The sequence below is a fragment of the Mucilaginibacter sp. P1_D10 genome, assembly GCF_056406215.1.
The window spans coordinates 1-103,838 of record NZ_JBFUAP010000018.1; the positions used below are offsets into that span (position 1 = coordinate 1).

The window sequence follows — 103,838 nt, forward strand, 5'->3', positions numbered from 1 at the left end:
GATAGCCAGGGCATTAGATCAACATAGAGCCTCGAAGGCTAGAACTCGTGACTATTTCCTACCGGCTATCTTCTCCACATTTTAACATGCCAAAATTATCAACAACAATCTGTTAATTAATTTCTTTGCAAGTCTAATGGAACTCGTTTTAACACCCCATCATAACAGTGGTCACCATGCCAGGCCGTTTTGCATATCGGTTACTCCATAGGTGTCCTTCGGACCTGCCGTGTGGGTTCCGAAAATAAAAGGAATGACGTTTGTGATGTTTTCGAACGCTCAAGTTTCAAACCCATCGCTATATTTAAGGCTTTCCCCCACTTTACATTCTCTCCCCACCATAGTCTATATCTCCATCCGTTCAGTATATTAGCACCATAAATGAGCAAAGTATTTACCATTGCAGAGGGTTTAGAAAATCTGGGTGCCTTGCGTACCGGCGGGCAGGGTTCGGTTTATAAGGGGAGGCGGCAGGGTACCATCTATTCGGCCGTGAAGCTCATCCCAACGCCCATCTACGCCGAAAACGAAGATGATAAGAATTACCGCAACTTCTGCAACGAAGTGGCCAAGCTGCAAAAGGTAAACGAAATTCCCAACCCCAACATCGTAAAGATATTAAGTTCTGGCCTTACCGAAAGCGGGTCGTTCCCCTTCATTGAGATGGAATTTATAGATGGGCCAGATCTGAGCGAGCTACTGTTGCCGCCCCATCCAAAGCTTTTCACTCTAAAAGAGGTACTCAAAGTGGCCGATCAGCTGGCCAGCGCCCTCGCGCATTGCCATCGCCTTGGCGTAAAACATGGCGACCTGAAAAGCAACAACGTAAAATACAATATTCACACAGGCAATTACGTACTGCTTGATTTTGGCCTTGCCATCATGACCGAAGAGCAACGCCGCAGCAGTATGCACAACGCCGGTGCGGTGGAGTTTATGGCGCCAGAGCAGTACGAAGGCAAAATGCTGCTGCAAAGCGATATTTACAGCTATGGCATCATCCTGTACGAATTGCTGGCGGGGGAGGTGCCATTCGTGCTGGCAGGAAACGGAGAGAATAGCCGCAACGCCATCATGCTGAAGCATATGGAAGCACTCGTGCCCGATGTATTGGATAAACGGAAACGAAACCTACCGGAGGAATGGTCGGACGCGAAAAAGGCCGCCGAATTGCAGGTACCCGGTTGGCTGCTGAAACTGGTAGAGAAGTGCCTGCAAAAGAAACCCGCCGACCGATATGCCGATGCACTGGAACTTTACGAAGCCTTATCCGTCCACCAAACCCGTGCCGACSCCGCCGTTCCGGTTACCACACCGAATAACGCTGCCGAACTGGAATGGGCATTGAAACTGCAACTCATCAAAAACCAATTGCAAGACAGGCTGATATCAGAAATGATACTGCTTTTCGATGCCCGCCCGCCCGAAGCCCTGGCCGATGAAAACAAAGCCTACTACCTGCACGAACAAGTAAAACTCCACCACAATCACCTTAACGATTTGCTGCGCGAAAATGGGCAAGGGGATAAGGTAAAGGATAGCGACATCCGTACTGCCGTAGATAAACTACAGGCACCCGAATCGTTTGCTCATCCGGCCAAAATAATATTGTCGAAACCGGTGCTTTATATTTTATTAGCCGCATTGGGCGTCCTATTGTTTACCACCATTTTGCTTTGGCAGGTGTATCGGCACAACCCAACCGCCCTTAAACTTTTGAATCTTTTCGCAACTATTTGGAAAAGTATTTTCGGTGGAAGAAAACAGGTGTAAAAAAGCGTAAAAACAGACCAAAAAATTGCTCATTGTGGTAAAAACACGAAGATTTTGGCAAGTAATTTTTCATTATTTTGCATTCCGTACAACAAAGCAGCCGCTTTATTGTAATTTCAAAGCAGGCTTGTCGTTATAGGGCGGCAGCAATCTTAACAGCATAAATGAGTAAAGTATTTACAATAGCAGAAGGGCTGGAAAACCTCGGTGCCTTGCGCACCGGCGGGCAGGGCTCGGTATATAAAGGCAAACGAACGGGTACCATCTATTCGGCAGTAAAGCTGATACCGACCCCCATCCACACCGAAAGCGGCGACGATAAGAATTACCGCAATTTCCAGAACGAGGTGGCTAAGCTGCAGAAGGTGAATGAAATACCTAATCCCAACATCGTAAAGATATTAAGCTCTGGCGTAACCGAAAGCGGCTCTTTTCCTTACATCGAGATGGAATACATCGATGGCCCCGACCTCAACGAACTCCTCGCCCCGCCGCACGAAAAGATATTCGCCCTGAAAGAATTGCTCAAAGTGGCCGACCAATTGGCCTGCGCGCTGGCGCATTGCCATAAAGTTGGCGTAAAGCATGGCGACATCAAAAGCAACAACGTAAAATACAACATCCACACGGGCAATTACGTGCTGCTTGATTTTGGCCTGGCTATTATGAGCGAGGAACAACGCCGGAGCAGCATACGCCACGCCGGCGCGGTGGAGTTTATGGCACCCGAGCAGCACGAGGGCAAAATGCTGTTGCAGACCGATGTTTACAGCTACGGGGTCATTATTTATGAATTGCTGACCGGCGAAGTACCCTTCCCGCTTACGGGCGAGGGCGATAGCGGTCGCAATGCCGTAATGCTGGGCCATATGGAAGCAGAGGTACCCGATGCAATACGTGCCCGTAAGCTGAACCTGCCCGAGGAATGGCCCGAGGCAAAGATGCGGCAGGAAATGCAGGTACCGGCCTGGCTCGTAAAACTGATCAATAAATGCCTGCAAAAGAAACCCGAAGACCGCTTTGTCGATGGGCAGGAATTACACGATGCAATCGTGACCGGCAGCCTTTCGGCCTCGGCTGGTACAGTAGGTACCGGGATAGGGGGTATATCTAAAGCCACTATTGATGCGCTGAAGGCCGAGAACAAAAAGCTCCAGCAACAGGTATTGGAACTGCAAACCGCAATCTCCGACCAGGAGATAGTGGATGGTGTACCGCAAGTACCAGATAACGAATCGAAAATAACGGTATCGAAACTCGGTTTCAATGCTTTGGTGGCCCTCCTGGTGTTGTTCGTTGGTTTCTCGGTATATGCGGCGTTTTACAAAAAGGACGCTCGCCTGCCTAAAACAACCACGCAGGATTCGCTGAAAAACCCGGGCGACACGATACAGATGGCTAATCCGCAAGGCGATTTGCCGGCAAACGATTACTATAAAGAACAGCGGCAAAAGAGGGACTCGATCAAACGTGTAACCGATAGCATCAGGAAAGCTGTTATAGATAGTACTACGAATGCTGCACGGGAGGCAGCGGATACACCACGTGTAGACACACCCAAACAGTAGCGCACAAAACATTTAATTATACCTGCACATAAAAAACATCCGTACACGTTTTATGTTCAGTAATCATAGTCGGATCTTACAACACAAATGGAATCAAAACCAAATTTTTGGCAGCGTATAGGCATACAGGATTGGTTCCTGACAAAGGAAAGCAGCGGCGTTGCAGGGAAGATACCACCGCTTACGCCCAATAGCGTTTACGCTTACATCGTAGAAAAATTCAGGGAATCCATACAGGAGCTTTCCTTCGGAGAGCGCGTGGTGTTTTACCATGAGTTCATCATCAGCTTCAATGCGGAGGATTATAAGGAATTCGTAGAGAATAAGCAAGGGTTGTTCGGCCTCATCGTACAGGAAACCGTAAAGAGGTTTTACGAGATACTGAAGGAATACCGCCTGGCAGGCAAAAAGGTAGAACCATCAGGTTCTAAATGGGTGTTCAGGCTGGTATCGCACCCCGATTATCAGCGTGGAGATAAAGGCTTTATGGGTAAACTATTGCCCGATAACAGTCAGCCAGCCAAAAAAGAAGAAAACCTGCGCGTAACCTTCATCCCCCGCCAAACGGGTATAGCCCAAACTTTCGATGTAAATCAGGATATCCTGAAGGGCTTCATTTATTACAGCGAGGGCTATTTTGAGATACCTTACCAGGAGGATTTGGAGTACAGCGAGAAAGAAGCTATTAAGACCGATAAGAAGAGCCTTGCCCGCTTCGAGACCATCATCCCCGATAAACAGTACGCCGGCAAAAAGGTAGAATACCTGATGAAAGACGATGACATCATCGTATCGGGCAGTGACGAAGAGCGCGATGAGCAGAATATATTTAAGGTACCCAGCGAATGGGTAAACACGCCGCATTTACAAGTGCGTTTCAACAAAGCGGATGGCAAATTTTACCTGGCCTCCTTCGGCGAGATGACCACACTGAACGAAATGGCCGTACCCACCAGCGACATCAACGCGCCCAAATGGGTAGAATTGCCGGTAAACTCGCGCATATTGCTCAATGGTATTATTGGCTTAAACCTGTTTAAATCGTAAAGGCATGTCGCAGATATTATCCATCGGCTTATTGGTATTGGTAATATGCCTGCTGGCCACCCATTTTATTGATATTAAAAACTCCGGTAAACACAATGGCTGAAAACTTTTTTGGACTGACGGATACCGGCAAGGTACGCAGCAATAACGAGGACACCTTTATTGCCGAACGGCTCAGCAGCGGCCTCATATTGGCCGGCGTTATAGATGGCGTGGGCGGTTACAACGGGGGCGAAGTGGCGGCAGCCATTGCCCGTGAACAGATATTGGATTATCTGGAGAGCAAGCAGGGAGAGCCCATCCCCGCCATGATAGAGGCTTTTAAACGTGCCAATAACGCCATAGCTGCCAAAAAACTCGAAGAGAAAGAACTGGATAGCATGGCTTGCGTAGCTACTATCGCACTGGTTGATATTGCCAACAACCAATTCTTCTATGCGCACGTTGGCGATACCCGCCTGTATTTGCTGCGCGATGCCTCGCTGATAAAAATATCCAAGGACCACTCTTTCGTGGGTTTTCTCGAAGATTCGGGCAGGCTGACGGAGCGCGAAGCCATGGATCACCCCAAACGCAACGAGATAAACAAGGCCCTTGGTTTTGGCACAAATATAGATGCCGATGATAGCTTCATCGAAACCGGGCAATCGCCATTTTTGCCGGGCGATATGCTGCTGCTCTGCAGCGATGGCCTTACCGATATGGTTGATAAACGGGAGATAACCGCCATCATTACACAATCCGCCTCCCTGCACGATAAGGCCGCAGGCCTTATCCGCGCTGCCAATAAAAACGGTGGGCACGATAATGTTACCGTAGCGCTGGTGCAAAACGATAAAGCCTCGCAGCAGCACACGGCAATCGCTCCAACCGTAGAACTAAAAAAAAACGATGAACCCGCCGCCGAGGCAAAGAAAGAATACCAGGCAGTAAAATCATCCATAAGCCCCGATAAATCGAAAGTTATGCCCCCCAAAAAGAGCAGTTTTGCCGTAGCTATACTTGCAATACTTTTGCTGGCATCTTTAGGCGCTGCGGCCTATTGCTATATGCAATGGCAAAAGGAAGCCAATAAAGCAGCCAAATCGCAAACCCTTGGCGCAGACACCTTACGCCAGAAAGCGCCGCGCAACCTGCAGGAGATAGCTTTGCAGAATGCCATCAATATGGCAAAAGGCGATACGGTGACGCTTATCGATAGCTTGTTCAAACAGCCCATCATCATTAGTGATACGCTGGATATCAGCAAGCCCAGGCTGTACATCAGGGCAAAGGGTAATATTACATTGCTATGCGATACGGTCTATAAAGGGCCTGCTTTCGCTGCGTTCAAGGGTGCAAAATCTATAGGGCTGGAGAACCTTAAACTACAGGGTTTCGTGGTGGGCATCAGCACATATAATACCGACCTCCGCCTCAAGAATGTACAATTCCTAAACTGCGGGCAGCCCATTGTACGCAGCTTCACACTACCCGCGGCCAAGCCCATCAATGAGGGCTTCCCGCTAACCATATTATACGCCGATTCGGCTAGTAAATCCACAACAACACCAAATGGAAAACGATAAACAGCAGGCAACCATCCCTGGTAGAGCCAAAGAGCGGGTGTTCCTGCTACTGGTAGCTATACTGTTTTCGGTATTGTTTTACAGGCTTTACACGGTTTTGCAAACGCGCTTTGCCGATGTGGAAAAGCGCCTTGCCGATGGCACCATGGTAAACCTGAGCGATAAGGACCCGGCAGGCGAGATACATCAACTGCTCACAAAAGGCTATTATTTTGATGATAAGCGCGATATCGCCCTTATAACCGCCACCGTTGGCAACAACATAGGTACCGGCGTAAAAATTGATAACATAGGCGAGCTGAATAAAAAGAAATACTACATCGTTGCCGATGATGCTTTCCAAAACGGTGGCGAGTCGTTCAAGAGCAGGGTTGCGGCATCGCGTTCGCTGCTGGGCTATACCGGTGCAGATTCATCTTTATTCTTGAGCGAACGCACTGCCCAAATGAAACTCCCCGTTGAAACGGATATCGCGGCCGGCCATTACAGCATCAGTGGGTTAATTGCCGCTAAAGGCGAAGGCGTACCGGGCGTATTGGTGAGGCTGGATATGATTTTGCCGCAAGATAGCCTCTACAGCGACGAAGAAACCGACGAAGTGAAAGCCAGGACTGAAACCGGCGATGGTTACAAAAAAAACTTTTACGCCGATAGCGCGGGTAAACCAAAACTTCAGGAGCTAACGGCTTACGCCCGTACGGATGCGGCCGGCCGGTACCATTTCAAAAACCTGCCCGATAATAAAGCTTTCAGGGTGTTACCCTTACAGCCGGGTTACCAGTTTGGTACATCGCAGGGTACGGAGGATTTGGATGAGGATGCCGTGTTCAACTTTAGCCAGGCGCCACATACGGTCAAGCTGCTTTCTACGCGCGATTTCAACATCCTCAAAAAAGAAAAATCATTCATCGTGCGCACGCCGGCCGAGTTCAACAGCTCGTTCTGGATAATTGCAGGTAGTTTCCTGGGCGCATTCCTCTTTGTGCACCTGTTTTTGTCCTGGCGTTTCCCCATGGCCGACCAGATTATCCTGCCGGTAGTGATGATATTGACGGGTTTATCGTTTGTTACCCTTTTAAGTTTGCAAGATCCGCTGCGCGACCGTTTCCTGGCCCGAGATTCGCTGTTTTACCTCGGCATCGGCATCTTAGCCATGCTGGTAATGCTGTTCATAAAGATGCGGCGCTTCACCGCCGATTCCTGGTTTTACAGGCTCGTCTTCTTTAAAAATAACGCTCGTGCCGCAAACGGCTGGCCCTGGGTGGTTATTGCTGCCGGCTTGCTTGCCATGACCATTAAATTCGGCACCGGGCCCGAGGGGAGCGGGGTAAAGGTTAACCTTTTCGGTTTCCAGCCCAGCGAAATTGTGAAATATCTCATCATCCTTTTCCTCGCCGGTTTTTTTGCGGCGAACGAGAAACTCATCAGTGAATACACCAGTTGGACCAAGCGTTGGTCGTTCTTCGCATTTGCCTTAATAGCAATCTTGTTTACACTGCTGTTGTTTTTATTATTGGGAGATTTGGGGCCAGCCATGGTGGTGTGCTTCACCTTTATTGCTTTGTTTTCTTTCTCGCGGGGCGATTTTATGTTCATGGCCATTGCGGTAGTTATCTACGTGCTCTGTTCCTGGGTGTTAAAGAACGTTTGGTTATCGGCTTTGGCCACTGCCGTAATAGTTGCCTTGCTGATGCTTTTCCAACGCCGCAAACTCAGCGAATCAGCCATTATGGTGCTGGTAATTATGGCGGCCTTCCTCACTATAGATCAGATACCATATTTAGGCAAGCTGTTCCCCGGCCCGGTGCAGCGTTTGGTTGATAGGAAAGCCATTTGGCAAGACCCCTGGAACAACGAAGTGTACGGAGGCGACCAGGTAGCCAACGGCCTTTGGGCCATGAGCAGCGGTGGGGTATCCGGTCAGGGAGTAGGCGAGGGTTTCGCCAAAACCATCCCCGAGGCCCATACCGATATGATACTCCCCTCCATGGGCGAGGAATTCGGGTGGACGGGCATCACCTGCATATTCGTGCTGTTCCTTTTGTTCCTCCATCGCTCCATCATCATTGGGCGGCGAACGGGCACGCCTTTCCTGTTTTACCTATGCGCCGGGGTAGGGATATCTACTTTCGTGCAATTCCTGCTTATCGCGGGCGGCTCTATAGGCGCCTTGCCTTTATCGGGGGTGTCGCTGCCATTCCAAAGCTATGGTGGCTCATCGCTGGTGGCCAATTTGCTGGCATCGGGCTTTTTGCTCTCTGCCTCGCAGGTGAGGGGCACGCCGGTGCAAATGAAATACATCTCTAATCAACAGGATAAAAACCTGGTACCGGCCTTAATTGCCGCCGTTATGGGCGTTACCTTGCTTACCGTAAGCGTATCGCGTTACCTGTTCGATAATAAAAAATGGGTAGTGCAGCCGGCCCTGGTGGCCGATAAAAGCGGCGCGCGCATGTTCAGCTACAACCCCCGCATTGCCATATTGATGAACAGGCTGCAGGCGGGTTCGATATACGACCGCGACGGCATCCTGCTGGCAACCAGCAAGCCCGAGATGGTGAAGAAACAGATGACCAAACTTGCCGATGCCGGCGTAGGCGGTTACAATATCGATTCGGCGATGCATAAACGGCTCGACAGGTATTACCCCTTCGAGGAGCAGATGTTCTTCTGGACGGGCGACGAAAACTCAGGCGTATTTACCGGCGGTAGCAACGGCTACTTTGCCGAATATGAACATGCTGCCGAGCTGCGAGGCTTTAAACTGCCCACAACCAACTATAACGTTACCGCCAACCGTTACCGCGAAGATCGCTTTTTGCCGCGCGGCGTAAAAGAGATGACGGTGGTGAAGAAAGATTATAGTGCGCTGTCGCACATGCTGTTGGCAGGCATTAATAGCATGGCGGTAGATTCATTCAAGCACCGCAACCGCGATGTGCAACTCACATTGGACGCAGGCCTGCAAACCAGCATACAACGGTCGATGGAAACAGATACCTCACTGCTGGATAACCGCGTATCGGTAGTAGTGATGGAATCAAATACCGGCGACGTGTTGGCCTCATCGGTTTACCCGCTGCCGCCTGTGCACGATTGGGAAAGGTTGACGATGAGCCTGGCTGACCAAAACCAACTAAGCAACTGGATGACCACTACCGACCTCGGCTTCACCTACGCCTCGCAACCGGGTTCTACCGCTAAGCTTATTACTTCGCTGGCGTCCTTCAATAAATTGGGGCTTGCGGCAGCAGACAAGAAATTTCAGGTGAGCGATTTTGAGCGTATCCGCACCAAGGGCATCGAACCGGATGAAACCGGACTGATAAGCCTGGAACGCGCCGTGGTAAAATCGAACAACGTGTACTTCATCAAACTGGCCAACCAGGAACACCTGGAGGAAGAAATGGCTACGCTGTACCTTAAAACAGGTATGTTTTTGCATGGCGTCGGGGGTTATTATTACGGTCGCCAGCAGTTAAACCCGGTACAGGAAGATAAATGGCGGGCGTTTTGGCGCAAAACCGAGTTCAACACCAAACCCCGGTACGATCCTAACAACATCAGGCGCACACGTGCCAAAGGTATATCGGGTATGGCCTGGGGCCAGGGCGAGCTGATTGCCACGCCGGCAGCCGTAGCGCGATTGGCGGCGGGTATAGCCAACGGTGGCATTATGCCTAATAACAGGTATGTGCTTAAGTTCAGCGATTCGGCAACTACCGTTAAGCGGGGAATTGAGCTGGTGAAAGATGTTAAGTATGCACAGTTATTGAGGCAATATATGATAGAGCAGAGCGCGCCTAAGGCATATACGCTGGGCTTAACTGTTGCAGGTAAAACAGGTACGCCCGAGCGTATTTGGAAAAAGCAGCAAATAAACGATGGGTGGTACGTATTCTTCGCGCCTAAGCAAAAGGGTACTGGTAATATCGTAGTTTGCGTACGGATAGAATCTACAAAGGGCTCCTCAGATGCGGTTAAACTGGCCGGGAAACACGTAATACCCTTTTTGTTGAAAAAGGGCTACATTAAAAACATCGTTACGCAAACAAACGAATAGTGCGGGGGTTGGATAAAAAAACGGCAATGTTCATCGCACATAAAATTATACGGGTAATAACATGATATTTAATTTGTTCAATAGCGATGCAAAAGGCCGCCCTGATGACGTAAAGGGCCTGCGCCATGCTTTGTTGCAATTCATCAAACAAGAACTTCAGAAAGCCGAGGGGGGAGAGGGTAGCCATATTAAAGGGCTCAGCTTATTCCTCAACTGCGAAGCCACCGACAGGCACATGTACGAGGCAGCAGTGTATGCCGAACAACTCGAATTGTTTAAGGATGAAGTGCAGAAGATAGCCGATGATTTTGACCTTGGTCTGCCCGATAGATGGACACTCGACGTGGTTTTCGATGCAGAGGTGCCCGAAGAAGCTGCCCGGCTCCCGGGGCTTGATGCGGCATTCTTCATCAAAACCAATAAACACTTCATCAAGCAAACCGCTACCGCATACCTGCGGGTATTGAATGGCGAAACGGAGGAAAAAGAATATACCCTTGCATCGGGCAACGAAAAGCTAAACATCGGCCGCGATAAAAAAGCCCAGGGCGACGACGGCTTTTTCCGCACAAACCATATTGCTTTCCCATCAGAAAGTGGCGATGCTGCCAATAAATACGTAAGCCGCCAGCACGCCCACATTGGCTGGAACGTGGAGAGCCAGCGGTTTGTGCTGTATGCCGATGAAGGTGGCGTGCCACCGCGCAATAAAGTGAAGATACGCTCTGAAAAGAGCGAGAACGTAATCAAACTGCATTCTACTACCATCGGCCATCCGCTGGAGGAGGGCGACCAGGTAATTTTAGGTGAATCGGCCGTGCTGGAATTCAGCTATAAGCCATTAAGTAAATAAATGAGCAAAGTTTTTACCATAGCAGAGGGGTTGGAGAACCTGGGTGCGCTGCGCAGCGGGGGGCAGGGATCGGTGTACAAAGGTCGGCGTACGGGCCTAATCTACTCGGCCGTAAAACTGATACCTACGCCTGTTTACGCCGAAAACGGCGACGATAAAAACTACCGCAATTTCCAAAACGAGGTAGCCAAGCTGCAAAAGGTAAACGAGATACCTAACCCCAATGTGGTAAAGATACTCAGCTTCGGTATTGCTGAGAGTGGCTCGTTCCCCTTCATCGAGATGGAATACATAGAGGGCCCCGACCTGAACGAACTGCTGCAGCCCCCGCACGAAAAGATTTTCAGCTTGAAGGAACTGTTGAAAGTTGCCGACCAGCTGGCCTGCGCATTGGCCCATTGCCATACCGTGGGCGTAAAGCATGGCGATATTAAAAGCAATAACGTAAAATATAACATACATACCGGCAATTATGTGTTGCTTGATTTCGGCCTGGCCATCATGAGCGAGGAGCAGCGACGCAGCAGCATACGTAACGCCGGAGCCATAGAATTTATGGCACCCGAGCAGCACGAGGGCAGGATGCTAATGCAGACCGATGTTTACAGCTATGGCGTTATCCTTTACGAACTGCTCGCTGGGCAGGTACCGTTTCCGCTACAGGGCAATGGCGATACCGGGCGCAATAACGTAATGCTCAGCCACTCCGAAGCACCCGTGCCTGATGCCATGAAACTGCGTAAAGCCAACCTGCCCGATGCATGGGATGCCGATAAAAAAGCACAGGAAATGCAAGTGCCTGCCTGGCTGCTGAATTTGATTGACAGATGCCTGCAAAAATCTCCTGAGAGCCGCTTTGCCGACGGAAACGAATTGCATAACGCCATTATTAGCGGGAGCCTTGCAACCGGTGGCGACCTTAACTCGGTAGGCCCGGCAACGCTTTTGAACGAAAACGAAAAACTGCAAACACAGTTACAAGAGCGTAGCGATCCCGATAAAATAGGCATCCTGAAGATAGATGGAGGCGTTGTGCATCTGCAAAAGTCGGTATTTGGCGGGTTGGTGTTTTTAGCCTTGTTGTTTATGGGCCTGTTCGCCTGGTCGGCGCTCAGTAAAAGCACATCCGAAAAACCGTATGACGTCATTGCTGCCAATACTACTGTAAAACCCTACAGATCTGTATTATTTATCAATTCGTATAATTTCGATAGCGTGAAAAAGGCAAAGGCGCGTTTACGGGCCGATTCGGTGCTGAAAGCCAGGGCGGCTACGGCGGCTGCTAAACGAAGGGGCGATTCGGTAACCGTCCAGCAGGAAAAACCAAAAAAGAAGAAAAAGAAGAAGTTTTTGGGGTTGTTTTAGGGAGACCCCAAGTTACTCCGTCAATGCCATATACCCACACGCCACGGGCACATAAACGCCTTTTACCTGTAATAGGTATATGTATTTGGCGGTACTTCCATTATCGATGAACACATGCACAATGGTGCCGGCATCTCCTTTGGCGGGTTTGTATTTCTTCCATCCGCTGCGGCCGCTTAGTGCCTTCATTTCTGTAGAGGGCCATTTCAAGCTTTCGCTATCATTCAGGGTGGAGTAAACGCCGCCCTCGGCACTTATTTTGGCGTGCTTACCTACAAGTTTAAGGGCTGCGGCATTGTCTATGTTGCAATAGGTATTTTTATCGATGGCCGGGGCAGATTGGGCTTTGCAGCGGTTGGCGTAGCCGCCAAAAACCAAAAAAGATAAAACGGCGATTTTGAGGATATTTTTCATGGTATGAATAATGGCGCACTTACGGATATTATTCTCCAATCAGGCGAACACGAATAAACAAAAAATACTTTAACACGAAGGCTTGTAATTTTGTTTTATGCTACATTTACTTTCATGAAAACTTTAGGCCTTATCGGTGGTACCAGTTGGGTATCAACTATCGATTATTATCGCTTCATCAACCAGGGTATCAATGACAAGCTTGGCGGCGTAAATGCTGCCCGCCTGCTGCTGCATTCTTTCAACTATGCCGACATCGTAAAAAACCTCGATACCAGCAACTGGGAGGCCATATTGAAAATGATCGTAGATGCAGGCACGGGGCTTAAGAACAGCGGCGCTGAGGCAATCGTATTGTGCGGTAATACCACCCACCTGGTAGCGGCAGAGGCGCAGCAACAGATAGGCCTGCCATTCATCCACATTGCCGAAGCTGCCGCTGCGGTCATCAAAAAGCGGGGCTTCAAAACTATTGCCCTTCTGGGCACGCGGTTCACTATGGAGCATCATTTCTTTTCAGATAAGCTAAATAAAGCCGGCATAACGGCCCTTACGCCCGACAAAGCCGACCGCGATTTTATCCACGAAACCTTATTGCGCGAGATGGGTAAAGGCATCTTTAAGCCAGAAACCAAGACCGCGTATTTGCAAATCATCGATAAACTAAAGCAGCAAGGTGCCGAAGGCGTGATTTTGGGCTGCACCGAAATCCCCCTTCTGATACAGCCTGCCGATACCGACATGATGCTGTTCGATACTGCGGCTATACACTCTGCCGCTGCCGTAGAATTTGCTTTGGGTTGATGCTTTACTTTGATTATTTTGCATACTTTTAAAACGCAATGCAAGAAAAAAACAATAAGAAAACTATCCGGGCCTGGGCCATGTTCGATTGGGCAAACTCTGCCTACAACCTGGTTATCACCACCACCATATTCCCCTCGTATTATGTGGCTATTACCAAAAATGCGGCCAATGGCAACCGGGTAACCTTCTTTGGTCACACTTTCATCAATACCGCCTTGCAGGTTTATTCCCTGTCGTTCGCGTACCTCATCATGGTGCTGCTGCTGCCCATCCTCACTTCTATTGCCGATTATAAGGGGAGCAAGAAAGTATTCATGCAGTTTTTTACGCTGATGGGGTCGCTGGCATGCTGTGGCCTTTACTTTTTTGATAAAGTGGCACATCTGGAAACGGGCATCATTTGCTTTGCGGTAGCCGCCATAGGTTATAGCGGCGGTTTCGTGTTCTACAACTCTTACCTGCCCGAAATTGCCACCCTGGATATGCAGGACAAGGTGAGTGCCAAAGGTTTTACCTACGGCTACGTGGGCAGTGTGTTGCTGCAGCTGATTTGTTTCGTATTCGTGCTGATGCCGGATAAGTTTGGCATGACAGAAGGTAGCGCGGCGCGGCTATCGTTTTTAATGGTGGGCATCTGGTGGATAGGCTTTGCGATGATACCATTTAAAGTGTTGCCAAAAGGCAGCCCCAACGCGCAGGGCAGCCAGTACAATATTATCAAAGGCGGCTTTATTGAGCTTGGCAAAGTATGGAATAAGATAAAAGGCATGCCGATGTTGAAAGGTTATCTGCCGGCATTCTTTTTTTACTCCATGGGTGTACAAACCATTATGCTGGTGGCCACGGCATTTGCGGCACAGGAGTTGCATATGGATACGCCCGAGTTGATAAAGATTATTCTCATCATACAAGTAATCGCCATTGCCGGCGCTACGGTTATGTCGCGCTTGTCTGATAAATACGGCAACATAAGGGTATTGATTTTCGTGGTATTTATATGGATAGGGGTGTGCATTGCCGCATATTTTACTAAAACCAAGACCGAATTCTACATTATCGCCGTTGTAGTTGGTTTGGTAATGGGCGGCATACAATCGCTTTCGCGCTCTACGTATTCTAAATACCTGCCGCAGGATATCCCCGATACGGCTTCCTTTTTTAGCTTTTACGATGTTACCGAGAAACTGGCCATCGTGGCAGGGCTGTTCAGCTTCGGCTATATACAGGAGCTCACCGGAAGTATGCGCAATTCAACCCTGGCGTTATGCGGCTTTTTCGTTGTCGGTTTGTTGTTTTTGTTTTCTTTGCTCGGCACGGAGAAGAAAGTTCAGGGAAAATTCGGAATTTAGCGCACTCTAACTATGTGCCGATGAATGTTGAGCTGTTTATTCCTTGTTTTATAGATCAGTTGTACCCCGAAACAGCCTTTAATACCGTAAAGGTACTGGAGAAAGCAGGTTGCGTGGTTAGCTATAATCCGGAGCAAACCTGTTGCGGGCAACCCGCCTTCAACGCCGGTTTTTGGGACGATGCCAAAGCCATAGGCAGTAAATTTCTGAATGATTTCCGCGAAGACAGCGTTATCGTATCGCCATCTGCATCCTGCACGGGAATGGTGCGCAACTATTATAACGACCTTTTTACCAATACTACCTCGCACAACAAATGCCGTAATATCCAAAGCAATATCTACGAACTCAGCGATTTTCTGGTGAACATATTGCAGGTAGATTACTTCGGCGCCGAATTGGAGGGCCGCGCCGTTTATCACGATAGTTGCGCTGGTTTACGCGAATGCAAAATAAAGGGCGAACCCCGCCAATTGCTGGCCCAGGTACATGGCCTGGAACTGGTTGATTTGAAAGACGGCGAAACCTGTTGTGGCTTCGGCGGTACCTTTGCGGTGAAGTTCGATGCCATATCTGCCGCCATGGCACAACAGAAGGTTGATAACGCCTTAGAGGCAAATGCCGATTACATCATCTCTACCGATGCCTCCTGCCTGCTACAACTACAGGGCTATATAGATATGAACAATCTGCCCATCAAAACCATCCATATAGCCGATGTACTGGCACACGGCTGGGGCAATGTTTAGCGTATGACCCGTATAGGCCTTATATCAGATACACACAGTTTTTTAGACGATGCCGTATTCAAGCATTTTGATGCCTGCGACGAGATATGGCACGCGGGAGATTTCGGCACGCTGGAACTCGCCGGTAAACTTGCGGCCTTCAAACCACTGAAGGGCGTTTTCGGCAATATAGATGCGGCGGATATCCGCCAGGTATATCCCGAGCACCTCCGCTTTAAATGCGAGGAGGTTGATGTATGGATGACCCACATAGGCGGTTACCCGGATAAGTACAGCCCTGCCGTGCGCAAAGATATCTACCTAAACCCACCCATGCTGTTCATCAGCGGGCACTCGCATATCCTCAAAGTTATTTACGACAAAAAAATAAGCTGCCTGCACCTAAACCCCGGCGCTGCAGGCAAACAAGGCTGGCAAAAGGTGCGTACGCTGTTGCGATTTAGCATCACCGATGATAAGATACATGGCCTGGATGTGATTGAGTTGTTTTAGTTCATTGTTCATGGATGATAGTTCATAGCAGGAGAAGTTTTGCCCAAAAGTGAAGCTACCATGAACTATCACCTATGAACTACTTGCCTCTGCCTCGAAGACAGAATCTATCAATAAATCTTTTTGTTTACCGGCAGTTACGGCTAATACGTCGCAGCGTTCGTTTTCCGGGTGGCCGTTATGGCCGCGTACCCACACGAATTTTATCTGGTGCATTTTGCTGATGGCGAGGTACCTCAGCCATAAGTCCTTGTTCTTTTTGCCTGCGAAACCTTTGGCAACCCAGCCTTGCAGCCAGCGTTTTTCGATAGAATCGATAACGTATTTACTGTCGGAATAGATGGTAACCTGCTGGTTAGGTGTCTTGATGGCTTCCAATCCTGTGATAACGGCAAGCAGTTCCATGCGGTTATTGGTAGTTTTGCGGAATCCGCCCGATAACTCTTTGTAATGCTGCCCCGAGCGCAATATTACCCCGTAACCGCCCGGCCCCGGGTTACCGCTCGATGAACCGTCTGTGTAAATTTCTATCATAAGCCATCGTCCCCCGCTGGTTAGCGGGGAACAAAAGTAACAAAATCCGGCAAAGCGCGGAAGGTGGACAATTTCTCTGTTTGATATTCAATAGAAATATTATCTTTGTAACTAAGATACTTATTGCATAAGATTAATTATGAAACTATCCGACAGCCAAATCAAACGAATAAGTGAACTGGGCAGGCAGTTTTCTGATGCAACAATATTAATGCACGAGGCTATTGCCAGGCGGGCGGGCTTAACCGGTACCGACCATAAATACCTCGGTTTATTGATGCAATATGGTGCCATGACGGCGGGCGAACTGGCAAAACGCACCGGCTTAACTACCGGCGCGGTAACTGGCGTTATTGACCGGTTGGAACAAAAGCAATTGGTAAAGCGCGCATTCGACGAGCACGACCGCCGCAAAATTGTGGTGGTGCCCCATCTGGATAATGCCGCCAAACTCCTCGCCCCAACCTCTGCATTATTGCAAAGCCGAATGGTTGAATTAGTAGCTTCCTACACGGTAGAACAACAACAACTCATCGAGCAATACTTGCGCGCCGCCATGGAGGTGATGAATGGTTTTACGCAAGGCCATAACCAAAATAAAATTTAAATTGATGCAAACGCTATCCTCAGATTACGTTACCCACGCCGAAATTTGGCTGTTTACCACCACGCTCTTCTATTTTTTAATGAATGGTGCCCAGTTGTTTGAAACGATGGTACTGGTACCCAAATGGACTGCCAGTCCGCCCGAGTCGCTCCAAATTTTTAAAGGCAAGTATGCAGCAGACTTGAAAACCTTTTGGATTGTGACGCACTCTCTGCACGAAGTTACCTTTATTGCAGCCATCGGTTTTTGCTGGCAGATAGGTGGGATCAGGAATGCGTTATTGATATTGTTCATGATCCATTTTGCCGTGCGGGTATGGACGATAGGCTATTTTGCGCCAAATATTATCGAATTTCAGAAGATCGCAAAAGGCGAGGCTCCACAAGGCGACAACCTTTTATCCCGCATGCAACGCTGGAAGCACCTTAATTATCTGCGTGTAGGTATTTTTGTTGCGGTATCGCTGGCCTTGATACCACTGTGCGTTCAATTAATGAATATGCGGTAGCCGTTAATGCAGTTTCTTAACCTTCAACCTTAAAGAATTACCAATCACAATCACATCGCTAAAAGCCATTGTCAAAGCGCCAACCATTGGGTTTAAAAAGCCTAAAGCAGCAACAGGTATAGCAATAACGTTGTAGGCGAATGCCCAGAAGAGGTTTTGTTTGATGGTGAGCAAGGTGTGCCTGCTTATCTGTAGAAATTTCACTACGGATTGCAGATCGGTATTCAGCAGGATGACTTTGGCAGATTGGATAGCTATATGGCTGGCATCGTTCATAGATACGCCTACATCGGCCTGGGTAAGGGCAGGGGCATCGTTTATGCCATCGCCTAACATAATGGTTTTGCCTTTTTTTCGGTAAATATCCACCACGCTCAGTTTCTCTTCTGGCAGCTTCTCAGCGTGCACATCTGTAATACCTAATGTTTTGGCTACAGATGCGCAGCGGCTGGACTTATCGCCGCTTAATAGCACCGGCTTTATGCCCGCTTTTATCAGTGCAGCTATCAAACCTGCGGCATCGGGCTTTATGGTATCTTCAATGGCTATTTGAGCCACCAGTACGTGGTTTTTATACAGTGAAAGGTTGTAGTCGTTATCGGTGCTTAGCTTTGCGGTGCCCAGGAAATAGTTATTGCCTTCCACGTCTTCGGCACGCATGCCCAGGCCCTTTTCTTCGACGGCAGATTTCAGTATCACCTTTTGTTTGGATAAGCCACTAAGGCCTTTTACCAGGGATTTAGCAATAGGGTGGTTAGAACGCTCCTCAATAGCAGCGATGGCCCCGCGGATGCTTTCTATATCGTGTCCGGGCGCTGCTTTAATATCTTTTATTCCGAATTTCCCGGTGGTAAGCGTGCCGGTTTTATCAAATATTACATATTTTGTATTGGCAACGGCTTCGATGGTGTCGCCGCCTTTAATCAAGATACCATTCTTTGCGGCGCGGCCCAAACCAACCATTACGGCAGTAGGGGTGGCCAGGCCCATGGCGCAGGGGCAAGAGATTACCAGCACAGCTATGGCATGCATCATGCTGCGCTGCAGGCCGGCATCGGTAGCAAAATAGGTTACCACAAAGGTGATAAGTGCAATCAGTATCACAACCGGCACAAATATCGCTGCCACCTTATCGCCCAGTTTTTGTACCGGCGGCTTGGCTGCCTGTGCCTTCTTCATCAGATCGATGATTTGGGCGAGAGTGCTGTTGCTGCCAACTTTGGTGGCCATTATTTTGATATTGCCCTCCTGCACTATGGTGCCGCCTATAACCATATCGTATTTCTTTTTCTGTACCGGGATGCTCTCGCCGGTAATCATGGCCTCGTTTATAGATGCCTCGCCCGATAGTACTTCGCCGTCTACAGGTACCTGCCCGCCCTCGTTCACCAACAGGATATCGCCGCTTACTACATCTTTGGCGCTTATTACTTCAATGCCATCCTTAATTACACGGTTAGCGTTCACCTGCTGAAATTTCATCAGGTCTTTTACCGCCGATGTGGTTTGATTTACACTACGCTTCTCCAGCACATTGCCCAGTAGCACTAAGGTGATGATGGTAGCACAGGTTTCGTAAAAAAGGTATTGCTCGCCCAGGTTTTGTATAGTGCCCACCAGGCTGTATATAAACGCAGACGACGAACCGATGAAAATCAGCACATCCATATTGGGCACGCCGCCTTTTACAGAGCTGTACGCGCTTTTACCGAAATGCAGGCAACCCACCAAAAACACGGGCAGGCAAAGCAATAATTGCACCATAGGGTGGTGCAGAAAATGCCATGGCAGTACCATATGCAGCAGGAGCGGGGTGGTAAACGCGGCGCAGAAGATGAATTTATTCTCTACCTTATCGTAAAAAGGCGTTTTATGGGTAGCAATATCGTCAACAACATGGAAACCCAGGTTTTCGATATCTGTGATAATTTCCGGGACTACGGACTGGTCGGTAGTTGAAAATTTTACTTCTTCGGAAGCAAAGCTCACCAGGATATTATCCAGTCCTTTCTTTTCCAATAACTTATGGATGCTCATTGCGCAGTTATTGCAATGCATGCCCGTAACGTTCAATTCAACCAGTTGCTCTGCCATGATGTACAAATTTACCCATTAAGTAGAATTGTTCTAAATAATTAAGGTAAGGCGATTGTAATTTTAAAAAAGCTTTGCAAATTACGGTTGAATTCCTATTTTTGCAGCCTCCAATACGGTAGATGTAGCTCAGTTGGTTAGAGCATCGGTTTGTGGTACCGAGGGTCGTGGGTTCGAGCCCCATCATTTACCCGGAAGCCTCTCATGAAAATGGGAGGCTTTTTTTATGCAGTGTTCTTCAGCAAATGCAGGTGTTGCAAAAAATGTACGTTCTCTATAAGAAAAAATTGCAACTATCTGTATATCAGATTTTTAATTATTGCCTGTTGCGAAATTACGTCTGGAAATTTTATCTATAAAGCATACTAATTGCTCATTATCAGTAAAATAACAAATTTCTATTTTTGTGAAACACGTTGCAGTGCATTTGCAACACATCAACAACACGCATTTTTAGGGTACTGACAAAGTTGTGTCACCATTTGGCTCGCAAATCCTCACTGCCTTGCATAAAACCTTAAATATGAATCACAGAAACGCAGCACTCTACCCATCACGCCCCATAGAAATTGAAACAGGTAACAATTTGTATTCATAAACTAAAAATTAATAGTGGCGGAAACTTTGGCGGTATTGTCGAGGCGACATTGTGGTGATTTTTTTAAATGTTCGGGAAAAGTTAGAAAGGCTTTTAAAGCCCGTTAATTCTGCAATTTCAGAACATGGCGCATGACTCGTGGCGATAATATGTTGCGCACGTTCAATACGTTTTTCTATAATATAGGCCAACGGCCTGGTACCTGTATGTTGCTCAAACAATCGAGAGAAATATTCGGAATTTTGGTTAGCTCTATCTGATAAAGAATTAACAGATAGGGGCTGATGTAGGTTTACCGTTATAAAGCGCATTGCGTCTAATATTTTTATGGGTATTTGCTGAATATCGTTTTTATTGTAAACTTCCGGAAGCGTAAACCGGGATATTAATAAAAGTAAAAGACCCTGCGTTTCTAAAAACACGATAAGTTCTGACTATTGTTAAGTTGTTGATATTCGTTATAATAGATATTCTTTTCATATACCTGCGGATTATCAGAACGGTTGATCCCTCTTCCGGGATTAATTTCAATTAAACGTTGGAAGTGTATAACATCAAGTTCATTGGCTCTTACCTTTAGGATTGACAGGTTAGCCTGAAATATAGAATCACCTTCGGGAGATTCTTCGAAGAACTGCACAAAATATTGACTAAGGTATTCCGGGCAAACTAAATTACATAAGGTATAAATGTGGTATTATATACAAATATACGGGCTCCAGTTTTAAACTTTTTTCCGGATCAGATAATTCCCCTTCTCCCTCATCTATGTAATATATTCTATGATACGGACTGATTATATTTCTATAATTCCATTTTCTATCCAACTTTACATAATCGATATTCAAAAGCGATAGGTTAGGCCGTAACGATTTTTTGATCATAACTTATTAAAGTAATATACGGTTAAGCATTTTTAATACTTAGTGGTTTATATTGCGAAGAAACTTTAATCTCAAAAGTAACAGATTAAGTGTTGCTTATTTGACAAAAAAAGATATATTTTAGTCTAAATCCAACCTGCAACACATTCTAGATGTCTTGTTTTAAACTAATATAAGTCTTAAACTGTGAAAAAATCCTTGTAACTTAATACATTTGATAATCAATATTAAACTATCAATTGAAATATGAGAACATCTCTGTTTCTAACAATAAAAAGTCTGCTGATGTAAAGTTTCCATTTTAAACTGCTGATATATTTGCAGTATGAGTAAAAGCTGGATCGGCGAATCAGCGATTATTGAACCTAGTAGTACAGTCAGAATTTCACTATACGCGATAGTTATCTAAAACCAGGATAATTAGCCTGATAATGTAAAATAAACCCAACCAATTAAAATAAAACCTAACCAATTGAAATAAAAATAAGTTCTATGAAACGCAGAAACTTTGTTCAAAACTCCGTACTGGCAGGTGCATCAATATTAACAACCGGATTTTTAAAATCAAATTCAGCAAATGCCAAGACCGCGCATGCTGATAGCGGCAAACCTTTTAATTTAAATTATGGTATTCACGATGGCATGTTTAAAAACCATGCGGGCGGCGATTTTATTGATCAAATTAAATTTGCTTACGAGCAGGGATTTCGCGGTATAGAAGATAACTGGATGGGTGGCCGACCTGTTGATCAGCAGAAAAAGATTGGAGATACACTTGCCAGGTTGGGCATGACCATGGGCGTTTTTGTACAACCTGGTTTAGGTAATGATACCAACCTGTTAGCATCAGGAAAGGCGGAATACATCGATAAGTTTATTGCCAGCTGTAAAGAAGCCGTGGAAGTGGCAAAACGGACCAATTGTAAACAGTATACCGTTGTTCCCGGAGATTTTGTGCGCAACCTGCCCATTGGTGTACAAACAGGCAATGTAATTGAAGCTATCAAAAAAGGAACAGCCATTATTGAACCCCATGGCCTGATGATGGTGCTGGAACCCCTCAGCGACAACCCCGACCTTTTTTTACGTACACCCGATCAAGCTTATGCTATTTGTAAAGCAGTCGGTAGTCCATCTTGCAAAATCTTGTACGATATGTACCACATACAACGCAACCAGGGCAACATTATCCCTACACTTAATTGGGTTTATGATGAAATAGGTTATTACCAGGTTGGCGATAATCCCGGCCGCAACGAACCCGGTACCGGCGAGATTAATTACAAAAACATATTCAAACTTATTTATGATAAAGGATACAAAGGAGTGGTAGGCATGGAACACGGCAATGCGGGTGCCGGTAAAGCAGGCGAGCTTGCTTTGATCAAAGCCTATCGCGAAGCTGATAGTTTCATTTAGGCAAAAGGAAGGAAATGAGTATTTTATAATAAAAACAAACAACAATAAAAGAAAACATAGAATGGACAACAATAAAAGAAAACGTTTTTTATTAATAAGTGGATCAGTGGCGGCGATTCCTTTGTTAATAGTATTCGGCGCCTTTACCAATATTCCTGAAAAACACGCATCGTATAATTTAGCCACGATTGATACGCCGCTTACCGAAGCACAAAAACATTTGGCTAAAAATGGCTTGAAGGGGCTCGACATGGCGCCTGGCCTGCATGTTGAAACCATGGCAACCGAGCCCATGCTGATCAATCCTACCAATATCGACGTGGATGAAAAAGGAAGGGTTTGGGTAACGGAGGCCTATAATTACAGGTTTGAAATCAATCACAACAAACCTAAAGAGGCAGGTGACCGGATCCTGATTTTAGAAGATAAGGATGGAGACGGAAGTTTGGAAACAAGCACGGTGTTTTATCAGGGCCCCGAGGTTAATGCACCTTTAGGCGTATGCGTATTGGGTAACCGGGTATTGATATCGCAAAGCCCCTATGTTTGGGCTTTTTATGACGACAATAATGATGGTAAAGCCGACCGAAAAGAAATACTATTCCAGGGGATAGGCGGTGAACAACATGATCATGGGATGCACAGTTTTGCATTTGGCCCGGATGGTAAACTCTATTTCAATTTTGGGAATGCAGGTAAAACCCTCAGAGATAAAAATAATGAGGTGGTGCTTGATCAGGATGGTGATGAGATAGGACCAAAAAAATACAAAGAAGGAATGCTGTTCCGTTGCGACCCGGACGGTACGCATGTGGAATGCCTGGGCCATAATTTCAGAAACGAATACGAATCGGCCGTAGATAGTTATGGCAATATATGGCAAAGTGATAATGATGATGACGGGAATAAAGGCGTACGGATAAATTACGTGATGGAATACGGAAATTATGGCTACACGGATGAAATAACCTGGGCGGGCTGGAGTGCTAAACGCATTAACATGGAAGATTCGATCCCGCTGCGTCACTGGCATCAAAATGATCCGGGTGTTATCCCCAATCTGTTACAAACAGGTTCCGGCTCCCCTACCGGGATGGTTATTTATGAAGGGACGCTGTTACCGCAGCAGTTTCAAAATGGGATGATCCATGCCGAACCGGGACATAATGTTGTCCGGGCCTATCCTGTTCAAAAAGCCGGCGCGGGATATACTGCCGGTATCGTCAACATGCTTAATGGCGATAGGGACCAATGGTTTCGCCCGGCAGATGTCTGCACAGCTCCGGATGGTTCTTTAATTGTAGCCGACTGGTATGATCCCGGCGTTGGCGGGCACCGGGTGGGCGATCTTCAGCGTGGCCGCATATACCGGGTTGTTCCCGAAAGTATGAAAGCCACCTATAAAATACCTGAACAGGATTATACCACACCGAAGGGTGCAGTGATTGCCCTGCAAAATCCAAATCTCGGCGTTCGCAGGCATGCTTTCATTGCCTTAACAGGCATGGGAGAATCAGCAATACCAGAGCTGGAAAAGTTATGGTCAGCATCGCCCAATCCCCGTATGCGTGCCCGGGCCCTATGGGTGCTTTCAAAATCAACAAAGGCCGCAAAATACCTTTCCGAAGCCATCAACGATCCTAACCCCGATTTAAGGATAACCGGGCTGAGGGCGGCAAGAGAAGTAAATACCGATGTGCTTAAACTTGCAGCAGCTTTAGTAAATGATGCAGACGCACAGGTAAGGCGCGATTGTGCGATTGCGTTACGGCATCGGAATGAACCGGAAGCTGCGACGATATGGGCGGCACTTGCAGCCAAACATACCGGCAACGACAAATGGTATTTAGAGGCGCTGGGTATAGGGGCCGACAAGCAATGGGGTCAATTCTTTGCAGCCTACCTCAAAGTAGTACCGGATCCTTTATCAACAGCCGGAGGCAGAGATATGGTGTGGCGGGCCCGTACAAATATTGCCCTTCCGTACCTGGTAACGCTGGCTAAAGATGCAAGTGTTCCGTTAAAATCCCGTTTGAGGTATTTGAGAGCTTTTGACTTTTATCCACAGCCCGATAGATCCAAAGCTTTGGTGAAATTATTAGAAGAAAATAATGGTAAAGATTTGCAATTAAGTGCAATGCTGTTGAAGTCCTTAAACCCTCAGGATATATCAGATTCGCCTGTATCTCAGCAACAGGTTCAACTGGTTTTAAATTCGTACACGGGAACACAGGATTTTGTTGATATGGTAAAGCAGTATAATATTACTACCGAAGCCGATAAATTGATGGATCTGGTAAAAAGCAAAGGTGTTCAGAGTAGCGGAGGATATCAGAGCGGAGGAATAGGGGCCGACGCGGCCAGGCTATTACTTAAAGCGAATGAAGACGTTCGTTTCCTGAATGCTATTAAAGGTAAAGATCAAAATGCAGCGTCCAATGTTTTATCAGTACTTGGTGCAATAGGCAACGATGAATCAATAGCGATCCTGTCAAAGGTGATTTTATCAGATCAGTACAGTGTATCCACTCGTCAAAAAGCGGTGCAAGCGCTGGGTAAAAGTCAAAATGGGGAAGACCGCGTTCTGGCAATGCTTGAGGGGAAAAAATTACCGCAGAGTTTAATTACACCAGCTGTTGCAGGCTTGAGCGGAACACTCAGAAAAAGCACGCTGGACAAAGCAAAAGCCTTTTTACCCAAAACCGCTGTTGCCAAAATTGCAAAAACCAAGGTGCCGTCTGCCAATCTTACTGCCATACTGGCTTTAAAGGGGAATGCGCTGAAAGGAAATGCCGTTTTCCTCAGAACCTGTTCGGTATGCCATAAAGCTAATAAAGCCGGTTTTGAATTTGGGCCTAACTTATCAGAAATAGGCGCCAAGTTACCAAAGGAAGGGTTATTTGATGCTATTGTTAACCCCTCTGCAGGTATTAATTTTGGATATGAGACCTCACAGCTTATTATGAAAGATGGCTCGACCCTGATGGGGATCATTTCGAGCCGGACAGAGACAGATATCGAATTGAAGTACCCAGGAGGCTCTGTTCAGAAAATTAAAACGGCTGATGTTAAGCAAATAAAAAAGGTGTCGGCCTCAATGATGCCGGCCGGCCTGAATCAAACAATGTCAAAACAAGAATTCGCGGATCTGCTCACGTTCCTTGCCTCTTTAAAGAAAAAAGAATAATACAAAGAAAGCAGTAACTTGCCTTTGGGGAATCTAAAGCCTCTCATGAAAATGGGAGGCTTTTTATTTAGCCGTAGTTCGGTCGTGGTGGGAGTTTAGTTTATTAAGTACACAGCTAACCCATTCCAGTTGGTCTTCCCCTATGATGAGTGTCTTAAATCCGTATCGCTGCCCTTCCATTTCAACTCCTCTTGAGTCATCGATATGCAGGTCGATATCAAAAGCTTTTGGATACTTTGAGCAATGGATACCGCTGCCACTTAGCTTTAGCGAATGCCGCTTTTGATTGATTACAAAATCGATAGAGAAACCGTTCAGTAAAAAAAGGAGTTTAACCCTGCTGTACGACCTGTGCGATGTTGTGTATATGCCGACTGAATGCCCTTGTTTCCTTAGTGTTTTAAAAAGAGCAACAGTCCCTTTCCTTATCCGTTCTACACCCAACAGCTTTTGGAATAGGGTTTGCCGTTCTGTTTCGAATACCTTGCTTCCGGGAATTATGGTATCATCTAAATCGAATGATATTTTCATAGTACTATTACACCAAAACTTTGCTTCTGCATTTTTATTATGCCTCGGCTACTAATCCTTTCCAACAGGTGCAGCATCATCCATCTCTCCATTTTATTTTTATGCGTATATTGCCTCGATTAGCCTAATCCGCGGGCCACTGCTTAAAGTTCAATGATTAAATACAAGCCTTTCCTGCTCAAAATCTCTCTTTTTATCAACCTGCTTTTTGCGCTGTTTTTTGTAGGCAAACAGATTTATTATAACCGGCGGTATTTCCACCCGGCGCATATTGAAGCAGACAGATGGAACGACTTTTTACGTAGGCCCAACGACACGCTTGCCAATGTTTTTATAGGCACCAGCCTTACCGCAGGTTTCCCGGTGCGCAGAGAATTTAAAAGCGATACTGTCAGGAATGTCGGCGTCAGCGGCTCGCAATCGGCATTTATCCTTGAGCGTTTTAAAATAGTGTTGACGCATCACCCCAAAAAAATTTTCATGGAAGCAGGCGTCAACGATATCAATTTTAATGTGCGTCTTGATACGTTCATAACTAATATGTCTACCGCTATTCAATTGGCCAGGCGGTCGTCGGCACGTATTTATGTCCAGTCGATATTGCCTACGCGGTGGCCTCAAATCAACAAATCGATACCCATATGGAATGCGAAGTTAAAACAGCTTTGCATGGAAAACAACGTGCCGTTTATCGATTTGTACCCGCACTTTCTTGATGATAGGGGTATGCTTGATAAAGACCTTACTACTGATGGTATTCATCTAACGGCAGCGGGCTATTACGTTTGGCGCAAACAGATTGATTATTTTGTAAAACAGCAATAACCTGCATCTGATAATTCTGTATCTTGACGGGCTTTTGGGTTTATCCCGATAAAGCAAAACCATTACCCAAGCCTGATAAATTCATGAAACAAGCTTATTTGCTATCTGCCGCAGTAGTATTGTCGGTCGCTATTTATTCCTGTAAACATTCCGCTGGTCCGGTAACGGCAGATTATAAAGGCTGGGCTACCTATGCAGGTAGTAAAGATGGCGCTCGGTATTCGGCAAGCGAAATCATCACCTCACAAAACGTTTCGGGGCTTAAACAGGCCTGGGTGTACACCTCTAACGACCGTGATACGGGCAACCGCACCCAAAACCAGTGTAATCCCATTATGGTTGATGGCATGCTGTATGGCTCTACGCCCAAGCTTAAGCTGTTTTCCCTGGATGCCGCCACCGGCAAGCAAAACTGGCTTTTCGACCCGGCATCGCTGGACAGTACCGCTAAGTTCAACCCGATGTTTTACTACAAGGTAAACCGCGGCGTAGTGTACTGGCAGGATACCGATGGTGGCAACAAGCGCGTGTTTTATAATGTTGGCAATAAGGTTTATGCTATAGATATTGTCACCGGGCAGCCTTTAGCCGGTTTTGGCCACGGCGGCTATCTGGATATGACGGAGAACGTTGGCCGCGAGATACACTCCTTCGTGGCATCTACTACACCGGGAATTATTTATAAAGATGTTTTGATCATGGGCGTTCGCGTGGCTGAAAGCGAAGATGCCGCACCCGCGCCAATACGTGCTTACGATGCTTTGACGGGTAAGCTCCGCTGGAGTTTCAATACTATACCGCACCCGGGCGAAAGGGGCTACGAAACCTGGGAAGATAAAAACGCGTGGAAAAGCCTGGGTGGGGCCAATAACTGGTCGGGGATGTCGCTGGATGAAAAACGGGGCATCGTATATATTCCGACGGGATCCATCGGCGGCGATTTCTATGGTGCCAATCGCAAAGGGCAAAACCTTTATGCCAACTCGCTTATCGCGCTTGATGCGTCGACCGGAAAATACATCTGGCATTATCAATTCGTGCATCATGACCTTTGGGACCGCGATTTGCCAGCAAACCCCAACCTGCTGACCATCAACCGTGACGGGAAAGATGTAGATGTGGTTGCCCAGATAACCAAGCACGGCTATATTTTTATGTTCGATCGTACTAACGGCAACCCCATCTTCCCGATAAACGAAACGCCTGTGCCAACTGTGGGCCTGCCCGGCGAACAGCCATGGCCCACGCAGCCGATACCCACTTTGCCCGTACCTTTTGCCCGCCAGAAATTCGGGCCGGAGGACGTAACGGACATTTCGCCAGCAACCCATAAGGATATGATGGAAAAATACCTGAAGGTGAAGTACCGGGCGATGTTTAGTCCGCCAAGTAAGGATGGCGGCTGGATTTTCCCGGGTTTCGACGGCGGCGGCGAATGGGGCGGAGCGGCAGTTGACCAGCAAACCAAAATCATGTATATCAACAGCAGCGAACTGCCATGGGCGCAGGTGATGATAGATGTACCCAAAACAGATAACAACGACCATACGCTGGCAGGAGCGGGGCATGCGCTGTATAACCAACGCTGCATTGCCTGCCACGGTGCCGACCTTAAAGGCAATGGAAGCACTATCCCGGCTTTGCTCAACCTCGATAAAAAATACTCCCTGGCACAGGCAAAAAACATCATCGATAACGGGCGTAATATGATGCCATCTTTCAAGGCTATCCCCGAGGGAGAAAAACAAGCAATATTGACCTTCCTGCTTAAACTGCCCGAGAAAGAAGCTACCGGCCCGACTGGCAGGGGCGGGTCAGAACCGGTTACGGCAGCAAAGAGCGCTTTGCCGCCTGCGCCATACACCATGGCTGGCTACACGCGCTTCATCGATAAAGACGGTTACCCCGGCATAAAACCGCCATGGGGCACTTTGAATGCCGTTGATTTGTCGACAGGGAAGCTCTTGTGGAAGGTACCCCTGGGCGAATACGTCGAACTTACCAAAAAAGGCATACCCATTACCGGCACCGAAAACTACGGCGGCCCGTTGGTTACCAAAGGCGGGCTGGTGTTTATAGCCGCCACTAAAGATGAGATGATACGCGCCTTCGATAAAAAAACGGGTAAGGTGCTTTGGCAGGCAAAATTACCCGCAGCGGGTTACGCCACGCCTGCCTGTTACGAGATAGCCGGCAGGCAGTACATTGTAATTGCCTGCGGCGGCGGCAAAATCGGCAGCAAATCCGGCGATAGTTATGTAGCGTTCTCACTATAGTTAACATACCCACCTGGGCATTGGCACAGGCATTCCAATCAATAAAAGCCACATCTGTCAATTCAGCTGCGGCTTTTTACCGTGTTTTCACCCTTATTGTTTGCGTGTTTTGCCGCTTGCAGTACTCCTGCAAGTTGTCGAGATTTATAACTCGTTTCAAAGCAACCTATTAAAAACCCGCGTGCGCGGCCGCCCGGCATCGGCATGCTTAAACTTTATTTATGAAAACAAAATTTGGCTTTACGTTGATGACCATCGCGGAGTTCGAAACCTGGCTCGCCGGCCTGCAGGTGGCACGTACCATTTTAACGGTGCAGGAGCACCATACCTACAGCCCATCATACAGCCAGTTCAAGGGCAATAACCATTTCGAACTGCAGCAGGGAATGAAAAATTACCACGTAGCCCACAACGGCTGGAGCGACATCGCGCAGCAGTTCACCACTTTCCCTGATGGTACGATTATGACGGGGCGCTCGATGGAAAGCACCCCCGCCTGCATATTGGGGCAAAACGCGCATGCTGTTTGTATAGAGAACCTGGGCAATTTCGATACCGGCGGCGATGCCATGACACCCGTTCAGCGCGATACCATCATCAGGATGACAGCCAAGCTTTGCGCCCGTTTTGGTTTGGCCGTGAACGATACCAACGTAGTGTACCACCACTGGTTTAACCTGGCCACCGGCAAGCGCAACAACGGTACAGAAAACAATAAAAGCTGCCCCGGTACCAATTTTTTCGGCGGCAACAAGGTAGCTAATGCCCTTGCCAGCTTTCTGCCGCTGGTAGCTGCCGTAGGGCATACACCTGCGCCGGCACCAGCGCCTGCCCCTGCACCGCCAACGAGCAATTTGCTGAAATATGCCTGCGTTACGGCCTCAACCCTTAATATACGTACTGCGCCCAATGCTGCCGCCGCCAAGGCAGGTGCGCCTGTGCTGTTGGGCGCTATATTGCGCGTTTACCAGGAAAGCAACGGCTGGTATAAAATATCAAACAGCCAAAGCCAATGGGTTGCCGCGCAATATACCATACCGGTAAAAAGGGCAACCGTTAAAGCAAGCACCCTTAATGCGCGCAGCGGGCCCGGCACCGCCTACCCAAAAATCGGAACGCTGAGCCAGGGGCAGGAAGTATTCATTGAAAAAGAAGAAAATAACTGGTGCAAGATTGCCATGGATGGCAAATGGGTAAGCAAAGATTACCTGGCGTTTTAACAATGTATAGTTATGGCAAAAATCAATAAGCGCATCATTACTTGCAGCGATGGTACCTGGAACAAGCCCGGCGATGTGGAGGAGGGGGTTAACCTGCGTACCAACGTGCAAAAGATATTCGAGGCGATTTGCAATGAAGATGGCGAGGGCGTAAAGCAGATAAAGTATTACGACCAGGGCGTAGGCTCTACCGGCAGCAAGCTGCGCCGCATAATTGATGGCGCAACCGGTTACGGCCTCGACGAGAATATACTGGATGCTTACAAATTCATCATCTGGAACTACGAGCAGGGCGACGAGATATACCTTTTCGGTTTTAGCCGCGGAGCATACACGGCTCGCAGTTTGGCGGGCATGATACGCAAGGTTGGCCTGGTAAAAAACAACGACTTAAACCTCATTAAGCAGGCTTACGATTTGTACCGCAATACCAAAATAAAGCCCGATGATGCGCTTGCGGTGAGTTTCAGGCAACGGAACAGCCAGCCCGAACCTGCCGCCCACGTAAAGTTTATTGGCGTTTGGGATACCGTAGGTTCATTGGGCATACCGTTTATGGTGATGCAAAACAAAAAGAAATACCAGTTTCACGATACCACACTGAGCAGCGCGATAGATTTTGCTTACCATGCTTTGGCGGTTGATGAGCAACGCAAAAACTTTATCCCCACCTTATGGAAACAGAGCGCCAATGCCGATGGCAGGGTGGTTAAGCAGGTTTTAGAACAGCGGTGGTTCCCCGGCGTACATTCAAATATTGGTGGCGGTTACCCCACTATGGGCATTAGCGATATTGCGTTGCGATGGTTAATTAACAAAGCCAAAAATACCGGGCTGGCATTTGAGCAGGCGTATATCGATGATAGGGCCAAGATACAACCCAACATAGCAGATGAGGTTTACAATTCCAATAAGTTGCCGTTTAGCCTGCTGGGCAATTATGTGCGACCGGTGTTGCAAGGCATGGGTGATGGTGAAATAATAGATGAATCTGTCTTCCAGCGGATGGCGCTCGATTTTAGCCCCAAACCGGCTTATAAACCGGGCAATATACAGCCAGGGCCTCAATACTCCACAAATTCTTCGTCGGGGTAGCACCACAGCCAGCGTTCGCCAGGCTGGGCAGATGCTATTACCGGGTGCTGCGTGGCGCGGTTATGCTTGGTCATGTGGGTGTTTACCGATTGGTCGCAGCAGAGGGTTACGCCGCAGGTTTGACAAGTGCGCAAGTGGAACCACGTATCGCCGGTTTTGATGCATTCTTCGCAAACGTGCTCGTCGCTCAGTTTTACTTCGGTAATGGCTTGCAGATGCTTGCAAAGGTTTGGGTCGTTCATAGCCGGATGTTTATAACTATAAAGGTAATAATTGTCGGCAAATAAAACACCCTGCCGCTTCAATCCGGCAGCCAGGCTATGCCAGCTATTGGTTCATCCACACCTTATACTCGGGCACCCGGGCTTTGCTGACGAGTATTTGTTCGCCGGGCTGGGGCAGCACTTTTATCGATAGGCGGCCGTTAAAATAAAAGTCAACTTCGGCAACAGCCGTACGATTGATGATGAATTGCCGGTTGGCGCGGAAAAATTGCAGAGGGTCCAACTGTTGCTCAAGTTGCTCCATCGTAAAATCCATAACGTATTGGCGGTCGTCGGCAGTGCGGGCGTAAACAATCTCGTTGGCGGTGTAAAACCACGCAATTTTTATCGCCTCTACAGGTATCAGCTTCTCGCGGAAATGCACCAGGAACGAGCGTTTATACGGGTTGCTTAGTTTATGCAGATGCTCCAGCAAACGTTCCACTTCGGCGGGGGCATTTGCCCCGGCGGCCGGTTGCGATACCAGGCCTTTATATTTGCTTAGCGCGGCGGTTAGTTCCTGCTCGTCGAACGGTTTTAGGATATAATCTATACCGTTATTTTTGAAGGCAGTAAGGGCATGTTCGTTATAAGCGGTAACGAATATCACCGGCTTGGTAATGGCCGTTTTTTTGAATATCTCGAAACTCATGCCATCGGCCAAGCTAATGTCCATAAAAATCAAGTCGTAATTGCTGTTGGCGATAAACCAGCTTACCGCATCCTTTACAGATGGAAGGCTTGCCATTATGTTTATGCTGTCATCTATACTTTGCAGTAGGTGTGCCAGGTTGCGGGCCGTAACGGCTTCGTCCTCTACTATCACTATTTTCAATTCAGCCATGGCACAAAGGGAGCATTACGGTGAAGGTTCCTGTTGATTTTTGAATGTCTATTTCCTGATGCATCAGTATCCTGAAACGCTCGCTTAGGTTAGCCAGGCCAATGCCGCTGCTTTCGGCAGCTACGGGCTGCAGGTTGTTGCTGATAGCCAATTTGTCGCCACGGATGTCTATTACTACGTTCAGCGGGCTGGTCGGCGTTGCTGCGTTATGCTTAGCAGCGTTTTCTAACAAAGGTTGCAGCGAAAGGTGTGGCAGGCGGTATTGCAGGTATAGTTCCGGTATATCTATTCTTAAGGAAAAGGCATCCTCCAGCCGCATCTTTAGTAGTTCCGCAAAGGAGGCCACCATCTGCAGCTCATTGGCCAGGCTCACCAAATTACCCGGCGGCTTTTCCAGGCTGTAGCGGAACACATTAGATAGATGCTTGATGTATTGCTGCGCCATAACCGGGTTTTCGCGTACTACACCCGATAGGCTGCTTAAGGAGTTGAACAAAAAGTGCGGGTTCAACTGCTCTTTCAACAGCTCCAGTTCTGCAATGGTGTAGGCATTCTTCAGTCGTTCATTTTCTTGCAGGTGTTGTTTAGATGCGCGCAACAACAGGATGATTTTGATGAGGATACCCGTCAGTAAGGCAGCCAGTGCAAACCTGGCCATGTAGGCCGCCCAGTATATTCGCCTAAAGCTATCGTCGTGAAAAACGCGCCGTTGTATGCCGCCAAAAAAGGCTATGAACAAGAATGCAATCAAAAAATTGACGCCGACATATGCAAGATATTTGTTTTGGTTGCGTAGCGAAGTAAGCCAGTGCTGCTTTATGTTAAGATAAAACGCAAGGTAGCAGAACGTAAATTGCACCAGTACCTGGTAGGCAAACTCGGTGATGTTGAAATGCCAGTATTGCGCCAGGACGCCGTTCTCGCGCAGGGCAAGCAGCTTACCCGCATTCAGCATTACGGCCAATAGGGCCGAGCTGTAAAGGCATATCTGTTTCTCGGTTTTATCCATCGGGTAAATGTAGCGGAATATACGAGGTGTGCCAGCAAAATAAAAGGCGAGGCTGAAAAAAGCGGGGGCGAAGTTTTGGCCTATATCAAAAAACTCTCGATAGCCAGGCGGTAGGAATGCATGCCGAAACCCGCTATAACGCCGCGGCAACAGCTGGCCAGCATAGAGGCATCTACCTTAGCAAAGTCTTGCCGGGCACTGGCTGTGCCGGTTAATCTTATCGCAGCGAAAAGCATGATGAGGTACTTTTTTATTTAAACGCGATATTTTTTTATAAATATTGATTTGGAAGATTAAAGACATCGTGTTGCCTTTTTTTAACAAACCCCGCATCATAAAAATCATTGTTCATGCTATTAAGTTCTCTTAGCTTGCCGGGGCGATGGTATCCGTTACGTCCGTATCGGAAGCTTTAGCCTCCCCACCCGGGGGATTGGTGTTTTTTTTCGCAATTTCCGCAGTTATATCGCCCGTTTTCAGGTGCAAATCCCGCTGAGGGAAAGGTATCTCTATACCTTCCCTGGCAAATGTTGTGTAAATGTCGGTCAGGATGTGGCTCTTAAGCGATAGCCAGGTGGTAATATCAGCCGCCCAAAACAGCAATCGGAAATCTACCGAACTTTCGTTTAAATTATGCACGAAAACCAGTGGAGCTGGGTCGTCCATAATGTCTGTCCGGTTGCAAAGTAAATTGGTAAGGGTATTTTTTACTTTCTCAATATCCGAACCATAGGCCACGCCGATGATGAGTTCGATGCGGCGGTTGCTGTTGCTCAACGTCCAGTTAATCACATGGTGCGATATCAGGTCGCCATTTGGGATAATTACTTCCGCACCATCGCTGGTGGCAATTTTACTGCTGCGGATACCGATTTCCATAATGGTGCCGCTACGCCCATCCACTTCAATGATGTCGCCAATTTGTATAGGCTTCTCGAAGGCCAGTATCAATCCCGATACCAGGTTGTTCACAATGTTTTGCAAGCCAAAGCCGATACCGATTCCGAAAGCACTGATGATAATGGTTATTTTATCCAGCGGAAACCCTGAGGCGGTGATGGCAAGTAAAAAGCCCACGGCAAATACTGCCAGTTTGATGAGCAGGGTAGAGGTGCGGTTTTTCTTTTTCAGGATGTCGATGTCGGTACCGCTTTTGCCGGCCACATCGTACAAATAGCTGATTATTTTGGCCACTACGGAAGATAACCATAGCACGGCAATAAACACGATGATACTCTGGAATGTAAATTGGGTATTGGTGCCGCCAAGGCTGCGGCTTTGGGTTAAAAAGTTTTTGATGTACGTGAAGACGGCATCTTCCACACTGAGGTTTTGCGTAAGCATAATTAACCAAAGCAGGCCGGCTAGTACAGTTAAAATACTGCGGAATTTAGTTTGCAGCATTTTGAAATCTATAAACGAGCTGAGGCTATTGCTGTTTTTATTTGCTTCCAGCTGCAGGAAAAGGCTCTGCATAATAATTTGCACCAGGTAATACATGCCGAGGGCCAGCCAAAGATTATAAACCGCGGTTACGCCCAGGATTTTTGAAAGAGTAACCCGCCCGAAAATATTGCACAATGCCGATGATACAAGCAGGATAGTAAATATGCGCAGGATAATATGGGTATAAGGCAGGTAATCTTCGGGTGCTTTTTTCACGATACGGTAAAACTGCTGCGTTACGAATGTAGTGGCCAATGCCAACAGCAATACAATAACCCTATCGGTATTGCTCACTTCTACAAACAAGTTGCTGAAACTATAAATTACTGTAAGGCAGAATAATATAGCTAAATACCTGAATAGCTGTTGCGGACAGGTTTTTTTCACCAGGTAAAGAATTGAACCGGTTAATACGGTGAAAAAAATCTCCAGCACTACTACTGGTGGATGGTCATAAAAATTGGGTACGATGGCAAAAGCCACTATCAAGGCCGAAGCGATAGGGTAGATCGATGCGTACTTAGCGTGCGCCAAAATCGTATGCGGCGATTCTTTTATCCTTAGCAATTTGCGGCGGTTGGTGTATATCCAAATGTAAAACAGTACCAAAATCAGCACGCCGGCAAAATGGATAAATGGGTCGCGGGCGATAAAAAACCCGAGTAGGCGCATATTCATATTCACCGTTTTAGTGAGCGCAGTTTTAAAGGTGCTCTCGGTGTTCCGGTCCATCTCCCAAATACTATTGTTCTCGTCAGACAGGGCGGAGATACTAAACTCCCTTATCTTCAGATCTATCTGGTCGCGCAGGTCTATCAACGCTATGTACACCGATGCGGTACGGTTTTGCAGCAAACCTATTTTAAGTAGCAGCGTTTTATTGGTGGCATCCAGCTTTTTATGCTTGCCATCAATGGCTATTTTTTGTTTCAGGAAAGAAGTGGCCAAACCGCTATCTGCCGGCATTATCTTCAATGAGGAGTCTTTAGCCATCAACGCGAGTTCGTTTTGGTTTTGTACCAGTTTGGCATTGATATCGGTAAGGCGTTCCTGCCAGGTATCCAACTGGTCGTCGCTGCGTGTAAGTATGTCGCGTATGGCGTACAGGTAGCGCAGGGTGCTGCTGCGGTCGTTGTCTATTAGCGTTTTTATCAGTGTTACCCGCCTTTCGAACGACGGTAGTTTTTGGCTGATGTCAACCGTATCTATATTCCTAGACAGGCTGGTTTTTATCTGGTTGAAAGCGGACGTATAGTACTCTATCTTTTGCAGTAAGGTATTTACAGATGTGTCGGACTTTTTGAAGCTCCGCATCATCGAATCGCGCCTTAGGATAGATTGGCGTAGTGAATCACGGACGCTCAGCTTCCTGCCTTTTTTGGAGGACTGCTGAGCAAAACCACTCCCTGTAAATAACGTAAATATGAATAGGAGGAAAGCGGCTATTTTGAGGACTTTGTTCATGGGAAGGGCTAAGCATACGCAATGTGGTAACACCAACCAGGCCAAAACGTTTTAATTATTTGAGCTTAAGCCAGTAGCATACTCTCAATAGCCAGCCGGTAGGAGTGCATGCCGAAGCCGGCTATAACGCCGCGGCAATTGCTGGCCAGCATAGAGGTGTGCCTGAATTCTTCGCGCTTGTAAACGTTGGAGATGTGCACTTCTATCACCGGTGTAGTGATGGCTGCAATGGCATCGGCAATGGCGATGGAGGTATGGGTATAAGCCCCTGCATTAATCACGATGCCATCGGCAGTAAAACCAACCTCATGCAGTTTGTTGATAATTTCGCCCTCTACGTTACTTTGGTAATAACTTATGTTGATGTTTGTAAAATGTTTTTGCAATTCGGTTAAATAATCCTCAAAGCTGGCGCTGCCGTAAATAGATTTTTCGCGTACGCCAAGCAGGTTTAAATTTGGGCCGTTTATAATTTGTATATTCATTTGTTTCAAACTTAGGCATAAATCATCAAAACTAAAATCTATTGGACCGGGCCACCGCAATAAAAGGATTTAAGGCTTATCTGAAGCTCGAGCGAAGCTTATCGGCCAATTCTATAGAAGCTTATATAGATGATTTAGGTAAACTATATCAATATGCTGATTTAGAGGAGGTAAAAAAAATACCTAAAGATTTTTCTTTACACGATTTGCGCGGATTTATTGCCTGGGTGAACGAGCTGGGCATGATTCCATCCAGTCAGGCACGTATTATTTCGGGCATTAAAGCCTTTTATAAATACCTGTTGATGGAGGACTATATCAAAGCCAATCCATCTGAATTGCTGGAGACACCACGTATTAGGCGCAAGCTCCCAGATACCCTCAGCCTGGAAGAAATAAACCTGATGATTGACGCTATCGACCTTTCTAAACCCGAGGGGCCGCGCAACAAGGCTATACTGGAGGTGCTTTACGGTTGCGGCCTGCGCGTATCAGAACTTACCGAACTGAGGCTGTCGAACCTTCATCCCGAGATAGAATTTATAAAAGTAACGGGTAAAGGTAGCAAGGAGCGGCTGGTACCAATAGGTGGCGAAGCCATCCGCGCCCTGAAAATTTGGAATGAACTTATTCGTGTGCATATGCCCATAAAAAAGGGAGAGGAGGATATGGTGTTCCTAAACCGCCGCGGCAAACGGCTGAGTCGCGTTTATGTATTCATGATGATAAAAGAATTGGCGGCATCCATCGGCTTAAAGAAAACCATCAGCCCACACACCTTCCGCCATTCGTTTGCCACGCATCTGGTTGAGCGCGGAGCCGACCTGCGCGCCGTGCAGGAAATGCTGGGCCACGAAAGCATTACCACTACGGAGATTTACACGCATCTGGATAGGCAATACCTCAAAACTGTAATTACCGATTTCCATCCGCGCAATTAACTTACCCGCCAACCTTTTGCTGATCGGGCACTCCTTATTTAAACACAGTGGCCGCAAAAGAGGCGCAAAGGGAACGGAGGCACTGCAACGGGTTAGTGAAAATTGAGTGAAAACGAATTTTTTCGGATTAAATCGAATTTCACGAGTTTTTAGCTTCGTCCGCCCGGTCAATTCAAAAGCATCCAAATCAAATTCGTGTTCACTCAATTCTACTACTTTACAAATCCTTCCACGAACTATCATCTATGAACCATGAACTAAAATATCTAAGTTTGCCCCAACCAATTATTTACCATGAATAAAATTGTGAGCGGTGCCGATGAGGCCATCCGCGATATTGAAGACGGCCACACGCTGATGCTCGGCGGTTTCGGCATGTGCGGCCTGCCCGAAAAATGCATTCTAGCCCTCGTGAAAAAAGGCGTAAAAAATCTTACCTGCATATCCAACAATGCCGGGGTGGACGATTTTGGCATAGGCTTGCTGCTGCACCAGCGCCAGGTAAAAAAAATGATATCCTCTTACGTAGGCGAGAACGCCATATTCGAACAACAGCTGCTCAGCGGCGAACTGGAGGTAGAGCTAATCCCGCAAGGCACTTTAGCTACGCGCTGCATGGCAGCGGGCTACGGCATGCCCGCTATTTTTACCCCCGCAGGCATTGGCACCGAGGTAGCTATAGGCAAAGAGATACGGAATTTTAACGGCAAAGATTACCTGTTGGAGATGGCCTTCGACGCCGATTTCGCCATCGTAAAAGCCTGGAAAGGTGATAGGATGGGCAACCTGGTGTACCGTTCAACCGCCCGCAACTTTAACCCTGTAATGGCTATGGCAGGCAAAATCACCATTGCCGAAGTAGAAGAACTGGTAGAGCCGGGAGAATTGGACCCCGATCATATCCATACACCGGGTATATATGTGCACAGGATTTTCCAGGGAACGGATTACGAAAAGCGAATTGAGCAAAGGACGGTTCGTAAACGCGATAATTGATAATAAACGATGTCATTGCGAGCGATAGCGCAGCAACCTCATACGACTGCTCCTCGCACTGACAAATAAGGAATAACATGATGCTTGATAAAACAGGAATAGCGAAACGCATTGCAAAAGAGATAAAAGACGGTTACTACGTAAACCTGGGCATTGGCATACCTACGTTGGTGGCCAATTATATCCCGGAGAATATCGACGTGGTACTGCAGTCGGAAAACGGGTTGCTGGGCATGGGGCCATTCCCTTGGGAAGGCGAGGAAGACCCCGACGTAATTAACGCGGGCAAGCAAACTATTACCATGCTGCCCGGCTCGGCCGTGTTCGATTCGGCGATGAGCTTTGGGATGATACGCTCGAAAAAGGTTAACCTTACCATATTGGGTGCGATGGAAGTATCAGAAAACGGCGACATTGCCAACTGGAAAATTCCCGGCAAAATGGTGAAAGGCATGGGCGGCGCTATGGACCTTGTAGCATCTGCCGAAAATATCATCGTGGCCATGCAGCATGTAAACAAAGCAGGCGAATCGAAATTATTACCAAACTGCACCCTGCCCTTAACCGGTGTAAACTGCGTGAAAAAAATAGTAACCGAACTGGCTGTGCTTGATGTTTTGCCCGAAGGAGGCTTTAAACTGCTCGAAAGAGCCCCCGGCGTAAGCGTGGAAGACATTATCAAAGCTACTGCGGGGAAATTGGTGATTGACGGCGAGATACCAGAGATGGTATTATAATAATACCGCCTGTTACCAACCAGTCGGTCGGTTGAAACCGACGGCAATGAAGGTGGGTTTCTGAAGATATTATTGCCTATTAATTTCCAGCACCCCACCTTCATTGCCGTCCCATTTATGGGACGGAAGAAGAAAATAACTACTTTTAACCTTTCAACCTTAAAACCTTTCAATAACCGCAACTATGCACTACGCAATATGTACCTACGGCACAAGGGGCGATGTACAACCCTATATCGCACTAGCTTTGGGGCTGATGGATAGGGGAAACCGGGTCACCGTACTGGCTCCAGAAAACTTCAGGGATTTCGTAGAAAGTTATGGCGTTCATTTTTATCCCCTCCACGGCGATGCGGAGGCTATCCTCCAATCCGAAGAAGGGCAGCGCGTGTTAAAGACCGGCAACATCGTAGCTATCCTGAAGTATATGCAAAAGGCCGGCCGCGAGATACAGCCTATCGTAAACCAGGATTTATTAACAGGCTGCGCCAAGGCCGATGTTTTGATTTCGAGCGTGCTGGCTGTGATATGGGTACGCACCATTGCCGAAAAACTTGGTAAAGAATGGGGCCTGGTACAGCTTAACCCACCATCGGCACCAACAAAGGAGTTTCCATTTGCGGAGCTGGCATTCATTAATTGGGGGCCTTATAACTGGTTTATTTACTGGCTGCTTGGCAAAGTTTACTGGCAATTCAATAAGGACGCATTGAATAAATTCCGCGCCTCGTTGGGGCTGGCTGCTGTAACTACGGCTAATATGAAAAACGACGCAGCCGCAAATCATCTCGATCTTTATGCTTTTAGCCCGCAACTGATACGCCAACCTGCCGATTGGAACAGCAATACCCGCATCACAGGTTTTCTTACCCTGCCGCCAAAAATCCGCGAAGCAAATAAAGGCGAAACACTGCCAGCCGGATTGGAGGATTGGCTTCACCATCCTGACAAGCCCGTGTACATGGGTTTCGGCAGCATGCCTGTGCCTGATGTGGATAAGATAACGGCGATATTGCAGGAGATAACCCAATCCACTAACCTGCGCATTTTGTTTTGCAAGGGCTGGTCGCAAATACCCAAACTACAAAGCCACCCTAACTTATTCGTGGTGGATAAAATCAACCACCAATGGCTATTGCCGCAATGCAAAGCAGCCGTAATACATGGCGGGGCGGGCACATTAGCCGCCGTTTTAAAAGCAAAAATCCCCGTAATCATCTCCTCTGTATTTGGCGACCAGGTGTGGTGGGGCGATATTATCCAAAAGAAAAAGCTGGGTTTCCATATCCCTTTCAAACAATTGACGGCAGATAAATTGATCAAGGCTATCAGCCAGAGCCAGTCGGAAAAGATAAAACGCAACGCAGCCGAAACAGGGGAGGCCATCAACCAGGAAGACGGACTTAACACCGCGTTAAATGCGATAGAGGATTACTTTAATGGCACCCGCCAAAACCAGCGGCCATAACTTTTCAACCTAAAAACATTCCAACCTTTCAACAAATCGTCAACTTTCCAACTTTACAACACCAAACATTCCCTTTATCTTTACCGCATGAACCACCTGATAGCTCCTTCCATTTTGGCTGCCGATTTTGGCAACCTGCAACGCGATGTTGAAATGATGAACAACAGCCAGGCCGACTGGATGCATTTCGATGTGATGGACGGCATGTTTGTGCCCAATATCTCGTTTGGCTTCCCCTTGTTAAAGACGGTGAAAAAATATGCTACGAAGCCTATCGACGTGCACCTGATGATTGTAGACCCGGATCGCTACCTTAAGGCATTCGCAGAGGAAGGGGCGTACAGCATTACTGTACATTACGAGGCCTGCCCGCATTTGCACCGCACCGTGCAGGCCATTAAAGAGTTGGGCTGCAAGGCATCGGTAGCCATAAACCCGCATACCCCCGTTATGCTGCTAAAAGATATTATTGCCCAGTTGGATATGGTGCTGGTGATGAGTGTAAATCCGGGCTTTGGCGCGCAGAAGTTTATCCAGCATAGCTATACCAAAATAGCCGAAGTAAAAGAGCTGAGCCAATACTGCAACCCCAAATTGCTGATTGAGGTTGATGGGGGAGTAGATATCACGAATGCCGCCAAATTACTTAAAGCGGGCGCAAATGTGCTGGTTGCCGGCAATTCGGTTTTTTCGGCAGCTGACCAGGCAGAAGCAATTACTAAGCTTAAACAGGCTGGCATTTAATGCGTAACATTTGCCTGCCCAACTTGTCTTATGTCAACTATTTCTAAAAATTATAAAAAATGTCTACAGGCTTTGTAGGAATTATTAACTTCGGCACTTCAAATTACAAAGTTGATAATCAAACATCAGCATAAATTAAACTCATAATATGAAACACAATTTCGGTGCCGGCCCCGGCATATTACCACACGAAGTGTTAAAACAGGCTGCAGCAGCAGTTATTGATTTTAACGGTACAGGTTTGTCTTTGCTCGAAATTTCGCACCGATCGTCGGAGTTCGAAGCTGTGTTGGACGAAGCTGTTAAGCTGGTAAAAGAGCTTTTCGAGGTTCCTGCAGGGTATTCGGTATTGTTTTTACAAGGCGGTGCCAGCACACAGTTTGCTTTGGCACCCTACAATCTGCTGCCCGAAGGTGGCAAGGCAGCCTACCTGGAAACAGGCGTTTGGGCAAACAAGGCGCTTAAAGAAGCCAAGTTTTTTGGCGAGGTACAGGTAGTTGCAACATCGAAAGAAAGCAACTTTACCTACATCCCTAAAGATTACGAAATACCTGCCGATGCAGCTTACTTCCACATTACCTCAAACAACACCATCTACGGTACACAGTTGAAGCAGTTCCCTAAATCGCCGATACCTGTTGTTTGCGATATGTCGTCGGATATTTTCAGCCGTAAGGTAAACGTTGCCGATTTTGGTTTGATATACGCCGGCGCGCAAAAAAACATGGGCCCTGCCGGTGTTACTTTGGTAATTGTTAAAGATGACCTGCTTGGCAAAACCGGCCGTAAGATACCGGCTATGTTCAACTACCAGGTACAGATAGAAGGTGGCTCGATGTATAACACTCCGCCATGCTTCGCTATCTATGTATCGATGTTGACCTTAAACTGGTTGAAAGCTAAAGGCGGTGTAGAAGCCATAGAAAAAGAGAACGACGCCAAAGCGCGTGTACTTTACGAAGAAATAGACCGTAACCCGTTTTTTAAAGCTGTTGCCGCTACAGAAGACCGCTCGCATATGAACGTTTGCTTTGTTGCCGCTAACCCCGAGCACGAAAAACCTTTCCTGAAACTTTGCGACGAAAAAGGTATCGTTGGCCTAAAAGGCCACCGTAGCGTAGGCGGTTTCCGCGCATCTATTTATAACGCATTGCCTATCACCAGCGTTTACGTGTTGATAGACGCGATGCAAGAGTTTGCTGAAAAGAATAAATAACGAACTGTCATTAATCATTGAGTCATTGGGTCATTTTCGATGGCAATGACTCAATGACTCAATGACCCAATGATATAAAACCATGATCAAAATATTAGCCAATGACGGTATCGACCCGATAGGCAAAAAAATGTTAGAAGACGCGGGGTTTTTTGTTGAAACCAACAATATCCCGCAGGATGAATTACCTGTGCGTTTACAGGAGTTTGATGCGATTACCGTGCGTAGCGCCACTAAAGTGCGTAAAGCCCTTATAGATGCCTGCCCCAATCTAAAACTGATTGGCCGCGGTGGCGTGGGCGTTGATAATATCGACGTGGAATACGCTAAAGAAAAAGGTATCGGTGTTTACAATACGCCAGCATCTTCATCTTTGTCTGTTGCCGAATTAGTAGTTGCGCAATTGTTTACAGGTGTACGCTTTTTGCACGATAGCAACCGCAAAATGCCGGTTGAAGGTGGCGCTAAATTCAACGACCTGAAAAAGGCTTATGCTAAAGGCATTGAATTGCGTGGCAAAACCCTGGGTATTGTAGGTTTTGGTCGCATAGGCCGCGAGGTGGCAAAAATCGCTATCGGCATTGGTATGGATGTTATTGCTTACGATCTTTTCCCTTTCAACCCCGAAGTGGAGATTGTATTGGGTACCGGCGGCACCAAGGTTAACGTAACTGTTAAAACATCAACACTCGATGAAATCATCAAAACAGCCGACTTCATCACCCTGCATACACCATTTATTGATAAAGCCCTTATTGGTGCCGAAGAACTGGCGCAAATGAAAAAAGGTGTTAAGCTGATTAATATCTCACGCGGTGGTTTAATTGATGAATTGGCATTGATTGAAGCATTGAACAGCGGCCAAGTATCATACGCAGCATTAGACGTATTTGATAACGAACCAAACCCGCGTGCAGAGATTTTAGACCATCCAAAAATTTCGCTAACCCCGCACATCGGTGCGGCTACCAACGAAGCGCAGGAGCGCATAGGGGTAGAGCTGGCAAGCTTGATTATCGGGCATTTTAACAAGTAGTTGTTAAAAATTCCATAAAGAAAAAGGCTCATTGAAAACTTCGATGAGCCTTTTTACTTTATGAGTATTATGTTGAGCTAATTACTTCTTTGCCTGCGCTATCACTTCGTTATTTAAACGCACGTATTCATCGGATTTACCTTCCGTTGCTAATTTTACACCTTCCTGTGCCGTTGCAATGGCTGCAGCTTTATCACCTTTTTTTAACAGTATACGCGCCTTCCATAATTTAGGCACAAACGGTGGGAAATCTTTGTCTTTCTCGAATTCGGTGGCCCATGCCAATGCCTTGGTTAAGTCTTTATTATTGTTGTAGTAATAAATTTCGGCTTCGTAATATGGTTTTTTGTTAGTTGCCATGGCCGAATCTATGCGCGCCATTACTTTAGCGTCGATATCCGTAGCCATGTGGATGGTAAAGCTGCTGCGTTCCCACATCATTTTTAAATCGGCAGTAGTGGGTAATACGTTAACAAAGGCAAGCGTCATGGTCTCGGTTAAAGCCGAAAGGTGTTCAGCCTTAACTTTAAACCGTATAAAATCATCTGCTTGCTTATAAGTATATGCGCCCCATTGGTTAGGCAGTTTGCTTAAAATTATTGTCCACTCACTTTCACCCGGGATGCTGAATAGGCCGTATTCGCCAGCCGGCACTTTATTGCCTTCCAATGTTACATCATCGCTAAATTTTATAACCGTTGCCGAATTAGCGCCGGTGCGCCATACAGCACCATAAGGCTCCATCCCGCCGAATATTTTACGCCCTTTTACATTAGGGCGTGAGTAAGTTAAGGTGATTTTGCCAAGGCCAAAACCTTGTTGAATGGTTTGGGCCGAACTCGGTTGTGGTGTTAACTGGGCGTAGCTGCTTAAGGTTGCACATAACAATGCGCAGGCAAGAGCAAGGGTGTACGTTTTTTTCATGGTTTATGAGGTTTATGGAACTAAGATATAAAAAATGCGACGAGAAGCAGCTGCATCATAATATTCAGATTTCTTTTGTAAAGCTTAACCGCTTTTTCCTATCTTGCAAATAACCTACTGAAAACCAATGCGAATCATCCATCCGCCCAAGCCAGGCGAATACCCGCCTTATGCCGAAATGTATATGAAATTGATACCCAGCGATGGCATGGTGCTGAAATACCTGCAAAATAACTTTTACCGCGTGAAGGATTTGATATACTCGCTGCCCCTGGAGCACTTGCTGTACCGCTACGCACCCGGCAAATGGAGCATCAAAGAAACGCTGGTGCACATTATAGATGATGAGCGCATCTTTGCCTACCGAGCCCTGCGTTTCGCCCGTAACGAACAGCAAAATCTTATCGGTTTCGATCAGGATAGCTACGCAAAATATTCAGGTGCCGATAAGCGTGAGCTTGACAATATCTTCGAAGAATACGAGGCTGTGCGGCAGGCAACCATTGCGCTATTCAACGGCCTGCCTGCGGAAGCCTTCGATAGGATGGGGCATGGCACCGGTACTTTTAACGATGCTACCGTGCGTGCACTGGCCTACCACATAGCCGGGCACGAAATGCACCATTATTTTTTGATAAAAGATAAATATTTGAAGATGTAGCCTGGCTGACTGCACAAAGCGCATAACCCCAATCTGCTAATTTTGCCTTCAGGCTTTGATATGATTCGCTTTGTTGTAAAGGTCTTTTAAAGTTTGTATCAGCAGCTCCACGTTTAAGGGTTTGGAGATGTAGCCATCCATACCTGCTTTGAAGCAGTTGTCGCGGTCTTCCGTAAGTGCGTTAGCTGTCATGGCCATTATCATGGTTTTTAGGCCGTATATCTTGCGGATGAGGCGGGTTGCCTCCAGCCCGTCGATATTAGGCATTTGCACATCCATCAATATAATATCGTAATATTTCTTGCTCATCAGGGCCATTACCTCCTCGCCATCATTCGCCAAATCGGGCTGATAGCCCAGCTTATTCAATATTCTGATAATCAGTTTCTGGTTCATAAGGTTATCTTCTGCAATCAGCATCCTGAATGGATAATCGAGCGCGAAGCTTTCCGATAGCAGGTTTTTCTTTTTCTCTACTACCTGCAGGGTATCTTTCCTTAATTCGGCTTGTACCACATCAAACAAAACCTGCTGTTTTACCGGCTTGGTGAGTACGGCGTTGAAAAGGGTAGGGTGCAGTTTCTTGCTTTCGTTGCCTATAGAGCTTAGCAAAACGATGGGCTGTGTGCCCGGTATGGCTCTTATGAGTGTTGCCAGCTGCACGCCGTCCATATCGGGCATTTGCATATCGGTGATAACCAGGTCAATCTTATTATCGGTTTTCAATATCCTCAGTGCCTCCTGGCCCGAAGATATAGCGACAACAATCATTTTAAGTTTTTCCAACTGTTTTTTCAGGATGCGCAGGTTGGTAGGGTTATCGTCTATAATCAGCACCTGTTTGCCAAAGCAAGCCTTTTGGTTTTCATCCTCGGTTTCGGTAAGCCGCGCTATTGCTTTTGTGCAGCGTATATCAAATGTAAAGGTACTGCCATGGCCTTGCTTGCTTTCGGCCTTTATGTGGCCTCCCATCAGCTTCACCAGGCGCTCGCTGATCACAAGGCCAAGCCCGCTGCCGCCATATTTGCGGGTGATGGATGAGTCTACCTGGTTAAAGGGCTTAAACAGATGATCAAAGTGTTCCTGGGCAATACCTATGCCGGTGTCCTTCACCGCAAATTTAACCTGGTAGGCGTCCTTATCCAGCGCCGTAGCGGTAATATCTACGTATACCTCGCCCTTGTGTGTAAATTTAATGGCATTGCCTATAAGGTTTATCAATATCTGGCGTAACCGGGTGCTATCGCAGTTGATGTAGGCGGGCACGTCTTCTGCAATATGGTAAACCAGATCCAACCCAATCTGCGCGGTTTTAGAGGCGAAAAGCTCAAAGATATCTTCGATGCATTTGCGCAATTCAAAATCGTGATCGTCCAGGTCAAGGTGGCCAGATTCTATTTTAGAGAAATCGAGGATATCGTTGATTACCGTAAGTAACGATTCCCCACTGTTCAGTATCGCATCGTTATACTCGCGCTGTTCGCTATCCAGATTGGTTTCTGATAACAGCGTGGCCATGCCCAGCACGCCATTCATAGGCGTGCGTATCTCATGGCTCATGGTAGCCAAAAAGGTGCTTTTGGCCATGTTGGCTTTGTCGGCCTCTTCGTGCGCTTTTTCTGCCTGTACTTTTTGCCTGTACAATTCTTCAGACTGTGCCAGCATTTCTTCCGACTGGGCTTGTAGCTCATTGGCCTGTACCTGCAATTCATGGTTTAGAGCTTGAAGGTGTCCCGATTGCTCGCTCAATTGCTCCGTACGATCGTTAACGAGCATCTCCAGCCTCAGTTTTTGCTTTTGCATGAAGTTGAACCTCAAAATGTAACCAATGTATATCAAGGCTAAAAATACCGTTACGGTTGCTGTACGAAACCACCAGGTCATCCAAAAGGGGGGCGATATCACTATTTTAAGCGTGGTGGGCGTATCGTTCCAAACACCATCGTTATTGGCGGCTTTTACCATGAAAGTGTAGCTGCCCGGATCCAGGTTGGTGTAGGTTGCGTTGCGGGTGTTTTCTACCTGCCGCCATTCGGTGTCGAAGCCATCCAATTTATAGGCATACAGGTTCCGCTGCGGAATGGTATAATCGAGCGCCGAAAATTCGATGGTGAAAACCGACTGCGAATACGATAATATTGCCTCTTTTGCAGTAAGAATGCTTTGCTTTATAGGCGAACCTGCCGCATGTATTTGCACCGGTTTATTGAATAGCTCAAAGCCGCTGAGCACAACCGTAGGTTTGTTGCGGTTGAAATTGAGCTTGCGCGGATCTATAATAACGAACCCATTGATCCCACCCATGGCAATTTGCCCATCAGCCAGTTTGGTTCCGCTACCGAAGTTGAACTCGAGGCTTTTGAGGCCGTTATGCTCGCCGAAATTCTTTGTCGTCTTATTCGCAGGATTGAAGCGCGTTACACCCTTTAGGCTGCTTAGCCATAAGTTGCCCGCCCCATCCTCGGCTATGTAATTGATGGTGTTGCTGGCCAAACCATCCGCTTCAGTGTAATTTTGTATCTGCCTGGTGCGGTAATCGTAGCAATTAAGGCCTCCGTCCATAGTGCCTATCCACATATGCCCCTTGCTATCCTCATAAAAGTAGCTGATGATATTGCTGTTAAGGCCGCTGTTGCCGCTGTTGATATGCCTGAATTTGCCCGTTGCGGGCGTGTAAACGGATATGCCGTTAGAATACCCACCCATCCAAATATCGCCCGCCTTGTCTTCATATAAGGCTTCGATGGTGGGGTCGGCAAGGGAGTTGGCGTTTTTCGGGTCGTTGATGATTTTTTTAAAGATCTCCGTCTTCGGATCGAACACGTTTACCCCGCCATGGTCCGTGCCAATCCAGATGTTCCCTTTCCTATCCTCCAGCATGGCGTATATTCCCGGGCTGTTCATGTTGCCGGGTTTTGTGCCGATGCTGTAGTTTTTGAAAGTTTTGGTTTTAAGGTCGAAACGATCCAGCCCAACGCTGTAGGTACCTACCCAAACCGACGTGTTAGCCCTGTTGATGAGTATGCATGAGGTATAATTGGTGGAAATGGTTTTGCTTGCCGCGTTACTGTGGCTGTATTGCGTGTATTTGCTGGTTGCGCGGTCGAAATAATGGAGTCCGGCATCTGTTGCCATGTACAGATTGTTTCGCTTATCTGCTGCAATGCCCCTGATGATATTGCCTACCGAAGGATTATTGGAGCCCGATGATTTGTAGGCAGGGAAAATATTGATGTTTTTATCGTATTTTAATATGCCAACGCTGCTGGTGCCTATCCATAGGGTGTTCTGCTTATCTATCAGCAGCGAATAGATGCCATCATCGGGCATATTGTTGGCCTCCGTAGTGGGCTGGTTGATATTTATAAACGCCCTTTTATCAACATCGAATAATTGCAGGGTAGTGTTGGTGCCCACCCAAACCTTACCATGTTGGTCTGCCGCGATGGCATAGATAGGGTTTTTGCCGTTTACGGTGTGTGCGTCGCCATCGTTATCGTAGGTGCTGAAGGTCGAATCTGCGTTATGGTAAAGGTTGAGGCCCTCGTTGGTAGCAACCCACAGGTTGTGGTGTTCATCTTCGGCAATGGAGTTTACGATATTGTTACTGAGGCTTGTTTTGATCCGGCTATTGTGCAAAAAATTCCTGAAGGTACCATCATGGCTGTTGAACAGGCTCAGTCCGCCATCTGTCCCCACCCACAGCCTTCCATGGCTGTCTTCAAAAACTACGAATACATTCTGGCTCGGTAGGCTGTTTGCATTCCCGGCCACATGGTAATATCGTTTAAATTGGTTGGTTTTGGCAACGTACAAGTTAAGGCCTTCGGGCGTGCCGGCCCATATACGTTGTTTGCTGTCTTTATATACGCAGGTGATGTTGTTGGTGCTAATGCTGCTTTTGTTGGCGGCATTGTACTTGTAATTAACAAACCAATCGTTAACCCTATCGTACTTGCTAAGGCCGCCTATGCGGGTTGCTACCCATATATTGCGTTCAGCATCTTCGCAAACCGACAAAATATTGTTTGCAGCAAGGCTTTTAGGGTTGCCGGCAGCGTGCTTATAAACCGTGAATTTGTAACCATCGTATTTATTAAGCCCATCCTGCGTGCCAAACCATATAAAACCGTAACTATCCTGGTAAATGCATTGGATAGAGTTTTGCGAGATGCTGTTAGAGCTGTAAACATTAGTAAGCTTTTGGCCAAGGTTTTGCGCAGGAGCGGGTGCTATGTGCGTGTATATGAGGGCTAACAAGGCTACTAAACGTTTTATGCGCATTCGTGTGATTGAGGGAGAGTTTAATTATACGCAAAATTTGTTTAAAAGTTCAATAAATGCCTTTTATTTCAATTTAACGTAAAGATACAACAACGGCAATAAGCGTGTACATCTGCACGAATAGTACACGCGGGTTGGTTTTTTAGGGATTGGATGGGGACGAACATAATAAGCCCGGGCCTGGCAAAAGTACATTTATAGTATTTTGAGCGCGTTTACAGCTAATGCCCTAATCAAAAAAAAATATTTGCGGCTAAGTTTTTGCAAATGAATTTGTTAGAATAGCAGTTATAAATTCTTTCAAAAAAAGTTTTGTAACTTGATTTAAAATCCTACTTTTGCACACCCAATCAGGAACGGGATGTAGCGTAGCCCGGTATCGCGCCACATTTGGGATGTGGAGGCCGCAGGTTCGAATCCTGCCATCCCGACGAAAGCGATACCAATACAAAGAAAACCCTCTTTAAAGCAATTTAAAGAGGGTTTTCTGTTTTTGGGTGAATTTTTCCAAGCCGCTGCATTAGGGGCGGGGCAGTCCGATCCGAGCTGACCCATGATGTATAGAGCAGAAAAATTGGATATTGGTTTTTAGTAAATGTGCCTTTCGATTCAAGCTTTACATGCTCATAACTATATGGAGCGATATTTTTTTTGCTAGCGATGTTGTTTTCGTCTAAATGGATATTAAGCCCAGCAGGAGTTTGAGCGATATGAACCATGTCAAAGTATTTCAGGATGTGTTCAAGCATTAAGGGTGTGCAAGGGTTTCGCAAGTCGTTAGCAAGGTTTGAGCGTATTCGTTTCTAAAAAAACAAATAATCTTTACGCTTTCCTGGCTTTTTTTTCGACTGATCCATGATATGTAGTAAAAAAGAAAAGGCTGTAAGTGATTAACTTACAGCCTTCTACATCAATTTGATGTACCCAGCGCCGGAGTCGAACCGGCACGGTTTCCCACAGGTGTTTGAGACCAGCGCGTCTACCAATTCCGCCASCTGGGCATGCTTTTATCTGAGGCCATATACTGCTCAGAAGCGGGATGCAAATGTATTCAAACTCTCCTTAATTCGCAACAGATATTTTTGCCTGTAGTAAATATTTGCGATTTTGTTGAGCCTGTCTTCCTTGGCGGTATCGTCCAGGCTTTCGTATCCTGCAGTAGCTGCCGTCATTTCTTCGTCCATATCGCCTTGTATGGCAAGTACTTCTGCGGTTATTTCGGCCAGTTGCCGGGCGTCGTCAACTTCCATCAGGCGTTCGTTCACATCCATCATTTCCATTAAAAAATCTGCAGGCAGCTGCGGTTTTGCGCCCTCATTTACCAATCCGTGCAGCTTCAGGATGTATTCTGCAAGCTTATTCGGGTCGGAAAATGTTTGGTAGGCCTTATTGTTTAAGGTAGATAGCTCCAGTATTTCCTGCTGGCGGGTATCATCTTCGTTGGCATAAAAATCGGGATGGTATTTTTTGCTGAAAGCATAAAACTGCTTTTTCACAGCCGCTGCAGGTGGGCTAAAGGTTTCGGCAATATTGTAAAATTCAAAATAATTCATCGCTCAAAATTAAGCTTTTAACCACCGTTTGCCATTTTTGTTGGCACATTATCAATAATTAACATTTTTCCGACAAACAATTTGGCGTGTCTTTGGTTAAGTTTGGCATCGTTAACTTTTGCAGTTAGCTTCAAAATTTAATATATATTTGTACACTTAAACAGCTCTGCCGATAAAATGTTTAATCATCGCTTTAAGCACCCTGCCTACGCCCATAGTGCTTATTTAACCCTGTTTACAGCTAAGCGCAGCGTTATTTAGAAACATATGCATCTATTGAAACCCTACTTTATCCTTTTCGTTACCTTATTGTGGCTGGCATCCATTAGCCCGGCAAAGGCGCAAAGCATCCCGCAGAACCTCTCGGGCGTGAACATAAACGATATGTCTGACGAGCAGTTGCGGCAGGCTTTGCAACAGGCGCAAGCCTCGGGCTTGTCTGATGCCGCTTTGCTGCAAACCTTGCAGGCCCGTGGGCTCTCGGCCGCGCAAAGCCAGCTATTGCAAACCCGCATCGCTGCCCTGCGTAAAACCGCAGGTGCCACTCAACCCGGCACCCAGGAGCCATCAGTAGCCCGTGGCCTCAACTATCAACCCGATACCAACAACGTCCCTGCCGGCGATAAGCTTTATGGCTTGTTCACACCAAAAATATTCGGTGCCAACCTGTTCCGCAACAGTAATATCACCTTCGAGCCAAACCTGAAATTGGCCACCCCGGTTAACTATATATTAGGGCCCGACGATCAGCTGATCATTAACGTTTACGGCGCCTCGTTAGTTAACTGGAAGTTGGATGTATCGCCCGAGGGCAATATCAATATCCCTGGTGTGGGTATCCTCAACGTATCGGGGAAAACCATAGAACAGGCAACCGCATCTATAAAAAGCAAGCTGGCGGCCAGTAATTATGCCATTGGGCGCGGTACTAGCGTACAGGTGAGCCTGGGAAATATCCGTAGCATAAAAGTAATTTTAGTGGGCGAGCTAGTGAAGCCCGGAACTTACACCTTGCCATCGCTGGCAACAGCTTTCAATGCCTTGTATGCGGCAGGCGGCCCCGGCGAGAACGGCACGTTCCGCCAGATAGAGATTATCCGTAATAACCGCATCATCCGCCGCCTGGATGTGTACGACTTTTTAGTAAAAGGCGATCAAAAAGACAATATTGGCCTGCAAGATCAGGACATTATACGTGTACCCACCTACCGTACCCGCGTGCAGCTGGCCGGCGAGGTAAAAAATCCGGCTTTATTTGAAGTATTGGCAGGGGAGAGTTTGCAGGACGTATTGCATTTTGCCGGCGGCTTTAGCAACGAAGCATACACCGCCCGCATAAAAGTATCGCAGATTAGCGATCAGCAACGCCGCATTACCGATGTGGTAGAGGCCGATTATAAAAATTACATCCCGCTGCGCGGTGATAAATTTACTGTGGAACGGATACTCAATCGGTTTGAAAATCGCGTTACCATAAATGGCGCGGTTTTCCGCCCCGGAGAGTATGAGTTGCAAAAAGGGCTGACGCTTTCGCAACTGATAAAAAACGCGGCCGGCCTGCGCGAAGATGCCTTCAGTGGCCGTGGCAGCATTACCAGGCTTAAAGCCGATAACAGCCTGGAGCAGTTATCTTTCGACGTAAATGCAGTGCTGAATAAAACCGCGCCAGACATAATTTTGCAGCGCGAAGACGTGATAACCATATCGTCGATACTGGATCTGCGCGATGAATATCGGATAACTATAAAAGGCGAGGTGCGCAGCCAGGGCGAATTTCCCTACGCCGAGAACATGACGGTTGAAGACCTGATACTTAAAGCCGGCGGCTTTGCCGATGGCGCAAGCGCCAGGCGTATTGAAGTGGCGCGCCGTACCAACAACAGCGACCCAAATTCAACAACCAGCATATTGGCAGAAGTTTTTAATATTGACGTAGACCCGCAATTAAAAAACAGCAGTGCTAACTTTAAGCTACAGCCTTTTGATATCGTATCTATATACAGCCTGCCCGGATACGAAAAGCAAAGCATAGTAAAAGTAGAAGGCGAGGTGCTTTACCCGGGTTACTACGCTATTAAATTTAAAAACGAGAAGATATCCGACCTGATTACCCGCGCGGGGGGCTTAACCGCATTTGCCGATGCAGACGGAGGATCGCTAAAAAGGGACAACGTGGCCATTTTTGGCACCGATAAGAACGGCATTGATACCAACGCCATCGAAATAGAGCGCATACAGCGCCTAAACAGGTTAAAGCAAATTAATAAAGATTCTACCGCTACCGATGCCAATGAGTTGAGGTATAATTTTATCGGTATAAACTTGCGTAAGATATTAAAAACACCGGGCAGCAATATCGATCTTATTATGCAAAACAATGATGTAATAAGCATACCCAAACAGCAGCAGGTGGTATATGTACATGGCGAAGTGCTATACCCAAGCGCCGTAGTTTTTGAAAACGGTAAATCTTTTAACGATTATATTTTAGGTGCGGGCGGTTATTCGTCCAGGGCATCTAAACGCGGCTCTTATGTAGTTTATGCCAATCATACCGTTAGGGGTACAGGTAAATTCCTGTTTTTTAATGTGCACCCCGAGGTAAGGGCAGGCAGCGAAATATACGTGACACGTAAACCCGAAAGGAAAGGCTTGTCTACTGCCGAGGCTATCGGCCTTACAAGTGGTTTAGCTTCTTTGGGGGCCATTATTTTGGCAATTATTAATTTGAGCAAATAATGGAGGACAAACCCGTTTCGGCACAAATGGAAGCTCAGGAAAAAGAGATTTCTCTAAAGGACCTTATTGGTTATGTAAAAGGAGAGGTAACGTACCTTAAATCAAGGTGGCTGGTTATTTTGGCCATAGGTATTTTTGCTGCATTATTGGGCTTCGCTTATGCATTCGTAAAAAAGCCGTCCTACACAGCCGTATCTACTTTTGTTTTAGAGGATGGCAGTAAAGGCGGCAGCTTAGGCCAGTACGCCGGCCTGGCATCGTTGGCAGGTATAGACATCGGCGGCGGCGGTAGCGGCGGTATCTTCGAGGGTGATAATATCCTAGAGCTATACAAATCGCGCCTGATGATAGAGAGAACTCTGCTAAGCCAGGTAGTTATTGATGGCAAGCAGCAATTATTGATTGATAGGTACATCTCATTCAATAAATTACAGGAGAAATGGAAGAAAGACGATAACATCAGCAACATCACATTTACGGGTAACCCGGATAGTTTTAACCGTAAGCAGGATAGCATTATCACCGATCTCACCAACAAATTCAACGAGAAAATGCTGAGCGTTGCCAAACTGGATAAAAAGTTAACCATTATAAAGGTAGAGGTAAACACCACCGATGAGCTTTTCTCCAAAGCATTCAACACCAAACTGGTAGAAACCGTAAATAACTTTTACGCGCAAACCAAAACGAAAAAAAGCTATCAAAATGTGCAGGTTTTGCAGAAACAGGCAGATAGCGTAAAAAACGTATTAGGCTATGCCATAAGCGGCGTAGCTTCGGCAGTAGATGCCGCGCCTAACGCAAATCCGGCAATGTCGTCATTAAGGGTGCCATCGCAAAAAAGACAGGTAGATGTGCAGGCCAGCTCGGCTATTTACAGCGAAATAGTGAAAAACCTGGAGATATCGAAAATATCCTTACGCCAGGAAACACCGTTGATACAAGTGATAGACCAACCTGTATTGCCTTTGCCAATAAGCAAGGTAAGCAAGCTAAAAGGCATTGTAATTGGTTTTATACTCGGCATATTCTTAGCATCAGCCTGGATTGCCTGCAAAAGGATACTTAAACATTTATTGGCTTAAATAAACGGGATGCGTTTTTTTACTTTAAAAGTCGTAGACGTACGTATAGAAACCGCAGACACGGTAACGCTGGCCTTTAAGCAGCCCGGTCTAAAAAAGGTTAAATACATGGCTGGCCAGTATCTTACGCTCATGTTCAGGATAAATGGGCGCAGGTACATCAGGCCTTATTCGTTTTCCTCGGCACCACTGATCGATGCCAACCTGGAGGTCACCATCAAACGTGTGCCAGGCGGCGTGGTATCAAACCATATCATAGATACGGTAAAGGTTGACGATATAGTTGAAGTGATGGAGCCAATGGGCGATTTTACGCTCAACGAAACTGGGCTCAGGCCTGCAACGCATATCGTACTTTGGGGAGCTGGCAGCGGTATTACCCCGCTCATGTCGATAACAAAATATGCTTTGCATAAAAACTTGGCTGGCCATGTTACGTTAGTGTACGGAAATCGTAATGCCGAAAGCGTGATTTTTTTAGATAAGATAATGGCGCTGAAAACACAGTTCGGCAGCACATTTTCGGCGTGGCATTTCCATACGCAGCCGGCAATTTCGCCCGAAAACCCATATCTGGTTCAGGGTAGGATAGACCCGGCAAAGGTGTTATCAGTAATGCAAAACGAGGGTAACCTGGGCGATACCATTCATTATATCTGCGGACCTGCGGGGCTAAAAGAATCTGTAAAGGCGGCTTTAAGGGGCTTGGGCATAGGTACGGATAAAGTTTACTCGGAGGATTTTGAGGTGATTAGGGATCCTGCAGATTTTGAAAGTATCATTACCCGTACGGTATCCGTAATGCTTAATGGCACAACCACCGGGGTAGAAGTAGTAAAAGGAAAAAGTATATTGGAAGCCGGGCTGGATGCCTTGCTGGATATGCCATATTCTTGCCAAACGGGCAATTGCCTGGTTTGCAAGGGGCGCGTAATAAAAGGCGAAGTGAAGATGATAGGGGTGCAGAAGCTGCCCGACGGCCTGGGCGCAGGCGAGAGCTTGCTTTGCAGCAGTTTCCCGCTTACAGATGGCTGCGTAATTGAAGTTGACTAACGAAAAACAAAATATGAAAGTTGTATTATTAGCGGGCGGCTTAGGTACCAGGTTGTCTGAAGAAACGGTGCTGAAACCTAAGCCGATGGTAGAGATAGGTGGCATGCCTATCCTGTGGCATATCATGAAGATATATTCCGCACATGGCTTCAATGATTTCATCGTGTGCCTGGGCTATAAAGGTTATGTGATAAAAGAGTATTTTGCCAATTACTTCCTTCATAAATCGGATGTAACTATCAATTTGGCTGATAATTCTATCAAAGTGCACGATTCGCAGGCCGAGCCATGGAAGATAACCCTGGTAGATACAGGCAACGAATCTATGACCGGCGGGCGCATCAAACGCATACAACCTTTCGTAAACAATGAACCGTTTATGCTTACCTATGGCGACGGCGTAAGCGACATCAACGTAAAAGAATTAGTAGAGTTTCACCAAGCAGGCGGCAAGCTTTGCACGGTTACCTCGGTACAGCCATCGGGCAGGTTCGGTTCGCTGGATATCAATGCCAACAACGAGGTACAATCCTTCTTCGAGAAGCCAAAAGGCGATGGTTCCTGGATTAATGGTGGCTACTTCGTGTGCGAGCCGGGCATATTCGATTATATAAAAGAGGGCGACGGCACCATATGGGAAAAAAGCCCGATGGAAAGCATAGCTGGTGACCGCCAGATGGATGCCTATAAGCATCACGGCTTCTGGCGCCCAATGGATACGCTGAAAGACAAACACGATTTAAATGAAATGTGGGACACCAACAAGGCTCCCTGGAAAATCTGGTAAAACGTATGTTAGAGGCACTTAAAGAAACATATAAAGGCAAAAAGGTATTCCTTACCGGCCATACAGGCTTCAAGGGTTCCTGGCTGCTGAAGATATTCAGCATGCTTGGTGCCGAGGTAAAGGGCTACGCCCTTGCGCCGGAAACGGAGCTGAACCTATACAGCGTGATACAGGGTGATACGCTTTGCCAATCGGTAATCGCCGACTTGCGCGACAGAGCCACGCTCACAGAAGCTGTTAGCAGTTTCCAACCCGATTTTATCTTCCACCTGGCGGCGCAGCCGTTGGTGCGGCTATCTTACCAAATACCTTCAGAAACCTTCGAGGTAAATGCCATAGGCACCGCTAATGTACTGGATGCCATGAGGCAGTTAGAAAACCCCTGCAACGCCGTTTTGATAACCACAGATAAGGTTTACCATAACAATGAGTGGGCCTACCCATACCGCGAAACCGACCGCCTGGGCGGTTACGACCCATACAGCGCCAGTAAAGCCTGTACCGAGTTGGTCATCGATTCCTATCGTAACTCCTTCTTCAATACCAGGGCTTATAGCACGCACCAAAAAGCTATTGCCGTTGGCCGCGCAGGCAACGTGATAGGAGGGGGCGATTGGTCGAAAGACAGATTAATTCCCGATATCGTGCGAGCGCTTTCTGCCGATAAGGAGATAGAAGTGCGCAACCCCGCATCTGTACGCCCATGGCAGCACGTGTTGGAGCCTTTGTTAGGCTATTTATTATTAGGTGCAAAGCTCGCCGGCGCGCCGCAAACCTTTTCGCAGGCATACAATTTCGGGCCGGACGTGAACGACGCCTTCCCTGTAAAGAAAATGGTGGAACTGGCTATCGAATGCTGGGGCAGCGGCAACTACTTTACCAATGTAGACCCTAATCAGCCGCACGAGGCGGGCTTGCTCAAATTGGATATCAGCAAGGCGATGTCTGAATTGAAATGGACGCCTGTTTTTAATGCAGAGAGAGCGGTACAATACACGATAGATTGGTATAAGAATTTTTATACCGATAGGTATAATGTTGCTATATATACAGAAAAGCAGGTTTTGGCATTTCTAAATGCACAGAATATTCAACAATAAAACTGTCTTAGACGGTTGGGGAACAGCATCCCGGTTGGCAATTTAAATATAGTATATACCGATAGGTATAATTTAAATGTATGTACAAAAGACAGGTTTTAGCTTTTTAAACACTTTGAATGACCAGCAATAAAATCGTACTGGAAGATTTGGAAGCGATACGCCAATCCACAATAGATTGGCAACGCTTTGCCGGTAAAACGGTGCTGATAACGGGCGCAAATGGTTTCCTACCTGCATATTTGGTAGAGACGTTCTTATACGTAGGAGCTACCTCGGGCCGGGATATCAAAGTAATCGGCCTGGTGCGCAACATCGCGAAAGCAAAAAAACGCTTTTCAGAATATGCGGATAACGATAATCTTAGCTTTATCGAACAGGACGTAAGCTTGCCAGTATCCGTTGTGGGTGATGTTGATTTCATTATACATGCAGCTAGCCAGGCCAGCCCTAAATATTACGGCACCGACCCGGTGGGTACCCTTAGCGCCAACGTACTGGGTACGCTGAACCTGATGGAACTTGCTCGTGAAAAGAACATCGAATCGTTCCTGTATTTTAGTTCGGGCGAGGTGTATGGGCAGGTTGATAATGAGCACAATCCCGTAAGGGAAGATTATTACGGTCAGCTAGACCCTATGCAGGTACGCGCCTGCTACGGCGAGAGCAAAAGGATGGGCGAGAACATCTGCGTAAGCTACTATAAGCAATATGGCATAAGCGCAAAGGTGGTGAGGCCCTTCCATACCTACGGGCCGGGCATGCAACTGGACGATGGCCGCGTGTATGCCGATTTCGTGGCTGATATTTTGGCCGGGCGCAATATAGAGATGAAGAGCGATGGCTCGGCGAGGCGGGCGTTCTGTTACCTTAAAGATGCCACCGTAGCATTCATCACAGTGCTGCTGAATGGTACGCCAGGCGAAGCTTACAACGTAGGCAACCCGCAGCAGGAGCACAGTATATTAGAATTGGCCGAAACTGTGGTAACGCTGGGCAAGCCAGACTTGAAAGTAATAAAAGCGGCGACTAATGATAATACGCAGTACCTGAAAAGCCCTCTGCTGCGCAATACCCCTAATATAGATAAATTGTTAACTTTAGGCTGGCAACCGCAAACCGATATAGCAACCGGTTTTAAGCGGACAATCGACAGCTACCTTGTATAAATAAGCATAATTCGATCCATGAAAATAAGCGATGCAATAGCCGACTTTTTAGAAGAAAAAGAAATACGGCACGTATTTGGGATAATTGGCGCGGGCAACGCGCATATCTTCGATTCGATATTCAGTAAAGGCTACACCGAAATAGTTTGCGTGCACCATGAACAGGCCGCCTGCATGGCCATGCAAACCTACTACCGCCTTACAGGCAAAGTGACCGCAGCATTATTGACTACTGGCGCCGGTTCTACCAACGGCACTACCGGCGTGGTAAGCGCCTGGGCCGATTCTATCCCCGGCATCGTTATATCGGGCAACGAAAACTCTAAGTTCATCGATTTGCACAAGGACGTAAGGATGTGGGGCGTGCAAGGCTACGATAGCTCGTTGATGGTAGAAAAGGTAACCAAATACGCCGGCCGCGTGCTGGAACCTAAAGACATCCTGGTAGAGCTGAACAAATCCTGGGATATAGCCCTTGAGGGCCGTCCCGGTCCCGTTTGGTTGGATATCCCGATGAATATACAATCGGCAGTGATTGACGAAAGCGCTATCCTTCCTTACGAGAAACCTGCCGCAGCGTTGCCATCCAAAGATCTGCCATCGCAGGTTAGCAGTATAGTGGCCGATTTGAAGGCTGCCAAACGGCCCTTGCTATGGTTGGGCCACGGGATCAGGCTGGCTGATGCCACTGAACTGATTGAGCCGCTGTTGGAGCAATTGGGCACGCCTGCATTAGTTACCTGGGCGGGTATAGATATGGTAGATTCATACCACCCCCTGGTTTACGGTCGCGCCGGTACTTATGGCCAGCGTTGCGCCAACTTCGTGGTGCAGAACTGCGATTACCTGCTGTGTATAGGCACGCGTATGGCTATTCCGCAGATCGGTTACGAAATAAACGAGCTTGCCCGCGAGGCACAGATAACGGTAGTAGATATCGACGAACACGAACTGGCCAAATATGCATCGCGCTACAAAACAACAGTAGCAGCGGATGCTAAGGACTTCATAACAGAATTATTAGCGCAAACAAAAGATTTTAGGTCCGACCTGAGTGAGTGGGTAGCCACCTGCGATAAATACCGGGAAGATTTCCCATGGGTGAACCCTTTCGACCACCCGGATAAGGATGGCTTTATCAATTCTTATCCTTTTATGGATAAGCTGCACCCGCATTTGAAAGACGATCAAATTATCGTCACCGATATGGGCACGGCCTTATTGAGCGGGCACCAGGTACTTAAAATGAAGAAAGGTCAGCGTTTGATGACCTCTACAGGCCTCGGCGAAATGGGCTACGGTCTGCCCGCTGCCATCGGCGCATCCATCGCTACCAATAACGGCGAGGTAATGTGCCTCAATTGCGACGGCGGCATGATGATGAACCTGCAGGAACTGCAAACCATGGCGCACCATAACCTGCCCATCAAGCTGTTCATCTTCAATAACGATGGCTACCTGATGATCAAGAATACCCAAAAAGCACTGTTCAAAGGCCGCGCCGCCGGCACCGATCTTAAATCGGGCGTAAGCTGTCCCGATTTTTCGGCACTCGCAGATGCTTTCAAGTTCAAAAGCTTCCGCATACGCACCTGGGAAGATTTCGACGAGGTGCTGCCGCAGGTACAAGCACACAATGGCCCGGTTATTTGCGAAGTATTTACGCACCCGCACCAAACATTTGTGCCGAAATTATCTTTAGCAATTCAAAAAGACGGTACTTTGATATCTCCGCCGCTTGAGGACCTCTCGCCCTTTATACCAAGAGAGCAGCTTAAGGCCATCATGCTGGGCGGCCTGCACCCAAAATCGGCAGATATCGAGGCTTAATTTAAAAGACAATGAGCAAATTGAAAGTAGCCATATTGGGCAGCGGCAACATCGGGACTGACCTGCTGATCAAGATACAGCGGTCGGAGTACCTGGAGTGCGTGCTGTTCATCGGCCGTAACCTGTCCTCGCCCGGTATGGCAAAAGCCATCAGCCTGGGGGTAAAGGTATCTGATCAAAGCATCAACGCCATCGTAAAAGATCCTGATTGCTGCGATTTAGTGTTCGATGCCACATCGGCAAAGGATGCGCAGCACCATTGGGCTATACTGAAAAAGTTGGGCAAAATCGTGGTAGATATGACGCCCGCTAAAGTAGGCGGCCTTTGCATCCCGGCAGTAAACCTCAACGATGCCGTAACGCAGCAAAACGTAAACATGGTAACCTGCGGCGGGCAGGCTTCTATACCCATCGCTTATCTGATTGGCCAAACGCATCCGGATGTTGAATATATTGAAGTAGTATCGAGTATAGCATCGCGCAGTGCAGGCCCGGCAACCCGCCTTAATTTGGATGAATATATTGAAACAACAGAGGAAGGCGTACGCATGTTCTCGGGCGCCAAGCGTGCCAAAGCTATTTTGAACCTTAACCCGGCCAATCCCTGTATTGATATGCAGACCACCATTTTTGCCAAAGTAGCCAAGCCGAATATCGAGGCCCTGACGCTGGCGGTAGAGGCTATGGTGAAGAACATAAACTCGTATGTGCCTGGCTACCAGTTGCTGGTATCGCCCATATATGAGAATGGCCGCATCGTGGTGATGGTAAAGGCGCAGGGCCTGGGCGATTACCTGCCTAAATACGCAGGCAACCTGGATATTATCAATTGCGCGGCCATTGCCGTTGCCGAAGAGTACGCCAAAAAGGCGGCAAACCCCTCGGCTACCACCTTTTTAGCAAATTAATGAAACAACATATACTCATCAGCGATCCTACCCTGCGCGACGGCAACCATGCCGTATCGCACCAGTTATCTGCAAAGCAGGTAGCCTTGTATTGCGAGGCTGCCAACAAAGCCGGCATACCTATAGTAGAGGTTGGGCATGGAAACGGATTAGGCGCATCGTCCTTACAAGTGGGCGAGAGCCTGGAAACCGACGAGGTATTGCTGACCACCGCCCGCAAGCACCTTAGCAGCAGCAAGCTGGGCATACATGTTATCCCCGGTTTTGCTACCATAGAACGCGACCTGAAGAAAGCCATAGAATGGGGGGTAGACGTTATCCGCGTAGCATCGCATTGTACCGAGGCTGATATTACCCAAAGGCACATTGGCTACTCGCGCGAAAAGGGCAAAGAAACCTACGGCGTACTGATGATGACGCATATGGCATCGCCCGAGTTATTGGTAGAAGAGGCCCAGAAAATGGAACTTTATGGTGCCGAGGGCATCATTATCATGGATTCGGCAGGCGCTTATTTGCCTGAGGATGTTGCCGAGCGTATTAACGCGTTGGTTGATGGCCTGGCCATACCGGTAGGGTTCCACGGGCATAATAACCTGGGTATGGGCATTGCCAACAGCATTGCCGCCATAGAAGCAGGGGCCACCATTTTGGATGGCACGGCACGCGGCTTCGGCGCAGGCGCAGGCAACGCGCAACTGGAGGTACTGATAGCCGTTTTGAATAAAATGGGCTACAGCCACGGGGTAGACCTTTACAAGATGCTGGATGCTGCAGATATAGCCGAAAAAGGGATTATGCCGCTGGTGCCCATCATCACGTCAGACAGCGTAGCGAGCGGCCTGGCGGGCGTGTTCTCTGGTTTCTCTAAGCACGTAAATCGCATTTCCAAAGAATACAGCGTAGACCCGCGCGACGTTTACTTCGAGCTGGGCAGGCGCAAAGTGGTTGCCGGCCAGGAAGATTTGATTATAGAGGTTGTTTTAGATTTAGTTAAACGCCAGAACTAACATGAAGAAAGAAGCTATAAACGATATCAAGGCCGATTGCAGGCAATCGCTGGCAGGATACATCCCCGCGTTGGATTGCCTGCGCGGACAAAGCATTTTAGTTACCGGCGGCACCGGCTTCATTGGCAAATGGATAACCGAGGTGGTCGCCATTTTGAACGATGAAGAGGGTTTCGATATAAAATTGTACCTGCTGGCTCGCGATATGGAAGACTATCGCGCCGAAGTACCGCACCTGGCCGCCCTTAAGTACGTTACGCTGATTGAACAGGATATACGCAACATAAGCGTACTGCCCGAGGATGTGCGCTGGATAATAAACGCCGCCGGTTCGCCGGATAACCGCACCCACGTAAGCAACCCGCTAAAAACCATCGAAACGTTTTACAAAGGCACGCAGGCCCTTTTGGATGCCTGCCTGCGTTTACCGGGGCTGAATAAATTCGTGCACCTTAGCTCTAACACTATATACGGCCATCCGGTTGCCACATCAGAAAAAGGCATCAAAGAAAACGAGCTAGGGGTATCTGACAGCAACACCGTTAACGCTGCCTACAGCGAGGCAAAGCGTATGGCCGAAACCGTTTGCGCTATTTACCGCAACCAACAGAAATTGCCGGTGGTAATTACGCGCCCGTTCTCGTTCATCGGTCCATACCAAAATCTGGAGAAACCCTGGGCCATCAATAACTTCATCCGCGATAGTATACTTAATGGTCCGATACGCATACTGGGCAACGAAAACACCGTACGCAGCTACCTTTACGGCAGCGATGTGGCCTGCTGGCTGCTGATGGCTTTAGCCAAAGGCAAAACCGCAGCAACTTATAATATAGGCGGCGATGAGGCCATCTCTTTAAAAGATTTGACCGACAAGATCACCGCCAACTTTCATAACAAGATAGATGTGCTGGTGAAATACTCTAAAGCCTATCCGGAGCAATCGTCGATATCTATACCCGATACTTCGGCCATTAAAAAAGATATCGGCGTAAAACAACAGATTGGCTTCGATGCCGCGTTGAAGAAGACCATTAATTGGTATAAGAAGTAGAGCAGCAAATTAGAATCAAGATATTAGATTCAAGAGACAAGAAAAAAAGTCCGTAAGGATATTTAAAAATAAAAAGAAATAGTACTAAAAACATTACCATGTTACCATACAAAAATATCGACGAAAGTATTCAAAGCCAGTTAGCGGCTGTCATCAAAAAAAACACTACGCGGGAGATTATCGCAGGTAAAAACTACATAGCGGTAACCGGCAAGGTGATGGATGAGGAGGATATTTTACATGGAGTTGATGCTGCCCTTGATGGCTGGCTTACGGCGGGCCGCTTTGCCAATTCATTCGAATACGAGTTTGCCAAATACTTTGGCGCACATAAAGCATTGCTGGTAAACTCCGGCTCATCGGCTAATTTGGTGGCATTCTACGCATTAACATCCACCAAACTCGGCGACCGTGCCGTAAAACCAGGCGACGAGGTAATCACCGTTGCAGCTGGTTTCCCTACCACGGTGAACCCCATGATACAGTTTGGCGCTATCCCGGTTTTCGTAGATGTAGATATCGCGACGCACAACGTGCTTGCTTCAGACATCGAAGCAGCGGTATCGCCAAAAACCAAGGCTATCATGATAGCGCACTCGCTGGGCAATCCGTTCGATCTGGATGAAGTAATGCGCGTGGCCAAAAAATACAACCTGTGGGTGGTGGAAGACGATTGCGATTCGTTAGGCGCAACCTACCGCGGGCAAAAAACCGGCACCTTTGGCGATATTTCGACATTTTCTTTTTACCCGGCGCACCACATTACCATGGGCGAAGGTGGCGCAGTGTTGATTAACAACCCCGAGCTGGCCAAAGTTGCCGAAAGTTTCCGTGATTGGGGCCGCGATTGCTATTGCGAGCCGGGAAAAGACAACACCTGTGGATGCCGTTTTTCGCAGCAGTTAGGCTCGTTGCCATATGGCTACGATCACAAATACACCTATTCGCACATTGGTTTCAACCTTAAGGTTACCGACATGCAGGCTGCCTTCGGCGTATCTCAGTTGAAAAAGGTTGATTACTTCGTTCAGCGCCGCCGCGAAAACTATAAGGCTCTGTATGAGCGCATGAAAGAGCTGGAAGAAATATTCATCCTGCCCGAGCCTACCAAACACAGCGACCCATCGTGGTTCGGTTTCTTGCTAACCCTTCGCGAAGGCGACGCCGCAGACAGGCACATGCTGGTGCAGCACCTGGAAGAAAAGATGATCGGTACGCGTCTGCTGTTCGGCGGCAACCTGTTGCGCCAGCCTGCTTATGCCAACATCAACCACCGTACGATAGGCAACCTGGCAAATACCGATACCATCATGAACCAATCTTTCTGGCTGGGCGTATGGCCGGGCCTGAACGAGAGCCATTACGATTATATATTGGATACTATAAAGGCATATATCAATAGTTAAGTGCTGGCATTTGTAAAAAAGGCCCTGAACAAGATTGGGGTCGACGGGGCTATTATATTCACGCTTTTATCGCGGGCGGTACAAGGTTTGGGAGGAGTGGGTTCGGTGGTGTTCATCGGCTTATTCCTCACAGGTAACGAGCGGGGGTACTTTTATACCTTTTCCAGCATCCTTGCTATACAGGTTTTTTTCGAGTTGGGACTTAGCGGTATCATCACCCAATATACCGCGCACGAATTTGCCCACCTTTCATGGGATGGGCACCACCTCTCTGGCGACGAATACTACCGCTCCAGGTTGTCGTCATTACTGCGGTTTTTTATCAAATGGTTCGGTGTGATCAGCATTGTTTTGTTCGTTATATTGCTGGTAGCGGGGTACCACTTTTTTTCGAGTTATAGTAATAACGATCATGTACAATGGCAGATGCCCTGGGTCATCCTGTGCCTGGCCACTTCGCTTAATTTATTCATAGACCCTATTCTTGCGTTTATAGACGGGCTTGGCGAGGTAAAGGATATGGCCAAAGTGCGCATGGTGCAAAAAACCACCAATGTTATCCTGCTGTTCATCTTTTTTATACTCGGGTTTAGGTTATATTCTGCGGCGCTTGCCTCAATGATATCCATTCTGATCAATTATTTCCAGATAATTTTTTCAACGAGGCGAATTAAGCTGGTTGCCATTTGGAAACAAAAAGGCGAGGCTACCATTAACTACATGACGGAGATATTTCCCTTCCAATGGCGCATAGCCCTGAGCTGGATAAGCGGTTATTTTATTTTCCAGTTATTCAACCCGGTGCTGTTCGCATTTTCTGGCAAAGTTGTGGCCGGGCAAATGGGCATGTCGCTGCAAATACTAAATGGGATCTCAAATCTTTCCATGAGCTGGATAACCACCAAGGTGCCTGTGTTTTCGTCGCTTATTGCACACAAAAAGTTCCATGAGCTTAATTCGCTGTTCAGCCGTACTTTAAAGAATCTCATGTCGGTAAACTTCTTCGGCATCATTGTATTTTACGCACTGTTGCTGTTGCTCAATTATCTTAATAACCCGTTCAGCGCGCGTTTTCTGCCCCTGGTGCCAATGGCCATGCTATGCGCAGTAACTATTGTTAACCAGTTGATATTTTCGTGGGCAACCTTTTTGAGGTGCCATAAGCAAGAGCCTTTTTTGGTTAACTCGATAGTAATAGGCGTACTTTGCGCCATTTCTACGCTATGTTTCGGTAAATATATAGGTATGATAGGCGTAGTAGCAGGGTATTCTTTTATCGCTTTTTTTATAAGCCTGCCATGGGCCTGGTACATTTTTAAAACAAAAACACAACTATGGCACAATTAACGCCAAAGCTAACTATTGCCATACCTACCTATAACAGGCCAAAGCAATTGCTCAACACCCTCACCAAACTGTTGCCGCAATTGAATAGCGATTGTTATTTATCTATTATAGATAACCATTCTGAAACGCCTGTAACCGAAACCACAGCTGAGATATTTGCCCGTTACCCTGAGGTAAATTATAAGATACACCGTAACCATATAAATATCGGGGGCGACTCCAACATCATCCGTTGTTTTGAATATTGCGACACCCCATGGCTTTGGACTGTTGGCGATGATGATGAAATTTTGCCGACTGCTATAGAGACCATTTTTGGCGATATGGAGGCATATCCGGATGTGGTAAGTATTAACTACTGCAGCCCGTCTGCAAACAGGCCAACACGGTCAAAAACAAGCGTAAATTATGGAAAAGAGGCGTTTTTGGCTAATACCGACTCTTTTGGCGCATTGATTTATATCAGTTGCAACATTTACCAAACCAAATACTTAACCGCTTATGGGCATTGGCTGGCAAACAACAATACCTATTCGTGCGTATCGCAATGGATAGTTTTATTTCAATCGCTCACCAGCGAAAGCCAAACGATATTTTCCGATAAGGCAGTGTGTACTAACCCTGTTATTACCACGGGTGGCGAAAGTGCCAATATTATGGTTATACAGGGTGTATCAACATTGCTTGATATGCGAATAAACTATCGCGAGAAACAGCTGCTTATAGATTGTTTTAAGCGTGATGTGTATAATTTTGTGTCGCCTGAGTCGTTGTTTCGTACCATAACGATGCAATATATATCAACAAAGGACAAGAATTACCTCTTTATTTTTAAACGGCTTTATTATACTTTTTACAGGTATCTTGGATTTAAAATAAGGTTAAAATATTTAGTATATTACAATATGCTTGCTTTAATGCCAAACTTTACGTTTAGGCTTATACGTAACCAATACCTTAAAATGAGGGGGATCGACCTGAATGCCTTTATTAAAAAATAACATCAGTGGTAGATAAGCTGATTATATTTCTTTCGCTAACTATATTTTTACTCGGCACCTATTTGGTATGGTTCGATAAGAAGAATATTTTCAACCATTTGCTAATTGGATTTTGCTTCATTGCTTATGTAATTCCGTCTTTTTTAATTGATTTTGATTTTTTTGCGAGCCCATCAACGGTTAGGCTATATGTTTTAATAAACCTTTGCGCATCAATTTCCTTCACCGCCGGCATAATATTAGGTTACAAATGGCGAAGCATACTTATTGTAGATAGCGTGATGAAGTTTTCGATAGTAGAGAATGCCATGGAATCGGATGCTTTTGAAACCAAGGTACTGCGCTTGTCTAAAGTATTCTATATAGGCAGCCTTATTGTGCTGGTGTTATGCTTTATATATATGGGTTATATTCCCATGTTTGCAGACGACCCATACTCCGCCAAACAATTTAAGGGCGTTTATAACGCCCGTTATCAGCCGGTAGCCTTGTTTTATCGCACAGCCAAGCAATTTATCCAGTTTTTAATGCCGTTTTTCTTCATCGATTTTATCATGAAAAAACGACTGAATAGCTTCCTGCTGATATTTATAGGGTTAGTACTAATCTTTGTTACCCTAAGCCGGTCTGAAACCATTGGGGGCATTTTGCTTACATTATCCATTATAGTGTCGTTAAAAAAAGGCCGTACCTTTTTCTTTTTCTATCTCTTGTTCTTGATACTTGTATTTTCAGTTGGTAGTAGTTTCTGGACCATTGCTGCCTACTACTTTCCGGATACATTTACCAATTTATCGGGCGAGGGCCTAACAACCGCCGAGATAATAGCCTCAGGTGCACCGGATATTGTAGATCAGTTAAGCTTTATGGAAGCCTTTGTAAAGAACCATGTAGACTTTACATATGGCCTAACTTTTTTGGGAGGTCTAATCCCTTTTAATTTTAAATACAACACCTCTGCCTGGACACTGATGGTGTTAAATGATACTAATGACATATCGGAGATCGCGTCAGGTGGCTTGCGGCTGCCTGTCTCTTTATGGGGCTATGTAAACTTTGGGTGGATTGGGGTTGTTTTGTTGCCGTTTTTTTCGGCATTTTTTACAGGGTACCTGATCAAGAAAATTAAACGTTTTGTAAACCGCCTAAAGGCCAATTACAAAGGATATTTCGTTTTTTATTATTTGGCATTTATATACATTAATATCGGGTACATTTTTACGGACTTTTACCGTATCTCAATTTATTCTTTTCCTGCTTTCATTTTTTATGGATTGGTAATTTATTTCGTAAAGCCAAAAAAAATCAAAGCTGGTAATATTAACGTAGCAACTGAAAATAACGCTTAAGAAATTATTAGTATGCCAAAATTTGATGATTCTAAGCTAAGAAAGCTAAAAATAATAGACCGTTTTTTTAAGGCCATCTATTTTTTTCCTAAGAATAAAAAAGCGTATCCCGCGCCTCAGCCGGAAATCGTTAAGGAAATAGTAATTATAGGTTTTATGATGATTGGAGATACCATTATGAGTATCCCTTCGCTGCGTGTGTTAAAAAGGAATTTTCCCAACGCCAATATCACGTTGGTTGGTGGTAAACATGTAGAAATCATCCTAAAAAATCAAAGCCTTATTGATAATTTTGTTACTGTTAAAGTGCCTTGGCTGACGGCTGACTATTCATTAAAAAACGTTCTTCATTTTTTTTGCAGCCTCCGTATTATCAACCGTAAAAAGTATGACCTGAGCATAGATTTCAGGGGTGATTGGCGCAGTATTTTTTATGTGAACTTTATCCAATCGGTACGGAAGGTTAGTTTTAACTACACAGGAGGCGAATATATGCTTACCGATGCAGTAGCACCCAACCCCTTTATTGAGCATTACATCGAAGAGTGGCTTTACTTGCTGAGCATGATAGGGTGTAGCTATACTGATGAAGATAAACTGCCCGTTTTGCAGTTAAGCCAGGGCGATACGGCATTTATAAATAATTACAAATCTGCAAACAATTTGCATGGCAGGTTTGTAATAGGTATCCACCCGGGCGCAAGCCAGGAGGTGAAAAAATGGGATGAAAATAATTATGGCGAATTAATTATAAAGTTAGCGAAGACCTATGCAGATGCCATCTTTATAATTTTTGAAGGCCCCAACGAAAGAGAAACCGTTGTAAAGTTGCAGAATATACTTACTGCTAACCCGGTGGATTTTATTCATGTAAATACAGGACTGCACGATTATACTTTAATAATAAGCTTGTGCAACCTCGTGGTTTGTAACGATAGCGGTGCTGCCCATATTGCAGGGGCATTTAAAGTGCCAACGGTGGTTATTTTTGGTAATGTAGACCCCAAATTTGTAACGCCTTATGGTGCAGAAATTAAAAAAATAATATCACACACAATGGAATGTAAGCCATGTCATCAAAGTTATTGTAAATTTGGCCACAATTTGTGCATCAAAAGTGTTAGTGTTGATGAAGTGCATAAGCCGGCAGTCGATATTATTAATAGCCTAAAATTAGCTTAAACCATCTCCGTCATCATTTTGAAATACCTCAAATACATATACCCTTACCTTAAAACGCTGCTATTTTATAAGCCATTCTTTAAAAAGTCGGGTAAGCAGATCGTCATTTTCAGCCCAATAAAAATCACGCCCAAATTTATGTTAATGGGCGATAGAATTGCTATCTGGAACCATGCCAGGATAGAGGGGATATCCGAATATGAGGGCGTTAAATTCAGTCCTGCTATCATTATAAATGATGGGGTTACCATTCAGCAAAACCTTCATTTAACCTGCGCAAAAAAAGTCGAGATCGGTAAAAACACAGCCATAGCGGCTAATGTTACTATAACCGATATTAACCACGGTTACGAACGGATAGATATGCCGCCCGAGCGACAACCGATAGAAGTTACTGATGTAAGCATTGGCGACGATTGTAAGATTTATAATAACGTAGTGATACTACCGGGCAGCAAATTAGGTAAGCACAATATAGTTGGTGCCAATTCGATAGTCAGGGGAACTTTCCCCGAATATTGTGTGATAGCGGGCACCCCGGCAAAAATCATTAAAAGATACAATCCCGAAACTTCGGTTTGGGAGAAAACAGACGCAAAAGGCAATTTTACCAAATGAATATACTAATTACCGGTGGGGCAGGTTTTATCGGCTCAAACCTCGCATTGAAACTTATCTTAAAAGGACATACTCTTACCATTCTTGATAACCTGTCGAAACAAATCCACGGCGAAAACCCCGAGGAAGAATCTCCGCTATACAAATCAATAGCCGATAACGTTAAATTTATAAAAGGCACTGTAGAATCTGAAGCCGACCTAGTGGAAGCTATAGCCGGCCAGGACGTAATAGTCCATCTTGCTGCAGAAACCGGGACCGGCCAGTCTATGTATCAAATAAAACGCTACACTGATGTAAATATTGGAGGCACTGCTTTATTGCTGGATATTTTGGCAAACAACCCTCATCAGGTAAAAAAAATAGTTATTGCTTCCTCGCGTTCTATTTACGGCGAGGGTAAATACCTGAGCGGAGAACTTGGCTACGTTTACCCAAAACACCGTACCGACGATTACATGCAGGCAGGCGATTTTGAAGTAAAATACCCCGGTTGCGAAAAATCGCTGCAATTGGTTGCCACTGATGAAGATTCGAAAATCCACCCGTCATCGGTGTATGGCATCACCAAGCAAAACCAGGAACAAATGATCATGACGGTGTGCCCAACTATAGGCATTGCACCGGTTGCGTTCCGTTACCAAAACGTTTACGGCCCGGGGCAGTCGCTGTCAAATCCATACACCGGCATCCTTTCGATCTTCTCTACCCGTATCAAAAACGATAAGGACATCAACGTATTTGAAGACGGCAAAGAAACCCGCGACTTCGTGTTTATAGATGACGTGGTTGATGCTACCATTTTAGGTATAGAAAAAGAGGAAGCCAATAACCAGGTATTCAACGTGGGTACAGGCATTGCTATAGAGGTAAACACCGTGGTAGAAGAACTGATGGCCAACTACGGCCGCACCGTGCCGGTTACCATATCAGGTAACTACCGTTTAGGCGATATAAGGCATAACTATGCCGACCTCACCAAAATTAAATCCGTATTAGGCTTTGAGCCTAAGGTTGATTTTAAAACAGGGATAGCTAAATTTGCCGCATGGGTAAACACCCAGGAAATAAAAACCGACAAGTACCAACAGTCGTTACAGGAAATGAAGGATAAAGGCTTATTTAAATAATGGTAGCCGCTACCCAAAACGTACTTTTTATCGGCCCCCGGTTTTTTGGATACGAAGTATCTATCTGCGAAGCGCTGGAGGCCAACGGCTACGGGGTGGATTTCTTCGACGAACGTACGTCGAATAATTCGCTGATGAAGGCCGTTTTCAGGGTGAAGAAAAGCTTGTTGACAACAATCGTAGAGAAGTACTACAAGGATATAACCCGGCAGATAAAAGATAAAAAGTACGATTTCTTTTTCCTGATAAAAGGGGAGGTGGTACCGCAAAGCTTTATTGTCGATTTTAAAAAGAACAACCCTGCGGCGAAGCTGATTTATTACACCTACGATTCTATCAACAACAATAACAAGAACTCGGTATATATTTTAAAGCACTTTGACAAATGCTTCAGTTTCGACTTTAAAGACGTTGCCGCTAACCCGGTGCTGAAGTTAAAGCACCTGTTTTATACAAACGAATACAAAGCGCAAACAAAGGCATCGGATAAGCGTAGGTACACCATGTCGTTCGTCGGCACGCTGCATTCCAACCGCTATTCGGTAATAAAGGCCTTGTTTGCCAACTTTAGCGATACATTCGTGTTCTTCTTTTCGCCTGCCAAATGGTTTTTTTGGTTCGAGAAAACATTCAAGAGCTATTATAAAAAAATCCAGTGGAGCGATGTAAGCTTCAACAAACTTACGCAGCAGGATGTAGCGGAGATATTCGGCGAATCTAAAAGCGTGCTGGATATCCAGCGCTTTGGGCAAAGCGGCTTAACAATGCGTACTTTTGAGGTACTGGCAGCAGGGGCAATTTTGGTAACTACAAATACCTCCATCCGTCAGGCTGAGTTTTTTGATCCGAACCACATTGTGGTAGTTGATGATATTAACGATGTGAAGAACGTTGAAGAAATAAAAAGTAAAACCGCGGCGTTAAAAGGCAGCATTTTAACAACCAATCCGGCGTTCGACAAGTACTTCGTAAATAACTGGGTTAAAGAATTTTTTGAATAAAAGATCGTATAACGGGATGAGTGGTCGTCCTTTAAACAAAAACATGGATTTTGATATTAAAGAAGGTTTAAAGATACTGGTGATAGGCGACCTGATGGTTGACCATTATATATACGGCAATTGCAACCGCATTTCCCCGGAGGCACCCGTGCCCGTGGTAGAGATTACCAAAGAAACCTACACCCTTGGCGGCGCAGGCAACGTGTTGGAGAACCTGATTACCTTTGGCTGCCAAACTGATATTGTTGCCGTTGTTGGCGATGATGAAAATGCATCGATAGTGTTTGATGAGCTGGCATCTAACAACATCAACGGGGATGGCGTTATAAAAGATGCCGGGCGCTGCACCATCATGAAATCGAGGGTGTTGGTTACCAACCACCAGTTAATCCGTCTGGATAGGGAGATAACCAAGCCACTACAACCAGCAATAGAACAACAGATATTCGCTTATCTCAAGCAGTACATCAGCAACTACGATATTGTTCTAATATCCGATTATAACAAAGGCTTGCTTACTCCGGCTTTGCTAAACGGCATTTTAACAACCTGCCGCGAACTGGGTATCCAAACCATTGTTGACCCTAAAGGGCAGGATTTCTCCAAATACAAAGGCGTAAACGCTATAAAACCTAACCGTAAAGAGGCGGTGATTGCCTCGGGCATCAATATTACCGATACCGAAAGCCTTACCGCTGCCTGTATTAAAATACAGGAGATAACCGAGTGCGACAGCGTAATCATCACCATGTCTGAAGATGGGATTGCCATGTACAACAATGGTAACCTTGAAATCATCCCAACTAAAGCATTGGATGTAGTGGATGTTACCGGTGCGGGCGATACCGTATTGGCCTCGCTCGGTGTGGCTTTAGCATCTGGCAATACTTTATATAACGCCTGCGATTTTGCCAACCACGCAGCAGCCGTGGTAGTAAACAAAGTAGGCAGCGCAACAGCAACGCTGGCCGAAGTGAAAGAAAAATTTGAAGATTAATTTATATAAAATGGATAGTAATTCTGCCATTATAGTAACAGGCGCCGCAGGCTTCATAGGCTCGTGCATGGTGCAGTACTTAAACCAAAATGGCTTTACCAACCTTATTTTGGTTGATGATTTTGATACCCCTGCAAAGCGCAGCAACTGGGAATCGAAAAAATATTCGGAATTGATAGATAGGGAAGAGTTGTTTAACTGGCTGGGCCAGTACGAAGGCAAAATAGCCGCTATCATCCACCTCGGCGCGCGTACCGATACTACCGAGTTTGATTACTCGGTGCATCAAAAACTCAACGTAGATTACTCTACCGATGTTTGGAATTATTGTACCGCGAACCAAGTGCCGTTGATTTACGCTTCCTCGGCTGCCACCTATGGCGCCGGCGAACTGGGGTACAATGATAACCACGAGGTAGTAGGGGAGCTGAAACCTTTGAACCCATACGGCATCAGCAAAAACGAGTTTGATAAATGGGCCTTGAAGCAGGATGCGCAACCGCCGGCCTGGGCCGGGCTCAAGTTCTTCAAYRTMTACGGCCCYAACGAATACCATAAGGCCCGGATGGCCAGCGTAATTTGGCATTCATTCAATCAAATCAATAAAGACGGTGTGGTAAAACTTTTTAAAAGCCACCGCGACGATTTTGAAGATGGGCAGCAACTACGCGATTTTGTGTACGTGAAAGATTTGCTGAAGGTAATGCACTGGATGATGGTAAGCATGGTAGATGGCGCATGGCCTGCCAAACAAAACGGGCTTTACAACCTGGGCACCGGCGAAGCACGAAGCTTTTACGACCTGGTTGCCGCCACCTTTAACGGGCTGGATAAAGAAACCGTGGTAGAGTTTATAGATATGCCGATTGATATCCGCGACAAGTACCAGTATTTTACCGAGGCTAACATGAAAAAATTGCACGCAGCGGGCTACAGTGATAAGTTCTACACGCTGGAAGAAGGCGTAGACGATTACGTAAGAAACTATTTATCAAAACAAGCATTTTATTAACATGGAACAATACATCACCTCGCTTTTTGATGAACACATAACAGTTGCAAAAAAAACGCTGGCAACTCTCAAGGGCGATATTGCAAAGGTCTGCGAAATAGTGGTTACCTGCAGCAAAAGCGGCAAAAAGGTACTGCTCTTTGGCAATGGCGGCAGTGCGGCTGATGCGCAGCATATAGCTGCTGAGTTTATAGGCAGGTACGTAAAGGAAAGGCGTTCCTTACCGGCTATAGCCCTCACTACTGATACCTCGGCCCTAACCGCGATCAGCAACGATTACGGGTACGATCGCGTGTTTGAGCGGCAGGTTGAAGGCCTTGCCGTTGCCGGCGATGTATTGATTGGCTTATCTACCAGCGGCAATAGCCCCAATGTGGTAAAAGCGCTTGTGGCTGGTAAAGCAGCAGGCTGCATCACCATCGGCTTATCCGGCCGCGAGGGCGGCAAAATGAACGATTGCTGCGACGTAAACATCGTTGTCCCATCAGAAATTACGGCCAATATCCAGGAAATGCACATTCTCATAGGGCATATTATCTGTGGCGCGGTGGATGATGCTTTTTAACCCGGCACATAATATTCTGCATTAGCAAAGTATCGCGGCCCAATTATATCGTAGAGTATTCCTCGTTAAGATTTTGGCATTGTTTTGGTAATAATATTGTTAACAAACACCTGCCATGCGGGTTTTCGTTGTAAAAAACGTACTTTTGCCACATCTTACCGGATAAACATATGACAACACGATACTCTAAGCACTTGCCGGGTTTTGTATTCCTAAGTGACTTGCTATTGTTGAATCTTGCGTTGTACAATTCGCATTTTTTTATATTCGGCTCGTTCATTCCACAAAGCAATTCGCTTACTTTCATATTGTTGGTAAACATTGCATGGGTAATCGTTTCTGCTTTATCAAGAAGTTTTTATGTGTTCAGGCCTCTGCAGCTTAGGGATAACATCAATAAGTTCCTGCTCACGCTGATATATCACCTGCTGTGTGTTTTTGCTATTATTTATTTCTTTAAGATATTCGATATCTCGCGCTCCGAGGTAATGCTCAGCTATAGTTTCTTTTTTGTATTTGTAGTGATACAAAGGTCGGCACTGTTCTTTTTTCTGGACTATATCCGTAAAAAAGGATACAATCATCGCCAGATCATCATCATAGGCGACAAGAATATTTCAGAGCGCCTGGTGAAATCTTTTTCGCAGCACCCCGAGTATGGTTACGACCTGAGCGACTTTATTTCCGACGACGAAATAGCAGCTATGTCTGAAGACGAACTGATACGTGGGCTGGTAGAAAAGGCGCCTAACGAAATATTTGTTTGCTATAAACAAATGAACCCCGAGCTGTTGAACAGGCTCGTGAAAATGGGGGATGCCTACCTGATTAAGATTAAGGTTGTATCAGATTTGATACTGGGCAACAATTACGCTCACCTTATCAACTACGATAACGTACCCGTACTGCACCTGAATTCGCACCCCGAGATTGGCTTGAAGATACAGATACTAAAAAGAGGGTTCGATGTCTTATTCTCGTCTATAGTGATGGTAGCCGGTGCACCCGTGTTCGTGATGCTTTGCATTGTTACCAAGCTTACCTCTAAGGGCCCTGCGTTTTTTCGCCAGGAACGTATCGGGAAAAACGAGAAACCGTTTTACATCTACAAATTCCGCAGCATGCTTGTAAACGCAGAATTGGCCGGTCCGCAGCTTTCTAAAGATAACGACCCACGCATAACCAAATGGGGTATGATGATGCGCCGCACCCGTTTAGATGAGCTGCCGCAGTTTTGGAACGTACTGAAGGGAGATATGTCGGTAGTGGGCCCGCGCCCCGAACGCCAGTATTACATAGAGCAAATTGTTGAGAAAACGCCAAGCTATAAAAAGCTGCTCCGCGTAAAACCGGGGTTGACATCGATAGGCCAGGTACACTACGGCTATGCAGAAAACGTGGATCAGATGTGCGACCGCATGCGTTATGATTTGCTTTACCTGCAAAACATCAGCCTTAACTCTGATCTGAACATCATCCTGAAAACAGTTAAGGTAATGGTACAGGGGAAAGGCAAGTAAGCAATGCCCGTGCACCACGACCAATTAGGAAGGGCGGTTAATATCCCGCGGTCGCCGAAAAGAATAATATCTATAGTTCCGTCTCAAACGGAACTTTTGTTTTTTCTGGGCCTGGAGGCCGAAGTGGTGGGCATCACTAAATTCTGCGTTCACCCTGCCGGGGAAATAAAAGGCAAAACTAAAGTGGGCGGCACCAAACAGTTGGATTTTGGGGCCATTCACGCCCTGAAGCCAGATCTTATCATAGCCAACAAAGAAGAAAACCAACAAAGCCAGGTAGAGGAGTTGATGATGCAGTACCCCGTTTGGGTGAGCGATATTGACGATTTGCCCACCGCGTTACAAATGATTAAAGGTGTGGGAAAGATAACCGGCAGGACGAAAGAGGCAGTACAGTTAACCGATAAGATAAGGCATGAATTTATCACATTAGTAAAGCCGGTTATTACGCTCAACGTGGCTTATTTCATTTGGCGGAAACCTTATATGGTGGCTGGCAGTGGTACTTTTATAGATGACATGCTACAGTTTTGCGGCCTTATTAATGTATTTGCGCCATCGCGTTACCCGCAGGTAGCCAATCACGAATTGGTCGCAGCTGCTCCCCAGCTTGTATTGCTTTCCTCAGAACCATATCCTTTTGCCCAAAAACACGTTGCAGAAATACAAGCATTGCTGCCCAATGCCACGATAATATTAGTAGATGGCGAAATGTTTTCCTGGTATGGCAGCCGTTTGCTGCAAGCCCCTGCCTATTTTAAGGCTTTGCTAGAAACCATTGCTTAAATTAATCGCAATATAATGAGGGAGATAGCTAAAAATATCAAATACTGTTTTATTATTAAGCATTAAAAGCTATCTTTGCCCACTCTAAAAAACCAAATGCGGAAGTGGCGTAATTGGTAGCCGCACCAGACTTAGGATCTGGCGCCGCGAGGCGTGGGGGTTCGAGTCCCTTCTTCCGCACAAACGGGAATAGTTAGAACACTATTCCCGTTTTTTGTTATAGCCTCGTTCCTAGCTATTTGTATTTTGCGATTTCTTAAAAATTATCTAATTAGCAATGTTTTACAGAACGGGTTAGTGGGACTGGAACACCTAAAATATCCCACTTACACGTTTAAACTAGGTTTTATGTGATTGAATTGTTGTTTCTCGAATGATTGTTTCTGTTATTAGTTCGGCAACTAAATTCAATAGTTTAATTTCTTTTGGATTTAATTTTGGATCGCTTTCAATGATCTTTTTCATTTTGTAACATTATAGATTAAGTTGGCTCCAAAATAGTTAGATCAGTCTATTTTGTTTTATAGCACCTTGAGTAAAAAATGAATGTTGCGAATAATATGGCAGGATCTAATTATTGTCCATTCATATATCAAATACTCATCATCAATAGAAATGTATAGAAAGAAAGTGATTTTTTTCGGAGAAATTTACATAACCTTAGACGTATTAGCCAGTTACTTCTTGCAATGATTTTTGAATTTACAACAGCCCCGGGTTTTGACTTTATAACACTGTTTTCAAAACAGATCAATGCGCCTGTAAGGGATAATGTATTGGAAATCCCCAAGACACTTGGAGAAGGTTATGTACGTAAAGTTGGCTTTGGGGACGATTTTAAATTAACGATCCACCGTTATATATTGAACGACGATCTGATCGTTAAACGTAATCCGGCTGCAATAGCTAATGATGTCCGTACCATTTTCTTTTATAATGACAGGGAAGATCTTGAAGTTAAATTTCATAATGATGCAAACATACCAGGCTCACAAAAAAATGATTCTTCCATACTGCTGTCATCAAATGATTTGCGCACGGAAATCCGTTTTCCTGCCGGCAGCAATATTCAATACGTAGTAGTAGGCATTACTGCTAACAGATTACGCTCAGTTCTGTCTATTGAAAACCCCAATGGTACCTTAAAAACCATCATTGCGGAAAACGCATCCTTTCTCTTTTTCGAGAGTTTGGATGCTGAAATGCAATTGCTGCTTAAAAATATTGTCTCTGTCGACATGAATAACTCCCTGAATAATTTCTATGTACAAATTAAGGTACAAGAACTGATGTACCTGCTTTTTAGTAAGCTGTCGCTCAGGGAGCATACCACTTTTAAGAATATAAATAGTAATGATGCGGAGAAACTTTTGGTCATTCGCAACGAAATATTGAGTGATCTGAGTACACCGCCGGTTTTAAGTGAATTAGCTATAGTCGCTTCGATGAGCGGGACGAAACTTAAGCAGCTTTTTAAGCAAACATTTGGAGATACAATCTATAATTATTATCAAAAGGCAAGAATGGAGGAGGCCGCTTTTCTATTAAAACGAGCCAAACATTCCGTTTCTGAGGTTGGTTATGAGTTGGGATTTTCAAACCTTAGCCACTTCAGCAGATTATTCGCGAAGCAGTATGGCATTACCCCAAAGAAATTCTCCTACACTTCATAAAGCTTCTTGTCTTTCTTATTAAATGCCGTTTGCCGGATAGGACTATTCTTGTGTCTTTTTTGGTTATTTTACCCATTTGTCTACATCTACATTTGTCATATAATTAAATATGACAAATGTAAAAGATAATGAAAGCAATACAATATAAGGCATTCGGCAGTTCCGATGTTATAGAGGTGACAGAAATCCTTCAGCCTAAAATTAACAAAGAAAACCAGGTTTTAATTCAAGTTAAGGCAGCCAGCGTAAATCCTTTGGATATCAAATTACGCAGTGGCATTATGCAACATATCCGTCCTGTTAGTTTGCCTTTTGTACCAGGTGCGGATGTAGCAGGTATTGTTGTTGCTACAGGAAAAAAGGTAACTCAATTTAAATCAGGCGACGAGGTGATCGCTGTGACTTCGACAGGCGGGTATGTTGAGTACGCGTTGGTAAACGAGAGCCACGTGGCCATAAAACCCATCAATACCTCCTTTGAAGAAGCAACCTCTCTGGTGGTTAATATCGGCACCGCTCAATCGGTATTATTTAACGAGGGGAAATTAGCGAAAGATCAGAAAGTTTTAATTCAGGGAGCTGCGGGAGCAACAGGCGCAACTATGGTGCAGATGGCAAAAAATGCCGGAGCCTATGTTATAGCTACGGCATCCGGACGAGGCATAGCCTTAGTGAAAAGCCTCGGTGCAGATGAAGCAATAGATTATAAATCGCAAGACGCTACGGTACTGGTTAAGGATGTTGACCTGGTGGCAGATTGTGCCGGCGGCGAATCTCAAAATAAACTTTTTGAAGTATTAAGGCCCGGAGGTAAATTATTCAGCATAGCAACTTCACCATCTACAGAATTGGCAGAAAAGTACCAGGTTGATGCACGGTTTATTCGGTCTAATATATCAGGGAATAGTTTGACCGCTGGTTTGGTTTTGGTTAATGAAGGAAAACTCCGTCCCATCGTTTCAAAAACTTTCCAATTAGAGGATGCCGCACAAGCCCAGGATTTTGTGTCGGCTGGTGGGGTCAACGGAAAAGTTGTTCTTGTGGTCGCTCAACAGCAGAATTGATCGCTGAGCTGATCTAAAGAAACATTTTCCAAATCAAACAATACAATTTACGGATATTAATAAGATAAAAAAGAAATCATGAAACTATTAGAAAAAGTAATATTAGGAAAAGAAACATTGAAGAACGCCATCGCGATGGCGCCAATGACACGCAGCCGGGCTAACAGCGAAGGGGTTGTATCAGTCCCGACCGTATTATACTATGCGCAACGTGCCAGTGCGGGGCTCATCGTTACAGAAGCCATCAACATCTCAAAACAGGCGTTGGGTAGCCCCCTGACACCCGGCCTGTACAGCCCGGAGCAAATTGATGCCTGGAAGACGGTGACAAAATCTGTTCATGCACAAGGAGGCGTAATCTATGCGCAGCTTTGGCATACCGGACGCGTTGGGCATTCAGTGGATCGAAAAGGGAAACTTCCGGTTGCGCCGTCGGCGATCGGAATAAAAGGGCAGCAGCATTTCACCTCCCAGGGAATGAAAGATTACGAAACGCCTCAGGAATTAACTATCGAAGAGATTAAACAAATCGTTAAGGATTATGGCCAGGCTGCCCGGAATGCTATCGCAGCTGGTTTTGACGGTATCGAATTACATGCTGCATTTGGGTATTTGCCTAACCAATTTTTATCGGAAAGTGCAAACCTCCGGACTGATGAGTATGGCGGCAGCATTGAGAAAAGGAACCGCTTCGTGCTGGAAGTTATGCAGGAACTGGTTGAAGCGTCGGGAAGCGACAAAGTTGGCATTAAGCTATCGCCAACTGTCTATTATAACAATATAGAAAACAGTGATCCTGTTGCTCAATTCAAACCTTTGATCGAAAGATTGAATGAATTACCACTGGCCTATATTCATCTGATGAATGGCTTGTTCCCTTTGGATAGTTATCCTCACTATCCTAAGAATGCTATAGAAACATTCGGTAGTATAAGTCAACACCTGGTCATCGCCAATGGCGGGTTCAATAAAGATAGCGGGGAGGCAGAACTGGAAAAGGGTATCGCTAAAATAATCGCTTACGGCAGCTTATTTCTGGCTAACCCTGATCTGCCAAAGCGGTTCGAACTGGATGCAGCGTTCAATACCATAGAACAAGCTACCATGTATGGTGGAGGGGAAAAAGGTTATATCGATTATCCATTTTTAGAAAGTTGATATTAAATAGTCTTTAATTAGACGCAACTTTAAAAAAGTGTAAAAGAGAAACAACAACGTGCTGTTAGAATCTCGGCCCAAGGTCTTACACGGTATGCGTCCTTTTAGTATTTAAGTTGATCAATAAAGTCGGGAGCGAGATATCATAAAAAGTCAAAACTGTAGCCGCCAATTGTCAACTGGAATGGTTATGCGTTAAAATCGCAGTTGCCCGAAAGGGGCTTTTGCGATAAACTTTGAGAATTTCACTAAGCTTTCGGTAAACCGGATTGCGCTTAAATCTAACTACTCGCACTTTTTCCATGACTTTTTTCACCATCTTTAATTGACGGAATTACAAGCAGAATAACTTCTGATTTTTCCGATACAGTCCCACATACCGCACTGTTCCCAAAAGCAACCCAAAAGGTTGCTTTTGGTGTTTTTAGGCACAATCAGACTCTTTTTTTTGCGAATTAAGTAAGATCCTTACCGGATCAAGATAAGGATATGATTGTGCTGCAATTCATATTTACAGTTCGGTGCCTGGTCTTTTATAGCCTGCAAAGCCACAAATTCTATAATCTTGTCGCGTTCTGTTAAATTAAGGTTTGTTTTTGTAACCCATTCTTCAATCAGCGGCACATGGATTATGGCAACGCAGTCGCTACCACCAAACTCAAAAAAAAACCTCAACTCATGTTCGCCGCATTTATAAACAACATAGCCGCAAGGTCCCTGGTTGGTGTACTCTAATTTTGGTTGTGTATCCTCTTTCATTGTGTATTCCAAATCCGCCTTACTCTGTTTACAGATAATTTAAGGAGGCTGCTGTATTTAAAACAGCGATGGATTGCCGCCCAGCTTTATCCTGCCCAAATGCTTGTAGGCAGCTTCGGTTGCTTCGCGGCCGCGCGCGGTGCGCATCAAAAAGCCCTCCTGTATCAAAAAGGGTTCGTAAACTTCTTCTATCGTGCCTTCTTCTTCGCCAACAGCCGTAGCAATGGTTTTAAGGCCCACAGGGCCGCCTTTGAACTTATCTATGATAGTTGTAAGGATCCTGTTATCCATCTCGTCCAGCCCGTGCTCATCCACGTTAAGGGCATTCAAGGCATATTTGGCAATAGCGGTATCTATGTTCCCATCGCCTTTTATTTGCGCAAAATCACGCGTGCGGCGCAGCAAAGCATTGGCTATTCGCGGCGTACCGCGACTACGACGGGCAATTTCATAAGCACCCTCATCGCTGATAGGCGTTTTTAAGATGGATGAGGAACGAAGCACGATGGTGGTAAGCAGTTTTGCATCATAATACTCCAGCCGGGCGTTTATGCCGAAACGTGCGCGTAGCGGGGCCGTAAGCAAGCCTGAACGGGTTGTTGCGCCAACCAGTGTGAACGGGTTTAAGGAAATCTGCACTGAGCGTGCATTAGGGCCGCTCTCCAGCATAATATCTATCTTGAAATCCTCCATGGCCGAGTAGAGGTATTCTTCTACCAGCGGGCTTAAACGGTGTATCTCGTCGATGAAAAGGATGTCGCCGGTTTCGAGGTTGGTGAGCAAGCCTGCGAGGTCGCCCGGTTTATCCAGCACGGGGCCCGATGTTATTTTGATGCCTACGCCCATTTCGTTGGCTACGATGTGCGATAGGGTGGTTTTGCCTAATCCCGGCGGGCCGTGCAGCAGCACGTGGTCAAGCGCCTCGCCACGTTGGCGGGCTGCCTGCACAAATATTTTTAAGTTGGCTAATATCTTATGTTGTCCGGTAAAATCCTCGAAAGCCTGTGGGCGCAATACTTTTTCTATATCGCGTTCGGCAGGGGAGAGGCGCTCACGGTCGGGGTCGAGATTTTCGTTCATTGCCAACGAAATTAGTATTTTTTTGGAAGATATGAGATTTTAGATGTTAGATTTGAGACAAGAATATCAGGAACCCTCTTCTATCTCACATCTAAAATCTCATATCTCAAATCTATCCCTCGGGGTACTTCCGGAAAATACTGTTGATTTTCATCTGCAGCACGCCGAATACTGCTTCCTTGAATATCCCTTTCGACATTTTGGAGGTGCCGGCGGTTCGGTCGGTAAAGATGATAGGAATCTCTTTTATACGGAAACCATGCTTTATGGTAGTGAATTTCATCTCTATCTGGAAAGCGTAGCCTACGAATTTCACTTTATCGAGTGCTATGGTTTCCAGTACCTTACGCCTGTAACACATAAAGCCTGCTGTGGAATCCTGGATATCGATGCCGGTGATGAAACGCACATAAACCGAAGCAAAGTAACTCATCAACACCCTGCTCATTGGCCAATTTACTACGTTTACGCCTTTGATATAGCGTGAACCGATAACCGCGTCGTTATCATCTATGCAAGCCTGGCGCAGTCTCAGCAAATCATCCGGGTTGTGCGAAAAATCGGCATCCATCTCAAAAATATAATCGTAATGGCTTGCAATGGCCCATTTAAAACCATGGATGTACGCGGTGCCTAAACCAAGTTTACCGGCCCTCTCTATCAGGAAGAGTTTTTCTCCATAATCGCGCTGCAGCGACTTCACTATTTTGGCCGTACCATCAGGCGAACCGTCGTCGATGATAAGCAGGTGGAAGTCGTGCACCAACGAAAACACCTTGTGGATCATCCGCTCGATGTTTTCCTTTTCGTTATAAGTTGGTATAATTACTATACTATCAGGCACTTATCGTTTTTTTGGAATGGGGGTAAATGTCGGGACTAAAATAGCCCATTTTAATTTGCAACAAAATAAAAAAACAGGAAAGCTATCGCAATCCTGTAATTGTAAGGTAATATTTTTTTTATAGATTATTTGTATCAGCAATAACCTCGTTAGCAATATATGGGTCGGTAATGTAATTCCTTTCTTTAAGGCGCGACGAAACGATAAGGAATGCGATGATAAACACCGTGATAAAAGCCACGAAAAACCATTCGTAATTGGCTCCCTTAAGGTTTTTCGCCCACCAGCCGCCATCTTCAATAAGCCCGTTAACCACAGCGGTAATCAAATTGCCAAACGAAACAACCAGGAACCAAATGCCCGACATGGTGCTCTTCATCGATTTTGGCGAATGGGTGTAAGCATACTCTAAACCTGTAATGGATACCAGCACTTCTGCCGCCGATAATATTAAAAACGCCAATACCTGCCACCACATTGATGGGTGGCCTCCGTTATCGATGCTTACATGCGTAAACCCTATCACCACAAACGATAGGGCCGTTAAAACTAAACCGGTACCCAACCTGCGCAATGGTGTTGTCTTTAATCCTATTTTGTCAAACCAGGGGTAAACTACATAGTTGAAAAGCGGTATAAATAACAACAGGAAAATAGTATTAAATGTAGACATAGACCCCGGCTCTACAATAAACGATGTGAAACCGAGGTTGATGTTCCGGTCCATTTTTTCGGCATAAAGCGTCCATTCTGAAAGGCATTGATCCCAAACAGCCCAAAACGCCAGTGCAAAAAAGAAAACCGAAATTACACGGTACACCGCCTTAACGCCCTCTACACGTTCGGGGTCGTATTTGCCCTTGGCGATATCAAGCAACGATTGGCCTGGTTTCCGCTTGCTTAGGTTAGTTAACGCATACCAGGTAATAAACACCAGGTTGTTGCGGTTTACACCTTGTGGAGGCACTTTTACGTACTTTTTGCGGCCCATAAAAAATATCACGGTTGCCAGGGCCATTAATATACCGGGGACACCGAAAGCCCATTTAGCGCCATAGTATTTGTAAATGGTGGGGATAGCAATTGTTGACAACATGGAACCAGCGTTGATACTGAAATAGAACCAGCCGTAAACTTTAGAAAGCAAATCCTGGTTGCTGGCATCGAACTGATCGCCCACGTTGGCAGAAACACAGGATTTAATGCCACCCGCGCCGATAGCCACAACCAGCATACCTATTTCGAAACCACCCAGGCTGGTATCGAACATAGAAAGCAAAAGATGCCCCAGGCAATAAACTACGGATATATACAGGATGAGCTTATACTTGCCCGTAAACCAGTCGGCCACCATGCCGCCTACAAATGGTAAGGCATAGGCCACCATCACAAACAAGTGGTTTAGCTTATTGGCGTGCGCATCGGCTTGTTGCGATAAACCAGGATCACCTGTTGGGTTAAAGAACTGTTTTACCAAAAAGAGGGTAAGGATAGAACGCATACCGTAAAAACTGAAGCGTTCTGCTGCTTCGTTGCCTATGATAAACGGCACGGCTTTAGGGAATCTCGACTTTTTAACAGGGACTTCTGCGATGCTCTCTTGCATTAGTTGTTTGGGGATAAATATTTGCCTAAAATACTATAATTATACTAAACCAAAATTTTATACCGAAATTATTACAAATTGGTATAGCTATATTGGTTTACGGGTTTATCTACTGCCTTAATGTTTTCTTAAGGGCACTTGTTCCCTGTCTTTTAAGGCCTGCGCCTTGGGGTCTACAAATGTATTGTCTTCGGGTTGGGGTATGTTGCGCATATCCAGGTTATCTACGTAATGCCAGATGCCGTCTTTCAGTTGGTAGCCATCATAGGTAAGGTCGGGGCCGAAAGAATCGGGCCGGTCCTTCATCTTTGGGTCGGGGGGCGAGAGGTGGTCGAAAACAATAAGGTGCTGCTCGGGCACGTAACGTAATAGCATGGATGCCTGTCGGGTGTACTCGAATACGACGCGCTTGCGGGCTTTGCCGTTGCCGGCAAAAACGGCCATGCCCAGTACCGGCTTGTCGTCGCGGCTGAAAGATAGTATATCTATTACCTTTTTATTGGAGCGCACGGTGTTGCCCTTCCAGCCCAACATTACGTAATATGGGGTGGCCGCATTTACGCGCACTATCTTATAATACTGTGCGCCAAACCATTTGTGATTATCGGTAACGCTGTCTTCGGGGTTTTTTAGCAGGGGGGAGTAATCCTCCAGCGGGTACATCATCAGCTTATCGCTATTCATCTGTATGGTGCCATAGAAACGATAGCTGCCATCCTGGTTCATGATATGCCAGCTGATGATGCGGAACCGGTTATCCGGCGCATTGATTATACTGACGCTTTTAAGTGAATCGAACCCGTAGTGAAAGGAGTTGCTTATTTTCAAGGCCGAAACCAGCGTGGGGATAAATTTATAATTGGCGGCCTTGCGGGTAAGGTCGTCTGTATCGTTGATGAACCGTTTGCCGAGGATTGCCAGGCTATCTTCGTACATGCGCAACAATTTGCGGTTGGCGCTATCATCTGAATGCTGGGCGAAAGAAATACTACAGACAAATAGGAGGGGAAGGAATATGTATAAACGTTTAATCACTTTTGCTGTGTTGAGGATATAGGGTATAACTTAAAATAGCGGAATTTATTTTGAAGGATGTTTTTTTGACGTCCACGCATCGCACTTTTCAAGTTCCTTAATAGCATCCTGTTCTGTAATTTTTTCGCAAAGACGCAGTTTTTTCATTATCGCCTTTGCTAAAAATAAAACTACACATTTTTACGCCATATTCTCTATGACCATGGCACTTGCGCCGCCGCCACCGTTACATATGCCGGCTGCGCCAAACTTACCTTTATTCTGCTTTAAGACGTTGATGAGGGTAACGATAATGCGTGCGCCAGATGCACCCAGTGGGTGACCAATAGCAACGGCGCCGCCGTTTACATTCACTCTATCCGGATTTAAATCCAGCAGTTTATTGTTGGCTACGGAGACCACCGAAAAAGCTTCGTTTATCTCGAAGAAATCAATCTGTTCAGTAGATAAACCTGCTTTGTGCAAGGCCAGGGGGATGGCTTTAGAAGGCGCAGTAGTGAAATATTCCGGGGCCTGCTGTGCATCGGCATAAGAAACTATTTTGGCAAGTGGCTTTATGCCCATAGCTTCTGCCTTTTCTCTGCTCATCAGCACCAGGGCAGCAGCGCCGTCGTTTAAGGTTGATGCATTTGCCGCTGTAACCGTTCCATCTTTCTTGAAAACAGGTTTAAGCGAGGGTATCTTCTCGAATTTTACTGCAGCCGGCTCTTCATCGTTGCTGAATAGGGTTATATCACCTTTTTTGTCTTTTAACTCTACCGGGGTTATCTCATCGGTGAACTTGCCAGCCGCCTGGGCCGCCTGCGCACGTTTGTATGATTCTATAGCGAAGGCATCCTGCTGTTCGCGGGTAACGTTGCAATCTACCGCGCAAAGCTCGGCGGCCGAACCCATGTGGTAGTCGTTATACACATCCCAAAGGCCGTCTTTCACCAATCCGTCGGTAATTTGCCCGTTGCCCAGGCGGTAGCCATTGCGGGCCTTATCCAGGTAATAGGGCACATTGCTCATGCTCTCCATGCCGCCTGCAAGTACTATTTCGTTATCGCCGTTGGCGATGCTTTGTGCGGCCAGCATAATAGCTTTCATGCCCGATGCGCACACCTTGTTTACCGTAGTAGCGGGCAAATAGGGTAGGCCTGCAAATATGGCCGCCTGCGTAGCGGGTGCCTGGCCCAAATTGGCCGATAATACGTTACCCATGTACACTTCCTGTATATCAGCAGGCTGTAAGCCGGCATTTTCAACAGCGGATTTAATGACGATAGCGCCCAATTGCGTGGCTGATAAACTGGCAAGGCTGCCGCCAAAACTGCCGATAGGGGTACGTGTGGCTGAAACGATATATACTTCTTTCATGATGCCTTTATAATTTGGTGGGCAAATTTATATTTTTTGCTTTAAGAATAACGCGGTGTGGAAAATTTATTATGCATGCATAGTATTGGTGTGCATTTGTGTGAGGTAGATTACGCCATACAGATTGCTCACTGCGGCCAAGGCTTCCTGGGCTCTTTTAGGTATACCGATCGATTTTACTTAATAAAAGACCCTTGGTGAATTGAATGAAATTAGCAATAACACAAACTAAACTCCTTGTGGGTTGAAGACGGCCGTGTGTGATACTTCGTAGTGGTTCATCAATACAAGTCTCTCATCAGGGTTATATATTTACAATAAGTTGCCGCGATTAAAGATACCTTAAGCAATAATGTAGCTGTTTATCTCCTATCATTCAGGATAAACAGCTCAAATTAATCCTGTCACAAAATTGCATTTTAAAATGCCAATTGCCACTAACCAGCATGATAACAATCACTCAAAATACTGGCTTTATGCAAGGTAAAAGCGTACATTGGGTAAAAATCATAGCCGGTAAAAAAGGCTGATTAAAACGATGCTGATGATAAACGAAATGCCGGTTACCGTAAAACGTGCCATAGAATTAATTGGGTTGTTTGTTTTAGGGACAATCATTGTTGCGGCGAATACCATCATTATGCCATTGTTAATGGCTTTTTTCTTCAGCCTGGTGCTCTTGCCTGTATTCCGCTTTTTCAGGAAAATGAGGTTTCCCGAATCAATTGCTGTACTGCTGCCAATATTATTGTTGACTATTGTTTTGGCATTAATCGTTTGGTTGTTCTCCAGCCAGGTGAGTACACTCGTTGCAGATTTTCCGCAAATTCAGCGAACCGTTACCAAGCATTTGGATAGTTTAAGTATATGGATTAGCAATTCGTTTGGCTATTCGCCGGCGGAGCAGCTTAAATTTGTTAATACACAAAGCAAGAAATTACTCAGTTCTCTTGGAGGGGTGTTAACTGGGGCTGCCGGCTCCTTATCCGGAATCGTCATCTTCATTGGGTTACTGCCCATCTACATTTACCTGATCCTGTTGTACAGGAATCTCTTTCTAAAGTTCGTACTGATGTGGTTTGAAAAAGAGGAATATAAAACGGTTGAGGAAACCGTTCGCCAAACCGAAAATATGGTAAAAAGTTACCTCATTGGTTTGCTGATCCAAATCACATATATTATCATTCTCTTAGGCGGCGCATTATGGATCTTTGGTATCCAAAACGCCTTATTGATTGGTATCATCTTTGCATTCTTAAATCTAATCCCCTACCTGGGTGCCTTGATCGGCAATATTTTGGGTGTATTGCTAACGCTCGCTTCATCAGAAAGCATTACTGATGTGCTCATCGTATTAGCTGCAATTACGTTTGTTCAGTTATTGGATAATAATATTTTAATGCCTCGTATCGTGGGATCCCAGATAAAAGTCAATCCCCTGGCTTCCATCGTCGGGATTATTATTGCAGGTACAATAGCAGGCATATCCGGTATGTTTCTGGCCATGCCGGTACTTTCTATATTAAAAATCATATTCGATCATACGGAGCAATATAAGAAATGGGGCGTGCTACTGGGGGATGACCGGCCCTCCAAAGCGGCTAAACGACAATAGCGTAGTTTGCCTTTATTTTTTTTGAAATACCTTGTAGCACTGAATAACGATTAAAGGCAGCAGGCTTATTGTTATTGCAGTAAGCCATAATTTGATTGGAAGTACCGATAAACCTAACACCAGGCGCATCCCCGGTATAGTGAATACCAGTAAGGTGAGAGCGCTGCAAATAATTAGCGCAAGCCATACAAATTTATTCCTGGTGATCTCGTTTTTCAAAAAGGCCGAACCACCCGAAGACATGTTAAATACATGAAATAATTGTGCAAAGGTTAGCGTGATAAAGGCCACGTTATTACTTGCCCGGTCATTTGTGTTAAGCACTTCCTTACAGTAAACTACAGCAATAATTACAGCCGAAGTAATGGTGGCAGCATATAAAGCTATCCCCAGCCATTTCTTATTGGTAATGATATTCATTTTAGGGTCTCTGGGTGCCCGCTTCATAACCGTTTTATCCCCGGAGCCTAAACCCAACGCCAGCGCCGGGAAGATATCGGTCACCATATTCAGGAACAATATCTGCAGGGGGAGTAAAGTAGCCGCGGGTGTAATCACACCTAATACCGTCACAATAAATATCTCACTCAGGTTACAGGACACGAGGTAAACCACAAATTTTTGAATGTTCTGAAATATCTCCCGGCCATGTGCCACCGCTTCTGCAATGGAAGTAAACGAATCATCTTTCAATATAATACTGGCCGTTTCCTTGGCAACCTGCGTGCCCCTGATGCCCATCGCGATCCCAACATCCGCTTTTTTTAAGGCCGGCGCGTCATTAACGCCATCTCCGGTCATAGCAACTATAGAGCCGTCGTGCTGGAATACATCCGCAATCTCCAGCTTTTGTTTTGGCGAGGCCCGTGCAAACACGGCGGTATCTAATATGCGTTGCCGCCATTCTTTGGTCAACTGGTCGCCTTGGGGCAATTCTTTGCCGGTAATCACCTTTTTATTGTCCTCTTCAATCAAGCCAACTTTCCGCGCAATGTTCAGCGCAGTTTGCGGATGATCACCGGTAATCATCACTACTTTGATCCCCGCGTTACGGCAATTTAATATAGCACCCTTGATATCCATCCGGGGCGGGTCGAGAAAACCGGCCATGCCTATATAGATCAGGTCCTTCATAAAATCCTTATCATCCAGTTTTTTTTCTGATCGGTAGGCAAACGCTATAACCCTTAAACCCGAGGCAGCCATTTGCTCGGACTTCAAAAGGATTGTATTTTTTGAACCGGTATCCAGTTTTTCAATCAACGTACCGGATTGCATTTGACTGCACTTTTCCAGCAAACGCTCTACAGACCCTTTAGCAGCAGCGAAATCTCCTTCGGGCCTTCGGTGCAAAGTGCCCATCATCATGATCTCCGAACTAAATGGGACTTCTGCTATTCGCACATATTCTTTCAACAACGCAACAGTATCCAGGCCCGCAGCAGTGCCTATTTGATTTAAAGCTACCTCAACAGGATCGCCTGAAAGTTTGGCTTTCTCGCCATCTTCCTCACCATTGCTAGTAACCGCGTTATTACATAAGATACCGGTCAATATCAATTTATCAAAGTTTTCTGTGCTTGACCTGATCGCTCCATCCGGAAATGTTAACACGTTTGCTTCGATATGAACTTTTACGCCTTCTGCCGGAAAAATGAAACTGTCTGCGTAAATCTTGTTTTCGGTTAAAGTACCCGTTTTGTCCGTCAGGATGACGCCTGTGCTGCCGAGCGTTTCTACGGCGGATAATTTCTTAACTATCGCGTTTCGCCGGGCCATCAGCAACATGCCGTATGACAATGCTACCGTAGCAACTATTGGTAAACCTTCGGGTATGGCAGCCACAGCCAGGGCAATGGAAGTTTCGATAATTGTTAGAAGTGCCTTACCCTGGATAAAGGCTGTTATAGCGAAAATCGCGGTCATACAAAGCGTAATCCAGATTAGTTTACGGCTCAGTTTATTCAGCTTCTTATCCAGCGGGGTAATGGTATCGGCAGAACCTTCTACCAGCGAAGTTATCGTACCTAATTGGGTTTGCTCTGCTATACCGGTGATCACCATTTTTCCGTTGCCATTGATCACGGATGTTCCTTTAAACACCATATTTTTTTGATCGCCCACCACGGTGTCGATGCCTAGCGGAGCCGTATTTTTTTCTGACGGCAACGATTCTCCGGTTAGCGAAGACTCCTCGCATTGCAAACGGTTTACGGCAACTAAACGGCCATCGGCCGGAATGATATCCCCCGCCTCCAGCGGAACCAGGTCGCCGGGTACCAACTGTTCAGACGGAATGGAGCTGGTTTTACCATCACGGATAACATTAGCCAGGATGACATCCATTTTCTTCAGCGCATTCATGGAACTCCGGGCCTGCATTTCCATGAAAAAACCGATCATTGTGTTAACCACAATAACCACCAGGATGGCTATGGCCTCTAAAATATCCGTAAAATAAAGGGATACTGCCGCGCCAAACACCAGCAGGTAAACGATAGGGCTTTTAAACTGGGCCAGCACCATCCACCAAATGTTCTTTTGCTTTTGGACCTTATAAGCATTTAGCCCATAAATTTCCGAGCGCTTACCCGCCTCGTGTTGGCTAATCCCTTTATCAATATCGGTTTTAACTTGCCTAACCACTTCGTCGGCTGCTAATGAATAAGGATGTTCTAATGGATATTTCAATAGCATACGGAACTGGTTTTATGAACTTACCAATCAATGTGGTTTACTTAAGCAATTCTAAAAATGCGCCATGGACACAACATGTCGGTAGCTGTTCAAGTAATCGCGTATTCGCATGCCGTAGGTATGCCACATGGCGAGGTATTATACCTACGGCACACACCATTCGTCTTTACCTATTTTGCTACCGACCTATGACCCCGATGGGGCCAGCTCCTAAATCGTAGCAGGGGATGGTTATTTATCTTCAATTTTATTGAAAGTGAGCATTGGAACCTTTCCATAAAAAGAATATTCCTCCGCGTTTGACGGGTAAAAAAGTTTTTCAAACATCGACCTTGACTGGTGTGTGAATAAAACTAAAAGCGAAGGCTTGCTGAATTTAACGGCATCGTCTATATCCGCCAGTAATGCATTCGTGATATCCCTTTTCCGGTTAAGAATAGTCACGTCGTAATCAGCCTTTTTCTTTAAGGTCGCTTCTGTCAATTCTTTATCGAATTCAAACTCGAAAGGGTATAAAATATGCATCATCTCTACGCTGGCGTGGATAGGCCGGGCAAAAGCCACAACTTTTTTCAATTCCTGTTCGTAATCGGTCATATCCGACGCGTAAAGTATATGCTTTATTTCTTTTATATGATAAGCACTGGGTATGCAAAGCACCGGGATGGGCGAATGCGTGATCAATTTAGCCGTATGGGTGCCAAACATTTTCGTCAACACGCCCGCACCGCGGGTACTGATACAGATATAGGAACAATCGTGCTTGGTTGCATATTGCACAATACCATCAACCACATCCAGGTTAGATACCAATACCAATTGATGGCGTATCCCGGTTTCATGAATATCATGATATACCCCGGTGATAAATGACGTCAACTCGGTGATGGTTTTTTTCCGGAAGTTATCACCGTACTCCTCAAAAGCATGATCGGTCCAGTTGAAGGGTTTTAACAGATGGTAAATATGAAGAATGATCAGCTCAGCTTTGCGCTCTTTGGCTAATTTGATTGCGTACCGGAGAGCTGATTTTGAATTGTCTGACTGATCGGTAGTAACGAGAATCTTTTCCATAATTTATTGGTTATTGATCTTTAATGTAATTGGTAAATTAATAATGGGCGACGAACAAGGAAGGTTAACCTCTTTCATCGGCCTGCCGGCCATTTCTTTGCCTTTCTGCAACAAATGTTTATTTTATCCCTGGATATATTTTGGCTGCCGGTGAGGTCATCCCGATACGCCATTTTTATAGAGAAGTGGCCCTCAAATAATACCTGAAAGCAATGCCTTGCAATCTTTAATCATTTCGATCCTATAGCAAGCGTGCTATCCGCAAACTTTAAACCGTCAAATACCGCGCCATCTCCTTCATCGTTATCGTTCTAAGGGTCTGCCCCCCCGGTAAACATTAACATGCGAATGTCTACAGTTTCAAATGTCTCTTAAATAAATTGGTATAACGTGATATCCGTCAGAGAGATTAATGACATTGGTCAGGAATGGGCCAATTACCGAAATTGAAAAATGCTTACCTGCCCTATGTAAGTTTGATTAAAAGCATAAGGCAATTTTTATTGAATCAACCACAACAATTAATAAGAGGTGTCAAGTGGTTAAAACAAGTTATGTTTTTGTAGTACGCAAGGGGGATCTTAGCAAACAGGTTGTAGAATACGCCGTGGTAATTTGGCGTAATAAATCCTTCAATATGCATTATTACTGATGGTCGTTTTTTACCGCTGCCAAATTTAACCGGCACTGATCCATCCCTAATATCCGGAAGCCGGGTATTTTTCACATCGCCTTATGCACTATGCAAAGGCTGTAAACCTGAATTTTCGCGGAGGGCGTCAAAAGCACACTTTATTGAAAAAAGAACAGTTTTTTATTGAAAAAAGCACGCATTTTTTGAAGGTTTTTGAAGATTTTCACACAAAAGTATTGGTTTTCAATTGCGTTTTTGAGCGTCTATTTTGTACACTTTTAATTTGCACGCTGGGGGCAAATTACTCTTTTTTCTTGCGCGTAGCTTTCTTCCTGCCGGCAAGCGCCTGTTGCAGCAGGTACTCTATTTGCCCGTTGGTGCTGCGGAATTCGTCGGCAGCCCAGGCTTCCAATTCCTTCAGCACCTCGGGATTTACCCTCAACACAAATGCCTTTTTCTCTGCCATGCTTTGATATTTACGCGCCCGCGCCCGCAGCAGCGGAGGCTTGGGCCTGCCGTAATAAAATTGTGCTAACTTCAATTAAAACAAACAGCGGCAGGTTAAGCCTGGTTTTTTGTTGTTGCAGGTCAATGCTTACCTCAAAAGGTTTCTTCATGCTGAAGGGCTTGTGTTTTACTTCCAGTATGTCGCCTTCAGTGCTGCTTGTTAAGGTTAACGATTTGGAAAAAAGCTTCTTGTAAATATAAGTAGCTTCAAAACCGTTGTCCAGTTTTAGGCTGGTATCCCGTTTCCAATGCGATGGCTTTACACTGCCGATGGTTTTGTCCTCGCCTTCGTTCAACAACATGGTGTTATTGAACCAGCCTTTTATTTTCAGTGTCCATAGCCCATCGGCGGTTTCGATAATGGCGTGCCGCTTCCATATGCCTTTGTAACTCAGCTTGCCGTATATATGCTGCCCATCGGTCAGTTCGTAATATGGGCAAAACCATTTATGGCGGGTTACAAACAATTCGTTTGTTTTTACTTGCTCAAATTTCCTGAAATCGTTCATCTTAATGATATAACGTGCCTGTGTTTACCACTGGTGAAACTGCGCGCTCGCCGCAGAGCACAACTAACAGGTTGCTCACCATTGCCGCTTTGCGTTCTTCGTCAAGCTCTACGATGTTCTTCTCGGCCATTTTGTTTAAAGCCATCTCTACCATGCCCACGGCGCCCTCTACGATGAGCCTGCGGGCCGCTATGATGGCCGATGCCTGTTGGCGTTGCAGCATCGCCTGCGCAATCTCCGGCGCATAGGCCAGGTGAGATATGCGCGCTTCAACAACTTCGATGCCGGCGCGATCCAAACGCTCGTTCAATTCTTTCTCAAGCATATGGCTTACCTCTTCGGCACCGCCACGTAGGGTGATGCTGGCGGTTTCGTCTTCTATATGGTCGTAAGGGTAGGAGTTTGCCAGATGGCGCACCGCAGCCTCACTTTGTATGTTTACATATTGCAGGTAGTTCTCTACCGCGAAAACCGCTTTGGCGGTTTCCTTCACCTGCCATACTATTACAGCGGCTATCTCAATAGGATTACCTACGCTATCATTCACCTTAAGCTGCTGCCCGTTAAGGTTGAAGGCACGCAGTGAAACTTTCTTTTTCACGGTGAATGGGTTCACCCAAAAGAAACCGCCTGATTTTACAGTTCCCAGGTAATTGCCGAAAAGGATAAGCACGCGCGATTCGTTAGGGTTTACGATGATGAGGCCCGAAAGTACGATGATTAGGTCGAACAAGCAGATACTGCCACCGATAAAGGGGTGCCGCTCCACAAAAAAATATGCTGCTGCCCCGCCCAAAATGAAGAATAACAACAGGCCTAAATAGCCCGATGGTGCTGTGATAACTTTTTCAGAGTTCATGGTTATGGTGATTTAAAATGATATCATAAAGATATCAACTTTGATTTGATAAAAACAAGAAAAAACACATTTAACCGAAACTTATATTATTTTTGATAGGTTAAACACTCCAATGGCAAAACTATCATCGGCACGGCAGAAGGCATTATTGCGCAAATACGCCCTTAACGTTAAGTTTTTTATGATGATAGTGAGCGTAAGCGTTATCGTTTTCGCGCTGCCCAAGCAGGCAAAATTCGGCTACGAATACGAAAAGGGGAGGATTTGGAACCAAAAAGACCTCATATCGCCCTACAACTTCGCTATACTGAAAACCAACCAGGAAATAGAAGCCGACCAAAAAGCCGCCCTGGCTACCGTAACACCTATTTACCAGCTAAATACTGATGTAGGCAAGCAACTGATAGAGGGTTTTAAAACCGATTTGGAGATAAAATGGCATGGGGCGGGCATAAACGACAAGTTTAAATCCAAATATCTTGAGACGGGCGTAAACCTGCTTACCGAAGTCTACAACCGCGGCATATTTAAACCTAACACTAAATATCAGCAAGGCGGCCCCAATTACAAAATAACCATACTAAGCAATAACATAGCAACTGAGCGCAACACAGCCGACCTCTTCACCCGCGAAACAGCCATTACCTACTGCGATAATGCGATAGGCAAGGTGCCCTATGTAGACCGGGCATTTATGCTGAACCTGCTTCAAGACAGGCTACAGACTAACCTTGCTTACGACCTTAAACTAACCACCCGCCTGGAGCAGGAGGTTGTTGAAAACCTATCCATCACCCGTGGCATGGTGCAAAAGGGCGAAACCATTATCAGCAAAGGCTCGGTTATCAATAACGAGGCTTTCCAAAAACTGAACTCCTACAAAAAAGCGTTCGAGGATAATGCGCGCATCAATGGCAACTATAAATTGGTGTTGCTTGGCCAGTTTTTGCTGGTTGGGTTGGTGATAACGCTACTGATGATATTCCTATATCTTTTCAGGAGGGATATTTATAACGATAACCGCCTGGTGAGCCTTATATTGCTGGTAGTTACTGCTATGCTGGCCACCTTATCGCTGGCTATTAAATTACAGTGGCCGGGCAATTTGTATTATATACCGTATTGCATCGTTCCTATCATCATCCGTATATTGTTCGATACGCGCCTTGCGCTCAACATCCACTTGCTGGTGGTGCTGGTAGCCGGTTTTTTTGTGCCGAATAGCTTCGAGTTTGCGTTTTTCGAGATAACGGCCGGCATGGTATCTATCTACAGCATCAAAAATTTATTACGCCGCGAGCAATTCCTAATCTCTGCGCTCATCATCACCTTTGCCTATTTTGTTTCGTTCTTGGGCATATCTCTGGTTCGCGAGGGCTCGTTCACAAGTATCGATTGGATGGACTTCCTCCCTTTTGCAGGCAGCGTAATGCTCACCCTGCTGGCCTATCCGCTTATTTATGCTTTCGAGAAGGTATTTGCCATCACATCAGATATCACCCTTATCGAGCTCACCAATACCAATGCACCATTGTTGAGAGAGATGGCTTTTAGCGCACCAGGCACTTTCCAGCATTCGCTACAGGTAGCTAACCTGGCCGAGAACGCTATCTACGCCATCGGCGGTAATGCTTTGCTGGTTAGGGCAGGGGCCCTGTACCACGATATCGGCAAGATGCAGAACCCCCTGTTTTTTATCGAGAACCAAAGTTCGCATTTCAACCCACACGATAAGCTGCCATATGAGGAAAGCGCCCAGATTATCATCCGCCATGTGAGCAAGGGGATAGAGATGGCGCGGAAAGCTAACCTGCCCGAAATTGTTATCGATTTTATACGTACGCATCATGGCAACACCCGCGTAGATTATTTTTATCAGTCGTTTTTAAAGAATTTCCCCGAAAAATTCATCAACGAGAATATCTTCCGGTATCCGGGTCCGATACCTTTCTCCAAAGAGGCAGGTGTGTTGATGCTTGCCGACTCGGTAGAAGCGGCATCACGATCGTTGAAAGAGCCCGACGAAGAATCTATCGGCGTACTGGTAGATCGCATCGTAAAATACAAACTGGATCAAAATCAGTTAAACGACAGCAACATAACCCTGAAAGATCTGGAAACCATAAAAAACATCTTCAAACGCATGTTGATGAGCATTTATCACGTGCGGATAGACTATTAGCAGGTTTTGAGTGATTTTTTGAGGGAGTTGTGAGTGGTTTGTTGCTGTTTTTCGCGTAATAACAGATGCATTTCTCAAATAATTCTACACATAATCAGGCGGATAGCTAATAAGTCAAATTTTTTTTTGACAGGCAGGTCGATTTGCTATATTTGCAATCCCGAAAAAAGGGAACATGTTTTAACACTGGTGAGGTGCCTGAGAGGCCGAAAGGATCAGTTTGCTAAACTGACGTACGGGAAACTGTACCGAGGGTTCGAATCCCTCCCTCACCGCCAAGGTTGATAATAAACAACAACAAAAGCCTGTAAATCGTATGATTTACAGGCTTTTGTGCTTTAAGAGTTATCGCAAATGATTCATTTAAAACCATAATTTGGGTGAGTCATTCGTGTAGTCAGCGTTACTCCGATGCCAATGACTCACCCAATGTTCAGTAATACTCTGACAATCAAGATGTTCAATAGATGAACATCTTGACATTTTTCTATTGCATTTCGATATTTATTCACTTAAAATCTATCGTTATGTTAGAAAAAAGCTTCGGGTTATTAACCTATTTAAAACGCCCCAAAAACTACAAAGGCGGCGAAATGCCGGTCTACCTGCGTATAACCGTTGACGGCATCGAAAAGGAACTGTCTGCCAAACGCTCAGGGGAACCGTCTCGGTGGAATGTCAAAGGAAATCGTGCGTCTATTGGCATTCTAATATGTAAAGAAAAGAATAGGGTTATTGCTGAATATGCGCTAAAAGGAATGGGCAAGCCGATTGGCGTAGCGGAATACGAACTAACGCAATCGGTGCCGGAAGGATTAAAAGGGTGTCTTCCAACAATCAGTCAAATAAAGAACGGCCTGTTATAAAGGAACAAATAGAAACCATCTTTCTAGCATGTAGCAGGGTGATCAGGATTGCTCCTAACGACAACCTGTAATAAGCTTTATTGGCTGTAAATTCGAGCGTGGCCCGTACCATAGCATCGGCAACCCGGTTGCTTCAGAGGAAGTTATTTATTTCCCTTTAATCCAAGGGAATTCCCACTTTTATCTGGTTAATTACGAATTTATCTTACTTTTATGCTACGGTAGTGTGCCGGCTTGCCAAGTGCCAGGTTCCTGATTTCGAAGATCTCAACTAAATTTTAATGCGCGTAAAACTTTATATTGTCGTTTCAGCATTGCTTTTTGCTTACACCAACAACTTTGCGCAAAACAGCCAATACCAATTTTCACGGCTCAATACGGGCAACGGACTGTCTCACAACCAGGTTAATTGCATATTTAAAGATCACAAAGGCTTCATGTGGTTTGGTACAGCATCGGGACTTAACCGTTACGACGGTTATACTTTTAAAGTATTTAAGCATGACGCAAATAACAAAAACACCATTAATGATGATTTTATAACGAATATTTTTGAAGGCCCCGACAAAAAATTATGGGTAACAACCCCGACCGGATATTCCTTTTATGACCCAGAAACGGAGCAGTTTAACAATGATGTATTGCCGATACTCTATTCTTTCAAACTTCCCGGGTATCCGTTCATTTCCAAAATACTTCACAACGGCAAAGGCGACTTTTGGTTCTTGTGTCCTGATTCGGGCCTTTACAGGTATAATGAGCTGAAAAAAGCTGCCACGCATTATTATCATCACGGTAATTCCAACCCATCATTATATTCAAATTCTGTTACAGATATGGAGCAGGACGCAAGCGGGAATTTATGGCTTGCTTATAACGACGGTGTAGTAGAGCTATTTAATGTAAAACGCAATGCAATTACGTACCATACCGATATTTTTAAAAAAGCGGCTAATAATAAAGCCAGGAACTATTCGATAACTATTGACAAGGATGGCGATCTCTGGATGTTTAACCCCAATATGGATTCCGGGGTTTATTATTACAGCCCCCGTACGGGTCGGTTTCGGTACATCACCAAAGAATCGGCAGAGACACCGCTTGCATCCAACATCATCATTAGTATTATTCAGGCCGACGACGGCCTTATCTGGATCTCCACTGATCATGGTGGAATAAACGTATTGGATAAAAAAAGTGGAAAAATTACTTATTTAGTAAATAGGGAAGATGATCCAAAATCATTGGGACAGAACACCGTATTGCTTTACAAAGACAACACCGGCATTATATGGGCTGGTACGCTTAAAGAGGGGGTAAGTTATTATCATAAAAATATTATCAGGTTTCCGCTCTACAGGCACTTTGCCTCAGATGCCGGGAGTATTAAGTTTGAAGATGTTAATAAATTTGCAGAAGATAAAAAGGGCAATTTATGGATTGGGACAAACGGGGGCGGTTTAATTTATTTTGATCGCAAAACAGGCAGGTTTACCCAGTATAAACACGACCCGGGAAACCCGAATAGCCTCAGCAGTGATATTATAGTTAGTTTATGTATCGACCATAACCAGCAACTATGGATAGGTACGTATTTTGGCGGGCTGGACCATTTTGACGAAAAAAAATTTATCCATTACAAACATAATGATAAGGTGCCCACCAGCATTGCTGATGACCGGGTGTGGAATATCCTGGAAGATTCATCGAACCGGTTATGGATAGGCACGGCGGCGGGGTTGCAAATATTTGAAAGAGAAAAAAAAATATTTTTCGCTCCTGTTAAGCAAACGGCTATCAAGTCGCCTTATATATCCGCACTCTTTGAGGATACCAAAGGAAATCTCTGGGTAGGAGGATATGCGGGCATAGATAAAATATTAAAAAACGGACGTGGCGTTATACATTATAATTATAAGAAAAACGACCCTAACAGTTTGATCAATGATGACATCCATAGTATCACGCAGGACAGCCGCGGCCTGATATGGATAGCGACAAGGGACGGACTGAGCATATTGAACCCCGAAACAAACCGTTTCATCTCGCTGATGAAAAAGGACGGGTTGCCAGACAACCAGGTTTCGAAGGTATTAGAGGATAGAGGGGGAGCCATGTGGGTAAGTACGTCAAACGGGCTGAGCCGGATAACACTGACACCAGGCAACGGCGCCTATAGGTTTCAATTTGAAAACTTTAATGAAACAGATGGCCTGCAAGGCAGGGAGTTCACTGTAAATGCAGCTTTAAAAACCAGTAAAGGGGAATTGGTATTTGGAGGTTCGCATGGCTTCAATATTTTCGACCCACAGAGTATACATCCGAATATAGATGAGCCTGAATTGATTTTTACCGGTTTTCAGTTATTCAACAAAACCATAGCAGCCAATGAAGCAGTTGACGGCCATGTTGTATTAACTAAAGCCATTTCGGCTACACAGGAGATGACGCTGAAGCACAGCGAAAATGTGTTCACCATTGAATTTGCCGCCTTAAATTTCTTTAACCCCAATAAAGTAACCCATCAGTATATGATGGAAGGGTTCGACAAAGGCTGGCTTACTGCAGACAATGCTACCCGGAAAGCTACCTATACCAACCTTGACGGAGGCGATTACACTTTTAAGGTAAGGGCTATTGGACAGGAGGGAAGATGGAAACCCAGCTATATAAAATTAAAGATCAAGGTATTACCTCCGTTCTGGAAATCGCCTATCGCCTATGTTATTTACCTTTTGCTGATTACCGGGACTCTCTTTTTTATACGCCGGCGCGGAATACAAAAAATAAGAAGACAATTTATAGCCGAGAAAGAAAAGCAGGAAGCAAAATTGATAATTGAACAGGAGCGGCAGGAAATTAAGCGAATGCAAGATCTTGATCAATTGAAAACTAAATTTTTGACCAACGTAAGTCACGAGTTTAGGACACCGATTTCGCTGATCATGGCGCCGGTCGAAAAAATGCTTACCCGCGCTGATCAGGAACAGAAACAGCAACTGGGCATGATAGGAAAAAACGCCCGGCGATTGTTGAACATGGTAAACCAATTGCTTGATTTTAGGAAGATGGAAGTTCAGGAGTTGAAACTACATAGCAAGCCGGGGGATATTGTGAAGTTCATCAACGAGATATATCTTTCATTTACTGATATCGCTGAACAAAAAGAGATCAAATTTATTTTTGATACCACGATCGATTCGCTGTTTACTGATTTTGACCATGATAAGATAGAAAGGATATTGTTTAACCTGTTATCAAATGCCTTTAAATTTACACAGCCTGGCGGCCAGGTAAGCGTCTTGCTTAATGTAGATAGCGAAACTGACGATGCCCCGCTTGAGATTAAGGTGATCGATACCGGTATTGGTATTCCGCATGAAAAACAAGGTGAAATTTTCGAACGTTTTTTTCAGCACGATATTCCGGAGTCGATGATCAACCAGGGCAGCGGCATCGGCCTGGCAATTACGCATGAGTTTGTAAAGATGCACGGAGGTGAAATAACTGTTGAGAGTGAGCCTGATCGCGGCAGTTGCTTTACCGTTAAACTACCGTTTGTTATCTATAACCGTCGGGATATCGACCCGCCATCGGACGATGACATTGATAACGACAGCGCAAACGAAATTATCCATAATGAAGGTGAAACTATCGTCACACAGCTGCGGTCAAATAAAAAGCCGGTGGTTCTTTTGGTTGAGGATAATGATGACTTTCGTTTTTATCTGAAAGACAATTTAAAGGATATATATAAATTAGTCGAGGCTG

At 45.8% G+C, this 103,838-nt stretch carries 84 protein-coding genes and 5 tRNA genes; 61 read left to right on the forward strand and 28 right to left on the reverse strand.

The window, feature by feature from the left end:
• The first annotated feature begins 381 nt into the window (after window positions 1-381).
• From AC1DYT_RS22370 to AC1DYT_RS22400, 7 genes are all read left to right on the forward strand, one after another.
• Complete coding sequence (locus AC1DYT_RS22370; protein ID WP_477471740.1) at window positions 382-1,773, forward strand: serine/threonine protein kinase; 1,392 nt, start codon at window positions 382-384, stop codon at window positions 1,771-1,773.
• Between the two features lie 164 nt (window positions 1,774-1,937).
• Window positions 1,938-3,341, forward strand: a complete 1,404-nt coding sequence (locus tag AC1DYT_RS22375) for a serine/threonine protein kinase (protein ID WP_477471741.1) — start codon at window positions 1,938-1,940, stop codon at window positions 3,339-3,341.
• Window positions 3,342-3,428: 87 nt separating this feature from the next.
• Window positions 3,429-4,388, forward strand: a complete 960-nt coding sequence (locus AC1DYT_RS22380) for a hypothetical protein (protein ID WP_477471742.1) — start codon at window positions 3,429-3,431, stop codon at window positions 4,386-4,388.
• Between the two features lie 95 nt (window positions 4,389-4,483).
• A complete protein-coding gene (locus AC1DYT_RS22385) occupies window positions 4,484-5,956 on the forward strand; it encodes a PP2C family protein-serine/threonine phosphatase (protein ID WP_477471743.1) in 1,473 nt (490 codons plus the stop codon).
• On the forward strand, window positions 5,943-10,019 hold the full coding sequence (locus tag AC1DYT_RS22390; RefSeq protein ID WP_477471744.1) for an FtsW/RodA/SpoVE family cell cycle protein: 4,077 nt from the start codon (window positions 5,943-5,945) through the stop codon (window positions 10,017-10,019). Before AC1DYT_RS22385 ends, AC1DYT_RS22390 begins: the two co-directional genes overlap by 14 nt.
• 61 nt (window positions 10,020-10,080) lie before the next feature.
• Complete coding sequence (locus AC1DYT_RS22395; protein WP_477471745.1) at window positions 10,081-10,872, forward strand: FHA domain-containing protein; 792 nt, start codon at window positions 10,081-10,083, stop codon at window positions 10,870-10,872.
• The gene (locus tag AC1DYT_RS22400) at window positions 10,873-12,237 is read left to right on the forward strand and encodes a serine/threonine protein kinase (RefSeq protein ID WP_477471746.1); all 1,365 of its coding nucleotides are present in this window, start codon (window positions 10,873-10,875) and stop codon (window positions 12,235-12,237) included.
• Window positions 12,238-12,249: 12 nt separating this feature from the next.
• Here AC1DYT_RS22400 and AC1DYT_RS22405 read toward each other — a convergent pair whose 3' ends face one another.
• Window positions 12,250-12,651, reverse strand: a complete 402-nt coding sequence (locus AC1DYT_RS22405) for a hypothetical protein (RefSeq protein WP_477471747.1) — start codon at window positions 12,649-12,651, stop codon at window positions 12,250-12,252.
• A 114-nt stretch (window positions 12,652-12,765) separates the two neighbouring features.
• On the opposite strand from AC1DYT_RS22405, the gene AC1DYT_RS22410 reads away from it, so the two are divergent.
• Genes AC1DYT_RS22410 through AC1DYT_RS22425 form a run of 4 tightly spaced genes read left to right on the forward strand, consistent with a single transcriptional unit; the run spans window position 12,766 to window position 16,048 of the window.
• Window positions 12,766-13,455 carry an aspartate/glutamate racemase family protein gene (locus AC1DYT_RS22410; protein ID WP_477471748.1) on the forward strand — a complete coding sequence of 230 codons (690 nt, stop codon included), beginning with the start codon at window positions 12,766-12,768 and terminating at the stop codon, window positions 13,453-13,455.
• Window positions 13,456-13,493: 38 nt separating this feature from the next.
• Window positions 13,494-14,807: an MFS transporter gene (locus AC1DYT_RS22415; protein ID WP_477471749.1), complete on the forward strand. Its 1,314-nt coding sequence runs from the start codon at window positions 13,494-13,496 to the stop codon at window positions 14,805-14,807.
• Between the two features lie 20 nt (window positions 14,808-14,827).
• Window positions 14,828-15,556: a (Fe-S)-binding protein gene (locus AC1DYT_RS22420; protein ID WP_477471750.1), complete on the forward strand. Its 729-nt coding sequence runs from the start codon at window positions 14,828-14,830 to the stop codon at window positions 15,554-15,556.
• Window positions 15,557-15,559: 3 nt separating this feature from the next.
• A complete protein-coding gene (locus AC1DYT_RS22425; RefSeq protein WP_477471751.1) occupies window positions 15,560-16,048 on the forward strand; it encodes a metallophosphoesterase family protein in 489 nt (162 codons plus the stop codon).
• A 72-nt stretch (window positions 16,049-16,120) separates the two neighbouring features.
• Here the strand turns inward: AC1DYT_RS22425 and rnhA are convergent, their stop codons facing one another.
• The gene (rnhA, locus tag AC1DYT_RS22430; protein WP_477471752.1) at window positions 16,121-16,582 is read right to left on the reverse strand and encodes a ribonuclease HI; all 462 of its coding nucleotides are present in this window, start codon (window positions 16,580-16,582) and stop codon (window positions 16,121-16,123) included.
• A 139-nt stretch (window positions 16,583-16,721) separates the two neighbouring features.
• On the opposite strand from rnhA, the gene AC1DYT_RS22435 reads away from it, so the two are divergent.
• Window positions 16,722-17,189, forward strand: a complete 468-nt coding sequence (locus AC1DYT_RS22435) for a MarR family winged helix-turn-helix transcriptional regulator (RefSeq protein ID WP_477471753.1) — start codon at window positions 16,722-16,724, stop codon at window positions 17,187-17,189.
• 4 nt (window positions 17,190-17,193) lie between these two features.
• A complete protein-coding gene (locus AC1DYT_RS22440) occupies window positions 17,194-17,697 on the forward strand; it encodes a transposase (protein ID WP_477471754.1) in 504 nt (167 codons plus the stop codon).
• 3 nt (window positions 17,698-17,700) lie between these two features.
• Here the strand turns inward: AC1DYT_RS22440 and AC1DYT_RS22445 are convergent, their stop codons facing one another.
• Window positions 17,701-19,791, reverse strand: coding sequence for a heavy metal translocating P-type ATPase (locus tag AC1DYT_RS22445; RefSeq protein WP_477471755.1), 2,091 nt, complete (start codon window positions 19,789-19,791; stop codon window positions 17,701-17,703).
• A 118-nt stretch (window positions 19,792-19,909) separates the two neighbouring features.
• Here AC1DYT_RS22445 and AC1DYT_RS22450 point away from each other — a divergent pair.
• Window positions 19,910-19,983 (forward strand) — tRNA-His (locus AC1DYT_RS22450).
• A 414-nt stretch (window positions 19,984-20,397) separates the two neighbouring features.
• On the opposite strand, the gene AC1DYT_RS22455 is transcribed toward AC1DYT_RS22450, so the two are convergent.
• Window positions 20,398-20,811: a helix-turn-helix domain-containing protein gene (locus tag AC1DYT_RS22455; protein ID WP_477471756.1), complete on the reverse strand. Its 414-nt coding sequence runs from the start codon at window positions 20,809-20,811 to the stop codon at window positions 20,398-20,400.
• Window positions 20,812-21,765: 954 nt separating this feature from the next.
• Here AC1DYT_RS22455 and AC1DYT_RS22460 point away from each other — a divergent pair.
• Window positions 21,766-22,692 (forward strand): hydroxypyruvate isomerase family protein, encoded by a 927-nt coding sequence (locus tag AC1DYT_RS22460; protein ID WP_477471757.1) that lies wholly within the window; start codon window positions 21,766-21,768, stop codon window positions 22,690-22,692.
• Window positions 22,693-22,753: 61 nt separating this feature from the next.
• Window positions 22,754-25,879 carry a PVC-type heme-binding CxxCH protein gene (locus tag AC1DYT_RS22465; RefSeq protein ID WP_477471758.1) on the forward strand — a complete coding sequence of 1,042 codons (3,126 nt, stop codon included), beginning with the start codon at window positions 22,754-22,756 and terminating at the stop codon, window positions 25,877-25,879.
• 63 nt (window positions 25,880-25,942) lie between these two features.
• Here AC1DYT_RS22465 and AC1DYT_RS22470 read toward each other — a convergent pair whose 3' ends face one another.
• On the reverse strand, window positions 25,943-26,410 hold the full coding sequence (locus AC1DYT_RS22470; protein WP_477471759.1) for a hypothetical protein: 468 nt from the start codon (window positions 26,408-26,410) through the stop codon (window positions 25,943-25,945).
• A 153-nt stretch (window positions 26,411-26,563) separates the two neighbouring features.
• Between AC1DYT_RS22470 and AC1DYT_RS22475 the strand changes: the two genes are divergently transcribed.
• The 4 genes from AC1DYT_RS22475 (at window position 26,564) to AC1DYT_RS22490 (ending at window position 31,826) form a co-directional block, all read left to right on the forward strand.
• Complete coding sequence (locus tag AC1DYT_RS22475; RefSeq protein WP_477471760.1) at window positions 26,564-27,235, forward strand: GDSL-type esterase/lipase family protein; 672 nt, start codon at window positions 26,564-26,566, stop codon at window positions 27,233-27,235.
• Between the two features lie 83 nt (window positions 27,236-27,318).
• The gene (locus AC1DYT_RS22480; protein WP_477471761.1) at window positions 27,319-29,511 is read left to right on the forward strand and encodes an outer membrane protein assembly factor BamB family protein; all 2,193 of its coding nucleotides are present in this window, start codon (window positions 27,319-27,321) and stop codon (window positions 29,509-29,511) included.
• Window positions 29,512-29,732: 221 nt separating this feature from the next.
• On the forward strand, window positions 29,733-30,731 hold the full coding sequence (locus AC1DYT_RS22485) for an SH3 domain-containing protein (RefSeq protein ID WP_477471762.1): 999 nt from the start codon (window positions 29,733-29,735) through the stop codon (window positions 30,729-30,731).
• A gap of 12 nt (window positions 30,732-30,743) precedes the next feature.
• Window positions 30,744-31,826 (forward strand): DUF2235 domain-containing protein, encoded by a 1,083-nt coding sequence (locus AC1DYT_RS22490; RefSeq protein WP_477471763.1) that lies wholly within the window; start codon window positions 30,744-30,746, stop codon window positions 31,824-31,826.
• Here AC1DYT_RS22490 and AC1DYT_RS22495 read toward each other — a convergent pair.
• From AC1DYT_RS22495 to aroQ, 6 genes are all read right to left on the reverse strand, one after another.
• Window positions 31,796-32,068, reverse strand: a complete 273-nt coding sequence (locus tag AC1DYT_RS22495) for a UBP-type zinc finger domain-containing protein (protein WP_477458277.1) — start codon at window positions 32,066-32,068, stop codon at window positions 31,796-31,798. The two genes, AC1DYT_RS22490 and AC1DYT_RS22495, sit on opposite strands and share 31 nt — an antisense overlap.
• Window positions 32,069-32,153: 85 nt before the next feature.
• Window positions 32,154-32,933, reverse strand: coding sequence for a LytR/AlgR family response regulator transcription factor (locus AC1DYT_RS22500; protein WP_477471764.1), 780 nt, complete (start codon window positions 32,931-32,933; stop codon window positions 32,154-32,156).
• The gene (locus tag AC1DYT_RS22505) at window positions 32,926-33,942 is read right to left on the reverse strand and encodes a sensor histidine kinase (protein WP_477471765.1); all 1,017 of its coding nucleotides are present in this window, start codon (window positions 33,940-33,942) and stop codon (window positions 32,926-32,928) included. Before AC1DYT_RS22505 ends, AC1DYT_RS22500 begins: the two co-directional genes overlap by 8 nt.
• Before the next feature lie 80 nt (window positions 33,943-34,022).
• Window positions 34,023-34,178 (reverse strand): type II 3-dehydroquinate dehydratase, encoded by a 156-nt coding sequence (locus AC1DYT_RS22510; protein ID WP_477471766.1) that lies wholly within the window; start codon window positions 34,176-34,178, stop codon window positions 34,023-34,025.
• A gap of 130 nt (window positions 34,179-34,308) precedes the next feature.
• Complete coding sequence (locus tag AC1DYT_RS22515) at window positions 34,309-36,852, reverse strand: mechanosensitive ion channel family protein (protein ID WP_477471767.1); 2,544 nt, start codon at window positions 36,850-36,852, stop codon at window positions 34,309-34,311.
• A 65-nt stretch (window positions 36,853-36,917) separates the two neighbouring features.
• On the reverse strand, window positions 36,918-37,337 hold the full coding sequence (gene aroQ, locus AC1DYT_RS22520; protein WP_477458279.1) for a type II 3-dehydroquinate dehydratase: 420 nt from the start codon (window positions 37,335-37,337) through the stop codon (window positions 36,918-36,920).
• A 41-nt stretch (window positions 37,338-37,378) separates the two neighbouring features.
• Between aroQ and xerD the strand changes: the two genes are divergently transcribed.
• The 7 genes from xerD to AC1DYT_RS22555 all read left to right on the forward strand — a co-directional run bounded on the left by xerD (window position 37,379) and on the right by AC1DYT_RS22555 (window position 44,475).
• Window positions 37,379-38,278, forward strand: a complete 900-nt coding sequence (gene xerD, locus AC1DYT_RS22525; protein ID WP_477471768.1) for a site-specific tyrosine recombinase XerD — start codon at window positions 37,379-37,381, stop codon at window positions 38,276-38,278.
• Between the two features lie 294 nt (window positions 38,279-38,572).
• Complete coding sequence (locus AC1DYT_RS22530; RefSeq protein WP_477471769.1) at window positions 38,573-39,274, forward strand: CoA transferase subunit A; 702 nt, start codon at window positions 38,573-38,575, stop codon at window positions 39,272-39,274.
• A gap of 80 nt (window positions 39,275-39,354) precedes the next feature.
• Complete coding sequence (locus AC1DYT_RS22535; RefSeq protein WP_477458283.1) at window positions 39,355-40,011, forward strand: 3-oxoacid CoA-transferase subunit B; 657 nt, start codon at window positions 39,355-39,357, stop codon at window positions 40,009-40,011.
• Window positions 40,012-40,195: 184 nt separating this feature from the next.
• Complete coding sequence (locus AC1DYT_RS22540; protein ID WP_477471770.1) at window positions 40,196-41,479, forward strand: glycosyltransferase; 1,284 nt, start codon at window positions 40,196-40,198, stop codon at window positions 41,477-41,479.
• Between the two features lie 87 nt (window positions 41,480-41,566).
• Window positions 41,567-42,223, forward strand: coding sequence for a ribulose-phosphate 3-epimerase (gene rpe / locus AC1DYT_RS22545; protein ID WP_477471771.1), 657 nt, complete (start codon window positions 41,567-41,569; stop codon window positions 42,221-42,223).
• Between the two features lie 148 nt (window positions 42,224-42,371).
• Window positions 42,372-43,439, forward strand: coding sequence for a 3-phosphoserine/phosphohydroxythreonine transaminase (serC, locus tag AC1DYT_RS22550; protein WP_477471772.1), 1,068 nt, complete (start codon window positions 42,372-42,374; stop codon window positions 43,437-43,439).
• An 82-nt stretch (window positions 43,440-43,521) separates the two neighbouring features.
• A complete protein-coding gene (locus tag AC1DYT_RS22555) occupies window positions 43,522-44,475 on the forward strand; it encodes a D-2-hydroxyacid dehydrogenase (RefSeq protein ID WP_477471773.1) in 954 nt (317 codons plus the stop codon).
• A gap of 81 nt (window positions 44,476-44,556) precedes the next feature.
• Here the strand turns inward: AC1DYT_RS22555 and AC1DYT_RS22560 are convergent, their stop codons facing one another.
• Complete coding sequence (locus AC1DYT_RS22560) at window positions 44,557-45,399, reverse strand: DUF2911 domain-containing protein (RefSeq protein ID WP_477471774.1); 843 nt, start codon at window positions 45,397-45,399, stop codon at window positions 44,557-44,559.
• Window positions 45,400-45,526: 127 nt separating this feature from the next.
• On the opposite strand from AC1DYT_RS22560, the gene AC1DYT_RS22565 reads away from it, so the two are divergent.
• Window positions 45,527-46,060, forward strand: coding sequence for a DinB family protein (locus AC1DYT_RS22565; RefSeq protein WP_477471775.1), 534 nt, complete (start codon window positions 45,527-45,529; stop codon window positions 46,058-46,060).
• Between the two features lie 48 nt (window positions 46,061-46,108).
• Here AC1DYT_RS22565 and AC1DYT_RS22570 read toward each other — a convergent pair whose 3' ends face one another.
• Window positions 46,109-50,344 (reverse strand): hybrid sensor histidine kinase/response regulator, encoded by a 4,236-nt coding sequence (locus AC1DYT_RS22570; RefSeq protein WP_477471776.1) that lies wholly within the window; start codon window positions 50,342-50,344, stop codon window positions 46,109-46,111.
• Window positions 50,345-50,701: 357 nt separating this feature from the next.
• On the opposite strand from AC1DYT_RS22570, the gene AC1DYT_RS22575 reads away from it, so the two are divergent.
• Window positions 50,702-50,775: transfer RNA gene (locus tag AC1DYT_RS22575), tRNA-Pro, on the forward strand.
• Window positions 50,776-50,817: 42 nt separating this feature from the next.
• On the opposite strand, the gene AC1DYT_RS22580 is transcribed toward AC1DYT_RS22575, so the two are convergent.
• From AC1DYT_RS22580 to hscB, 3 genes are all read right to left on the reverse strand, one after another.
• Window positions 50,818-51,093: a hypothetical protein gene (locus AC1DYT_RS22580; protein ID WP_477471777.1), complete on the reverse strand. Its 276-nt coding sequence runs from the start codon at window positions 51,091-51,093 to the stop codon at window positions 50,818-50,820.
• Window positions 51,094-51,265: 172 nt separating this feature from the next.
• Window positions 51,266-51,345 (reverse strand) — tRNA-Leu (locus AC1DYT_RS22585).
• 27 nt (window positions 51,346-51,372) lie between these two features.
• Entirely contained in the window at window positions 51,373-51,897 is a 525-nt protein-coding gene (gene hscB, locus AC1DYT_RS22590; protein WP_477471778.1) for a Fe-S protein assembly co-chaperone HscB, read from the reverse strand.
• Window positions 51,898-52,164: 267 nt separating this feature from the next.
• On the opposite strand from hscB, the gene AC1DYT_RS22595 reads away from it, so the two are divergent.
• The 24 genes from AC1DYT_RS22595 (at window position 52,165) to AC1DYT_RS22710 (ending at window position 78,726) form a co-directional block, all read left to right on the forward strand.
• A complete protein-coding gene (locus AC1DYT_RS22595) occupies window positions 52,165-54,636 on the forward strand; it encodes an SLBB domain-containing protein (RefSeq protein WP_477471779.1) in 2,472 nt (823 codons plus the stop codon).
• Window positions 54,636-55,721 carry a Wzz/FepE/Etk N-terminal domain-containing protein gene (locus tag AC1DYT_RS22600; RefSeq protein WP_477471780.1) on the forward strand — a complete coding sequence of 362 codons (1,086 nt, stop codon included), beginning with the start codon at window positions 54,636-54,638 and terminating at the stop codon, window positions 55,719-55,721. The genes AC1DYT_RS22595 and AC1DYT_RS22600 overlap by 1 nt, the downstream gene beginning before the upstream one ends.
• A 9-nt stretch (window positions 55,722-55,730) precedes the next feature.
• Entirely contained in the window at window positions 55,731-56,774 is a 1,044-nt protein-coding gene (locus tag AC1DYT_RS22605; protein ID WP_477471781.1) for an FAD-binding oxidoreductase, read from the forward strand.
• A 13-nt stretch (window positions 56,775-56,787) separates the two neighbouring features.
• Window positions 56,788-57,561: a glucose-1-phosphate cytidylyltransferase gene (gene rfbF, locus AC1DYT_RS22610; RefSeq protein WP_477471782.1), complete on the forward strand. Its 774-nt coding sequence runs from the start codon at window positions 56,788-56,790 to the stop codon at window positions 57,559-57,561.
• Between the two features lie 5 nt (window positions 57,562-57,566).
• On the forward strand, window positions 57,567-58,661 hold the full coding sequence (rfbG, locus tag AC1DYT_RS22615; protein ID WP_477471783.1) for a CDP-glucose 4,6-dehydratase: 1,095 nt from the start codon (window positions 57,567-57,569) through the stop codon (window positions 58,659-58,661).
• Window positions 58,662-58,780: 119 nt separating this feature from the next.
• A complete protein-coding gene (locus AC1DYT_RS22620) occupies window positions 58,781-59,830 on the forward strand; it encodes an NAD-dependent epimerase/dehydratase family protein (protein WP_477471784.1) in 1,050 nt (349 codons plus the stop codon).
• An 18-nt stretch (window positions 59,831-59,848) separates the two neighbouring features.
• Window positions 59,849-61,660, forward strand: a complete 1,812-nt coding sequence (locus AC1DYT_RS22625; RefSeq protein WP_477471785.1) for a thiamine pyrophosphate-binding protein — start codon at window positions 59,849-59,851, stop codon at window positions 61,658-61,660.
• Window positions 61,661-61,671: 11 nt separating this feature from the next.
• Window positions 61,672-62,568 carry an acetaldehyde dehydrogenase (acetylating) gene (locus tag AC1DYT_RS22630; protein WP_477471786.1) on the forward strand — a complete coding sequence of 299 codons (897 nt, stop codon included), beginning with the start codon at window positions 61,672-61,674 and terminating at the stop codon, window positions 62,566-62,568.
• Window positions 62,568-63,578: a 4-hydroxy-2-oxovalerate aldolase gene (gene dmpG, locus AC1DYT_RS22635; protein ID WP_477471787.1), complete on the forward strand. Its 1,011-nt coding sequence runs from the start codon at window positions 62,568-62,570 to the stop codon at window positions 63,576-63,578. Before AC1DYT_RS22630 ends, dmpG begins: the two co-directional genes overlap by 1 nt.
• Before the next feature lies 1 nt (window position 63,579).
• Window positions 63,580-64,632 (forward strand): NAD-dependent epimerase/dehydratase family protein, encoded by a 1,053-nt coding sequence (locus AC1DYT_RS22640; RefSeq protein ID WP_477471788.1) that lies wholly within the window; start codon window positions 63,580-63,582, stop codon window positions 64,630-64,632.
• A 98-nt stretch (window positions 64,633-64,730) separates the two neighbouring features.
• Window positions 64,731-66,038: a lipopolysaccharide biosynthesis protein RfbH gene (gene rfbH, locus AC1DYT_RS22645; protein ID WP_477471789.1), complete on the forward strand. Its 1,308-nt coding sequence runs from the start codon at window positions 64,731-64,733 to the stop codon at window positions 66,036-66,038.
• Window positions 66,039-67,385 (forward strand): MATE family efflux transporter, encoded by a 1,347-nt coding sequence (locus AC1DYT_RS22650; protein WP_477471790.1) that lies wholly within the window; start codon window positions 66,039-66,041, stop codon window positions 67,383-67,385.
• Window positions 67,373-68,386, forward strand: a complete 1,014-nt coding sequence (locus AC1DYT_RS22655) for a glycosyltransferase family 2 protein (protein WP_477471791.1) — start codon at window positions 67,373-67,375, stop codon at window positions 68,384-68,386. The genes AC1DYT_RS22650 and AC1DYT_RS22655 overlap by 13 nt, the downstream gene beginning before the upstream one ends.
• 278 nt (window positions 68,387-68,664) lie before the next feature.
• On the forward strand, window positions 68,665-69,735 hold the full coding sequence (locus AC1DYT_RS22660) for an O-antigen polymerase (protein WP_477471792.1): 1,071 nt from the start codon (window positions 68,665-68,667) through the stop codon (window positions 69,733-69,735).
• 12 nt (window positions 69,736-69,747) lie between these two features.
• Window positions 69,748-70,917, forward strand: a complete 1,170-nt coding sequence (locus AC1DYT_RS22665; protein ID WP_477471793.1) for a glycosyltransferase family 9 protein — start codon at window positions 69,748-69,750, stop codon at window positions 70,915-70,917.
• 144 nt (window positions 70,918-71,061) lie between these two features.
• Window positions 71,062-71,535 carry an LbetaH domain-containing protein gene (locus tag AC1DYT_RS22670; protein ID WP_477471794.1) on the forward strand — a complete coding sequence of 158 codons (474 nt, stop codon included), beginning with the start codon at window positions 71,062-71,064 and terminating at the stop codon, window positions 71,533-71,535.
• Complete coding sequence (locus AC1DYT_RS22675) at window positions 71,532-72,665, forward strand: NAD-dependent epimerase/dehydratase family protein (RefSeq protein ID WP_477471795.1); 1,134 nt, start codon at window positions 71,532-71,534, stop codon at window positions 72,663-72,665. The genes AC1DYT_RS22670 and AC1DYT_RS22675 overlap by 4 nt, the downstream gene beginning before the upstream one ends.
• Window positions 72,665-73,666, forward strand: coding sequence for a WaaS/CpsH family glycosyltransferase (locus tag AC1DYT_RS22680; RefSeq protein WP_477471796.1), 1,002 nt, complete (start codon window positions 72,665-72,667; stop codon window positions 73,664-73,666). Before AC1DYT_RS22675 ends, AC1DYT_RS22680 begins: the two co-directional genes overlap by 1 nt.
• 43 nt (window positions 73,667-73,709) lie before the next feature.
• Window positions 73,710-74,663, forward strand: coding sequence for a D-glycero-beta-D-manno-heptose-7-phosphate kinase (gene rfaE1, locus AC1DYT_RS22685; protein WP_477471797.1), 954 nt, complete (start codon window positions 73,710-73,712; stop codon window positions 74,661-74,663).
• A gap of 10 nt (window positions 74,664-74,673) precedes the next feature.
• Complete coding sequence (rfaD, locus tag AC1DYT_RS22690) at window positions 74,674-75,675, forward strand: ADP-glyceromanno-heptose 6-epimerase (RefSeq protein WP_477471798.1); 1,002 nt, start codon at window positions 74,674-74,676, stop codon at window positions 75,673-75,675.
• 1 nt (window position 75,676) lies between these two features.
• Window positions 75,677-76,240, forward strand: a complete 564-nt coding sequence (locus AC1DYT_RS22695) for a D-sedoheptulose 7-phosphate isomerase (RefSeq protein ID WP_477471799.1) — start codon at window positions 75,677-75,679, stop codon at window positions 76,238-76,240.
• 170 nt (window positions 76,241-76,410) lie between these two features.
• Complete coding sequence (locus AC1DYT_RS22700; protein ID WP_477471800.1) at window positions 76,411-77,760, forward strand: sugar transferase; 1,350 nt, start codon at window positions 76,411-76,413, stop codon at window positions 77,758-77,760.
• A 3-nt stretch (window positions 77,761-77,763) separates the two neighbouring features.
• Window positions 77,764-78,546 (forward strand): helical backbone metal receptor, encoded by a 783-nt coding sequence (locus tag AC1DYT_RS22705; protein ID WP_477471801.1) that lies wholly within the window; start codon window positions 77,764-77,766, stop codon window positions 78,544-78,546.
• Between the two features lie 98 nt (window positions 78,547-78,644).
• Window positions 78,645-78,726 (forward strand) — tRNA-Leu (locus AC1DYT_RS22710).
• A gap of 159 nt (window positions 78,727-78,885) precedes the next feature.
• Here the strand turns inward: AC1DYT_RS22710 and AC1DYT_RS22715 are convergent.
• Window positions 78,886-79,011 carry a hypothetical protein gene (locus AC1DYT_RS22715; RefSeq protein ID WP_477471802.1) on the reverse strand — a complete coding sequence of 42 codons (126 nt, stop codon included), beginning with the start codon at window positions 79,009-79,011 and terminating at the stop codon, window positions 78,886-78,888.
• Window positions 79,012-79,235: 224 nt separating this feature from the next.
• Here AC1DYT_RS22715 and AC1DYT_RS22720 point away from each other — a divergent pair, with 224 nt between their 5' ends.
• The 3 genes from AC1DYT_RS22720 to AC1DYT_RS22730 all read left to right on the forward strand — a co-directional run bounded on the left by AC1DYT_RS22720 (window position 79,236) and on the right by AC1DYT_RS22730 (window position 82,441).
• Window positions 79,236-80,219 (forward strand): helix-turn-helix domain-containing protein, encoded by a 984-nt coding sequence (locus AC1DYT_RS22720; protein WP_477471803.1) that lies wholly within the window; start codon window positions 79,236-79,238, stop codon window positions 80,217-80,219.
• Between the two features lie 128 nt (window positions 80,220-80,347).
• Window positions 80,348-81,283: an NADP-dependent oxidoreductase gene (locus AC1DYT_RS22725; protein WP_477471804.1), complete on the forward strand. Its 936-nt coding sequence runs from the start codon at window positions 80,348-80,350 to the stop codon at window positions 81,281-81,283.
• A 78-nt stretch (window positions 81,284-81,361) separates the two neighbouring features.
• Window positions 81,362-82,441 carry an alkene reductase gene (locus tag AC1DYT_RS22730; protein ID WP_477471805.1) on the forward strand — a complete coding sequence of 360 codons (1,080 nt, stop codon included), beginning with the start codon at window positions 81,362-81,364 and terminating at the stop codon, window positions 82,439-82,441.
• Window positions 82,442-82,909: 468 nt separating this feature from the next.
• On the opposite strand, the gene AC1DYT_RS22735 is transcribed toward AC1DYT_RS22730, so the two are convergent.
• From AC1DYT_RS22735 to AC1DYT_RS22760, 6 genes are all read right to left on the reverse strand, one after another.
• A complete protein-coding gene (locus AC1DYT_RS22735; RefSeq protein WP_477471806.1) occupies window positions 82,910-83,200 on the reverse strand; it encodes a hypothetical protein in 291 nt (96 codons plus the stop codon).
• A 57-nt stretch (window positions 83,201-83,257) separates the two neighbouring features.
• Window positions 83,258-84,280 (reverse strand): Holliday junction branch migration DNA helicase RuvB, encoded by a 1,023-nt coding sequence (gene ruvB, locus AC1DYT_RS22740; protein WP_133233383.1) that lies wholly within the window; start codon window positions 84,278-84,280, stop codon window positions 83,258-83,260.
• Between the two features lie 112 nt (window positions 84,281-84,392).
• On the reverse strand, window positions 84,393-85,124 hold the full coding sequence (locus tag AC1DYT_RS22745) for a polyprenol monophosphomannose synthase (protein ID WP_477471807.1): 732 nt from the start codon (window positions 85,122-85,124) through the stop codon (window positions 84,393-84,395).
• A gap of 118 nt (window positions 85,125-85,242) precedes the next feature.
• A complete protein-coding gene (locus tag AC1DYT_RS22750) occupies window positions 85,243-86,730 on the reverse strand; it encodes a POT-type proton-dependent oligopeptide transporter (RefSeq protein ID WP_477471808.1) in 1,488 nt (495 codons plus the stop codon).
• Window positions 86,731-86,847: 117 nt separating this feature from the next.
• Window positions 86,848-87,666, reverse strand: coding sequence for a hypothetical protein (locus AC1DYT_RS22755; RefSeq protein WP_477471809.1), 819 nt, complete (start codon window positions 87,664-87,666; stop codon window positions 86,848-86,850).
• A 279-nt stretch (window positions 87,667-87,945) separates the two neighbouring features.
• A complete protein-coding gene (locus tag AC1DYT_RS22760; RefSeq protein ID WP_477471810.1) occupies window positions 87,946-89,124 on the reverse strand; it encodes an acetyl-CoA C-acyltransferase in 1,179 nt (392 codons plus the stop codon).
• A gap of 538 nt (window positions 89,125-89,662) precedes the next feature.
• Between AC1DYT_RS22760 and AC1DYT_RS22765 the strand changes: the two genes are divergently transcribed.
• Window positions 89,663-90,739, forward strand: coding sequence for an AI-2E family transporter (locus AC1DYT_RS22765; RefSeq protein ID WP_477471811.1), 1,077 nt, complete (start codon window positions 89,663-89,665; stop codon window positions 90,737-90,739).
• Between the two features lie 12 nt (window positions 90,740-90,751).
• On the opposite strand, the gene AC1DYT_RS22770 is transcribed toward AC1DYT_RS22765, so the two are convergent.
• The 5 genes from AC1DYT_RS22770 to AC1DYT_RS22790 all read right to left on the reverse strand — a co-directional run bounded on the left by AC1DYT_RS22770 (window position 90,752) and on the right by AC1DYT_RS22790 (window position 97,019).
• Window positions 90,752-93,436: a cation-translocating P-type ATPase gene (locus tag AC1DYT_RS22770; protein WP_477471812.1), complete on the reverse strand. Its 2,685-nt coding sequence runs from the start codon at window positions 93,434-93,436 to the stop codon at window positions 90,752-90,754.
• A gap of 231 nt (window positions 93,437-93,667) precedes the next feature.
• Window positions 93,668-94,510, reverse strand: coding sequence for a universal stress protein (locus AC1DYT_RS22775; protein ID WP_477471813.1), 843 nt, complete (start codon window positions 94,508-94,510; stop codon window positions 93,668-93,670).
• A 935-nt stretch (window positions 94,511-95,445) separates the two neighbouring features.
• Window positions 95,446-95,610, reverse strand: coding sequence for a type II toxin-antitoxin system antitoxin (locus tag AC1DYT_RS22780; RefSeq protein WP_477471814.1), 165 nt, complete (start codon window positions 95,608-95,610; stop codon window positions 95,446-95,448).
• Window positions 95,611-95,620: 10 nt separating this feature from the next.
• A complete protein-coding gene (locus tag AC1DYT_RS22785) occupies window positions 95,621-96,160 on the reverse strand; it encodes a hypothetical protein (RefSeq protein ID WP_477471815.1) in 540 nt (179 codons plus the stop codon).
• A 1-nt stretch (window position 96,161) separates the two neighbouring features.
• Window positions 96,162-97,019 (reverse strand): SPFH domain-containing protein, encoded by an 858-nt coding sequence (locus AC1DYT_RS22790; RefSeq protein WP_477461807.1) that lies wholly within the window; start codon window positions 97,017-97,019, stop codon window positions 96,162-96,164.
• Window positions 97,020-97,131: 112 nt separating this feature from the next.
• On the opposite strand from AC1DYT_RS22790, the gene AC1DYT_RS22795 reads away from it, so the two are divergent.
• The 4 genes from AC1DYT_RS22795 to AC1DYT_RS22810 form a co-directional block, all read left to right on the forward strand.
• Window positions 97,132-99,201, forward strand: a complete 2,070-nt coding sequence (locus AC1DYT_RS22795; protein ID WP_477471816.1) for an HD family phosphohydrolase — start codon at window positions 97,132-97,134, stop codon at window positions 99,199-99,201.
• Window positions 99,202-99,389: 188 nt separating this feature from the next.
• Window positions 99,390-99,479, forward strand: a tRNA-Ser gene (locus tag AC1DYT_RS22800).
• Between the two features lie 249 nt (window positions 99,480-99,728).
• Complete coding sequence (locus AC1DYT_RS22805) at window positions 99,729-100,067, forward strand: Arm DNA-binding domain-containing protein (protein ID WP_477471817.1); 339 nt, start codon at window positions 99,729-99,731, stop codon at window positions 100,065-100,067.
• A 281-nt stretch (window positions 100,068-100,348) separates the two neighbouring features.
• On the forward strand, window positions 100,349-103,838 hold a 3,490-nt coding region (locus AC1DYT_RS22810; protein ID WP_477471818.1), incomplete at its 3' end, for a ligand-binding sensor domain-containing protein.

Bases quoted from the DNA above. Each gene is read 5' to 3' on its own strand.
- AC1DYT_RS22375 (WP_477471741.1), top strand. From the start codon at position 1,938: ATGAGTAAAGTATTTACAATAGCAGAAGGGCTGGAAAACCTCGGTGCC.
- AC1DYT_RS22380 (WP_477471742.1), top strand. From the start codon at position 3,429: ATGGAATCAAAACCAAATTTTTGGCAGCGTATAGGCATACAGGATTGG.
- AC1DYT_RS22385 (WP_477471743.1), top strand. From the start codon at position 4,484: ATGGCTGAAAACTTTTTTGGACTGACGGATACCGGCAAGGTACGCAGC.
- AC1DYT_RS22390 (WP_477471744.1), top strand. From the start codon at position 5,943: ATGGAAAACGATAAACAGCAGGCAACCATCCCTGGTAGAGCCAAAGAG.
- AC1DYT_RS22395 (WP_477471745.1), top strand. From the start codon at position 10,081: ATGATATTTAATTTGTTCAATAGCGATGCAAAAGGCCGCCCTGATGAC.
- AC1DYT_RS22400 (WP_477471746.1), top strand. From the start codon at position 10,873: ATGAGCAAAGTTTTTACCATAGCAGAGGGGTTGGAGAACCTGGGTGCG.
- AC1DYT_RS22405 (WP_477471747.1), bottom strand. From the start codon at position 12,651: ATGAAAAATATCCTCAAAATCGCCGTTTTATCTTTTTTGGTTTTTGGC.
- AC1DYT_RS22410 (WP_477471748.1), top strand. From the start codon at position 12,766: ATGAAAACTTTAGGCCTTATCGGTGGTACCAGTTGGGTATCAACTATC.
- AC1DYT_RS22415 (WP_477471749.1), top strand. From the start codon at position 13,494: ATGCAAGAAAAAAACAATAAGAAAACTATCCGGGCCTGGGCCATGTTC.
- AC1DYT_RS22420 (WP_477471750.1), top strand. From the start codon at position 14,828: ATGAATGTTGAGCTGTTTATTCCTTGTTTTATAGATCAGTTGTACCCC.
- AC1DYT_RS22425 (WP_477471751.1), top strand. From the start codon at position 15,560: ATGACCCGTATAGGCCTTATATCAGATACACACAGTTTTTTAGACGAT.
- rnhA (WP_477471752.1), bottom strand. From the start codon at position 16,582: ATGATAGAAATTTACACAGACGGTTCATCGAGCGGTAACCCGGGGCCG.
- AC1DYT_RS22435 (WP_477471753.1), top strand. From the start codon at position 16,722: ATGAAACTATCCGACAGCCAAATCAAACGAATAAGTGAACTGGGCAGG.
- AC1DYT_RS22440 (WP_477471754.1), top strand. From the start codon at position 17,194: ATGCAAACGCTATCCTCAGATTACGTTACCCACGCCGAAATTTGGCTG.
- AC1DYT_RS22445 (WP_477471755.1), bottom strand. From the start codon at position 19,791: ATGGCAGAGCAACTGGTTGAATTGAACGTTACGGGCATGCATTGCAAT.
- AC1DYT_RS22460 (WP_477471757.1), top strand. From the start codon at position 21,766: ATGAAACGCAGAAACTTTGTTCAAAACTCCGTACTGGCAGGTGCATCA.
- AC1DYT_RS22465 (WP_477471758.1), top strand. From the start codon at position 22,754: ATGGACAACAATAAAAGAAAACGTTTTTTATTAATAAGTGGATCAGTG.
- AC1DYT_RS22470 (WP_477471759.1), bottom strand. From the start codon at position 26,410: ATGAAAATATCATTCGATTTAGATGATACCATAATTCCCGGAAGCAAG.
- AC1DYT_RS22475 (WP_477471760.1), top strand. From the start codon at position 26,564: ATGATTAAATACAAGCCTTTCCTGCTCAAAATCTCTCTTTTTATCAAC.
- AC1DYT_RS22480 (WP_477471761.1), top strand. From the start codon at position 27,319: ATGAAACAAGCTTATTTGCTATCTGCCGCAGTAGTATTGTCGGTCGCT.
- AC1DYT_RS22485 (WP_477471762.1), top strand. From the start codon at position 29,733: ATGAAAACAAAATTTGGCTTTACGTTGATGACCATCGCGGAGTTCGAA.
- AC1DYT_RS22490 (WP_477471763.1), top strand. From the start codon at position 30,744: ATGGCAAAAATCAATAAGCGCATCATTACTTGCAGCGATGGTACCTGG.
- AC1DYT_RS22495 (WP_477458277.1), bottom strand. From the start codon at position 32,068: ATGAACGACCCAAACCTTTGCAAGCATCTGCAAGCCATTACCGAAGTA.
- AC1DYT_RS22500 (WP_477471764.1), bottom strand. From the start codon at position 32,933: ATGGCTGAATTGAAAATAGTGATAGTAGAGGACGAAGCCGTTACGGCC.
- AC1DYT_RS22505 (WP_477471765.1), bottom strand. From the start codon at position 33,942: ATGGATAAAACCGAGAAACAGATATGCCTTTACAGCTCGGCCCTATTG.
- AC1DYT_RS22510 (WP_477471766.1), bottom strand. From the start codon at position 34,178: ATGCTTTTCGCTGCGATAAGATTAACCGGCACAGCCAGTGCCCGGCAA.
- AC1DYT_RS22515 (WP_477471767.1), bottom strand. From the start codon at position 36,852: ATGAACAAAGTCCTCAAAATAGCCGCTTTCCTCCTATTCATATTTACG.
- aroQ (WP_477458279.1), bottom strand. From the start codon at position 37,337: ATGAATATACAAATTATAAACGGCCCAAATTTAAACCTGCTTGGCGTA.
- AC1DYT_RS22530 (WP_477471769.1), top strand. From the start codon at position 38,573: ATGAATAAAATTGTGAGCGGTGCCGATGAGGCCATCCGCGATATTGAA.
- AC1DYT_RS22535 (WP_477458283.1), top strand. From the start codon at position 39,355: ATGCTTGATAAAACAGGAATAGCGAAACGCATTGCAAAAGAGATAAAA.
- AC1DYT_RS22540 (WP_477471770.1), top strand. From the start codon at position 40,196: ATGCACTACGCAATATGTACCTACGGCACAAGGGGCGATGTACAACCC.
- rpe (WP_477471771.1), top strand. From the start codon at position 41,567: ATGAACCACCTGATAGCTCCTTCCATTTTGGCTGCCGATTTTGGCAAC.
- serC (WP_477471772.1), top strand. From the start codon at position 42,372: ATGAAACACAATTTCGGTGCCGGCCCCGGCATATTACCACACGAAGTG.
- AC1DYT_RS22555 (WP_477471773.1), top strand. From the start codon at position 43,522: ATGATCAAAATATTAGCCAATGACGGTATCGACCCGATAGGCAAAAAA.
- AC1DYT_RS22560 (WP_477471774.1), bottom strand. From the start codon at position 45,399: ATGAAAAAAACGTACACCCTTGCTCTTGCCTGCGCATTGTTATGTGCA.
- AC1DYT_RS22565 (WP_477471775.1), top strand. From the start codon at position 45,527: ATGCGAATCATCCATCCGCCCAAGCCAGGCGAATACCCGCCTTATGCC.
- AC1DYT_RS22570 (WP_477471776.1), bottom strand. From the start codon at position 50,344: ATGCGCATAAAACGTTTAGTAGCCTTGTTAGCCCTCATATACACGCAC.
- AC1DYT_RS22580 (WP_477471777.1), bottom strand. From the start codon at position 51,093: ATGCTTGAACACATCCTGAAATACTTTGACATGGTTCATATCGCTCAA.
- hscB (WP_477471778.1), bottom strand. From the start codon at position 51,897: ATGAATTATTTTGAATTTTACAATATTGCCGAAACCTTTAGCCCACCT.
- AC1DYT_RS22595 (WP_477471779.1), top strand. From the start codon at position 52,165: ATGCATCTATTGAAACCCTACTTTATCCTTTTCGTTACCTTATTGTGG.
- AC1DYT_RS22600 (WP_477471780.1), top strand. From the start codon at position 54,636: ATGGAGGACAAACCCGTTTCGGCACAAATGGAAGCTCAGGAAAAAGAG.
- AC1DYT_RS22605 (WP_477471781.1), top strand. From the start codon at position 55,731: ATGCGTTTTTTTACTTTAAAAGTCGTAGACGTACGTATAGAAACCGCA.
- rfbF (WP_477471782.1), top strand. From the start codon at position 56,788: ATGAAAGTTGTATTATTAGCGGGCGGCTTAGGTACCAGGTTGTCTGAA.
- rfbG (WP_477471783.1), top strand. From the start codon at position 57,567: ATGTTAGAGGCACTTAAAGAAACATATAAAGGCAAAAAGGTATTCCTT.
- AC1DYT_RS22620 (WP_477471784.1), top strand. From the start codon at position 58,781: ATGACCAGCAATAAAATCGTACTGGAAGATTTGGAAGCGATACGCCAA.
- AC1DYT_RS22625 (WP_477471785.1), top strand. From the start codon at position 59,849: ATGAAAATAAGCGATGCAATAGCCGACTTTTTAGAAGAAAAAGAAATA.
- AC1DYT_RS22630 (WP_477471786.1), top strand. From the start codon at position 61,672: ATGAGCAAATTGAAAGTAGCCATATTGGGCAGCGGCAACATCGGGACT.
- dmpG (WP_477471787.1), top strand. From the start codon at position 62,568: ATGAAACAACATATACTCATCAGCGATCCTACCCTGCGCGACGGCAAC.
- AC1DYT_RS22640 (WP_477471788.1), top strand. From the start codon at position 63,580: ATGAAGAAAGAAGCTATAAACGATATCAAGGCCGATTGCAGGCAATCG.
- rfbH (WP_477471789.1), top strand. From the start codon at position 64,731: ATGTTACCATACAAAAATATCGACGAAAGTATTCAAAGCCAGTTAGCG.
- AC1DYT_RS22655 (WP_477471791.1), top strand. From the start codon at position 67,373: ATGGCACAATTAACGCCAAAGCTAACTATTGCCATACCTACCTATAAC.
- AC1DYT_RS22665 (WP_477471793.1), top strand. From the start codon at position 69,748: ATGCCAAAATTTGATGATTCTAAGCTAAGAAAGCTAAAAATAATAGAC.
- AC1DYT_RS22670 (WP_477471794.1), top strand. From the start codon at position 71,062: ATGGGCGATAGAATTGCTATCTGGAACCATGCCAGGATAGAGGGGATA.
- AC1DYT_RS22675 (WP_477471795.1), top strand. From the start codon at position 71,532: ATGAATATACTAATTACCGGTGGGGCAGGTTTTATCGGCTCAAACCTC.
- AC1DYT_RS22680 (WP_477471796.1), top strand. From the start codon at position 72,665: ATGGTAGCCGCTACCCAAAACGTACTTTTTATCGGCCCCCGGTTTTTT.
- rfaE1 (WP_477471797.1), top strand. From the start codon at position 73,710: ATGGATTTTGATATTAAAGAAGGTTTAAAGATACTGGTGATAGGCGAC.
- AC1DYT_RS22695 (WP_477471799.1), top strand. From the start codon at position 75,677: ATGGAACAATACATCACCTCGCTTTTTGATGAACACATAACAGTTGCA.
- AC1DYT_RS22700 (WP_477471800.1), top strand. From the start codon at position 76,411: ATGACAACACGATACTCTAAGCACTTGCCGGGTTTTGTATTCCTAAGT.
- AC1DYT_RS22705 (WP_477471801.1), top strand. From the start codon at position 77,764: ATGCCCGTGCACCACGACCAATTAGGAAGGGCGGTTAATATCCCGCGG.
- AC1DYT_RS22715 (WP_477471802.1), bottom strand. From the start codon at position 79,011: ATGAAAAAGATCATTGAAAGCGATCCAAAATTAAATCCAAAAGAAATT.
- AC1DYT_RS22720 (WP_477471803.1), top strand. From the start codon at position 79,236: ATGATTTTTGAATTTACAACAGCCCCGGGTTTTGACTTTATAACACTG.
- AC1DYT_RS22725 (WP_477471804.1), top strand. From the start codon at position 80,348: ATGAAAGCAATACAATATAAGGCATTCGGCAGTTCCGATGTTATAGAG.
- AC1DYT_RS22730 (WP_477471805.1), top strand. From the start codon at position 81,362: ATGAAACTATTAGAAAAAGTAATATTAGGAAAAGAAACATTGAAGAAC.
- AC1DYT_RS22735 (WP_477471806.1), bottom strand. From the start codon at position 83,200: ATGAAAGAGGATACACAACCAAAATTAGAGTACACCAACCAGGGACCT.
- ruvB (WP_133233383.1), bottom strand. From the start codon at position 84,280: ATGAACGAAAATCTCGACCCCGACCGTGAGCGCCTCTCCCCTGCCGAA.
- AC1DYT_RS22750 (WP_477471808.1), bottom strand. From the start codon at position 86,730: ATGCAAGAGAGCATCGCAGAAGTCCCTGTTAAAAAGTCGAGATTCCCT.
- AC1DYT_RS22755 (WP_477471809.1), bottom strand. From the start codon at position 87,666: ATGTACGAAGATAGCCTGGCAATCCTCGGCAAACGGTTCATCAACGAT.
- AC1DYT_RS22760 (WP_477471810.1), bottom strand. From the start codon at position 89,124: ATGAAAGAAGTATATATCGTTTCAGCCACACGTACCCCTATCGGCAGT.
- AC1DYT_RS22765 (WP_477471811.1), top strand. From the start codon at position 89,663: ATGCTGATGATAAACGAAATGCCGGTTACCGTAAAACGTGCCATAGAA.
- AC1DYT_RS22770 (WP_477471812.1), bottom strand. From the start codon at position 93,436: ATGCTATTGAAATATCCATTAGAACATCCTTATTCATTAGCAGCCGAC.
- AC1DYT_RS22775 (WP_477471813.1), bottom strand. From the start codon at position 94,510: ATGGAAAAGATTCTCGTTACTACCGATCAGTCAGACAATTCAAAATCA.
- AC1DYT_RS22780 (WP_477471814.1), bottom strand. From the start codon at position 95,610: ATGGCAGAGAAAAAGGCATTTGTGTTGAGGGTAAATCCCGAGGTGCTG.
- AC1DYT_RS22785 (WP_477471815.1), bottom strand. From the start codon at position 96,160: ATGAACGATTTCAGGAAATTTGAGCAAGTAAAAACAAACGAATTGTTT.
- AC1DYT_RS22790 (WP_477461807.1), bottom strand. From the start codon at position 97,019: ATGAACTCTGAAAAAGTTATCACAGCACCATCGGGCTATTTAGGCCTG.
- AC1DYT_RS22795 (WP_477471816.1), top strand. From the start codon at position 97,132: ATGGCAAAACTATCATCGGCACGGCAGAAGGCATTATTGCGCAAATAC.
- AC1DYT_RS22805 (WP_477471817.1), top strand. From the start codon at position 99,729: ATGTTAGAAAAAAGCTTCGGGTTATTAACCTATTTAAAACGCCCCAAA.